General features: G+C 40.1%; 102 protein-coding genes, 1 tRNA gene, 1 pseudogene and 1 riboswitch (2 of these 105 running past the window's edge). Of the genes and pseudogenes, 43 read left to right on the top strand and 61 right to left on the bottom strand.

Annotated features, from left to right (window positions below):
- The 5 genes from ACQK2H_RS16275 to era all read right to left on the bottom strand — a co-directional run.
- Positions 1-450, bottom strand: partial view of a SprT-like domain-containing protein gene (locus ACQK2H_RS16275; protein ID WP_425392436.1) — the 5' portion only. It extends 168 nt beyond the left edge of the window; only the first 450 of its 618 coding nucleotides appear in the window; the start codon lies at positions 448-450; its stop codon lies off the left edge, out of view.
- Complete coding sequence (der, locus tag ACQK2H_RS16270) at positions 447-1,751, bottom strand: ribosome biogenesis GTPase Der (RefSeq protein ID WP_425392435.1); 1,305 nt, start codon at positions 1,749-1,751, stop codon at positions 447-449. Before der ends, ACQK2H_RS16275 begins: the two co-directional genes overlap by 4 nt.
- A gap of 50 nt (positions 1,752-1,801) precedes the next feature.
- Entirely contained in the window at positions 1,802-3,541 is a 1,740-nt protein-coding gene (locus tag ACQK2H_RS16265) for a DUF885 domain-containing protein (RefSeq protein WP_425392434.1), read from the bottom strand.
- Positions 3,542-3,641: 100 nt separating this feature from the next.
- Positions 3,642-5,306, bottom strand: coding sequence for a S41 family peptidase (locus ACQK2H_RS16260; protein ID WP_425392433.1), 1,665 nt, complete (start codon positions 5,304-5,306; stop codon positions 3,642-3,644).
- A gap of 16 nt (positions 5,307-5,322) precedes the next feature.
- Complete coding sequence (era, locus tag ACQK2H_RS16255; RefSeq protein WP_425392432.1) at positions 5,323-6,198, bottom strand: GTPase Era; 876 nt, start codon at positions 6,196-6,198, stop codon at positions 5,323-5,325.
- 23 nt (positions 6,199-6,221) lie between these two features.
- Between era and ACQK2H_RS16250 the strand changes: the two genes are divergently transcribed.
- Together ACQK2H_RS16250 and ACQK2H_RS16245 are read left to right on the top strand one after the other, a co-directional pair.
- Positions 6,222-6,665, top strand: coding sequence for a YybH family protein (locus ACQK2H_RS16250; RefSeq protein WP_425392431.1), 444 nt, complete (start codon positions 6,222-6,224; stop codon positions 6,663-6,665).
- A gap of 46 nt (positions 6,666-6,711) precedes the next feature.
- Positions 6,712-6,784: transfer RNA gene (locus ACQK2H_RS16245), tRNA-Met, on the top strand.
- A 39-nt stretch (positions 6,785-6,823) separates the two neighbouring features.
- On the opposite strand, the gene ACQK2H_RS16240 is transcribed toward ACQK2H_RS16245, so the two are convergent.
- Both ACQK2H_RS16240 and ACQK2H_RS16235 read right to left on the bottom strand, forming a co-directional pair.
- The gene (locus ACQK2H_RS16240; protein WP_425392430.1) at positions 6,824-7,837 is read right to left on the bottom strand and encodes a metallophosphoesterase; all 1,014 of its coding nucleotides are present in this window, start codon (positions 7,835-7,837) and stop codon (positions 6,824-6,826) included.
- Positions 7,838-7,864: 27 nt separating this feature from the next.
- A pseudogene (locus ACQK2H_RS16235) lies at positions 7,865-8,775 on the bottom strand (LysR family transcriptional regulator).
- A gap of 95 nt (positions 8,776-8,870) precedes the next feature.
- On the opposite strand from ACQK2H_RS16235, the gene ACQK2H_RS16230 reads away from it, so the two are divergent.
- The 5 genes from ACQK2H_RS16230 to ACQK2H_RS16210 all read left to right on the top strand — a co-directional run bounded on the left by ACQK2H_RS16230 (position 8,871) and on the right by ACQK2H_RS16210 (position 15,653).
- Entirely contained in the window at positions 8,871-9,245 is a 375-nt protein-coding gene (locus ACQK2H_RS16230) for a hypothetical protein (RefSeq protein ID WP_425392429.1), read from the top strand.
- A gap of 21 nt (positions 9,246-9,266) precedes the next feature.
- Positions 9,267-9,512, top strand: coding sequence for a hypothetical protein (locus tag ACQK2H_RS16225; protein ID WP_425392428.1), 246 nt, complete (start codon positions 9,267-9,269; stop codon positions 9,510-9,512).
- A 34-nt stretch (positions 9,513-9,546) separates the two neighbouring features.
- Complete coding sequence (locus tag ACQK2H_RS16220) at positions 9,547-11,214, top strand: proton-conducting transporter membrane subunit (protein WP_425392427.1); 1,668 nt, start codon at positions 9,547-9,549, stop codon at positions 11,212-11,214.
- Positions 11,215-11,220: 6 nt separating this feature from the next.
- On the top strand, positions 11,221-13,692 hold the full coding sequence (locus ACQK2H_RS16215) for a YbcC family protein (protein WP_425392426.1): 2,472 nt from the start codon (positions 11,221-11,223) through the stop codon (positions 13,690-13,692).
- A 563-nt stretch (positions 13,693-14,255) separates the two neighbouring features.
- On the top strand, positions 14,256-15,653 hold the full coding sequence (locus tag ACQK2H_RS16210; RefSeq protein WP_425392425.1) for an ATP-binding protein: 1,398 nt from the start codon (positions 14,256-14,258) through the stop codon (positions 15,651-15,653).
- Between the two features lie 167 nt (positions 15,654-15,820).
- Here ACQK2H_RS16210 and ACQK2H_RS16205 read toward each other — a convergent pair whose 3' ends face one another.
- Positions 15,821-16,726 (bottom strand): Ppx/GppA phosphatase family protein, encoded by a 906-nt coding sequence (locus ACQK2H_RS16205; protein ID WP_425392424.1) that lies wholly within the window; start codon positions 16,724-16,726, stop codon positions 15,821-15,823.
- Between the two features lie 59 nt (positions 16,727-16,785).
- Positions 16,786-16,897, top strand: a riboswitch (SAM riboswitch).
- 45 nt (positions 16,898-16,942) lie between these two features.
- Between ACQK2H_RS16205 and ACQK2H_RS16200 the strand changes: the two genes are divergently transcribed.
- Genes ACQK2H_RS16200 through ACQK2H_RS16180 form a run of 5 tightly spaced genes read left to right on the top strand, consistent with a single transcriptional unit; the run spans position 16,943 to position 22,839 of the window.
- Positions 16,943-17,956: a homocysteine S-methyltransferase family protein gene (locus tag ACQK2H_RS16200; protein WP_425392423.1), complete on the top strand. Its 1,014-nt coding sequence runs from the start codon at positions 16,943-16,945 to the stop codon at positions 17,954-17,956.
- A 3-nt stretch (positions 17,957-17,959) separates the two neighbouring features.
- Complete coding sequence (locus tag ACQK2H_RS16195; RefSeq protein WP_425392422.1) at positions 17,960-18,313, top strand: four helix bundle protein; 354 nt, start codon at positions 17,960-17,962, stop codon at positions 18,311-18,313.
- Entirely contained in the window at positions 18,310-21,003 is a 2,694-nt protein-coding gene (gene metH, locus ACQK2H_RS16190) for a methionine synthase (RefSeq protein ID WP_425392421.1), read from the top strand. Before ACQK2H_RS16195 ends, metH begins: the two co-directional genes overlap by 4 nt.
- The gene (metF, locus tag ACQK2H_RS16185; protein WP_425392420.1) at positions 21,004-21,957 is read left to right on the top strand and encodes a methylenetetrahydrofolate reductase [NAD(P)H]; all 954 of its coding nucleotides are present in this window, start codon (positions 21,004-21,006) and stop codon (positions 21,955-21,957) included. It begins immediately after the preceding gene.
- Positions 21,958-21,993: 36 nt separating this feature from the next.
- The gene (locus tag ACQK2H_RS16180; protein WP_425392419.1) at positions 21,994-22,839 is read left to right on the top strand and encodes a hydroxymethylglutaryl-CoA lyase; all 846 of its coding nucleotides are present in this window, start codon (positions 21,994-21,996) and stop codon (positions 22,837-22,839) included.
- A gap of 8 nt (positions 22,840-22,847) precedes the next feature.
- Here the strand turns inward: ACQK2H_RS16180 and ACQK2H_RS16175 are convergent, their stop codons facing one another.
- From ACQK2H_RS16175 to ACQK2H_RS16155, 5 genes are all read right to left on the bottom strand, one after another.
- On the bottom strand, positions 22,848-25,250 hold the full coding sequence (locus ACQK2H_RS16175) for an ABC transporter permease (protein WP_425392418.1): 2,403 nt from the start codon (positions 25,248-25,250) through the stop codon (positions 22,848-22,850).
- A gap of 127 nt (positions 25,251-25,377) precedes the next feature.
- Positions 25,378-26,472 (bottom strand): DNA-processing protein DprA, encoded by a 1,095-nt coding sequence (gene dprA / locus ACQK2H_RS16170; RefSeq protein WP_425392417.1) that lies wholly within the window; start codon positions 26,470-26,472, stop codon positions 25,378-25,380.
- A gap of 3 nt (positions 26,473-26,475) precedes the next feature.
- On the bottom strand, positions 26,476-26,811 hold the full coding sequence (locus ACQK2H_RS16165) for a MerR family transcriptional regulator (protein ID WP_425392416.1): 336 nt from the start codon (positions 26,809-26,811) through the stop codon (positions 26,476-26,478).
- Between the two features lie 17 nt (positions 26,812-26,828).
- Positions 26,829-28,013 carry a CapA family protein gene (locus tag ACQK2H_RS16160; protein WP_425392415.1) on the bottom strand — a complete coding sequence of 395 codons (1,185 nt, stop codon included), beginning with the start codon at positions 28,011-28,013 and terminating at the stop codon, positions 26,829-26,831.
- A 66-nt stretch (positions 28,014-28,079) separates the two neighbouring features.
- On the bottom strand, positions 28,080-29,063 hold the full coding sequence (locus ACQK2H_RS16155) for a M23 family metallopeptidase (RefSeq protein ID WP_425392414.1): 984 nt from the start codon (positions 29,061-29,063) through the stop codon (positions 28,080-28,082).
- Positions 29,064-29,204: 141 nt separating this feature from the next.
- Between ACQK2H_RS16155 and alaS the strand changes: the two genes are divergently transcribed.
- Genes alaS through ACQK2H_RS16135 form a run of 4 tightly spaced genes read left to right on the top strand, consistent with a single transcriptional unit; the run spans position 29,205 to position 34,978 of the window.
- Complete coding sequence (gene alaS, locus ACQK2H_RS16150; protein ID WP_425392413.1) at positions 29,205-31,820, top strand: alanine--tRNA ligase; 2,616 nt, start codon at positions 29,205-29,207, stop codon at positions 31,818-31,820.
- Complete coding sequence (gene gatB, locus ACQK2H_RS16145; RefSeq protein ID WP_425392412.1) at positions 31,820-33,274, top strand: Asp-tRNA(Asn)/Glu-tRNA(Gln) amidotransferase subunit GatB; 1,455 nt, start codon at positions 31,820-31,822, stop codon at positions 33,272-33,274. Before alaS ends, gatB begins: the two co-directional genes overlap by 1 nt.
- A gap of 9 nt (positions 33,275-33,283) precedes the next feature.
- Positions 33,284-34,390 (top strand): TlpA family protein disulfide reductase, encoded by a 1,107-nt coding sequence (locus ACQK2H_RS16140; protein WP_425392411.1) that lies wholly within the window; start codon positions 33,284-33,286, stop codon positions 34,388-34,390.
- A gap of 3 nt (positions 34,391-34,393) precedes the next feature.
- Positions 34,394-34,978 carry a methyltransferase gene (locus tag ACQK2H_RS16135; protein ID WP_425392410.1) on the top strand — a complete coding sequence of 195 codons (585 nt, stop codon included), beginning with the start codon at positions 34,394-34,396 and terminating at the stop codon, positions 34,976-34,978.
- On the opposite strand, the gene ACQK2H_RS16130 is transcribed toward ACQK2H_RS16135, so the two are convergent.
- Positions 34,956-35,456 (bottom strand): DUF1456 family protein, encoded by a 501-nt coding sequence (locus tag ACQK2H_RS16130; protein ID WP_425392409.1) that lies wholly within the window; start codon positions 35,454-35,456, stop codon positions 34,956-34,958. The two genes, ACQK2H_RS16135 and ACQK2H_RS16130, sit on opposite strands and share 23 nt — an antisense overlap.
- 148 nt (positions 35,457-35,604) lie before the next feature.
- Here ACQK2H_RS16130 and ACQK2H_RS16125 point away from each other — a divergent pair, with 148 nt between their 5' ends.
- Positions 35,605-36,069 (top strand): hypothetical protein, encoded by a 465-nt coding sequence (locus tag ACQK2H_RS16125; protein WP_425392408.1) that lies wholly within the window; start codon positions 35,605-35,607, stop codon positions 36,067-36,069.
- Between the two features lie 66 nt (positions 36,070-36,135).
- Here the strand turns inward: ACQK2H_RS16125 and ACQK2H_RS16120 are convergent, their stop codons facing one another.
- Together ACQK2H_RS16120 and ACQK2H_RS16115 are read right to left on the bottom strand one after the other, a co-directional pair.
- On the bottom strand, positions 36,136-36,318 hold the full coding sequence (locus ACQK2H_RS16120) for a Rho termination factor N-terminal domain-containing protein (RefSeq protein ID WP_425392407.1): 183 nt from the start codon (positions 36,316-36,318) through the stop codon (positions 36,136-36,138).
- Between the two features lie 60 nt (positions 36,319-36,378).
- Positions 36,379-36,918 carry an REP-associated tyrosine transposase gene (locus tag ACQK2H_RS16115; RefSeq protein ID WP_425392406.1) on the bottom strand — a complete coding sequence of 180 codons (540 nt, stop codon included), beginning with the start codon at positions 36,916-36,918 and terminating at the stop codon, positions 36,379-36,381.
- A 363-nt stretch (positions 36,919-37,281) separates the two neighbouring features.
- Between ACQK2H_RS16115 and ACQK2H_RS16110 the strand changes: the two genes are divergently transcribed.
- A complete protein-coding gene (locus ACQK2H_RS16110; RefSeq protein ID WP_425392405.1) occupies positions 37,282-37,950 on the top strand; it encodes a CDGSH iron-sulfur domain-containing protein in 669 nt (222 codons plus the stop codon).
- A 315-nt stretch (positions 37,951-38,265) separates the two neighbouring features.
- Here the strand turns inward: ACQK2H_RS16110 and ACQK2H_RS16105 are convergent, their stop codons facing one another.
- The 4 genes from ACQK2H_RS16105 to ACQK2H_RS16090 all read right to left on the bottom strand — a co-directional run bounded on the left by ACQK2H_RS16105 (position 38,266) and on the right by ACQK2H_RS16090 (position 40,911).
- A complete protein-coding gene (locus ACQK2H_RS16105) occupies positions 38,266-38,823 on the bottom strand; it encodes a hypothetical protein (protein WP_425392404.1) in 558 nt (185 codons plus the stop codon).
- Between the two features lie 114 nt (positions 38,824-38,937).
- Complete coding sequence (locus ACQK2H_RS16100) at positions 38,938-39,495, bottom strand: hypothetical protein (protein WP_425392403.1); 558 nt, start codon at positions 39,493-39,495, stop codon at positions 38,938-38,940.
- A 125-nt stretch (positions 39,496-39,620) separates the two neighbouring features.
- Positions 39,621-40,142, bottom strand: a complete 522-nt coding sequence (locus ACQK2H_RS16095; RefSeq protein WP_425392402.1) for an acyl-CoA thioesterase — start codon at positions 40,140-40,142, stop codon at positions 39,621-39,623.
- Between the two features lie 109 nt (positions 40,143-40,251).
- Positions 40,252-40,911 (bottom strand): protein-L-isoaspartate(D-aspartate) O-methyltransferase, encoded by a 660-nt coding sequence (locus ACQK2H_RS16090; RefSeq protein ID WP_425393145.1) that lies wholly within the window; start codon positions 40,909-40,911, stop codon positions 40,252-40,254.
- A 23-nt stretch (positions 40,912-40,934) separates the two neighbouring features.
- Here ACQK2H_RS16090 and ACQK2H_RS16085 point away from each other — a divergent pair, with 23 nt between their 5' ends.
- Both ACQK2H_RS16085 and ACQK2H_RS16080 read left to right on the top strand, forming a co-directional pair.
- The gene (locus ACQK2H_RS16085; protein WP_425392401.1) at positions 40,935-41,516 is read left to right on the top strand and encodes a riboflavin synthase; all 582 of its coding nucleotides are present in this window, start codon (positions 40,935-40,937) and stop codon (positions 41,514-41,516) included.
- Complete coding sequence (locus tag ACQK2H_RS16080; RefSeq protein ID WP_425392400.1) at positions 41,516-42,220, top strand: LytR/AlgR family response regulator transcription factor; 705 nt, start codon at positions 41,516-41,518, stop codon at positions 42,218-42,220. The genes ACQK2H_RS16085 and ACQK2H_RS16080 overlap by 1 nt, the downstream gene beginning before the upstream one ends.
- A gap of 4 nt (positions 42,221-42,224) precedes the next feature.
- Here the strand turns inward: ACQK2H_RS16080 and hemF are convergent, their stop codons facing one another.
- Together hemF and ACQK2H_RS16070 are read right to left on the bottom strand one after the other, a co-directional pair.
- Positions 42,225-43,118: an oxygen-dependent coproporphyrinogen oxidase gene (gene hemF, locus ACQK2H_RS16075; protein ID WP_425392399.1), complete on the bottom strand. Its 894-nt coding sequence runs from the start codon at positions 43,116-43,118 to the stop codon at positions 42,225-42,227.
- Entirely contained in the window at positions 43,119-45,569 is a 2,451-nt protein-coding gene (locus ACQK2H_RS16070) for a BamA/TamA family outer membrane protein (RefSeq protein ID WP_425392398.1), read from the bottom strand.
- 104 nt (positions 45,570-45,673) lie between these two features.
- Here ACQK2H_RS16070 and ACQK2H_RS16065 point away from each other — a divergent pair, with 104 nt between their 5' ends.
- Entirely contained in the window at positions 45,674-46,402 is a 729-nt protein-coding gene (locus ACQK2H_RS16065) for a TrmH family RNA methyltransferase (RefSeq protein ID WP_425392397.1), read from the top strand.
- On the opposite strand, the gene pgi is transcribed toward ACQK2H_RS16065, so the two are convergent.
- From pgi to trpS, 4 genes are all read right to left on the bottom strand, one after another.
- On the bottom strand, positions 46,387-47,976 hold the full coding sequence (gene pgi / locus ACQK2H_RS16060) for a glucose-6-phosphate isomerase (RefSeq protein WP_425392396.1): 1,590 nt from the start codon (positions 47,974-47,976) through the stop codon (positions 46,387-46,389). The two genes, ACQK2H_RS16065 and pgi, sit on opposite strands and share 16 nt — an antisense overlap.
- Before the next feature lie 12 nt (positions 47,977-47,988).
- Positions 47,989-48,996 (bottom strand): calcium/sodium antiporter, encoded by a 1,008-nt coding sequence (locus ACQK2H_RS16055; protein WP_425392395.1) that lies wholly within the window; start codon positions 48,994-48,996, stop codon positions 47,989-47,991.
- A gap of 114 nt (positions 48,997-49,110) precedes the next feature.
- Entirely contained in the window at positions 49,111-50,832 is a 1,722-nt protein-coding gene (locus tag ACQK2H_RS16050; RefSeq protein WP_425392394.1) for a phospho-sugar mutase, read from the bottom strand.
- Positions 50,825-51,796, bottom strand: coding sequence for a tryptophan--tRNA ligase (gene trpS / locus ACQK2H_RS16045; RefSeq protein WP_425392393.1), 972 nt, complete (start codon positions 51,794-51,796; stop codon positions 50,825-50,827). Before trpS ends, ACQK2H_RS16050 begins: the two co-directional genes overlap by 8 nt.
- 77 nt (positions 51,797-51,873) lie before the next feature.
- Here trpS and ACQK2H_RS16040 point away from each other — a divergent pair, with 77 nt between their 5' ends.
- Positions 51,874-52,944: a DUF1573 domain-containing protein gene (locus ACQK2H_RS16040; protein WP_425392392.1), complete on the top strand. Its 1,071-nt coding sequence runs from the start codon at positions 51,874-51,876 to the stop codon at positions 52,942-52,944.
- 7 nt (positions 52,945-52,951) lie between these two features.
- Here ACQK2H_RS16040 and ACQK2H_RS16035 read toward each other — a convergent pair whose 3' ends face one another.
- Positions 52,952-54,781 (bottom strand): M1 family metallopeptidase, encoded by a 1,830-nt coding sequence (locus ACQK2H_RS16035; protein ID WP_425392391.1) that lies wholly within the window; start codon positions 54,779-54,781, stop codon positions 52,952-52,954.
- 79 nt (positions 54,782-54,860) lie between these two features.
- On the opposite strand from ACQK2H_RS16035, the gene ACQK2H_RS16030 reads away from it, so the two are divergent.
- Positions 54,861-54,983: a hypothetical protein gene (locus ACQK2H_RS16030; protein WP_425392390.1), complete on the top strand. Its 123-nt coding sequence runs from the start codon at positions 54,861-54,863 to the stop codon at positions 54,981-54,983.
- A 3-nt stretch (positions 54,984-54,986) separates the two neighbouring features.
- On the opposite strand, the gene gyrB is transcribed toward ACQK2H_RS16030, so the two are convergent.
- On the bottom strand, positions 54,987-56,945 hold the full coding sequence (gene gyrB, locus ACQK2H_RS16025; RefSeq protein ID WP_425392389.1) for a DNA topoisomerase (ATP-hydrolyzing) subunit B: 1,959 nt from the start codon (positions 56,943-56,945) through the stop codon (positions 54,987-54,989).
- Positions 56,946-57,129: 184 nt separating this feature from the next.
- On the opposite strand from gyrB, the gene ACQK2H_RS16020 reads away from it, so the two are divergent.
- Together ACQK2H_RS16020 and ACQK2H_RS16015 are read left to right on the top strand one after the other, a co-directional pair.
- On the top strand, positions 57,130-58,518 hold the full coding sequence (locus tag ACQK2H_RS16020) for a leucine-rich repeat domain-containing protein (protein WP_425392388.1): 1,389 nt from the start codon (positions 57,130-57,132) through the stop codon (positions 58,516-58,518).
- A gap of 61 nt (positions 58,519-58,579) precedes the next feature.
- Positions 58,580-59,383, top strand: coding sequence for a DUF2490 domain-containing protein (locus tag ACQK2H_RS16015; protein ID WP_425392387.1), 804 nt, complete (start codon positions 58,580-58,582; stop codon positions 59,381-59,383).
- Here ACQK2H_RS16015 and ACQK2H_RS16010 read toward each other — a convergent pair.
- From ACQK2H_RS16010 to ACQK2H_RS16000, 3 genes are read right to left on the bottom strand one after another with little or no spacing between them, the layout of a single operon-like run.
- Positions 59,380-59,748, bottom strand: coding sequence for a CoA-binding protein (locus ACQK2H_RS16010; RefSeq protein WP_425392386.1), 369 nt, complete (start codon positions 59,746-59,748; stop codon positions 59,380-59,382). The two genes, ACQK2H_RS16015 and ACQK2H_RS16010, sit on opposite strands and share 4 nt — an antisense overlap.
- A complete protein-coding gene (locus tag ACQK2H_RS16005; RefSeq protein WP_425392385.1) occupies positions 59,745-61,577 on the bottom strand; it encodes a toxin-antitoxin system YwqK family antitoxin in 1,833 nt (610 codons plus the stop codon). Before ACQK2H_RS16005 ends, ACQK2H_RS16010 begins: the two co-directional genes overlap by 4 nt.
- Positions 61,570-62,529: a tryptophan 2,3-dioxygenase family protein gene (locus ACQK2H_RS16000; protein WP_425392384.1), complete on the bottom strand. Its 960-nt coding sequence runs from the start codon at positions 62,527-62,529 to the stop codon at positions 61,570-61,572. Before ACQK2H_RS16000 ends, ACQK2H_RS16005 begins: the two co-directional genes overlap by 8 nt.
- A gap of 75 nt (positions 62,530-62,604) precedes the next feature.
- Between ACQK2H_RS16000 and ACQK2H_RS15995 the strand changes: the two genes are divergently transcribed.
- Positions 62,605-63,801 carry an acyl-CoA dehydrogenase family protein gene (locus ACQK2H_RS15995; RefSeq protein WP_425392383.1) on the top strand — a complete coding sequence of 399 codons (1,197 nt, stop codon included), beginning with the start codon at positions 62,605-62,607 and terminating at the stop codon, positions 63,799-63,801.
- Positions 63,802-63,868: 67 nt separating this feature from the next.
- On the opposite strand, the gene ACQK2H_RS15990 is transcribed toward ACQK2H_RS15995, so the two are convergent.
- The 4 genes from ACQK2H_RS15990 to ACQK2H_RS15975 are packed head-to-tail and all read right to left on the bottom strand — an operon-like array spanning position 63,869 to position 66,153.
- Positions 63,869-64,105: a hypothetical protein gene (locus tag ACQK2H_RS15990; protein WP_425392382.1), complete on the bottom strand. Its 237-nt coding sequence runs from the start codon at positions 64,103-64,105 to the stop codon at positions 63,869-63,871.
- Between the two features lie 60 nt (positions 64,106-64,165).
- Positions 64,166-65,146: a hypothetical protein gene (locus ACQK2H_RS15985; RefSeq protein WP_425392381.1), complete on the bottom strand. Its 981-nt coding sequence runs from the start codon at positions 65,144-65,146 to the stop codon at positions 64,166-64,168.
- 6 nt (positions 65,147-65,152) lie between these two features.
- On the bottom strand, positions 65,153-65,674 hold the full coding sequence (locus tag ACQK2H_RS15980; RefSeq protein WP_425392380.1) for a DUF3124 domain-containing protein: 522 nt from the start codon (positions 65,672-65,674) through the stop codon (positions 65,153-65,155).
- Positions 65,675-65,700: 26 nt separating this feature from the next.
- Complete coding sequence (locus ACQK2H_RS15975; protein ID WP_425392379.1) at positions 65,701-66,153, bottom strand: DUF2214 family protein; 453 nt, start codon at positions 66,151-66,153, stop codon at positions 65,701-65,703.
- 356 nt (positions 66,154-66,509) lie between these two features.
- Here ACQK2H_RS15975 and ACQK2H_RS15970 point away from each other — a divergent pair, with 356 nt between their 5' ends.
- Positions 66,510-66,740, top strand: coding sequence for a hypothetical protein (locus ACQK2H_RS15970; protein ID WP_425392378.1), 231 nt, complete (start codon positions 66,510-66,512; stop codon positions 66,738-66,740).
- Here ACQK2H_RS15970 and ACQK2H_RS15965 read toward each other — a convergent pair whose 3' ends face one another.
- Positions 66,741-67,559: a purine-nucleoside phosphorylase gene (locus ACQK2H_RS15965; protein WP_425392377.1), complete on the bottom strand. Its 819-nt coding sequence runs from the start codon at positions 67,557-67,559 to the stop codon at positions 66,741-66,743. It lies immediately after the preceding gene.
- A 78-nt stretch (positions 67,560-67,637) separates the two neighbouring features.
- On the opposite strand from ACQK2H_RS15965, the gene ACQK2H_RS15960 reads away from it, so the two are divergent.
- Positions 67,638-68,816, top strand: a complete 1,179-nt coding sequence (locus ACQK2H_RS15960) for an aspartyl protease family protein (protein ID WP_425392376.1) — start codon at positions 67,638-67,640, stop codon at positions 68,814-68,816.
- Positions 68,817-68,826: 10 nt separating this feature from the next.
- Here ACQK2H_RS15960 and ACQK2H_RS15955 read toward each other — a convergent pair whose 3' ends face one another.
- From ACQK2H_RS15955 to ACQK2H_RS15945, 3 genes are all read right to left on the bottom strand, one after another.
- Positions 68,827-70,011 carry an aspartate aminotransferase family protein gene (locus tag ACQK2H_RS15955; protein ID WP_425392375.1) on the bottom strand — a complete coding sequence of 395 codons (1,185 nt, stop codon included), beginning with the start codon at positions 70,009-70,011 and terminating at the stop codon, positions 68,827-68,829.
- A 73-nt stretch (positions 70,012-70,084) separates the two neighbouring features.
- Positions 70,085-71,041: a transketolase family protein gene (locus tag ACQK2H_RS15950; RefSeq protein ID WP_425392374.1), complete on the bottom strand. Its 957-nt coding sequence runs from the start codon at positions 71,039-71,041 to the stop codon at positions 70,085-70,087.
- Between the two features lie 17 nt (positions 71,042-71,058).
- Positions 71,059-71,910, bottom strand: a complete 852-nt coding sequence (locus tag ACQK2H_RS15945) for a transketolase (protein WP_425392373.1) — start codon at positions 71,908-71,910, stop codon at positions 71,059-71,061.
- Positions 71,911-72,130: 220 nt separating this feature from the next.
- On the opposite strand from ACQK2H_RS15945, the gene ACQK2H_RS15940 reads away from it, so the two are divergent.
- From ACQK2H_RS15940 to ACQK2H_RS15925, 4 genes are all read left to right on the top strand, one after another.
- Complete coding sequence (locus tag ACQK2H_RS15940) at positions 72,131-75,349, top strand: SusC/RagA family TonB-linked outer membrane protein (RefSeq protein WP_425392372.1); 3,219 nt, start codon at positions 72,131-72,133, stop codon at positions 75,347-75,349.
- 20 nt (positions 75,350-75,369) lie between these two features.
- Positions 75,370-76,731, top strand: coding sequence for a SusD/RagB family nutrient-binding outer membrane lipoprotein (locus ACQK2H_RS15935; protein WP_425392371.1), 1,362 nt, complete (start codon positions 75,370-75,372; stop codon positions 76,729-76,731).
- A gap of 61 nt (positions 76,732-76,792) precedes the next feature.
- The gene (locus ACQK2H_RS15930; protein WP_425392370.1) at positions 76,793-77,431 is read left to right on the top strand and encodes a hypothetical protein; all 639 of its coding nucleotides are present in this window, start codon (positions 76,793-76,795) and stop codon (positions 77,429-77,431) included.
- A 4-nt stretch (positions 77,432-77,435) separates the two neighbouring features.
- Positions 77,436-78,782: a M28 family peptidase gene (locus ACQK2H_RS15925; protein WP_425392369.1), complete on the top strand. Its 1,347-nt coding sequence runs from the start codon at positions 77,436-77,438 to the stop codon at positions 78,780-78,782.
- Between the two features lie 44 nt (positions 78,783-78,826).
- Here ACQK2H_RS15925 and bcp read toward each other — a convergent pair whose 3' ends face one another.
- From bcp to ACQK2H_RS15900, 5 genes are all read right to left on the bottom strand, one after another.
- Positions 78,827-79,279, bottom strand: coding sequence for a thioredoxin-dependent thiol peroxidase (bcp, locus tag ACQK2H_RS15920; RefSeq protein ID WP_425392368.1), 453 nt, complete (start codon positions 79,277-79,279; stop codon positions 78,827-78,829).
- Positions 79,276-81,108: a M23 family metallopeptidase gene (locus tag ACQK2H_RS15915; RefSeq protein WP_425392367.1), complete on the bottom strand. Its 1,833-nt coding sequence runs from the start codon at positions 81,106-81,108 to the stop codon at positions 79,276-79,278. Before ACQK2H_RS15915 ends, bcp begins: the two co-directional genes overlap by 4 nt.
- The gene (locus ACQK2H_RS15910; protein WP_425392366.1) at positions 81,108-81,716 is read right to left on the bottom strand and encodes a fumarylacetoacetate hydrolase family protein; all 609 of its coding nucleotides are present in this window, start codon (positions 81,714-81,716) and stop codon (positions 81,108-81,110) included. The genes ACQK2H_RS15915 and ACQK2H_RS15910 overlap by 1 nt, the downstream gene beginning before the upstream one ends.
- Before the next feature lie 101 nt (positions 81,717-81,817).
- Positions 81,818-83,125 (bottom strand): tRNA (N(6)-L-threonylcarbamoyladenosine(37)-C(2))-methylthiotransferase MtaB, encoded by a 1,308-nt coding sequence (gene mtaB / locus ACQK2H_RS15905; protein ID WP_425392365.1) that lies wholly within the window; start codon positions 83,123-83,125, stop codon positions 81,818-81,820.
- Between the two features lie 60 nt (positions 83,126-83,185).
- Positions 83,186-83,875: an arylesterase gene (locus tag ACQK2H_RS15900; protein WP_425392364.1), complete on the bottom strand. Its 690-nt coding sequence runs from the start codon at positions 83,873-83,875 to the stop codon at positions 83,186-83,188.
- 99 nt (positions 83,876-83,974) lie between these two features.
- Here ACQK2H_RS15900 and ACQK2H_RS15895 point away from each other — a divergent pair, with 99 nt between their 5' ends.
- Entirely contained in the window at positions 83,975-84,697 is a 723-nt protein-coding gene (locus ACQK2H_RS15895; protein WP_425392363.1) for an ABC transporter ATP-binding protein, read from the top strand.
- Positions 84,698-84,700: 3 nt separating this feature from the next.
- Positions 84,701-87,256: an ABC transporter permease gene (locus tag ACQK2H_RS15890; RefSeq protein WP_425392362.1), complete on the top strand. Its 2,556-nt coding sequence runs from the start codon at positions 84,701-84,703 to the stop codon at positions 87,254-87,256.
- Between the two features lie 134 nt (positions 87,257-87,390).
- Here the strand turns inward: ACQK2H_RS15890 and ACQK2H_RS15885 are convergent, their stop codons facing one another.
- From ACQK2H_RS15885 to ACQK2H_RS15875, 3 genes are all read right to left on the bottom strand, one after another.
- Complete coding sequence (locus tag ACQK2H_RS15885; protein WP_425392361.1) at positions 87,391-88,431, bottom strand: hypothetical protein; 1,041 nt, start codon at positions 88,429-88,431, stop codon at positions 87,391-87,393.
- Positions 88,432-88,556: 125 nt separating this feature from the next.
- The gene (locus ACQK2H_RS15880; RefSeq protein ID WP_425392360.1) at positions 88,557-89,687 is read right to left on the bottom strand and encodes a DEAD/DEAH box helicase; all 1,131 of its coding nucleotides are present in this window, start codon (positions 89,685-89,687) and stop codon (positions 88,557-88,559) included.
- Between the two features lie 96 nt (positions 89,688-89,783).
- Positions 89,784-90,218, bottom strand: a complete 435-nt coding sequence (locus ACQK2H_RS15875; protein ID WP_425392359.1) for a hypothetical protein — start codon at positions 90,216-90,218, stop codon at positions 89,784-89,786.
- Positions 90,219-90,293: 75 nt separating this feature from the next.
- On the opposite strand from ACQK2H_RS15875, the gene ACQK2H_RS15870 reads away from it, so the two are divergent.
- A complete protein-coding gene (locus ACQK2H_RS15870) occupies positions 90,294-91,493 on the top strand; it encodes a peroxiredoxin family protein (protein ID WP_425392358.1) in 1,200 nt (399 codons plus the stop codon).
- 15 nt (positions 91,494-91,508) lie between these two features.
- Here the strand turns inward: ACQK2H_RS15870 and ACQK2H_RS15865 are convergent, their stop codons facing one another.
- The 5 genes from ACQK2H_RS15865 to ACQK2H_RS15845 all read right to left on the bottom strand — a co-directional run bounded on the left by ACQK2H_RS15865 (position 91,509) and on the right by ACQK2H_RS15845 (position 96,935).
- On the bottom strand, positions 91,509-91,691 hold the full coding sequence (locus tag ACQK2H_RS15865) for a hypothetical protein (protein ID WP_425392357.1): 183 nt from the start codon (positions 91,689-91,691) through the stop codon (positions 91,509-91,511).
- Between the two features lie 95 nt (positions 91,692-91,786).
- Positions 91,787-92,353, bottom strand: a complete 567-nt coding sequence (locus tag ACQK2H_RS15860; protein WP_425392356.1) for a hypothetical protein — start codon at positions 92,351-92,353, stop codon at positions 91,787-91,789.
- An 85-nt stretch (positions 92,354-92,438) separates the two neighbouring features.
- A complete protein-coding gene (locus ACQK2H_RS15855; protein WP_425392355.1) occupies positions 92,439-93,287 on the bottom strand; it encodes a LytR/AlgR family response regulator transcription factor in 849 nt (282 codons plus the stop codon).
- Between the two features lies 1 nt (position 93,288).
- Positions 93,289-95,973 (bottom strand): CHAT domain-containing protein, encoded by a 2,685-nt coding sequence (locus ACQK2H_RS15850; RefSeq protein ID WP_425392354.1) that lies wholly within the window; start codon positions 95,971-95,973, stop codon positions 93,289-93,291.
- Between the two features lie 2 nt (positions 95,974-95,975).
- On the bottom strand, positions 95,976-96,935 hold the full coding sequence (locus ACQK2H_RS15845) for a hypothetical protein (protein ID WP_425392353.1): 960 nt from the start codon (positions 96,933-96,935) through the stop codon (positions 95,976-95,978).
- Between the two features lie 143 nt (positions 96,936-97,078).
- Here ACQK2H_RS15845 and ACQK2H_RS15840 point away from each other — a divergent pair, with 143 nt between their 5' ends.
- Entirely contained in the window at positions 97,079-97,912 is an 834-nt protein-coding gene (locus tag ACQK2H_RS15840) for a hypothetical protein (protein ID WP_425392352.1), read from the top strand.
- Positions 97,913-97,982: 70 nt separating this feature from the next.
- On the opposite strand, the gene ACQK2H_RS15835 is transcribed toward ACQK2H_RS15840, so the two are convergent.
- Positions 97,983-98,633, bottom strand: coding sequence for a DUF4159 domain-containing protein (locus ACQK2H_RS15835; RefSeq protein ID WP_425392351.1), 651 nt, complete (start codon positions 98,631-98,633; stop codon positions 97,983-97,985).
- A 31-nt stretch (positions 98,634-98,664) separates the two neighbouring features.
- Positions 98,665-100,275, bottom strand: a complete 1,611-nt coding sequence (gene pafA / locus ACQK2H_RS15830) for an alkaline phosphatase PafA (protein WP_425392350.1) — start codon at positions 100,273-100,275, stop codon at positions 98,665-98,667.
- A gap of 129 nt (positions 100,276-100,404) precedes the next feature.
- On the opposite strand from pafA, the gene guaA reads away from it, so the two are divergent.
- From guaA to hemL, 3 genes are read left to right on the top strand one after another with little or no spacing between them, the layout of a single operon-like run.
- Positions 100,405-101,928, top strand: coding sequence for a glutamine-hydrolyzing GMP synthase (gene guaA / locus ACQK2H_RS15825; protein ID WP_425392349.1), 1,524 nt, complete (start codon positions 100,405-100,407; stop codon positions 101,926-101,928).
- Between the two features lie 28 nt (positions 101,929-101,956).
- Positions 101,957-103,801, top strand: coding sequence for an ABC transporter substrate-binding protein (locus tag ACQK2H_RS15820; protein ID WP_425392348.1), 1,845 nt, complete (start codon positions 101,957-101,959; stop codon positions 103,799-103,801).
- Positions 103,782-105,071, top strand: a complete 1,290-nt coding sequence (gene hemL / locus ACQK2H_RS15815) for a glutamate-1-semialdehyde 2,1-aminomutase (protein ID WP_425393144.1) — start codon at positions 103,782-103,784, stop codon at positions 105,069-105,071. Before ACQK2H_RS15820 ends, hemL begins: the two co-directional genes overlap by 20 nt.
- On the opposite strand, the gene ACQK2H_RS15810 is transcribed toward hemL, so the two are convergent.
- Genes ACQK2H_RS15810 through ACQK2H_RS15800 form a run of 3 tightly spaced genes read right to left on the bottom strand, consistent with a single transcriptional unit; the run spans position 105,054 to position 107,560 of the window.
- Positions 105,054-106,022, bottom strand: coding sequence for a DUF3667 domain-containing protein (locus ACQK2H_RS15810; RefSeq protein WP_425392347.1), 969 nt, complete (start codon positions 106,020-106,022; stop codon positions 105,054-105,056). The genes hemL and ACQK2H_RS15810 overlap by 18 nt on opposite strands.
- Positions 106,000-106,176 (bottom strand): hypothetical protein, encoded by a 177-nt coding sequence (locus ACQK2H_RS15805; protein ID WP_425392346.1) that lies wholly within the window; start codon positions 106,174-106,176, stop codon positions 106,000-106,002. Before ACQK2H_RS15805 ends, ACQK2H_RS15810 begins: the two co-directional genes overlap by 23 nt.
- Before the next feature lie 49 nt (positions 106,177-106,225).
- Positions 106,226-107,560, bottom strand: coding sequence for an NfeD family protein (locus ACQK2H_RS15800; RefSeq protein WP_425392345.1), 1,335 nt, complete (start codon positions 107,558-107,560; stop codon positions 106,226-106,228).
- Between the two features lie 100 nt (positions 107,561-107,660).
- Here ACQK2H_RS15800 and ACQK2H_RS15795 point away from each other — a divergent pair, with 100 nt between their 5' ends.
- Genes ACQK2H_RS15795 through ACQK2H_RS15785 form a run of 3 tightly spaced genes read left to right on the top strand, consistent with a single transcriptional unit; the run spans position 107,661 to position 110,075 of the window.
- Entirely contained in the window at positions 107,661-108,296 is a 636-nt protein-coding gene (locus ACQK2H_RS15795; protein WP_425392344.1) for a hypothetical protein, read from the top strand.
- 10 nt (positions 108,297-108,306) lie between these two features.
- Positions 108,307-109,308, top strand: a complete 1,002-nt coding sequence (locus ACQK2H_RS15790; RefSeq protein ID WP_425392343.1) for a LysM peptidoglycan-binding domain-containing protein — start codon at positions 108,307-108,309, stop codon at positions 109,306-109,308.
- A complete protein-coding gene (locus tag ACQK2H_RS15785; RefSeq protein WP_425392342.1) occupies positions 109,305-110,075 on the top strand; it encodes a TIGR02757 family protein in 771 nt (256 codons plus the stop codon). The genes ACQK2H_RS15790 and ACQK2H_RS15785 overlap by 4 nt, the downstream gene beginning before the upstream one ends.
- Positions 110,076-110,093: 18 nt before the next feature.
- Here ACQK2H_RS15785 and ACQK2H_RS15780 read toward each other — a convergent pair whose 3' ends face one another.
- The 4 genes from ACQK2H_RS15780 to pyrE form a co-directional block, all read right to left on the bottom strand.
- Complete coding sequence (locus tag ACQK2H_RS15780; RefSeq protein ID WP_425392341.1) at positions 110,094-111,527, bottom strand: hypothetical protein; 1,434 nt, start codon at positions 111,525-111,527, stop codon at positions 110,094-110,096.
- 262 nt (positions 111,528-111,789) lie between these two features.
- Positions 111,790-112,671 carry a hypothetical protein gene (locus tag ACQK2H_RS15775; protein ID WP_425392340.1) on the bottom strand — a complete coding sequence of 294 codons (882 nt, stop codon included), beginning with the start codon at positions 112,669-112,671 and terminating at the stop codon, positions 111,790-111,792.
- Between the two features lie 256 nt (positions 112,672-112,927).
- The gene (locus ACQK2H_RS15770) at positions 112,928-113,767 is read right to left on the bottom strand and encodes a tetratricopeptide repeat protein (protein WP_425392339.1); all 840 of its coding nucleotides are present in this window, start codon (positions 113,765-113,767) and stop codon (positions 112,928-112,930) included.
- Positions 113,768-114,011: 244 nt separating this feature from the next.
- Positions 114,012-114,653: an orotate phosphoribosyltransferase gene (pyrE, locus tag ACQK2H_RS15765; protein ID WP_425393143.1), complete on the bottom strand. Its 642-nt coding sequence runs from the start codon at positions 114,651-114,653 to the stop codon at positions 114,012-114,014.
- Positions 114,654-114,756: 103 nt separating this feature from the next.
- Here pyrE and ACQK2H_RS15760 point away from each other — a divergent pair, with 103 nt between their 5' ends.
- Positions 114,757-115,343, top strand: partial view of an NUDIX hydrolase gene (locus tag ACQK2H_RS15760; protein WP_425392338.1) — the 5' portion only. It continues 88 nt past the right edge of the window; the window shows 587 of its 675 coding nt (coding positions 1-587); its start codon is at positions 114,757-114,759; the stop codon falls past the right edge of the window.

Below are 115,343 nucleotides of genomic sequence, written 5' to 3'. Positions count from 1 at the left end.
GAACACCTTGTCTGAAGGATCATCAAATTGCTTTAGAATCTGATATAAGGTAGGGTCGGAACAACTCGAAGCTTTAGGGTTTTTAAAGTATCGCTTCAAAGCTGATAAAACACTCACGTGAAAAACCTCAGTTGTGAGCATAGGTTCAGATATTTCCTTAAAGCTTTTTTTCCACTCTTTACCATGAGGCTGTATCCGGCGACCGTATTGCTTGAAAGCGATTAAGTGTGCTACCTCATGTAAGTATGTGACCAGGAACGCAAACGGATTAAGGTCATTGTTGATCGTGATGGTGTGCTTGTTTGTTTTAGGATTGAACCGATAGTCCCCGAGCTTGGTTTGCCGGGCTTTTTTAATCTTAAATTCAAACCCCATACGTTCATAAAGCTTCACGCAATAGCTTACTGAAGCTTCCGGAACAAATTTTTTAAAGACTTCCTCTGAAGTCATTTTTTCCTAAAAACCATTTTAATTGGTACGCCTCTAAAATCAAAGTGCTCTCGCATACGATTGGTGAGGTATCGCTGATACGGTTCTTTGATATACTGTGGAAAATTGCAGAAATAGGCAAAAGTAGGGGTATGTGTAGGAAGTTGTGTGATGTACTTGATCTTGATGTAATGGCCCCTTACAGCGGGAGGAGGATAGTTTTCAATTTCTTTGCCCATGATTTCGTTGAGCTTCGAGGTTGTAATTTTCCTTGACCTGTTTTCATACACCTGAAGAGCAAGTTCAAGTGTCTGCATGATTCGCTGCTTATTCAATACAGACGTGAAAATGACCGGAATATAATTGAGCGGACCCAGCTTCTCTTCCAGGAATTTACGATAGTTATCCGCAGTTTTAGAATCTTTCTCTTGAAGATCCCATTTATTCACCATCAATACTATGCCTTTCCTGTACTTATGTGCCAGACCGATGATATTCATATCTTGAGACTCAAGTCCTGTCTCTGCATCAATCATCACGATACACACGTCAGAGTCTTGCAGTGCCTGAATGGCACGCAGAACAGAGTAAAACTCAATGTTCTCTTTGACTTTTGATTTCTTACGAATACCGGCTGTGTCAGTAAGAATAAAGTCTTTACCAAAAAGGTTGTATCGTGTGTTAATGGCGTCTCTGGTGGTTCCTGCAATGTCAGTTACAATGCTTCTTTCTTTCCCTACGAGAGCGTTCACAAAAGATGACTTACCGACATTTGGTCTACCCACAATGGAGATGCGAGGTACATCATCCTTGGCGATTTCTTCTTCATCAAATCCTTTAACTACCTCATCTAAAAGGTCTCCAGTGCCGGCACCACTGGCCGCAGCGATAGGAAATAAATCCGCATCTAAACCAAGGTTATAAAACTCATTAGCAGCCATTAGTTTTTCCTGATTGTCAGCTTTATTAGCCACCAGGAAAACGGGCTTGTCTAGCTCTCTTACCACATTGGCAAAATCCTGATCCAATCCGTGCAGTCCGGTATCGCAATCAACCATGAACATAATGGCGGTTGCTTCTTCCAGTGCTTCCTTCACCTGTGTGCGAATAGCCCCCTCAAAAATATCATCTGACCCCTCTACATATCCACCTGTATCAATTACAGTGAACTTCTTGCCATTCCATTCACCGTACCCATAGTGGCGATCACGGGTGACGCCAGACTCATTGTCCATGATGGCCTGTTTCTTCTCAATTAAGCGATTGAAAAGGGTGGATTTACCGACATTAGGTCGTCCGACAATTGCAAGGATATTGGCCATTGATTAAAGCAGATTCATTTCAATCCGCGAAGTTAACGTATATGTCAGCGTTACTCAGCTTTTTTTGCATCGATGTAATGTTTGATCTCAGATTCCAGAATAGGGAGAGGGATAGATCCATTTTTCAAAACATGGTAATGAAATTCCTGTATGTCAAAATCTTCTCCCAATGCAACTGAAGCATCATTGCGCAATTTCTTTATCATGAGCTCACCCATCTTATAACTAACTGCCTGTCCCGGCCACCCAATGTATCGGTCTATTTCTGTATTTACTTCATGAAGAGAAAGCGCCGTATTGCTCGCCATATAATCAACAGCTTCCTGACGGGTCCAGCCTTTGTAGTGCAGCCCGACATCTACTACCAGCCTACAGGCTCGCCACATTTCATACGTATATCTTCCGAATAGATCATAAGGTGTTGCATACATGCCCATTTCCTCACCTAAATATTCGGAGTATAATCCCCATCCTTCTCCAAATGCACTGATGTAATAGTTTCTTCTAAACTCCGGAACATCTTCCAACTCTGCGGCTATCGCATTTTGTAAATGGTGTCCAGGTACCGCTTCATGAAGGGTTAAAGCGGGCAAAGTATAAAGCGTTCTGCTTTTCAGATCATACGTATTGACCCAGTAGATGCCTGGCCTGCCTTGTTCTTTACTACCTCCAACATATCTCCCGGCAGTATATTTTGGTGCAATGTCATCCGGAACAGGTTCCACAGTAAATGGCAATTCATATAACTTGGAGAAAAGGCGCGGCAATTGCCCTTCGGCTTTTTTACTCAACCATGCGGCATAGTTGAGAAGCTCCTGAGGAGATGTTGGATAAAACTGTTCATCTGTTCGTAGAAAAGCCAGGAATTCCTCAAATGAACCATCAAAACCAACCTCCTGTAAAATAGCATCCATTGAAGCTCTGATTCGAGCCACTTCAGCAAGTCCTGTCGCATAGACTGAATCGGGCGTAATCTCCAAAGTTGTAAAATGCTTCACCCTGTTTTCAAAATAGCTCCTTCCATTTTTGATTTCACTAATCCCCACTTTTTCTGGTGCTTTTGGTAGATATTCGTCATTGAGAAATTCCGATAGTTGTTGGTATACAGGCAGGATATCCGTGCCGATAATTTTTGCTGCTTTTTCTTTTAAATCAAGTTGATCTTGCTCACTAATTGATGCAGGCATTGACATAAATGGAGCATAAAATGGATTACTACTTATTTCTGCACCAGTCCATGGTTCGAGGAGTGATAGGATATTGAGCACGATCACTTTTGGTGCCTGAATTTTTTCTTTGACCCCCTGTTCTAGCAGCCCTTGATTGTAAGAGATGTATGTAGCAAATGAAGGCAGCCATTTCAGGTAAGCTTCATAGTCCTCCTTGGTCTTAAAAGGAAGATTTGGCAGGAAGAAGGATGGTCGATTAAAGAAGCCACCCTCTGCATTAAATGGAATTAAATAAATTTTATAATCTATTTCGCTGATCTGGTTTCTCAACTGCAGCACTTTGACCATTCGATTAATGTGCCCTTGAGAAGTGAGGTCATTTTTATCCAGCTTTTCTAAGGCTGACAAATAAGGTTTGAGTTGCTCGACCTGTTTTAGCTTTTGGTCTGTTGTTTGGAATTGAAAACTTTCCGGGTGTTTACCTTTCCAGATGCTGTTTTCAATCGAAAATTGCTCATTAATACTATCGATCTCTTTAATGAGATCATTGAGTTTTTTATCTGATTGAGCAAACGAAGAAGAAGTGAAAAGAAGGAGAATAAGGAATAAGAAGTACTTCATTTTAGAAAAGTTTAGGTAATGAATTTACATGACCTCAGCCTTAATACCCAAATCGCGTCAATTTTTGGTCTCCCATGTGCCACTCTATTATATTGATGCGCTATTCCCTTGCTACTTCAATCGCTTTTTCAAGTACTTCGTCCCTTCCGTCCTTGATTCCTTTTATGGTTGGTCTTATTTTAATATCTGGAACGATTCCAATGCGCTGCGTTTCTCTTCCATCCGGGTAGTAAACACCTATCCAGGTTAGTGTTGTGAAATTGTTGTCAAAAAGATTAAAACTTTTGGTATTACCATCAGCACCTGAGGTTTGGCTTCCAATAATTACCACGTTAGGTGCCGTCTCTAGGCACATGCAAGTAAACTCCGCATGGCTCTGCGTATTTTCATTTACCAATAGAATTACTTTACCCTTGTAATAGTCAATGTAATTATCCTCCCCACAGCTGCTAGCACCACTCCAAATAAATTTACCGGGGTAGCTGTAATCTGGGCGTGTGAAAATAGCAAAGGTTGCATCTGTTTTCTTTAGGTACTTTGCGATTGCCCGATATGTACCACGCGGATAATTCCTAATGTCAAAAATGATCGCGGATTTATCCATCAATTCCTCCATCATCTCATCTACGTCTCCAACTGTAAGATCACCCATGTTCACATACCCTATTGAATCTTCAAGGATTTTCCAAGACTTTCTTTCAGGTATATTGAAGTCCAATTCCTTATAACTGTAAAGCTTGGTGTTTTTTTTGATCACTTGATCTTCCCTTTTAAACGTAATGGTTGCTGAATCTTCAATTTCATAAAACAAAGCATATTGAATCATCCTTTTTTTAGCATATGGATTGGAGCCCCAAAGGTATTTTTCATAAGTATTAAGAATATCCTCAGTGGGTTTGTTATTAACCGCAATGATCCGATCACCAGCGGTAAGTCCAATCCCGTTATTTTTAAGAGAATCTGAAGTAGAGGTGACTACTACATGTTCCTCAATCCAGTTAAGTCGAACAGGAAGTTGCTTAAACTTCAACTCTTCTTTAAGTATTGGGGTGACAAATGCGGCATGCGAATCATCTACTTTTACAATCAGTTCCAAAACGGCTAGATGAAATGAAAACTCTGTTTGAGCGGACAGAAATTTCGGAATCATTTCCTTCAATACTTCATCCCAAGGCTGATCAGTCAAATATTTATAAGGGAAAAAGTACTCGACGTAATTCCAATACCGAAACAAGACCAGCAGCCGAAGATTTGGATTAGACCAATCAAAATCAAGTAAAAAATCTTCGTTTCTTGGTTTAAACTCTTTAGACCGTCCATGATCAACATAGTGGTTTTTTCCTTGAAATCGATTAACCTCAATATGATGGAGCAATTTCTGAAGATCTTGGCTGAAACCAGGGTCGTTAAACCAATCAAGATTAAAATTTTTAAGAAATAATTCATCCTTGGATGGTTTACCACACCTCTTGCATTCCTCTATGTTTCCTAGATTATTGATCCATTTTAAATAAAATTCCGATAAAGTGTCAGTACTTTCTATGGAGTCTGTTTTATCAAGCAGTTCCATTAGCTTGCCATCCCAGTCATAGGTTCCTTTTCCAACTTTGGGGTGATAGTATTTTAAAAACCCCCAAATCTTACATGTTAGATATAGTCTTTCGACTTCAGGTAGGTTACCTTTTTTTTTAAAAGTATTTGCGTTGGTAAACGTGCATGAAAATAAGAGGCAAATAGTAATTGAAAAAAGGCTAAATGGCCGCATGAAATTTTTGACTTAGTTAGTATCCAAACCTAGTCAATTTCCGGTCATCTTTCCGCCAGTCCTTTTCAACTTTAACAAACGTTTGCAAATGAATTTTCTTACCGAAGAATGCTTCCATGTCTTTTCGAGCTTGGGTTCCCACTTTTTTGATGGATTCGGCTTTTTTACCAATGATGATGCCTTTCTGACTGTCACGTTCCACATATATTTCAGCATCGATGTGGATGATTTTATCTTCTTCTTTAAAACTGGTGACTACTACTTCTGAACTATATGGAATTTCTTGTTGATAATTCATGAAAATTTTCTCACGAATGATTTCTTCGCAAATGAACCGCTCGCTTTTATCAGTAATTTCATCTTCTGGGAAATAGGCCGGGTGATTTGGGAGTAGTTCTAAAATTCTCCCCAACAGTTCATTAGTCCCTTTTTGCTCCAAAGCGGAAATATTCATGATCTCAAGATCAGGATACAGCTCTTTCCAGTAGGCAGTTTTATCAAAAGCCTGTGAGCCCTTGCTGGTGTCTGTTTTGTTGATCAAAAAAATGACCGGAGCTTCTGCTCTTTGTGCCATCTCGATAAGTTCGGGGTACTCATTTTTATCTTCCAGCGCAACCATGAAAAGGATCACATCCGCATCATCAAGGGCAGTACGCACATATCCCATCATTTTTTCTTGAAGTTTGTATGCCGGATCTATGGCTCCCGGGGTGTCAGAAAATACGATCTGGTAGTTTTCTTTCGTCAAAATCCCAAACATTCGATGACGAGTAGTCTGTGCCTTGCTACTGGTAATGGCGATCTTCTCATTCATCAGTGCATTTAGTAAGGTGGATTTACCTACATTGGGCCGTCCGATGATATTGACGAACCCGGATTTAAAGTCTTTCATTTCACTCATTCAAACACAAAACTATGCGCATTACCCTAACCATACTAATACTGATTGCATCCATAGCTACCAATGCACAGGAAAAAGAAATCAAAGCTATTGAATCTCAAATAGCTCAATTTTCGAAACACCTCATGGCCGGAGCGCGGGAGAAGGTAGTAGAGATGTACACCTCTGATGCTAAAATATTTCCGTCAGATACGGATATCCTTGAAGGAGAAGATCTGGCCAATTACTGGAATCCACCTGCAGAAAGATCCTGGCAGACAACTTTTCATAAGATCACACCGGTAGAAATCAAAGTGTTGGGTGATGAAGCGTACGATTATGGATACTATGAAGGGACATCTTCCAATGGCGAACAAGAATCAAATTGGCGGGGCAAATATGTGATTGTCTGGAGGAAAGAAAATGATGTTTGGAAGATATACCTGGACATCTGGAATAGAATTAGAGAGGAAGATTGAAATTCTTTTGCGAATCAATTTATTCTATCTAATTTTGCACTCATATCGCGGGGTGGAGCAGTTGGTAGCTCGTCGGGCTCATAACCCGAAGGTCACAGGTTCGAGTCCTGTCCCCGCTACTAGCAATCAAAACCGATTCAGAAATGAATCGGTTTTTTTTATTCAAATTCAATTATATCCCCCACTTTCGTTCCACGGTAATACCTATCACCTAACAAGAATAAGATTTCTCCATATTCACCCTTTTTGATACTGGAGTCAACCCCAAAGACTTTGTTATTGTACCTACTGACAACTTCTTCATTGGAGCAATGTCCAACAACAATATGATCCGACGTGATTTTTGATAAAATGCTATCAATCGATTGTTCAGGGATGGGGTCATAGAAATAGCCGCGATACCAAATAGGACCTTTACTGCCGTAATAAGTACTGTAGAAATCAGTGGCTTTCATCTCTTCTTTACTTCGGTCTATGGATGCTCTCATAGTTTCATTAATTGCCTTAATATCAACGCCAGCTTCAGCTATGAAATCCCGAGAAATACCTCCGTGCACAAAAAGGTTTTCGTTGATCTTTAGTATAGTATGCTTCGATCGCAACCACCGACCAAGGACTGTATTTTCTCCAAACAGGTCATCATACTCAGTTTGTAATAACCCTGAAACTATCGGGTATTTTTCATGTAGGTATCTCAGATCATTGTGCAGCACCATATACTCATGATTTCCCAGTAAATAATGCACCGCTCCTCCGGCTATTTCCGCTTGTTTTTCAAGTTTATATATTAGCCACAGCATCTCCGTGACCTTAGGCCCACGATCAAAAATGTCTCCTACAATCACCAGGTGACCGTTTCCAAAACTCCAGTTTAGTTCATCGTTAATGATTTGATTGTTTTGAAGGATTTCAACAGCCAGATCATATTGACCATGTATATCACTTAAAGCAGCAATAGTATCAATCCCTGTGAAAATGGAGGGTTTAGCATGGTATATGGTATCATAAGTATCCATTTTCAGTTCTTGGGTAACCACTTCTCCATTAATGATTTGCTTCTGTATGAGCTGCTTATTTTCAATGAAAATGTAGGGGCCGTCATTGATGACTTGAGCAGTCAGAGAACTAGCAGATATTACAAGAGCCAGTATTGTAGTCAATCTATGAATCATTCCATGAATATAAGTAAGAGGGATATTTTATTTAGCCCAGCTAAAGTGTTTTTCAACCAATCGTTCTTTATGTTCCTCCATGTATCTTATCAATTCTTCCTGTGCAGGAGTAAGTGACTTTCCTTTATTGTAAATCAGGTTCCATCGAGTAATAATTGGAAGGCCCTGCAACGGAAGTAGTGTGATATGCTCTCTTGCTAGCGCAGTTCTGAGACCTATAAGTGGCACAATTGAAACACCTAATCCGGCATTTATTGCTTGTTTCACCGCCTCATTTGAGACGAGCTCCATCGACTTATTCACTTTGATATTTTTTTTTCCAGGTAGCTCTCCATTGCATTACGAGTAGCTGAGCCTTTTTCGCGAAAAAGAAGTGTGACTTTCTCAAGATCTTTTGGTCGTTTGACTTTGTCTTTGTATTCAATATTTCCGACAAGGTTTAGCTGATTCTCCATGAGCTCTACTGCCACTACATGAAGATTATCCGGAACTACTGAGACCAATGAAAAATCACTTTCATTTCTATGAAGTCCCTCGATCACCTTGTTTTTATTAGACACATCAATTGAAATTTCAACGCCTGGATATGTGTCCATAAAGTCTTTCAAGAAGTAGGGTATTACATACTTGCCTGTTGACACAACAGAGATTTTAATTTTACCTGTTAGTAGCCCTTTGTATTGGTCGATGGTATACTTGATCCCTTCTGCTTCATCCAAAATTCTCCGACTCCTTATTACAATCTCTTTGCCAAAATCAGTTACATAGAGCTGCCTTCCTATGACTTCTGTCAGAGGTAATTCAAACTGATCTTGTAATTTTTTTAGCTGAATTGAGATCGCTGGCTGTGTTAAATGTAATTCCTCTGCCGCCTTTGTAATGCTCTGAATATCAGCAACTTTAAGAAATATTTTTAATTGGTGAAGTGTGTAATTCATTTACTTATGTTTATGTAATACATAATAAAATTAAATAAAAATTTATGAATCTATCCCTCTACATTCGCATTATCAATAAAAAAAAATAAACTGTTATGTCACTTTTAATGAATTCAATGCCTGTTACTGATTCAAGAGAAAAATCTGATAACAGCGACTATGTAAAAGCCTCCAACACGAATGATGAGCTAACACTCTCAATGAGTACGGTAAATACACAAACGAGCCCTATGACGGAGGAGCTTAAAAAGAAAAAGCAGTCTGAATCACCGGATTTGGAAGAGCTATTTATGGAAGTGGTTCGCCAGAAAGGTGAAATGGAAAAACTTGAAATGAATCGTACTTCTCAGAATGAATTTGAGCTTGAAGGTATTTCTCAAATGACCCTTCATAGCTTCCTGTTAAAAGCAGAAGAATTGGGTAAAACCATTACCTACACGCGCACACTCAAAGTTGAAATTACAGAGTAAGAGAACAAAATGATGAATCAAATGAAAAACTTCAGATACGTTCTTGTAGGATTTGTTTTTGGTGCGGCTTTTGGTGCCAAGGTTGGTGCTTTCCTCACCAATCTCCTGGATGGTCCTGCTTCATTTAGTCTTATTGAATCCGGGTTTACATATGGAGCACTTGTAGGCTCTTCAGCAGCGGTCATTTTCATGATTGCTTTTGCCTTAGCAAATTCAAAAGATCAATCCAAGGAATACAGGGCTCAACGGATCGTAAGAAGCATCTAAGAAAACTGTTGACCTCACGCATAAAAATTAAATCATGCAAGAATTTTATACGATCATTCCAGTTCTGGCACCTGTCATACTTTTTGTATATGCAGGCTTGTGTCTGGTAAAACCCACCAATAAATCCCTCTTTACTTACCGGAAAGCGGAGCAGGTGGGATTGGTTGGAATTCTGATAGCTTGTATCAGTGCCTGCATTGTCATTGCCACAGGCTCCCTACAATCACCTTTGGTTGGTTTCAAAGGTCTTGGTTTTTCTATCCGTATGGATGCTTTAAGTATGACCATGCTCACGATGATTTCCATACTTGGATTTGTTATTTTGAAATTTAGTGCCAATTACCTGGATGGTGATCATAGGAAAGGTGTCTTTTTTGCAAGACTTTCAACAACCATTGCATCCGTTGAGTTACTTGTACTTTCAGGAAACTTATTTCAGATTCTTGTTTTCTGGGTCATTACCAGTGTATGCTTACATTACTTATTGATCTTCTACAGAAACAGACCTCAAGCAATTGCAGCAGCTCGAAAGAAGTTCATAGTAGCACGATTGGGTGATGCTAGCCTTCTGGTGGCTGTTGCCCTGATCTATCTATCTTTTGGTACGGGGGATTTACAGCAAATCTTTTCAAGTGTAGAGAGTGGGGGTGGCTTGAATACGATGCTAACCTGGGCGTCAGTCCTTTTGGTTATTACCGCTATATTAAAGTCTGCACAGTTTCCCACGCATGGGTGGTTGATAGAAGTAGTGGAAACCCCAACTCCTGTTTCAGCTTTGCTTCATGCAGGGTTACTTAATGCGGGTCCATTTTTGATGGTTCGTATGAGCTATTTGATGATTGAATCTACCACAGCTTCTTTATTGCTGATAAGCATTGGTGGTCTTACAGCTATGCTCGCATCCATTATCTATCTCACCCAGCCTTCCATTAAGGTATCGCTGGGCTATTCGAGTGTAGCTCATATGGGGTTTTCTCTTTTATTATGTGGGTTTGGAATTTACTCAGCAGCTATCCTTCACGTGGTGGCACATTCCTTTTATAAAGCACATTCCTTTTTATCATCTGGTAGTGTGGTTGATCGAGTTAGATCCAGTAAAATAAAACTACCTCAGAGAATCGGCAGCTTTTGGAGGGTTTCGGTGAGTCTGTTATTTCCACTTGCTGTCTATGCAGCATTCTGCTATGCCTGGGGTCTTCGTCCGGATTCCGATTTTAGTTTGATGCTAATTGGTGCGATTATCGTAATGGGCTTAAGTCAGGTAATGGTTGCCACTTTAGATACGAAAGGAAGACTTAAATCGATGATTGCTTCATCGGTAATAACTCCTTCTGTGATTTTCGTTTTTTTCAATCTTGAGCACGGGTCACGATTGTTAATGGCCACCGAGCTCCCGGCTTTTGGCGAGCCAGCTTGGCTAATAAAGGCTGCTGGAATCATATTGATTGCCTGCTATTCAATAGTACTTGGAATTCAACTGATAGCATTTAAATGGAGGAATTCTAAAATAGGTTATCAGCTAGGTGTTCATCTAAGGAACGGACTATATGCCAATGTGATCTTCGATCGAATGATAGGCTCCCTGAAAAATGAGAAATTCAAATGGGCGAATCTAACTGTTCAGGAATCGGAGCAATTGGATGAGGTTAGTGAACTTCAGTCGCTGAATTTATCTGAAAGAGAATTACTTCTTAGTAACTAAAAAATCATGACAACTGATCAAATCGTACTCAATCAAACAGAGGTTGGTGAAATCCTAAAAAAAGGATCTCGGAAAATCGCACCTCTTTGGTCCCTTGAAAATTTTGTGGCTGTTAATCCTTATATGGGGATGTCTGACATGGAGTTTACCTATGCGATGAACTTCCTACATGTAAGTGGGAAAGCAGAAGGAACACTACCTAAGTCCTTTTACTTGGATGCTATTAGAAAAGGAAAAATCATCAGATCAGACATATCAGAGGCATTAGATAAGGTAGGTAATACATCAGGGATTGATGTAGATGAGTTTCTTCAGCAGGTACACGCACAGGATGGAACATCTGATGATATTCATGTTAAAACCGTGGTTGATGTTGCGAGTGAGATAAACGGGAAAAAATGGCATAGATTCATGGTTGACCGTATTTCATTCTGGGCGTCAGCCTACTTCGATAATAACCAAGCAATTTGGAATACGGCCAATAATACAACATCACTTTTTGCTGCCTGGAAACGAGAGGCGGCAGTGGATTTCGCCCCGGAAGCTATGGGCCTTAAAGGATTTAGAAAAACCATCAATAAACTTCCGGACAACTATTTAGATGCAACTTCAATCGCTCTTGAGAGATTAGATATACCGGAGATTCTAATGGATCATTACCTAAATGCTTTGGTAATGAAAATGAATGGATGGGCTGGTTTTGCTGCCAGAATAGATTGGGATGCAAATCTGAAGGGTAGAAAAAGCCAGGTGCTGGAAGAGTTTCTTTCAATCATGCTCGTGTGGGAGTTGTGCTTATTGGAGACACTAAGTTATAAGCAGCTAAATTCTTCCTGGAGTCAGGCGAAACAAGAAGGTGTTGGTCTTATTTCAAATGATGAAATCAACGTCAACCTACAACAAAGAATAATCCTTCAGCAGTCATTTGATATATCCAATCAGCGACAGATCATTAGAAAAATTAACGATCAAAAAGCAGGTAGGCGAAACAAGTCATTGCCAGATGTTCAGGCCATATTTTGCATCGATGTAAGGTCAGAGTTATTCAGGCGGAAACTAGAAGCTGCTCATAGTAATATTGAAACGTTAGGATTTGCGGGATTTTTCGGATTCCCAATAAAGTATCAATCGCTCGCCTACGATGAGGGTGAAGCACAGTGTCCGGTGTTGATAGCGCCTACACATAAGGTAAAAGAAAGATTAACCGACCTATCAAAAAACCGTGAGGTGATAAATGGGATTAAGCTGAAATATCATATTGCCAAAGCATGGAAATCCTTTAGGTCGGGAGCAATCAGTTGTTTTGGGTTTGTTAGTCCATTAGGATTGTTCTTTCTCCCAAAACTTATTACGGACTCATTTGGGATCACACGCCCTACACCGTCTTCAGGTGAAAAGGGCATGAATAACCAACAGATTGCCAGTAAAAGAGTGGATGTTGAGCGGATGGGTCTTGAGGGTGAGCGCTTTGGGATTTCATTGCAGGATCGAGTAGCAATGGCTTCATCAGCTCTAAAGGCCATGTCATTAACAGATAATTTTGCTCCTATTGTTTTGGTTACGGGTCATGGCGCTTCAACAGTGAACAACCCTCATGCTACCGGCTTAGATTGTGGAGCATGTGGTGGCCATTCCGGTGAAGTAAATGCCAAGGTGGCTGCCGCTGTATTGAATGATATGGTAGTGAGGGAAAAGTTAAAAGCAGATGGATTAGAAATACCTAGATCTACAATTTTTCTTCCTGCACTTCATGATACTACCACAGATGAGGTAACAATTTTTGACGGATCAATTCAGGTTTCTTCATGGCATACTGATCTTTTGAATAAGCTTAAAGAAGCATTGAAAATTGCAGGTAAAGAAGCAAGAGGAGAACGTGCCAGACGGATGGACATCAAAGCAGCAGATCCTACAAAAGAGATTATTCAACGCAGTAAGGATTGGTCTCAGGTTCGTCCGGAATGGGGGCTTGCGGGATGCTCGTCCTTTATAATTGCTCCTCGTGAGCGCACAAAGCAGTTAGATTTTGGTGCTAAGGCTTTTATGCATAACTACACCTGGAGGAAGGACGAAGGGTTTGGAGTGCTGGAAACCATTATGACTGCTCCAATGGTGGTTACCAGCTGGATAAACCTTCAATACTATGCATCGACTGTCGATAATAAGCGATTTGGATCAGGTAATAAGACGCTGCATAACGTAGTAGGAGGTGTAGGTGTTTTGGAGGGATTTGGAGGGGATCTTCGTGTCGGATTACCATGGCAATCGGTTCATGATGGTGATAAGTATCAGCACGAACCACAACGTTTAAATGTGATCATTGAAGCTCCTGTTGATGAAATAAGTAAGATTTTAAGTAAGCATGAAAGCATACGGAATCTTTGTGATAACCAATGGATCTTCCTTTTTGCCATCAATGATGAAGGCAAAGTGAAGTACAAATACATTGGAAATCTAGAATGGGAAATAGTTGAGTAATAAGTAGTAGTAGAGTAAGTAAGTCTGTAAGTAGGACTTGCACCCTCAAGATGTCAATCTTGAGGGTTTTTTGTTAAAAATAAAAATCACTTTTCCGTATGTAGGGAGAATTGAACGCTCAGGTAAAATGCTTGTGGCCTCCGAGCTTAATTAATTGCGATAAAAGTAGCTTATCTGCCGGTACATTCAAATCCTGCCTGCCGAGGCAGGTATCAGGAAAGCACTTTGCAATACGGGCAAAAACTCCCACCGTGCCTTCGCGAAGCTTCTAGAGAGCAGAAGGTAACAGAAAGCACATCAGTTTCTTGCCTGCCTGCCGACAAAGGCAAGGCGGCAGAGAGAAGTTTTGCAGGTTTTGCAGATGGATAAGTTAGATTATGCGACCATATTGTTATTACGCTTCTTTTTCTTTGTTGCTATTGATTACCGGATCATAGAAAAAATGCACTACTTAAGTATCTAATAATCAATTAATTAATTCATTATGTGCAGATTATGGTATTTGCGTCCTGAAATTTTAATATTTCTTAATATTTCGGGATGATTATACTTTTATTTGCATTATGGCATTTGATGAAAAAATTCTATCTGGGAGAATTAAAAAAGATCATGTTTGGTGGCAAAATGAGCCAGTACCATTTTGCGAGTTGAGTAAGCGTAGATATTATCCAGGTTTTTATTCTCTAATTAAACAGCAGACTCTTCATAGAGCAGTTGTTCTAATGGGGCCAAGGAGAATTGGTAAAACCGTAATGATGTATCAGGCTATTCAAGATTTAATTGAAGAAGGCATAGATCCCGAGAAAATCCTTTACTTCAGTATGGACACGCCACTCTATACAAATATTGCGCTTGATCAATTAATTGAACTGGCCATTCAGTCTCAGGATATTGATATTGAAGGATGTTATATTTTCTTTGACGAAATCCAGTATTTCAAAGATTGGGAAATTCACCTCAAAGTATTGGTTGATAGAAATAGGAATACAAAATTTGTGGCCAGTGGTAGTGCAGCAGCAGCTTTAAGAATGAAGAGTATTGAAAGTGGAGCAGGGAGATTTAGTGATTTCTTTTTACCTCCGCTTACGTTTTCTGAGTATATAGATTTAAATGGTTATGACAGCTTATTGGAGGAAGTAAATGTAGACTTTGGTGGACCAAGATCATTCTTCCGGACAGAGAATATTGAGGAACTTAACAATCACTTTTATGACTATATCAATTTTGGTGGATTCCCAGAAATTGCGTTGAATAAAGATGAGGTTAAGAATCCTGAAAGGGTGATTCAGAAAGATATTACTGATAAGGTCATCATGAAGGATTTGCCAAGTCTATTTGGGATTGAGAACACCCTTGAGCTACAACAGTTCTTTAATGTTTTATCATACCGGACAGGTGAAATTCTCAACTTCCAAAGTGTATCACAAGAAACTAAAACGGATATTAAAACAGTTAAGAAATACCTCGAGTATTTAGAATCTGCTTTTCTAATTAAAGTATTACACAGAGTAGATGTAACTGCAAAGCGATTTAAAAATATCACTCAGTTCAAGGTTTACTTGACTAACCCAAGTTTGTTTACTGGCCTTTTCGGTAAGATTGAAATGAATGATGAAAGATTTCCTCATTTGGTCGAGACAGCTGTATTTGCTCAATACCTTCATAGAGAACATAATTATTTGAGGTATGCAAACTGGAAGAGGAACGGGAAAGAAGGTGAAGTCGACTTAATACAGCTTAGTACAAATTTTCAAAAAGCATATTGGGCGTTGGAAGTTAAATGGTCTGATTCTCCAAAAGTTGACAAGTTGAAATTTTTTATGAACAAGAATAGTATCGAAAAAGGGATAGTTACGAGTCGAACGATTTTTGATGACAGGGAGGATCTATTGATAGTTCCAAATAGTGTTTATGCATATGTTGTTGGAAAGAATGCTTTGGGTAGTCTATATCAGGACTAGAAGGAATCATTAATTTCGTATAACAACACAAATCCTTGTAAAACGTTGTTTCTGACAGGTTAGATATGTTCAAGTGGAAAGTTAACGGTTTTGAGTGTTTTATTGCAGGTTAGTTACATAGATATCCCATGTTGATTTCTTGGGTGGAATATTAAAGTCAGGATGCCTTAATTTCTCACAAAAACTTTCTCGCTTTCAGGATGGTGAGTTTGATATAAGTGATAATTGATACCATCTTTTAATCCCACATCCGGAACAATGATACTCTTGGCTTTGGCAGCTTGCATGACTGACACATAGATATCAGAAGCCGGAATGATTACGTCTGCCCGGTCAGGGTTTAGTTGAAGTTTGTTCAATCGATCATCAAGAGATAAATTTTTCAAAATGTCTTGCGTTCGCATTAATGTATGAAGCGACATTTTACGAGTCTTTTTCTCGGGATTAGACAGTTCGAATAGTTTATTAATATTACCACCCGTACCTACTCCAGTGATTTTTTCTCCTTTTTTGAAGGCGTGCTGAGACACCCATCGTCGCATTTCTTCCCAAGCCTCCGGTGTATCTCTTCCTTCCAGCGTTCGTACTGAACCAATCTTAAAGGAGTGAGCGAAAACTTTCTCATGCTTTTCATAGATGTTGAGTTCAGTGCTACCACCACCAACATCAATGTGGATGTAATGTCCATCGTCCAGCCCTTGCAGGATTACTTTATTGATCATCTCAGCTTCTTGTTCTCCCGAGATGATCTCAATATCCAGATCTAGCTTGTCTTTGACTTTATCTACAATTTCTTTCCCGTTCTCAGACTCTCTCATTGCAGAGGTAGCACATCCGAAATAGCCACTAACCTCATACAAATCGATCAGGTTTTTGTATGCCGTCATTAATTTGAAGAAACGCTCCTCATTGTATTCGCTGATGCGACCTTCGGAAAACACATCATGACCCAAACGAAGCGGAAAACGCACATACTCCAGCTTTTTAAAAGTGATCACCGTTTCATACTCAATCACCTTGGTGATTTGTAATCTTACCGCATTTGAACCGATATCTATCGCCGCTAATTTCATCTTTGCCTAAAGGTAATGCGTGAATATTTGTGAGGAATTAAATTCTGATATATTTGCACTACTTATCAAGAAAGACCGAGGGACTGGGCCCTGTGACGTCTTAGCAACCTGATTACCACGTGTGATTTCCGGTGCTACTTCCCATCCCGCGAGCACGGGAGCAGATGAGCGAATCCGATCGGAACTTTCTCTGGTAAGTAAACTTTAAACCGGAGAATGAAGAAACTAATAGAACTTTTACATCAGAAAATCCTGGTGCTCGATGGAGCCATGGGTACCATGATTCAGCGTCACAAACTGGAAGAAGAAGACTTTAGAAACGAAGCACTAAAGCATCATTCCAAATCGCTGAAGGGAAACAATGACCTCCTTTCCATTACTAGACCAGATATAATAAAAGATATTCATGCAGCATATTTTAATGCTGGCGCTGATATCGCCGAAACCAACACTTTTTCAGGAACAACTATTGCTCAGGCAGATTATGGGTTGGAAGATTTGGTATATGAATTGAATTATCAATCGGCGAAAATCGCCCGCGAAGCTGCGGATGAATTCACTGAAAGGGAACCCGACAAGCTTCGTTTTGTAGCAGGAGCGATGGGGCCAACCAATCGGACAGCTTCCCTTTCTCCTGACGTAAATGATCCCGGATTTCGGGCGATCACGTTCGAAGAGCTGCGTATTGCATATAAGCAACAAGCAGAAGCCTTAATAGACGGGGGAGTAGATATGCTTTTGGTAGAGACTGTCTTTGATACCCTCAATGCTAAGGCAGCTCTGTTTGCAATTGATGAAATTAAAGAAGAGCGGAAAATAGATATTCCGATGATGGTCTCCGGCACCATAACGGACGCATCCGGGCGAACACTTTCAGGTCAAACAACTGAAGCATTTCTTATCTCTATTCAGCACATGGATTTGTTAAGTGTCGGGTTGAATTGTGCACTGGGTGCTGCTCAACTTAGACCTTACTTGAAAGTGCTTGCAGACAAGGCTGACTTTTTTGTCAGTGCACACCCAAATGCCGGTCTGCCCAACGAATTTGGTCAATACGATGAAACACCGGAGATGATGGCTGATCAAATCAAAGAATTTCTAGAAGAAGGTCTTGTAAATATTATAGGAGGGTGCTGTGGAACTACACCGGAGCATATTGCGGCGATAGCCAAGCTTGCGCAAGGCTACAGTCCACGGCAATTAGTCCATAGTCAACAGTTAATCAGTTAAAAAATGGCATTCAAATTTGAAAATTTAAGAGTTTGGCAAAGAGCCTTAGAACTGACAGGCGATATTGATGAGCTAACAAAAATGTTTCCATCTGATGAACGATTTATACTTACATCGCAGCTAAAAAGAGCTACTGATTCAATCTGCTTAAACATTGCTGAAGGATCTACCGGACAATCAAATAAGGAATTTGCTAAGTTTCTAGGTTATGCTCAACGATCCGGCATTGAAGTGATTTCATGTTTATATGTTGGCCGAAGAAGAAATATTATTTCCGAGCAGTTCTTTGATAGATTTTACAGAGAAACCGAGGAGATTATCATTATGATTCAGGCTTTGAAAAAGGGATTACGATGAATGATTCAACAGCATATCAGTCGACAGTTGACGGACAGCCGTTGACTCAAGTAATGAAACCTCTAATTCTTTCGGGCCTTGAACCCTTAATAGTCACACCCGAATCTAACTTCGTCAACGTCGGTGAGCGTACCAATGTGACCGGATCGAAACGATTTGCCAGGCTCATTTCTGAAGACAAGTACGACGAGGCGTTAGATGTAGCACTGGATCAGGTGCGTGGAGGTGCCCAAATCCTCGATGTGAACATGGATGAAGGGATGCTTGATGGAAAGAAGGCGATGATCAGATTTTTAAATCTCATCGCTTCTGAACCAGAGATCGCACGCATTCCAATCATGATAGACTCTTCTAAATGGGAGATTATCGAAGCTGGTTTGCAGTGCGTCCAGGGCAAAGGAGTTGTCAACTCTATTAGTCTGAAAGGTGGTGAAGAAGAGTTTATCGAACAGGCCTGGAAGGTCAAGCGATACGGAGCTGCAGTGGTGATAATGGCCTTTGATGAAAAAGGACAGGCTGATTCGTATGAAAGACGTATTGAGATTTGTGAAAGATGCTATCGTATTCTTGTTGATCAAGTCCACTTCCCTCCGCAGGATATCATCTTCGATCCGAATATATTTCCAGTCGCCACTGGCATTGACGAGCACAACAACAATGCGGTTGACTTTTTCAGAGCGACGAAATGGATCAAAGAAAACCTGCCGGGAGCTAAAGTAAGTGGAGGAGTAAGTAATGTTTCTTTTTCATTTCGTGGAAATAATATTGTACGAGAGGCTATGCACTCTGCTTTTCTCTATCATGGCATTAAAGCAGGTATGGATATGGGTATTGTCAATGCCGGAATGATTGAAGTATACGATGAAATACCTAAAGACTTGCTTGAGCATGTAGAAGATGTTTTGCTGAATCGGAGAGAAGATGCTACAGAAAGACTGCTTGCATTTGCAGAGAATGTAAAAGGAGAAGGCAAAAAGAAAGTAGAAGACTTAAGCTGGAGAGAGGTATCCGTCGAAGATCGTTTGTCACATGCCCTGATTAAGGGAATCATTGATTTTGTTGAGGGAGATACAGAGGAGGCTCGTCTGAAATATCAAAGCCCCTTGAAAGTGATTGAAGGCCCTCTAATGGATGGGATGAATATCGTAGGAGACTTGTTCGGAAGCGGAAAAATGTTCTTGCCCCAGGTGGTTAAAAGCGCCAGGGTGATGAAAAAGTCTGTGGCTTATTTAACTCCGTACCTTGAAAAAGAAAAAGCTTCCGGAAATACGAAAGGAAAGATACTTCTAGCAACTGTAAAAGGAGATGTGCATGACATTGGGAAAAACATTGTGGGTGTGGTGATGGCATGCAACAACTTCGATATCGAAGACATGGGTGTGATGGTACCCGCAGATAAAATCCTTGATCGTGCAGAGGAAATTGGTGCAGATATCATTGGTTTGAGTGGACTGATTACCCCATCATTGGATGAAATGGTCAATGTGGCTGAGGAAATGAATCGCCGCAAGATGAAAACGCCACTGCTAATAGGTGGTGCCACAACCTCCAGAATTCACACCGCAGTGAAAATTGCCCCAAAGTATGATCAAACGGTTGTGCATGTGTTGGACGCCTCAAAAAGTGTTGGTGTTTCGACCAATTTATTAAGTGATAAATCTGATGAATACAGCAGGCTTATAAAATCAGAGTATAAGGACCTGGCTTCCGATCATGCCACCCGAACGGAGGCTAAAAATTATATTCCATATGATGTAGCTAAGCAAAATGCGTTAGCTATTGATTGGTCAGAGCACACAATTGCTAATCCAAATAAATCAGGAATCACCATTTTTGATGACTATGATCTGTCAGAAATCCGAAAGTATATCGACTGGACGCCTTTCTTTTCTACCTGGATGCTAAAAGGGAAATATCCGGCCATTTTGGAAAATCCTACCGTAGGAGACGAGGCAAAGAAGCTACTAAAAGATGCTGAAGAAATGCTTGACGAGATCATCAAAAATCGATCGCTGAAAGCCAAAGGAGTAGCTGGTCTTTTCGAGGTGAGTAGAGAAGGGGATGATGTTCAGGTCATTGGACATGATCACCAGTTTCACTTCTTAAGACAGCAAGGAAAGAAAGCTCCTGGTGTGCCCAACCTTTCATTGGCAGACTTCTTAGATCCAAATCAACTTGATTATTTGGGAGGGTTTGCAGTGACTGTCGGAATTGGCATTGAAGCCCTGATTGCAAAATACAAAGCTGAGCATGACGACTATAAGGAGATCATGGCCAAAGCCCTGGCTGATCGATTGGCTGAAGCTTTTGCGGAGTTGATGCATGAGAAAGTAAGAAAGGAATTGTGGGGATATGCGAATGATGAGAAGTGGTCAAATGATGATTTGATTAAAGAAAAATATCAGGGCATTCGTCCGGCACCCGGCTATCCAGCCTGCCCGGATCATACCGAAAAACAAACGCTGTTTGATCTGCTGGAAGTAGAGAAAAATACAGGCATCACACTTACAGAATCGTATGCAATGTATCCTGCAGCTGCAGTTAGTGGATTTTATTTTTCACATCCGGACTCGAAATATTTTGGGCTCGGAAAGATTGGGAAAGATCAAGTGGAGGATTATGCCAATCGCAAACAAATGAAAGTAGAGGAGGTTGAAAAATGGCTAGCGCCGAATTTGAATTATAAGTAAATGAAAGTAACCGAACATATAGCAAACGCAGATAAAACACTTTTTTCACTGGAGATCATTCCACCCAAAAAGGGAGACAGTATCAAAAACCTTTTTGATCAGATCGATCCTTTGATGGAGTTCAACCCACCTTTCATTGACGTGACCTACCACCGGGAGGAGTATGTGTACAAAGAACGAGAAAATGGATTGCTAGAGAAGCGAAGCATCAAGAAGCGACCGGGAACGGTGGGTATTTGTGCTGCTATACAAAACCATTATCAAATCGATGCAATTCCCCACATTATTTGCGGAGGCTTTTCAAAAGAAGAAACAGAGAATGCGTTGATCGACCTTAATTTTCTGGGGATTGATAATGTGTTGGCTCTTAGGGGAGATAATATCAAGTCAGAGCGAGAATTCAAACCTGAACCTGACGGAAATGCTTATGCCTCTGACCTGGTTGAGCAAATAGCAGCAATGAATAAAGGTGAATACCTGGATGAAGAACTGCAAAACGCCATTCCTTCCAATTTCTGTATTGGGGTGGCCGGTTATCCGGAGAAGCATTTTGAAGCTCCTAATATGAACTTTGACTTGAAATGGTTAAAGAAAAAAGTCGATTTAGGAGCTGAGTATATTGTGACGCAGATGTTCTTTGACAATAACGCGTATTTCAAATTTGTTGAAGATTGTAGAGCGATTGGTATCAATGTTCCGATCATCCCCGGAATTAAACCTGTGGCTGTGAAAAGGCACTTAACCATACTTCCGAACATATTCAAGATTGACCTTCCGGATGAATTAGAACAGGAGATTACAAAATGTAAGGATAATGCAGAAGTAAAAGAACTTGGAATAGAATGGGGAATTCAACAGTGTCGGGAGTTGATAGCGTATGGAGCTCCGGTTATTCATTTTTATAGCATGGGAAAATCAGATGCCATTCAAAGAATAGCGAAGGAGTTTTTTTAGTTTAGCATCCAAAATAAAAACAGCACCCCATACTTGATGAAAATCATTGAATGCCCCAGAGATGCCATGCAGGGACTGCATGACTTCATCCCTACAGAAACCAAGGTCAATTACATTAATCAGCTACTTAAAGTTGGTTTTGAGACCATCGATTTTGGAAGCTTTGTTTCACCTAAGGCTATTCCTCAAATGAGAGATACTGCTGAAGTATTAGCGGGTTTGAATCTGGCAGAAACCAAATCAAAATTACTAGCCATAGTCGCTAACATCCGGGGAGCAAAGGATGCTTGCCAGTTTGATGAGATCAGGTATCTGGGGTACCCACTTTCGCTTTCTGAAACTTTCCAGCAACGAAATACCAATCGATCTATTAATGACGCTTTTAATGATTTAGCTGAAATGCAGGAAATTTCTGAGGATCATGAGAAAGTATTGGTCGTATACTTATCCATGGGTTTTGGAAATCCCTATGGTGATCCTTACGAGATGGATTATGTGGGTGAGTTTGTGGACAGGCTTGACAAAATGGAAGTTCAGATTATTTCGCTGGCAGATACGATTGGGGTTTCTGAACCAAATAATATCACTACGCTATTCGAGGCATTGATTCCTAAATTCCCGCATATTGAGTTTGGCGCTCATTTGCATTCCACACCCGGCACGATAAAAGAAAAGGTAAAAGCGGCTTATGAAGCTGGTTGCCGTAGAATGGATGGAGCAATTAAAGGATTTGGTGGTTGCCCAATGGCTAAAGATGACTTAACAGGTAATATGGCTACTGAAGTAATGCTTTCATGGCTCAATGAAAATGAGGTTGAGACGGGAATAAATGAGAAAAAATTTGAAGAGGCCATAACCATGGCCCCTTCAGTATTTGGCTAGTTGTGTTTTTATTCGTCCTTTAGCACGTCCACCGGATTGATAGTGGCAGCAGCATAGGAACGATAACCCATGGTCACCACTGCGATAAGAAGGATGGAACCAAGAGCTGCTGCAATGATCTCCCAGCCAAACGTGATGCGGTATTCAAATCCATTTAACCATTGATTCATCAACCAATATCCGGCTGAAGCAGCAATAAGAAATGCAATAGTGAGTATAACCATTACTTCCTTGAGAAAAATTCGAATGATTTGCATGACTTCAGCACCTACTACTTTTCTTATTCCGATTTCTTTTTTCTTCGAATTAGCCATGTAATCGGTAAGTCCATAGAGTCCCAGGATGGTAATAATCAAAGCGATTACCACAAAGAAGGTAGTGGATTTGGCCATCACATCCTGGAATCGGTAGCGATTCTTGATTTGCTCATCCAGAAAATCATATTGAATCAACAGGTTAGGGTACACCTGATCCCAAATGGACTCAATCTTTTTCAAGGTGGCTTGCATATCTTCCTTTCCATAGGTGGATAGGTTCACGGCAAGCTCATAAAATCCGTCTTTGCGATACCCGAGCATGACAGGGGTTTGTTCATCAGCTAACGAACGCACCATAAAATCATCCACCACACCTACGATTTTGAACTTTCCTCCCCAGCTTGCCTCAATGGTTTTTCCAAGTGCTTCTTGTGAGTTTCCGAGCTTTAATTTTTCCAGCGCTTTCTCAGTTACCAAAACATTTCCATCAGGTTCCTGGGCACTTATGTTTCTTCCACTGATCAATTGAATATCGAATAAGTCAAGATACTTTTCATCAATACTTTTCGTGTTGATTGTGATCAGCTCTTCATTGCTATATTCCGGATTAAAATATTTATCCGTGTTATTTGTTCTGGCAACCGGACTACCCAGGTTCAGCGAAGCTCCGGAGATCTCAGGCTCAGCTTCCATGAGCATTTGAAGTCGGTGTTGCTTTTCAAAATCAGGCTCAGGGAACGTCATGCTTATGATGTCGTCACTCTTAAAGCCCATGTCAAAACTTTTCATGTATTTCATCTGTGAGAAAATGACAGTCGCACTGATGATCAATAAAATAGAGAAGCCGAACTGTACACCCACTAACATTTTTCTTAGGGGGACTTTACTTTGTCGGTCGATATTTGATACCCGTGTTTTGATAGCATTTAAAGGTGAAAATCCTGATAGAATCATAGCAGGGTAGAAGCCAGAAAAAAGTGTCATACCAACAACTACAACAGATGAGAAAATGACCCAATCCATAAGAGCTATTTCAGCAATACTAATTTCGAATCCTATTATTCCAAATAGCCTCAGGATTTGATCTGCAAGACCAAAACCGATAAGTAGTGAGAACAGAACAATCACAAGACTTTCCATCATGAACTGGCCAATAAGCTGAATTCGCTGGCTTCCCATCACTTTTCTGATCCCCACCTCTTTTGCACGCTTGATTGCTCTTGCTGTTGATAGATTAATGAAGTTAATAGCACCAATCATCGCTAGGAAAACAGCAATGCTGTAGGATAAGATTTTATAGTGATTTTCAAATGAAATCCCACTGTAATTCTGTATTGGCTCAGTATGGATAGCATTCAGTGACTGTAATCTCAAGGTGTATCCATCAATCACATTGTGTTTCTTAAAGGCTGCATTTACATTCTGCTGCACCAGGACTGGGTCGGCATCTTTATGTATTTTCAAAATACATTGCGTGCCTCCATTCAGCCTTCCCCAGATTTCTGGTCCGAAGTACGGATTTAGTCCCTCTTGCTTTTCGTAGCTGGCTATCATGGTAAATGGGAAATCTGTTTTTCTTGGGAAATCTTTGTAGATCCCTGCAACTCTTAAAGTGTGTTTATTTCCGATTATGATTGTTCGTCCGATTGTTGATTGGAAATCAGAATTAACATCGTAAAACTTCTTAGCTGTTGATTCGGATAGGTAAACCTGATCGGGTCCGAAAGACTCAGGACCACCTACGGTCCAATCAAAGGTCAGGATGTCAAAAGCGTCTGACTGCACAAACCCCATCTTTTCCTGCCTGATCTTCTTGAGCTGATCATCAGGCAATGGAATATTCACCTGATCATTAAGCATGAAAAGGTTGGAGATAGCGACCACATCTGATAGCTCCTCTCTCAATCCTTTGGCTAATGGATGGGGCACAGTTGACGTAGTGCCTGATTCATCGCCAATGTGATAATCTCCTACAATACGGTAGAATTGATCACGGTCCTTTTGATGTGTATCAAAGTTGGAATTGAAATTGACAATGGTATAAATAGCAATGACACATGAAATGCCTAATGATAACCCAACCAGTCCAAGTCCGAAATAAGTTTTATTTCGACTGAATGTTCTGAAAGAAGTAATGATGAAGTTTTTAAGCATAGTTAGTTGCGTTTAGATCATCGATCTACTAACAATACTATGCCATAAGTGAAAAGTGACAGATTATCAATTACTTATGGAAATTCTATTCAATTTTAATGTTCAAAATCGGACGGAAAAGCGAACATTAAACCACTCCAAACTTCTTTCCGGGCATGCTTTTCACCAGGTTTTTAAATTCCAGGCTCAACAGGTGAGAAGCAACCTGATTAATCGGGATCTGCGTTTTCATAGCAATCAGATCAATCTCAAGTGCGGTTCTATTCTCATTGAGTAGCTCATAAATATTTTGTTCTTCTACGGTGAGTTCAGGCATTATTTTAGGAGCCTCATCTTCTTTTGAAATATCCCAATTCAAATGGTAGATTAGGTCCTCAATACCGGTATAGATGAGCGCTCTTTGAGTGGCAATAAGCTTATTGGTTCCCTCTGAAAAGGTATGCCCCACATCCCCGGGTACAGCAAAAACTAACCGATTGTAGGAGTCTGCTATGTTAGCTGTAATTAATGCTCCTCCTTTTGCGGCGGCTTCTACAACAATGGTTGCATCTGTCATTCCTGCTATGATTCGATTTCTTGCGGGGAATAGATGAGGATCTGGCTTGGTGCCAGGTATACTCTCCGTTATAATAGCTCCGGTTTCCTGCATCTGCTCTGCGTACTTTTTATGTACCGATGGGTAAATTCGATCTAGCCCTCCTGCCAGGATTGCCAATGTTGGAGTGTTATTGTTTAAGCTGGCTTTGTGCGCCTGTATATCAATTCCGTAAGCGAGACCGCTGATGACTGTTACATTAAGACTGGATAAGTCTCCAACAATTTTGTCAGTAATGCTCTTTCCGTACTCGGTAGCCTTTCTTGTGCCTACTACCGCAATTGATTTTTTAGGGTTTAAATCTCCAGCCCCTTTTTTGTAAATGATGTTAGGGGCATCTGGTACTTGTTTGAGTCTGGTTGGAAAATTAGGATTTGTGTAATGAAGTACATCAGCTCCAATTTTTTCTGCCGATTCCAGTATTGCCTCTGCTTCTTTAAATGGGCTAGCTTGTTTTATGACCTCAGCCATTTTTTCCCCAACACCCGGTATTTTGAGCAGCTTGCTTTTGGAAGATCTGAAGACATCAGCTGCTGATCCACAATAACTCATGAGTTGTTTCGTGGCTTTGTTGCCAACACCTGGAATCAGCTCCAGCGCTATCTGGAAAACCAATTCTTCTGACATCTATTACAGCTCTTGCTTAAGCTCAGTAAGAAATTTTCTGATTTTTTTGAGGGACTCGATCATCTCCATTTTATCTGATGTGGTCTCGCCACCATTCGCAATGAAGTCTCTGGCACCCTGAAGGGTATAGCCCTTTTCCTTTACCAGATGATAAATCAATTTGACACTTTGAAGGTCATCTTTGGTAAACTGTCTGTTCCCTTTCCGGTTTTTCTTAGGTTTGATGTTGTCAAACTCACCTTCCCAAAAGCGGATAAGTGAAGTGGCTACACCCAATTCATCGGCTACCTCACCGATGGTGTAGTACTTCTTTTCAATTTCCTTTTCCTTGTAGGGCACTGTAGGTGAATAGGCTTTTAATTACCAAGATAAACTATGTTCCCTTTATCATCGATGGTCACTGGATTTTCAGGGAAGTCATCCAAAGATAATCGTTGGATTGTTTTTATAGAAGAAAGATTCAAATCATTTCTTGGTCCACGCGAATAACTTTGTCGAAATGAGTGAATTTTACCTGTGAGGAACCTACCCGTCGCATCAGTTTTAATCTCCAGGATAGGCGCTTCTCCTGCCAAACCTCTCAAATTAAATCTTCCGTAGGTGAGAAAGTTGCCCAGACTGTATGCAATTATTCGTTCTTTGTAAACTTCTATCGCACGAACAATGTGTGGACCATGACCTAAGATGACATCTGCGCCATTGTCAATCATGAGATGTGCGAGCTCATAAATGTTACCACGATCCTCTCCGTAATAATATTCTCTCTCTCTGGTTACATGTTGGTGTTTAGATCCCTCGGCTCCAGCATGGAAGGAGGCAATGACTATATCAGTCAATGTGTCCAGATGTTGGATGGTTGATTTGATGTTTTCATACTGGTGGATACTTACCGTACCCCGATTTGGCGCGAAGGCACAAAAACCAATTTTCAGGTGACCTATTTTGGTGATGGTGAATGGTTGATCCACTGATCCGGCATGAGCTATGCCTAACGAATCAAGCACACGTTGGGTATTTTTTCTACCGGTTTCACCAAAGTCATTCGCATGATTATTGGCCACACTCATTAAGTCAAATCCACTCTCTACAAAATTTTGTGCCAGGTATTCTGGCGAACGAAAGAGGTAGCATAATTTCGGGTTATTGCATTCTTTTTGCTCTCCTCCGTCATTCAGAATGGTCCCCTCCAAATTACCGAAGGTGATATCCGCATGTTTTAGAATTGGTCTTACCTCATCCCATAAGTAAGCACCATCACCTCCCGGCAAATACGATCGATCTGGAAAGTTGGTACCACCCATGATATCACCTACTGCCGCAATAGTTACTGTATCGGGCAGAAGTCTTTCTAGTGGGATTGTAATTTCCTCATCCAGACTTTTTAGTGTATCACCTTTTTGCGTGATCAGGTAAATCGTATCAATTTCTACATCCTTAGCAATGGTTTCTATCGGAATAACCACGGGTGATGATGTGGTTTTTTTCATTGACTTGCAAGCCCATGCTGAAAGAATGATTATAATAAGGTGATGTGCTTTCATTGCATACAAATAAAAAAGCGGTTAGCCAGAATGACCAACCGCTTATTGATTCTTTGCGAAAATATTTTAATAGTTACCGAATGACTGGTTTTCCTGAGCAGATAATCTTCTGATCTCAGCATACTCTTCATCGGAAAGGTCTTGGTAGAAATAATTTACCGGATTCTTTTTACTTCCGTTTACGATTACTTCATAATGTAAATGTGGTGCTGTAGATCCTCCGGTATTTCCGGAATATCCGATCACCTGACCTCTTTTCACTTTTTGTCCCGGCTTCACAAGGAATTCACTTAAGTGGGCATAAAGTGTTTGGTATCCAAACCCATGCTTAATCTTGATGTGCTTGCCATATCCGGAAAACTTAGTTTTGGTGTACACCACTTCACCATCACCAGTAGCATATACAGGTGTTCCTGTTGGTAATGAAAAGTCAGTACCTGTATGCATCTTTCTTACCTTGTAGATCGGGTGCATACGATACCCAAAACCAGAGGCAAGCCTCTTTAATTCTTTATTTGATACTGGCTGTATAGCCGGCATACTGGCAAGAAGCGCTTCTTTATCCTTCGCCATAGCCATTATGTCATCATAGGACTTGGTTTGGATATACATCTGCTTTTTCAGCTTATCAATTCGCTGCATGTTGGTAAGAATAAGCTCTTCTCTTTGCAATCCCTTCTCTAAAAGCTCGCGGTATCTGTTTGATCCTCCTACACCGGCAGATCTGATTTCATCGGGGATAGGCTCAACACCAAACACCACACGATAAATGTCATCATCTCGTTCTTCAAGCACTGTAAGCATTTTATTTGCTTCAGCGATATCCTTCTCTATAAGTTCGTAATAAAGTTTTAATTCTTCGTTTTCCTTTCTAAGAGCTGCTTTAGCAGGAGATTCAAAGTAGTGATCGGTTACGAAAAAAATTCCTAAACCGATTATAGATGAAACCACAAGAAAGCCAAGCAAGTTGAGCACAATGTCCCAGGAAGAGACTTTTATCCGCTCATACCGGCAGGATTCCGTGTCATAATAGTACTTAATTTTTGCCATGGGTTGATAGGGTAATTGTCGTAATTTTGCAAAATAGTTTAATAGCAGGTGGTTTACGAATTACAGCTGCAATTTACGGATATTTGATATTTTTTCATAATTACAAGATTTTACAGTAACATTCTAATTTTTTTATCCTAAATGGATTCCAAGTCAATCAGGAGCACTTTCCTCGAATTCTTCGAAAGCAAAAAGCATAAAATCGTGCCTTCAGCGCCGATAGTGGTACAAAATGATCCAACCCTCATGTTTACGAATGCAGGGATGAATCAGTTTAAAGACTTCTTTTTAGGTAATAAGGTTGCCGAAAATAAAAGAGTGGCAGATACCCAAAAATGTTTACGTGTTTCCGGAAAGCACAATGATCTGGAAGAAGTAGGCATAGATACCTATCACCATACCATGTTTGAAATGCTAGGAAACTGGTCTTTTGGTGACTATTTCAAAGAAGAAGCCATTGATTGGGCCTGGGAGTTGCTCACTGATAAGTTCAAATTACCTAAAGAACGATTCTATGCAACCATTTTTGAGGGTGATTCTTCGGAAAATCTGGATCAGGACAGTGAGGCAAAGAAATTTTGGATGAAACACCTTCCTGAAGACCGTGTCTTGAATGGAAACAAAAAAGATAATTTCTGGGAAATGGGCGATACCGGGCCGTGCGGGCCGTGCTCAGAGCTCCATATTGACCTAAGACCTCAAAGCGAGGTAGATAAAGTGCCGGGAAAAGATCTGGTAAATCGGGATCATCCTCAAGTGGTAGAAATATGGAACCTGGTATTTATTCAATATAACAGATTGGCAAATGGATCTTTGGAAAATCTGCCAGAGAAACACGTAGATACCGGCATGGGCTTTGAGCGCCTTGCAATGGCCATTCAGGGTAAGCAATCCAATTATGATACGGACGTTTTTCAGCCGCTTATTCAATGGATAGCAAAAAAAGCCGGAGTGAAGTATGGATCAGATGAAAAGACGGATATTGCTATTCGGGTAATCTCAGATCATATTAGAGCGATTGCATTCACCATAGCCGACGGTCAGCTTCCGAGTAACAACAAGGCTGGTTATGTGATCCGAAGAATTTTGCGAAGAGCAGTACGGTATGGCTATACGTTTCTTAGTTTCAAGGAGCCATTCTTACATGAGCTTCTGGAAATCCTGGTAGATCAGTTTGATGGAGTATTTCCTGAATTGACCGGCCAGAAAGATTTCATTGCGAAGGTGATCAAAGAAGAGGAGTTGTCATTCCTCCGAACACTCGATAACGGACTGAAAAAGCTTGATACGATCACTTCAGGAGATTCAAAAGTAATTGAGGGTCCTACCGCCTTTGAATTATATGATACGTATGGTTTCCCCTTGGATTTGACGGCTCTGATCGCCAGAGAAAATGACATGGAAGTGGACGAGGCTGGCTTCCAAAAAGAAATGGAAGTTCAGAAGAACCGATCCAAGAGCGCAGGAAAACAGACAACCGGAGATTGGTCAGTAGTCAATGAAGGCGATGACGTCACATTTGTTGGTTACACCGAAACTCAGTCAACGACCAAAGTACTTCGTTACCGTGAGGTAAAACAAAAAGATAAGACGCAGTATCAAATTGTATTGGAAACTACTCCATTCTATGCTGAAAGTGGCGGCCAGGTGGGAGATACCGGATACCTGCAATTTGATGATGAGAAGATAGAAGTGGTTGATACGAAAAAGGAGAACGATCTCATCGTTCATTTCAGCAAGAAACTACCGGCTTTATTGGAGGGTAAAGTGAAAGCTGTGGTGAATGAAAGCAAGCGACGATTGACTGAGAATAATCACTCAGCCACTCATTTGCTACATGCTGCTTTACGGCAAGTATTGGGAGATCATGTACAGCAGAAAGGATCATTGGTGAATGACAAAATGCTGCGATTTGACTTCTCCCACTTTGCAAAGATGACTGATGAGGAAATTGCTGAGGTGGAGCAGATTGTCAATCGTAAGATTCGAAAAAACATCCAGCTGGATGAAAAGAAGAACGTACCAATAGGAGAGGCACAGGAAATGGGAGCAATGGCTCTTTTCGGCGAAAAATACGGTGATTTTGTACGGGTAATTACGTTTGATCCTGAATATTCGGTTGAATTATGTGGAGGAACCCATGTCCCAAGAACCGGAAATATTGGACTTTTCAAAATTGTGAGTGAAGGGTCAAGTGCTGCAGGAGTGAGACGTATTGAAGCGGTGACTTCTGTGGAGGCAGAGAAGTACTACCAGAAAAAATTGCAGCTGATATCAGAGCTGGAGGAGATGTTGAAGAATCCGAAAGACCTAAAGAAAACAGTTGAGAATCTTGTTAAGGAAAACATGGCCAACCAGAAGAAGATTGACGAGATGAATCAGAAGCAGGCCGGCCAAATCAAGAATACGCTGAAAAATGATGCGAAAGAAATAAATGGTAAGAAGCTCATTACTTATAAAGGTAACTTTCCATCTGCGGATAGTATGAAGCAGGTGGCATTTGATCTAAAAAGAGAGGTAGACAACCTGGTGCTTTTAATAGCTGCCAATATCAATGATAAACCCATGCTCACCGTGATGCTTGCTGATGATCTGGTGAAAAATGGCATGAACGCGAATGAAATCATCAGAAAAATGGCAGCAGCCATCAAAGGTGGCGGAGGCGGACAGCCATTCTATGCGACAGCTGGAGGTAAAGATCTTACTGGGTTGGATGAGGCATTGAGGATTGGAAAAGAGTTGGTTGAAGGTTCCTGATGGAGACCGGTAAAGCATATGAAGTAGTTGTAGGATTGGAGGTCCATATCCAGCTCTTGACTGAAAGCAAGTTGTTTGCAGCTGATTCTACAGTTTTTGGTAAAGAGGCGAACACAAATGTCAGTGTAATCACACTGGCTCACCCGGGAACCATGCTAAAACTAAATAAGAAGGCAGTGGAGTTCGCTATTCGCATGGGGTTAGCTTGCAAAAGTGAAATCTCACGCTATTGCATCTTTGACCGTAAAAACTATTTCTACCCGGACCTTCCTAAGGGCTTTCAGACCACACAAGACCGCACACCTATCTGTGTTGGAGGAACAGTGCCCATCACTCTTAAAGACGGAAAAAAAGTTGATATTCAGCTCAACCGCATTCACCTGGAGGAAGACGCTGGAAAATCCATGCATGATCAGGATCATGAAGATTCATTGATCGATTTGAATCGCGCAGGCGTTCCTTTGATTGAATTGGTGACCGAGCCTTGTATTGCATCGGCTGAAGAGGCCATGACTTTTCTAACTGAAATTAGAAGTATGGTTCGCTACCTGGAAATCTGTGACGGTAACATGGAGCAAGGTTCATTACGATGTGATGCCAACATTTCTGTTAAAAAAAATGGAGAAAGTGAGCTAGGGAAGAAGGTAGAGGTTAAGAATATGAACTCTATCAGAAATGTAGGCAGAGCCATTAAATATGAGTTTGAGCGGCAGGTAAAATTGCTGGATGCTGACAAAGAAATTATTTCAGAGACTCGACTTTTTGATGCTAACTCGGGGATAACATCCGGTATGAGAACTAAGGAAGAGCTGAATGACTACCGATACTTTCCGGAACCTGATTTGAGTCCTTTTACAGTTTCAGATCAATGGCTGGCCCAGATTCGAGACGAAATGCCACCTACTCCCGAAGTGATGAGGGAGACATTGACCCATGAGTTTGGGCTTTCCGATTATGATGCAAATGTCCTTTGTCAGGAAAAGCGAGTAGTAGACTTCTTTTTGGTAGTATGCCAAAAAACCAATCATTATAAACAAGTCGCCAATTGGTTGATAGGGCCTGTTAAATCTATTTTGAATGAACAGGAAACGGAAGATGTGGAAATGCCTTTATCAACTGCACAGCTTGCGGATTTGGTAAATGCGATTGAAGATGGAAAAATCAATGCAACTATGGCAAACAAGCAGGTATTTCCATTTTTAATGAAATATGGAGATAAGCTGGTGGCTGATGCGATAGAGGAACTCGGATTGGAACAGGTAAGTAAGGACGATATTTCCGATGTAATTTTGGAGGTGTTGGGACAGCATCCGGATAAGGTGAAGGCCTACCAGAGTGGGAAGAAAAACTTGATCGGGATGTTTATGGGTGAGGTAATGAAACAAACAAAGGGGTCAGCAGATCCAAAAAAAACGAACGAACTTTTGCGTCATGCGTTGGAAGAAAAGAATTAAAAAGTGATGATGAAGAATTTCTTGATTTTAGGACTGATAATAAGCTTTTTTGGTTGCGCTGAGGAACAAAAAGAGGGAGTGAAGCTATTAGGAAACGTAGAGCAGTTTCCTGTTGGTGGGTTTGCCTATGTGGAGCGAATAGGAGAAAATGGAGTTGAACCTTTCGATACCATTGATGTCGATTCAGATGGAAATTTCTCTGAATATCTCGCTATTGAGAATCCGGCCTTTTTCAGAGTGAATTTTAATGGGAAGCAAATCATTTCGTTGATCCTGACAGGTGAAGAAAAAGAAGTTGTTTTGAATGCCCACGGGAATGATCCGAGAGGATTTTCTGAAGTTTCAGGCTCCTACGATACAGAATACAAGAATCAAATTGATGCCATGATGCAGGAATATCGTGGTAAAATACAAGGCATGCAGCAGGTTCAGCGTCAGGCACGAGCCGACAACAATGCGCAAGCTTTTCAATCAGCGCAGCTACAAATGATGGATCTGGCTAAGAAAACAGAAACGGAACTGAAAGCACTAATTCGTGAGGCAAGCCCTTCATTGGCTGCTTTCTACGGCCTTCAGATGATTGATGCCACTCAGAATTTTGAGTTCATCGATTCAATTGCCATTGAGCTTCAAACGGAAATGCCGGAAAACTTTCATGTAGAAAGCCTCATATCCCAAGTTTCTGCCAAAAAAAGCCTGGCCATTGGAAAAGAAGCCCCTGAGATTGCACTCCAAAATCCGGAGGGTGAGATAATTACACTCAGCTCCCTTAGAGGAAAATATGTTTTGGTCGATTTTTGGGCAGCCTGGTGCCGACCATGTCGTGCTGAGAACCCAAATGTGGTGCGTGTGTATAATGAGTATTCAGACGAAAACTTTGAAATCCTTGGAGTATCTCTCGACAGAACCAGAGAAAAATGGTTAGGTGCTATTGAGCAGGATGGACTTCCGTGGTTGCATGTTTCAGACTTGAAATACTGGAGAAGTCAGGCTGCTATCGATTATCAGGTGAATGCCATTCCTGCAACATTTCTCATTGATCCTGAAGGGAAGATCATCGCTAAAAACCTTAGGGGTGCCAGTCTGGAAGCGAAACTCAAAGAAATCTTTGGGTAATTGATGTCCTTCGATCAGTCCTACTGGGAAAAACGGTACAGGGAAGGAACGACCGGATGGGACACTGGTGGACCGTCTAAACCTTTGACTGATTATATCGATCAGGTTGAAAATAAAGACCTGAAAATCCTGATTCCAGGTGCTGGGAATGCTTATGAAGCAGAATACCTGTTTCAAAATGGATTTGGCAATGTTCATGTCATCGATCTGGCAAAGCAGCCCCTGCAGAATTTAAAAAAGCGAATCCCGGATTTTCCTGATGAACAATTAATTCAAGAGGACTTTTTCCTCCATGAAGGAAAGTATGATCTGATCCTGGAACAGACTTTCTTTTGTGCGATTGATCCTTCTCTCAGAACAGATTATGTTTCCAAGGCAAAAGAACTATTAAATCCTGGTGGAAGACTTGTCGGGGTGCTATGGTCAGTACCAATGAATGAGAATCAGCCACCATTTGGAGGCTCAATAGAAGAATATGAACCTCTTTTTTCTCCCGAATTTAAGATTGAGACATTAGCTCCGTGCTTTAATTCCATCAAACCCAGGATGGGTCGCGAAGTATTTATTAATCTTCAGAAGGCTTTTTAGATCCTTCGGTCTTGAGCTTATTGCGGTGTTTGTACTGTAGTCCGAGAAGAAAATTTCTCAAAAACTGATCCTTACACTGGCGGTATTGATTCTGAGTTGGATTTCGGAAGATGGCGCTGATTTCATGTTTGCTTACATCGAATTTGGCAATATCAAAGATTTCCATGATATCAGTATCGCGTAGGTTTAGTGCTATCTTAATCTTTCGAAAGATGATGTTGTTGTTTAAGCTTTTTTCGGCTTTTGGCGACTCATCACCTTTTTTACCCCGGAGCTTGATGATCATTCCGTTAAGAAATGCAGCTAATTCCACATCGTAGAGAGACTTTTGTTCCTCGTCTTCATCTTTCTTTAACCACAGGGTAACTGTTTCTGAAGTGACATCCTCTTTGCCCCCAAGAGAAAAGAGTTCCGAAACCTGATTGTCGTTGTAATTAAACGTATAGCGAATCCTACGAAGAATGTCATTGTTGTTCATACGTTCACAAAGGTAAGTTTTCGTTAGTCATGGAGCGTATTTCATTGAATTCGCTTTTTAATTCATTGATTCCTTTCGCTTTTCCAAATCCGAAAGAGCTAGTTCAATAATATTTGGGGGTAATTGAACCATTGCTTGACAAATAGGTATGAAACCTAATCTCACCACTTACTTATTAGCTGCATTGCTATTGCTTTGTGGCTACCATGTCCAGAGTCAAAATTCTGACTCAACTACATCGCAAACCATCGTTAAGCTGGAAAATCCTTATAAAAAGGGAAAAACAAAATGGCTGAATAACAATGGTTTTGATACTAAATCCTATGATTGGGACAACCCTGATATAAACCTATACCTGGATCAGTCACTGAAGAGTCGATCAACAGGTAATGTTCTGATTTTCACCGGAGGTACATTAATAGCAGCAGGATTAGTTATAAACGTGCTGGCCAGTTTTGCTCATTCCATTGGTGACAGCAAGCCGGGTGAACCGTATCAGGTTTTCACGGAACCTTATTACTTAGGGGGTGCGCTGGTTGTCTCATCCATTCCTTTTCTTATTAAGTCAGACAAGAAGCTGAAGCAGGCCATCAAGATTAAAGATTTGAAATAGCTACCATTCAGTGAATAAAGAGAATTATCAAGTCTAGCTTTTGATGGAAGGAGTCGAAGTATGCTTCTAGTGATTTCTTAGTGCCTCGATCAATTCATCTTTGGTCATGTCTGCTCTTCCATCAATGCCTACTTTTTTGGCTTGCTCATAAAGCTCTTCTTTGGTGTGGTCTTCATAGCCAGAGGCTTTGCCGCCCTTTTTACCGGCGTTTTCCGTATTGGAGATGCGTGCGGCTTTTTCCTTGCTCATGCCCTAAAGCTATTCCGGATTTGTAATCCGGAATGGATGGTTGGTCGTTTGTAACGACAATCACGGGAATACAATTTCAAGAAATCCTTTTCCTCCAACATAATCAATTGCTGAACTATATATGTAATTTTCAGGCTCATATACAATTCCTGCTTCGACTGGATTTTGATGGATGTAATTGATTTTTTGATCCAGAAAATCGTTTGAATGGATTTCCTTCGCTTCATTCCCTTCTTTCCACACTTGATAGTTTCGTGTCTCGTCAAAATTGACATGAAATTTTAAACGGTGAATCATCCAATCTTTTCGGCTCTCAGGTTCATCATTAATAGCTGATGAAATTTGCTTTGAAGTGAACTTTTTGAAGTCTCTGAGAAAATCCGATAGATGGTGACCCTCTCTCGTGCGAGCAATAAGATGTAAATGATTGGTCATTAATACCCAGGCAAATAACTCTAAACCTTTATTTTTCTGGCAATACTTTAATGAATCAACGATGATGTTTTTGTAGACCGGCCTGGTGAATATATCCACCCAGTCTACGACAGTAAGTGTTAGGAAATAGGTGCCTTCAGCGTTGATCGGATTTTTAATTCCCATAAAATGGAATTTAGTAAAAATGAGTTGCAAATTTTTCGCTTTTCAGATTTGTAATCTGGAAAAGATTGTTTGTTGGTTAAAACGGCAATAGGGCAGGAAAATGTAGAGAGTGAGTTTGTAAACTCTTTACCAAAGCTTTCGGGTTACAAATCCGAAAGAGCAGGTTGTTTGAATGTTATTACAAATTTTCAATTCGAAATTGACTGACACCTGAGTAAGGCTTCAATGAATTTAAGAAGGGGATAAGATCAAATGTTAAATGAATACAGTAACTTTAATAGAGTCTCACATCTTTATCTAAGTTATGGTGCTTATTTAAAGCGATGGGAGACTAAATAAAATAAATTAAAGCAGAGAGGAACTATGAGTATCAATATAGAGGCTACTGAAAATGGGCCATACAAACTTGAGGGGGCTGCTAAGCTCAATACGGTAAAGGGAGAAATAGATGCGCCAAGTACAGCATTCCTGTGTCGATGTGGTGAATCGGGGAACAAGCCTTTTTGTGATGGTACGCATAAGAAGGTTGGGTTTTCAGGGGAGAAAGAAGAAGATCGGGTTGATGATCAACTTGATGAATACAAAGGAGAAAAAATCACCATCCATGATAATAGAGGGATTTGCGCCCATGCCGGCTATTGTACAGGAGGCAGCCCGGAAGTTTTTGGTGAGAAAGAAAATGGATTTGCAGATCCAGAGGCAGCAAGTAAGGAAAATATTCAAGAAACCATCCACAAATGCCCATCCGGTGCGTTGAACTATATGTCTGAAGATGGTTCTTCAAAGGATCATTCAAAAACTCTTAGTCCATCAATTTTCGTAGCGCCCAATGGACCTTATGTATTAAAAAGCGTTGAGCTAATAAATGAGAAGTGGCTTGAGGGAGCAGATCAAAACAGGTTTGCACTATGTCGCTGTGGTAAATCTAAAAATAAGCCGTTTTGCAGCGGTGCTCATTGGTACCATCATTTTGATGAATCAACTGAACGATCTGAATGGGCAAAAACAGAATCTAGCAGAGTCAAAGAATAATCTATCTTTCGCTTTTCCTGATTTGCAATCTGGAATGGATGGTTGGTCTTTTGAAACGACAATAGAAATAAGAAAAATTATGTTAGGCGAGTTGTAAACTCTTTACCACGGCTTTCGGATTGCAAATCCGAAAGAGCTAGGATGCAGAATCAATGTAATAACGCCAACCACTTAATAGATTGGCGGTTGTGGCAATAGAGAATCCAGCTAGAAATACGGGGATTAAAATAAATTGACTTGAAAGTTTATTCTAGTATTCAAGAGAAAGTTCTGTCATTATAATTATTGGGTAAGGGGTACCAGATTCTTTTCTTTTTAAAACTTTTTGACATAGAGTATGTCATTTCCATTTAAATCCATCATAGGTGAATGATATTCGGCATCAATGAAATCAAATTCTAAGTTTTCAAGCTCTAAAGTATCATTACCATTTATGGAAGCTATACCTACTTTTACTGGGATCATAAAAGAAAACTCAGCGTCTATTGCCTCGATACCCGCAATGTCTGATGGACCATACTCTGTCCAATATAAGGTCGCATTTTTACCAGGTATAAGAACCTCTTTATCAAATTCAGACTGAGTGGGTATCGTATGCACCCACCCTTGAAAGTCAGAGTTTTTTATATCCACGATAACATCAGGGTCAGTAATGTTAAGATGTCTAATAGTAACCATGACTGACTGCTCTATGTTACTAAAGAAAATGGTGTCTCTATTGATGTATTGATGACCACTATTTTCATCGTAAATGGCAAATTCAAATTCTATTTTAGGTGCTGATAATTTTGGATTGATTCTATTGTCGCTTGAGCAGCTAGTGGTGGTTAATAAAATATAAGCGATTAAGGTTGAAGTTAAATTATATTTCATTGAAAGAAAGATTTATTAGGTGCGATTTAATGACACAAGTTTAATGAAAAGGTTAACTACTATGATAATATTCAGTATTCTTCTTATTAAAGGATTTAGAGTTAATAACCTTTGCTACACTATAAACTTCTGTAATGCTCCCCATAAATTGGCTTTCTCATTTTTATTTGCGGCCAGAACAGATAATGGCTTTGAGCAAAGGAACTCACTGCCTTTATAAGGGATAGGGGTATAGAAGGCTTTTGCCTCAGGCACGAAAACCAATGCCTTTTTGAATTTCACCGCCTGGTCAAAGCCATTACTGAATATCTTATAATCGCTCTCCGGTATTTTGCAGGCATCTATGATTTTATGCAGGAGCTTATTTTCAGCCGGATCGTGGCTGGTATGGAATACGGCAAAGGGCAAAGGCTTAGCGTCCGGTAGGTCGTGATGAGGAATGTGTGGAGAATCCTGATGGTGTTCCTCTTCCGATACATCTTTCAGTACAGCTGGTTGCTCTTCGGTTGACTCTACCTGCTTTGCAACAGGCTCAGGTTCCGGTTCAGCAACAGCAGAAGATTCCTGCTCATCTTTTAGCTTTTCTGTAGACTCTTCTTCGTTGATGATTTCGTCTTCCGGAAGCCGGTAGATTTCCTCGTGTATGAGTAAGTGCAGATTTTCTTTTTCCATGCAGGAGTCAAATTTTAAGTGTCATTTCGAGTGAAGCAAGAAATCTCATCGCCAACAGTCAGCGAATCTTAAATTTAAAGATTCCTCACATACGTTCGGAATGACACTCAAAAAAAATGGAAGACTTAATCTTCCATATCAAAGATAGACTTTAGTTCTTTGGCCTCACTCGGTTTCATACGTTTTCCAAGCACCAATCTTAGTTGTCTTCTTCTGAGCGCTCCATCGTACAATTCTTTTTCAAATTCCGTCTCAGGCTCCAGTTGTGGAATGTCTATCGGCTTTCCAGACTGATCCACTGCTACAAAAGTGAAGAACGCTCGATTGGTATGTACTTTTTTATCTGCTGGAATATCCTCAGCAGTAACTTCCAGATATACTTCCATAGATGAGCTGAAAGCCCGGGTAACGAAAGCAGTGATGGTTACCGCATTTCCAATTCGTATCGGTTCTGAGAAGGAGATATTATCAACTGAAGCAGTTACAACAATACGATTAGAATGCTTCTGTGCAGCTATTGCTGCAGCAATATCCATCCAGTGCATCAGGCGGCCCCCCATCAGGTTGTTCAACCCGTTAGTGTCGTTTGGCAGGACCAGCTCGGTCATTGTGACGTAAGAGTCCTTGCAGTTTTTTATTTTTTTCATATGCAGTTTTTAAAAAACGAAAAAATCGAATTCATTTAAATACCTACCCCAACCCCTCGTTCCACTACGGTTCCAAAAGAGGAATAAAGGCTTTCGATTTTTTCTCTGTTCATTCCTTCCATCCCTTCGCGCCACGCAAAGGTACGAAGCTAAAATGGTCGAATTGCTTCTTTTTTATTTTGTTTTCGTCCACTTTCTGGATCAAAACCATAGATTGTATGTCATCGTTCCCGACTGGGATTACTAATCGACCACCTGTTTTTAATTGCTGAATCAATTCCTCCGGAACAGTAGGGGCGCCAGCAGTGACAATGATGCCATCATATGGAGCGAAGCGTGGCAATCCTTTGGATCCATCCCCCTGATACATATGTGGCTGATAGCCAAGTTTAGGTAAGAAGCGAATGGCCTTTTGATAGAGTTTTTTCTGGTATTCAATGGTGTACACCTTAGCACCCAATTCCAATAACACACAGGCCTGATATCCTGATCCAGTTCCAATCTCCAGAATTTTGTCGCCTGGTTTTACTTGGAGCAACTGTGTCTGAAAAGCTACCGTGTAGGGCTGACTGATGGTTTGGCCAGCATCTATTGGGAAGGCTTTGTCATCGTAAGCATGCGTATCAAAGATCTTATCAAAAAAGAAATGACGAGGAATTTTATTGATGGCATGCAAGACCCTTTTGTCTTTAATCCCTTTTTTTGCAATTTCTAAAACTAATTGCTTGCGCAAACCCTTATGCTTGTAGGTATCTTCCAATTCACTTATTTTGAGCTTCAAATTTAATCAGCGTGTTTACAGGAATAGTTGAAACCGTAGGGAAAGTAGAGGAAATTTTAAAGGACGGCACAAATGTCGACTTTATGATAGTATCCGATATTTCGGATAAGCTAAAAATTGATCAGAGTGTTTCTCACAATGGAGTTTGTCTGACCGTGACTCGTGTGGAAGGAGAGAGGCACTGGGTGACAGCCATTGATGAAACCATGAAAAAGTCAAATCTTGGGGTTTTGAACGTAGGCTCGAAAGTAAATCTGGAAAGATGCATGAAGGCAGATGGCAGATTTGATGGTCATATTGTACAAGGTCATGTAGATACTACAGCTGTAGTGAAGGAAATTAAAGATGAAAATGGAAGCTGGTTATTTACATTTGAGCTTAGCGAAGAGGGGCTGGTAGTAGAAAAAGGCAGCATTTGCATCAACGGAACCAGTCTAACTTGTTTTAACGTAAATAAAAAAATCTTTTCTGTAGCGATAATTCCATATACATTTGAACATACCAACTTCAATCAGCTAGCAGTTGGTAGCACGGTAAATATTGAATTTGATATTATCGGGAAGTATATTCACCTAATAGTAAATAGAAAATAATGGCTCTCAATTGCATGGTAGTGGATGACGACAAAATGTCGCGTCTTGTAATCAAAAAATTTATTGATAAAACTGATTCCTTAGTCCTTACACATGACTTGGACAATACGCAGGAAGCACATGATATCCTCCTTGGTGAAAGTGCCAATGATGTGGATATTGTATTTCTGGATATTGAAATGCCGGGAATGAGTGGGTTGGAATTGGTAAAAGACCTTCAGCATGCTTATAACGTGATTTTAGTCACGTCCAAGAAAGAATATGCGATCGAGGCATTTGAGGATGCTGTCGCCGATTATCTGGTGAAGCCTGTGGAGTATGAACGCTTCATGAAAGCAGTGAACAAGGTGAAAGAAAACCTTGAGAAGGAGAAGGCTATTGCAGAGCAGGAGGATCACATCTATGTAAAGAGTGACGGAAAGCTATTCCGATTGAGCTATGATAATATTCTTTTTGTAGAAGCACTGGCAGATTATGTAATCTTTAATACGGCTTCTGGTAAGAAACACATCGTGCATCATACGATGAAGGGAATCGAAAAAAGATTGCCTGAGAGTATTTTTAGCAGAGTACATAGAAGCTACATCATTAATCGAAATAAGATTGACAAGATCGAAGACTTACAGGTACATATCGGTGAAAAGACTTTTTCGATTGGTGCCTCTTACAAGGAGTCTTTGATGGATAAATTCAACTTGTTGTAAAATGTTAAACCCAGTCTATTCCTTTTTTTAGGAAGGACAGGGTTTCCTTTTCAATTTCAGAAGAGGACTGGTGGTTGTATTCCCAATTGGCTTCCGGAGGAAGACTCATAAGTATGGATTCTGTTCTGCCGTTAGTGTCCAGGCCAAACTTAGTTCCTTTGTCATGAACCAGATTGAACTCTACATATCTGCCACGTCTTATTTTTTGCCAGTTTTTTTCTGATTCAGACCAGTGCTTATCTCTTAGTCCTTTTACAGCATCTGTGTAAGCTGGTATGAATGTTTCCCCCACATCTTTCACAAAACTCCACTGCTGATCTTTGGAACGGCCTTCTTTATCAGTCATGCGGTCGAAAAAGATACCTCCAATACCGCGCGTTTCATCGCGATGCTTAACAAAAAAGTAGTCATCCGCCCATTGCTTGAACTTTGGATAAAATTCAGTATTGTGCTTATCACATGCATCTTTCAGGTGCTGATGGAAGTTTTTAGCTTTTTCGGGAATCACATAGTGAGGCGTAAGATCAATACCACCTCCAAACCACCAGACTCCATTGCTCATTTCAAAATAGCGCACATTCATATGAATGATCGGCACCCATGGATTTTGTGGATGTAAAACGATAGAAACACCAGTAGCGAAGAATTCAGCTTCCGGTAAGTTCAGTGCTTTAAGAATCTTATCAGGAGTTGGACCTGAAACTGCAGAGAAGTTAACCCCACCCTTTTCGATAAGGTCTCCGTCCTTAATGACTCGGGACCTGCCGCCACCACCTTCCGGTCGGTTCCACTGATCTTCCATGAAGGTAGATTTACCGTCCAAAACTTCAAGTGAATTACAGATTGCATCCTGTAACCCTTTAAACCATTCTGCTATTTGCTCTTTCGTTACTTCCATTTAGAAAGGATATCCAATTCCAATATTTATTTGACTGTTTCTACTGAAGTTTGAGAAGATTTCATCCCCAACAAACCTCTCACCCGGCCTTTGCGCGGGATCAAATAGTTTCATTCCCAGGTCCACTCGAAACACCAAAAACTGAAGATCAAATCGTAAGCCTACCCCTGTGCCTACAGCCATTTCATCCATAAAATCATTGAATCTGAAAAGCCCGTCATCCCCGTGTGGATCCTGATCCTCATCCGATTGATTACTTACCAATGAATTCCTTACCTGCCAGATGTTTCCAGCATCAACGAATAAGGCTCCTTCAAGAAAGCCAACCAAATCTCTTCGTAGTTCAATGCTTGACTCTATGAGTAAGTTACCCTGCTGCTCATCATCATAGTCGACAGCATCTGTTGGGTTGCCATCACTGTCTTTTTCAAAAATCGCATAACCGCCCGGCCCCAACCTTCTAGGCCTCCAGGCCCTTATACTATTACTACCTCCCGCAAAAAAGTATTCCTCATATGGAAGTGACTCATTTGCGCCGTAAGGATAGGCGAGTCCCACATTTACTCTAAAAGCGAGGTGTGTTTTACGGTTTAATCGCTCTATTTTTCTTAAGTCAACTTGCGCTTTAAAGTAATTGTAAGTGGTAAGTGTATCTCCAAATAACTCATTTAAAGAATTGCTAACCGCACTACTTAAGTTACCTCCTAATTCTGTATTCACCCTGATATATGCTCCTTCACCACCTTCCGCATAGTCACCTAGAGACCAGTCTACCTGAAATTCAGCACTACTCACAGCTGCAGGAACAAAAGCCAATCCGTATGGATTATTCTCAGCAATTAGTTGGTCAATAAATGTTTTAAATTCTCCTTCTGTTCTAGCATCAGTAACACTTAATTGAAGGGGTGTAAGCGAGTATCGCACCTGATCCCTTATTTGCCAGCTGTAGGACCATCTTGCAGTATACTTTTGGCGTTTATACTCATTGACACGGTCTTCATAAGTAAATCCAAGAGACAGCCTTGTCTTCGGATTAAAACGGCCAATTTCGTTTTTGTAATAAGAGCCAAGAGGAAAAAGAAATTGGGGAAAAGAAATTGCTGCCTCAGCACCAAACTGTCGTGAAGTATAAGTCCCGTCAAAATTTGACTCATCCCCACGTACCGACCGTAGATCTTGAAGCTGTGCGTTTAAATCCAGACTAAGTATTTCAAGGGTTCGGAATGTGTTTCTGTTTTTAAAATTGACGCTTGCAAATGGTCCCGGTTTACCTTGAGCTCTTGAAAAACCAAACTCACTCGACGTTTCATATTTATCGAAAGATGACGTAAAAATATTTGCCACAAAATAATTTCCTGTGGTGTCATAGTTGATATTTATAAACTTGAAATTATCAAGGTATGAAAGCTGACTTTGGGTTTCTATGGTGAGTTCTCTGCTATAACGGTCATCTTGTTCCAGTGGAATACGCCATTCCAATACCTTTTTTGAATACTTGGTTTTGGCAAAACTGAAAGTAATGTCACGATATTTTTCTTTTGTTCGCTGGTAGGAATTGCTCACGCTAGCCTCAGAAATAAAAACAATTGAATCAAGGTAGTAGATCTTATGGCCTTCTTTTCCTGGAGGATTTTTGATTATTTCTCTGACAATTATTGAGTCTTTTCCCAATGCAGTAGAATCAACCTTGAATGAAATGTACTGTTTAGAAAATTCGTAGTACCCGTTGTTCACAGCAAGGTTATACACGTAATCACGTTCCTCTGTCAGTGTTTTTTGATCGTAGAATTCCTTGGATAAAGGTGCATCTTCTCTGTTTTCCATGACTAATTCATAAAGAACAGAATCTTCAATGTGGTATTGAATGGAGTCGATATAGTATCGATCATTTAGATCGATGTAGTATTTGAGATTAACATACCGATCACTTTTACCAGCCCAGCCACTTACCCAGTTTCTAAGATTTCTACCGAATTTCCCAACAAAATTTAAGCTGTCATAATAAGAGGTGTCGGTTTTAATTGACGCATTAAAGTAGCCTTTGGAGTTAAGGTATTGATTCATCTTTTCTACAGTCAGTTGTGTACTGATATGATTGTAGATTGCCAAAGGCTCCCCCCAGCGCATTAGCTGATTTCCTTGTTTTACTTTCCTATTCTTTTTATCGTATTTCTTGGCCTTCTTATTTCTAAGTTTCAGTTTTTTGTCTTGTTTGCTGGCTTCAGCAATACGTCTGTCAAATTTGGCTGCTAAAGAGTCCCGTTTTGCAATAGCTTTCTGCTTATCGTATCCGTCAATGAATAGAAAGCCGTTTTTTCCTAATTGATATAGGTGTGCTAAATGTGTAAAAGGATAGCCAAATAGGATACGACTGTTGGGTGTTTGCTCGTACAATCCTTTTGAATCATCGGCTAGCGAGCCGGAAATTCCTTCAATTTTTTGCTTTGCCAAGAGCCTCTCGTCATCTTTTAAAAATTTTGAGCCCAGACACGAGGTGAGGAATATGCCCACGAATAGTGATATTTGACTCAGTTTAAAAAATCGCTTCAAATCAGATGCTCTCTAGGAAGGAACAGAAATTTATTAAATCACTCAAAGTTAAGAAGTACAGGGTGCGCGAAAAACGCTTTTTGGTAGAAGGAGCAAAAAATGTGCGGGAGTTGTTACACTCCGACTTTGAAATTGAAATGGTAATCGGTACTGAGGAGTATTTTTCATTGAATCTTGAAACCGGTAATCATAGAAATGAAATCGTAAAGGCTGATCTACTTGCGCAGCTAGGAACTTTCAAAACCAATGAAGACGCATTAGCTGTTGCTAAGACTAAACAATGGAACCTTGAGGATATTGTGGCTGATGATCATCTTTTTGTTTTAGATGGCGTGAGTGATCCCGGTAATGTAGGAACAATTATCCGTACCCTTGACTGGTTTGGGTTTTCACAGTTGGTATGTTCCCTGGACTGTGCTGAGTTTTATCATCCTAAGGTGATCAATAGCACGATGGGATCATTCACGCGAGTAAAGGTTATTCCTACGGATCTAAAGCCATTTTTTGATCAGAATAAACAACACGTTTATAGTGCGGAAATGGATGGTGAATCACTTTCTGGAATACAAATAAATGAGCCATCAGTGATAGTAATGGGAAGTGAATCTCACGGTGTAAGTGAGATCACGCAAAAGCATGTTGATCAAAAGATTACGATCCCAAGGCATGGAGGAGCCGAATCACTAAATGTCGGCATTGCGACGGGTATTATTGCCGGTCATTTACGCATTTGATGAAATTTCTTCATGAGCGATTTGGTAGAAGCATCGTGATCTCCCGTTGATTCTTTTTCTATTTCCTTCAGAATTGGCTTGCCTAGTTGCTTTCCCAATTCGACTCCCCACTGATCGAAACTGAATATATTCCAAATCAATCCCTGAGTGAAAACTCTGTGCTCATAATAAGCGATTAACTTTCCTAAATTATATGGAGATAATTCTTTGATCAGAATACTAGTGGACGGTCTGTTACCCTCAAAAACCTTTGAATTCACTAAGATTTTGTTGTCTCCGCTACCAATCTCATCAATCACCTGATCTTTTGCTTTGCCTGTAAGTAGTGCTTCTGATTGAGCAAAAAAGTTTGCCAACAGCTTGTTGTGATGGTCGATGTGATCATGCGCAGGGTTAGCAATACCGATAAATTCACATGGGATAATTTTAGTACCCTGATGTATTAATTGATAAAAAGCATGCTGACCGTTGGTGCCAGGCTCACCCCAAATGATTGGTCCGGATTGGTAGCCTATTTTATCACCTAAACGGTTTATATACTTTCCATTACTCTCCATATCTACTTGCTGTAGATAGGATGGGAGATACCTCAATCGATGATCATATGGTAAAATAGCCATCGAGTCAAATGCTAAAAAATTATTGTACCATATGCCTATCAATGCAGAGATAACGGGTAAGTTCTGATCTAAGTCAGCACTTGAAAAATGATCATCCATAGCCTTTGCGCCATTTAGCAGCTGGCGAAAGTTTTCATATCCTATTGTGCAGGCTATCGACAGTCCTATCACAGACCAAAGCGAATACCTTCCTCCGACCCAGTCCCAAAATTCGAACATATTGTCACTGGAGATCCCAAATTCATTTACAGCCTTTTGGTTTGTGCTTACAGCAACAAAGTGCTTGCTAATATCTTCATTAGATCCACCATTTTTCAAAAACCATTCACGAGCGGAAAGGGCATTGGTAATGGTCTCTTGAGTTGTGAACGTTTTTGATGCAATTATGAATAGTGTTGTTTCTGGATCGAGATGCTCCAGGGTTTCCACCATTTGGGCAGCATCCACATTGGAAATGAAATGAGGAGTGATGCTTTTCCAATAAGGCTTAAGCGCATGAGTAACCATTTTAGGCCCTAAGTCTGACCCTCCGATACCAATATTTACGACATCTGTGATTTTTTTATCGCTAAAACCTTTCCATTCACCTTTTAAAAGCTTTTCGCTGAATGATTTAACTTTTTCCAGCTCTTTGGCCACCTCTTCTTTTTCATTGCCTCTAAGAGCAACGTGAAGGACAGCTCTGCTTTCAGTCTCATTAATAGGTTTGCCATTAAACATAGCTTTGATGCCTTCTTTCAGCTTACATTCTTCGGCTAACTTTATAAGCTGCGAGAACACCTCATCAGAAACCTTGCTTTTTGAAAAGTCAAAATAAAAATCTTCGTGATCAAACGTATAATTATTGACACGATGGTCCTGATTTAGTAAATCCTGAATATTGATGTTTAACTCCGCAAGATTGCGAAGTGATGCCCATGACTGAGTGGTCGTTGGGTCAATTTTTGGAAGCATAGCTTTTGAATTTTAAAATAATCCCGGAAGGATATCTTCTCTTACAAATAGGTAATAGGAATAGGCGATAAAACCAATTAAGTATACCATTCCTTCAGCCCTATCCAGCTTGTATTTATTGAGCGTAAACATGAAGATAAACAACATGAATGTACCTACCATTACGATTATTAGGTCTGTGTTGAGTGTAGCATCATAAACCAATGGTGCATGCACTAGAGAGGTAGAACCAAGAACAAGTAGTAGGTTGAAAATATTAGATCCGACGATGTTACCGACGGCAAGATCTGATTTTTTATTGAAGGCTGCCACAGCTGATGTTGCTAATTCAGGAAGAGAAGTTCCTGCAGCAAGTATGGTCAAGCCAATCATTTTATCACTTACGTTAAAGAATTTCGCGATTTGTACCGCATTGTCAACGATGAAATTACCTCCAACAACAAGCCCGACGATTCCCACAACGATCATTACAGTCGTTTTAACACTACCATGAATTTCGATATCCTCGGCTATTTCTGCTTCAGGATTTCTGCTGAGGTTCATGAAAATGTACACCAAGAATAAGACGAACATCACAAGTAGTATGATGCCATCAGATATTTCCAGTCCATTTTTCTCTCCGCCAAAGAACATGACGTCATTTACTAAAATGAAGAAAACGATTGTAGCTACCAGAGAATAAGGAACTTCTTTCCAAAGTGCATTTCGCTCAACAGTCAATGGATAGATAACCGCAGAGATTCCGAGTATCAGGAATATATTGAAGATGTTGGAGCCAATGATGTTGCCGAATACCACCTCATTGGCACCCCCGGCACCTTGCTCAGATCCGGCAATGATATTCACAACTAATTCAGGCGCTGAAGTACCCATTGCTACCACAGTTAGACCTATTGCAATATCAGAAACGTTGAATCTTTTTGCTAAAGATGATGCCCCATTTACAAGGTAATCTGCTCCCTTGATCAATAGGACGAACCCAACAACAACAAGCAAAAAATTTAATGCTACGGTACTCAATTCAGTTTCGGTTAGATTGGTGACTCACTGTACTGAAAGATGATTGTGTTATTTCTTTCTAGCCTTCGCAAATTAACACTTTTGATTTATTTAATCCAATTATTGCGCGTTTGATCACAAATTCAAGTCTCTCAGTAAGTTATGCACTTTACTTTTTAATTTTTTTTCGGTTTCAAAATAATCATCATTCTCTAATTTGCCCATAACCGAAAAATAAAATTTAATTTTCGGTTCTGTGCCTGAAGGTCTGATACTTACTTTGGTCCCATCGGCGGTAAGGTATTGAAGGACGTTTGATTTTGGAAGACCAACATCTTCTTTTTTCCCATCTTCATCGAATTTCACTCCCTCCAAATAATCAATCGTGGTAATCACCTTAGATTCGGCTAGGCTGGCAGGTGGATTTTGCCTGAAATCGATCATCATATTCTTGATTTCTTCAGCACCCTTCATGCCTTTTTTAGTGATAGACTTTAGTTCTTCATAATAAAATCCATACTCCTTATATATACGAATAAGCAATTCGAAAACTGTTAATCCTTCGTTTTTGGCCCATGCTGCCATCTCAGCGATCATTACACTACTAGCCACAGCATCCTTATCCCTCACCTCTTCACCGATCATATAGCCATAGCTCTCTTCTCCACCACCGATGAAAACTTCTTCACCTTCTTTCTGGCGTATTAGATCAGCGATCCACTTGAAGCCGGTTAAAGTATCATAGCATTCGGTATTAAAACCTTTTGCAATCGAGCGTATAAGCTCAGTTGTCACTATCGTTTTACCGATGTATTCATTACCCTTTAGTCCTTTTTCTTTCCATTTTTTCAATAGATAATAGACTAAAAGCGATCCGGTTTGATTTCCATTTAAAAGCTGAAATTCACCTTTCAAATTTTTCACTGCAATCCCAACCCTGTCTGCATCAGGGTCGGTGGCCATGACCATATCCGCATCGATTTCTCTGGCTTTATCCAGCGCCATAGACATGGCTTCTGCTTCTTCAGGATTAGGATAAACCACGGTTGGGAAATTTCCATCCGGAGTTTTCTGCTCATCCACCACATATACATTTTTAAAGCCAAGCTCATTTAATGCTCGCGGAACCATTGTAATACCCGTTCCATGAATTGATGAAAATACGATTTTAGTATCATTGGCAGATTTTATAGCATCGGGAGAAAGTGAGAGCCCGGTTATCATTTTAAGATAGGCATTATCTATATCCTCATCTAAATAGGTAATCAATGATGGGTTTGCTTTAAAGTTGACCTCATCAATGGATTGAATTTTTTGGACTTCCTCAATAATGTTTTTGTCGTGCGGCGGCACAATCTGACCTCCGTCGGACCAATATGCTTTGTATCCGTTGTATTCCTTTGGGTTATGTGAGGCAGTTATAACAACACCTCCATTGCAGGCTAAGTGTCTGATTGCAAATGAGAGCTGTGGAGTAGGGCGCAGCTCTTTGAATAAATACACTTCAATGCCATTGGCAGAGAATACATCGGCAGTGGTTTGAGCAAAAAGCTGGCTGTTATTTCTGCTATCGTAAGCAATTGCTACTTTAATAGTACCTTCAAATTGACTTTTCAGATAATTGGCAAACCCCTGGGTGGCCATCCCAACCGTATATTTATTTACACGGTTAGTTCCTATACCCATGATTCCTCTAAGACCGCCGGTTCCAAATTCAAGACTACTTAGAAAGGACTCTTCCAGTTCCTCTTGGTTTTGCAACAGTTCTTCAATTTCCTTTCTAGATTGATTGTCAAGGTTGGCTGCACTCAACCATTTATTTGCATTTTCTTTGGCATTCATCACATTATCAGGCATATCCTAATTTTTTCTTTACTCTCAATAAAACATCATTAGCGACCTCAGCCGCTTTTTTCTCACCTTTTTGTAACTCTTCCTCCAGCTCATTCAGGTTGGTCATGTAATAATCAAACTTCTCACGTTCCGTTTTAAATTGCTCCAGTATCAATTCGAATAGCTCCTGCTTTGCATGCCCATAACCGTAATTACCGCCTTCATATTTTTTTCGCATTTCAGCTATTTGCTCTTGCGAGGCTAACAATTTATATATCGCAAATACATGACACGTATCAGGGTTTTTAGGCTCCTCCAAAGGAGTGCTGTCGGTTACGATTTGCATGACATTTTTTCTGAGCTTTTTCTCCGGAAGAAAAACGTCAATTATGTTGCCATAACTTTTGCTCATTTTTTGGCCGTCTGTCCCAGGAATGGTCATTACATTATCATCGATGAGAGATTCAGGTAAGGTGAATGTCTCTCCAAATTGATGATTGAATGAACTAGCCATATCTCTGGTCATTTCCAGATGCTGCTTTTGATCCTTGCCTACAGGCACAAAATCGGCATCATAAAGCAAAATATCAGAGGCCATTAACACCGGGTAGTCAAAAAGTCCGGCATTCACATCAGCTAATCGATCTGATTTGTCTTTAAATGAATGGGCATTGGCCAGCATCGGGAACGGGGTAAAGCAATTGAGGTACCACGTTAATTCAGTACACGCCGGAACCCTGGACTGACGATAAAACGTATTGGCCGATGTATCAAAACCACAAGCTAGCCACGCGGCAGCTACTGCGTTTGTGTTTTCAATGCGTAGCTTTGCATCTTTAATGGTAGTGAGCGAATGCAGGTCTGCAATGAAAAAGAAGGATTCATTGTCTTTGTTTTTAGATAATTCTATTGCGGGCTTAATTGCTCCCAGAAGGTTGCCTAAGTGAGGCTTTCCGGAACTTTGTATACCTGTTAGTATTCGTGCCATTCAGTTAAAATTTGTGCAAACCTATATAATTTGGTGTTTTGATTTTTTAGTCGACCAGTTGAAAATATAATTTAAAAATGAAAGCAATTTTTTCTTTTATCTCACTTCTTTTTTTCCTTAACCTGACAGGACAGCCTAAGCTCTCTTTTGAGGTTACAGATCATGATTTTGGAAACATTCTTGAAGAAGCCGGCCCGGTTGAGTATACATTTAATTTTGTAAATAATGGAGAAACTCCTATTAAGATCACAGGAGTGAAGGCCTCTTGTGGGTGTACAACCCCAGGGTGGACAAGAGAGGAAGTCATGCCAGGTGATTCAGGTTTTGTAAAAGCAAAATATAATCCCAGAAACAGACCCGGTAGATTTAGAAAATCTTTGCGGATATCTACAAATGATCCTTCCTCGAGTACAACATTATATATAGGTGGTTTTGTTAAACCTAAACCGAAAACTCCTGAAGAAGAATATCCAATCATTGCCGGGAGCCTCCGATTAAAATATAGAGGTCTAAATATTGGTAAAGTGACTACAGAAAAGCCGATCGTCAAGACCTTCGATGTATTTAATTATACGGATAGCACTGTGTCGTTACAAGAGGAAGATATTTTGGTGCCGGATCATATCCAAATAGCTCTACTGCCAGATTCCCTGAGCCGAAGGGAGTTTGGTGAATTGAAAATTATATATGATCCTAAAGCGAAGAGTGATTATGGCTATGTAAGCGATAATATCCAGCTATCACCCAATGGTGATCAGGGGCTTTCTGTTATTGCGGTTATCGAGGAGTATTTTCCGGAAATGACTGCCGAGGAGCTGGATAATGCTCCAAAACTTGAATTACCGGAACGTTCTTATGATTTCGGGAAAGCGACCGCAGGTGTAATGGTCGAGAAAGAGTTTGAATTAACAAATTCAGGTAAGGATAAATTGGAGTTGAGAGCAATCAAATCTAATTGTGGCTGCCTTACTTATGAGATAAAAAAGAAAGGTATCAAAAAAGGTAAGAGTCAAACACTCAAAGTCTTTTTTGATACCTCAGAAATGCGTGGCAATCAATATAAATCAATCACCCTTTATTCGAATGACCCGGTGGCTCCAACTCAGATCATTACAATAAAAGGAAAGGTTGAAAAAGCAGATGATTAATGGGAGATCAATTCTCCCATTTGTTGTTTTCCCTGTTTACATCAGCCATATATCCGCTTTCATCAATCTCAATTGTGCTTATTTCATTTCTAGGTGCATCTATTGTGAATTGATAAAAACGATGTGTCCAGGACCAGTCGGGTAATACGATACGCTCAAGCTCTGTGTTGTTTTCTTTTTCGCCTCTCATGATGCTGAGTGGAGCATAGTATATTTTTTTAGATCCATCAGAAAATGTTACATAAACATCCGCAGGCATTGGCATCATGCCTTCACGTTTTAGTGTAACGATAGTGTTTCCATCTTCTTCTTCCACTGAGTTAACAGCATAGTCTATTGAATGAGTGGTATTTACCCAGTAATCTAAATACCAATCCAATTCTAAACCGGATTCTTTTTCAAAGACCCTTATCCAATCGTTAGCATCCGGGTGTTTAAATCTCCACTGATAGTAATACTTTTTAAGAGCTCTTGCAGTTGCTTCTTTACCAATGAGGTAGTTCATCTGGGCAAGTGCCACAGCACCTTTGTTATATGAGGCAATTCCATATGCCATATTGGTATTGAAATGATCAGAATGCGTACTTAGTGGCTCTTCTTTGCCAGATTTTGCCAGGTATGTATATGCTCGGTAATTTCTCTCTTGAGTTCTTCCGGATTGAGGAAAAATTTTCGACAATGTTTCTGCCGAAGCATAAGTTGTGAACCCTTCATCCATCCATGCAAAGTAACTTTCATTGGTTGCTAAAAGCCCTTGATACCAACTATGAAGAGCTTCGTGAACCGTGACGCCCAATAGACTACCTATGTTTCTTTCCCCTGTAATCAAAGTAGCCATAGGATATTCCATGCCACCATCACCGCCTTGAATGATGGAGTAATGAGGGTATGGATACTCACCATAATTTTCTTCTATGAATTCAAATGCCTTAACAGTCAATTCAGGTAGTTCTTCCCATGCTTCCGTTTTGCTTCCTTTCTGGTAAAAGAAGTGAAGTTCTGGTCCACCTTCGACCATTGCAGTAGTGTGCGTGTAGTCTGGATCTGCTGCCCAAACAAAATCGTGCACATTCTCAGCCTTGAACTTCCATGTTAGAGTTTTACCCTTTCTTTTCACTTTTACTCCTTCATCCTCATAACCATATCCAATTTCATTCGGATTCTGAAGAACACCTGTAGCAGCTACTACGTAATCTTTATCAATTGTCAGGTTTACTTCGAAATTTCCCCAAGGGGCATAGAACTCTCTGCCTACATAAGGATGTGCGTGCCAACCTCTTTCATCGTACTCTGCCATCTTAGGATACCATTGTGCCATACTATAGTCAATTCCTTCGGTATTATTCCTTCCGCTTCGTCGAATTTGAACAGGCACCTGACTTTGAAAAGTCATATTTAAAACGGTTGCGGAACCCGGGAGGAGCGGTTTTGCCAATTCAACTTCCAGGACTGTTCCTTCAATCTCAAACTCAATATCATTACCATCTTGTGTAAGTGAATTGATTTTATGAAATCCAATTTGTGTTTCATCCAGCTTAGAAATCCGATCCCCAACTCTATCGTCAGGATCTTCGATAGTCCTGCTACGTGTATCCATCATGCTTTTTGGCTGAAAAGCATTGAAATAGAGATGGTAAAATACCCGATCTAACGTGTCTGGACTATTGTTTTCATAGGTTAGGGTCTGTGAGCCGGTGAACTGATGATTTTCTACATTAAAATCAATGTCCATTTTATAATCTACTCTTTGCTGCCAGTAACCCTGTGCGATACTAATTGACGCGTAACAACCAAAGAATAGTAGGAAAAAGACTTTCTTGAAAGAATTATATTTCATAAGTGAAAATTAGTTTAACATTTTATCGTCTTCATGGTTATTAATCCCGTATATTGAATGACCAATAAACCTTGAGAATATGGAAAAAATTTTAGACTTTTTTCTTCTGATCATTTTCGCTTTTGGATCTGCTATTCTTTTTACGTTTGCCGTAATCTGGAAATTCATCCAAGCTATGTATCAGATCATTTTATCTAAATAATATTTAGACGTCAACATTCGCATATTTGGCATTTTTCTCGATGAACTCACGTCGTGGTGCAACCTCGTCTCCCATTAACATCGAGAATAAGTGATCCGCTTCTGCTGCAGATTCGATTGTAACCTGCTTCAAACTTCTATGCTCCGGATCCATCGTAGTTGTCCATAATTGATCCGGGTTCATCTCTCCCAAACCTTTGTATCGCTGAACTCCTACTGAGTCTTCTTTCCCGTTTGGAGCAATCTCCTTAATTACCCTTACTCGGTCGTCTTCAGACCATGCATATCTCTCAGTTTTACCTTTTTTGATCAAATAAAGAGGAGGGAGGGCTATGTATAAGTATCCTTTCTCGATAAGTGATCTCATATATCTGAAGAAGAACGTCAAGATTAGGGTTCTAATGTGACTCCCATCGATATCCGCATCCGTCATGATGATGATTTTGTGATATCGAAGCTTCTCCATATTGAGTGCCTTTTCATCATCCTCTGTACCAAAGGACACTCCCAATGCTGTGATCATATTTTTGATCTCATCATTGTCATAAATTTTGTGTTCTTGTGCTTTTTCTACGTTCAGAATTTTTCCTCTAAGTGGTAGAATCGCCTGGAATTTTCTATCTCTTCCTTGCTTAGCGGATCCCCCTGCCGAGTCTCCCTCTACAAGGTAGAGCTCGCAAACGGATGGGTCTTTATCGGAACAATCGGCAAGTTTTCCCGGTAACCCAGTTCCTGAGAGCACATTTTTACGCTGAACCATTTCACGTGCTTTTCTAGCCGCGTGACGTGCCTGAGCTGCAATGATTACTTTAGAAACAATCTGCTTTGCTTCTTTTGGGTGTTCTTCCAGGTATTCGTTAAGGATTTCACTGACACAAGTGTCAACAGCACCCATCACATCTGAGTTACCAAGCTTGGTTTTTGTTTGTCCCTCAAACTGAGGTTCTGCTACTTTTACCGAAATAACAGCTGTCAGTCCTTCTCTGAAATCGTCACCGGAAATATCAACTTTAACTTTGTCTAGCAGTCCTGATTTGTCTGCATAGCTCTTTAGTGTCCTTGTAAGCGCTCTTCTAAAACCAGAAACGTGAGTACCCCCCTCAATGGTGTTAATGTTGTTCACATAGGAAACTACATTTTCGGAGTACGATGTATTGTAGCTCAGTGCAACCTCTACCGGCACGGTTCCCTTGTCATTTTCCATATAGATTGGATTGGGAATAAGGTTTTCCCTGGTAGAATCTAAATATGTGACAAACTCAGAAAGGCCTCCTTCAGAGAAGAATTTTTCTTTAGCCGGCTCACCATTATCATCAAGATTTCGATGATCAATCATATTGATGGTAATGCCTGCGTTTAGGAAAGACAGCTCCCTCAGTCTGGATGCAATGGTTTCAGAGTTGTAATGATTGGCACTGAAAATATCCATGTCGGGTTTGAAATGGATGACGGTACCGCTGATATCTGTTTTCCCTATCTCTTTTACAGGAGCCTGTGGAACACCGATCTTATATTCTTGTTGGAAGATTTTACCCCCTCTATGAACCGTTGCTGTAAGATGGGAGGATAGCGCATTTACGCATGATACACCCACACCGTGAAGACCTCCTGAAACTTTATAGGTGTCTTTGTCAAACTTACCACCGGCATGAAGGACAGTCATCACTACTTCAAGCGCACTTCTATTTTCTTTCTCGTGAATATCTATTGGGATACCTCTACCATTGTCAGTGACAGTTATTGATTCGTCTTTATTGATCTCAACAGTAATGGTATCGCAGTGACCAGCCAAGGCCTCATCGATGGAGTTGTCAACGACCTCCCATACCATGTGATGGAGTCCTTTGAGCCCTATATCCCCGATATACATTGCCGGACGTTTTCTTACGGCTTCCAGGCCTTCTAAAACCTGGATATTACTGGCAGAATAATCCCCTTTTTTGTTTTGCTTATTTTCTTCCATGTGCAGTGATTAAAAACAGTTTTAAGAGCTGAAATCGATTGATTTACTAATATTTTTCAAGGCGCTCTTAAATGTTTAAAATGTAGTCTTTTTCAATGTTCAAAAGTACTAAAATTATCTCGATCTGGCGAGGTTTTTGATGCTTAAAATCAACCATTGAAATCAATCTTTAACCTAATCTGTAATGCTGCCCAAAAACCATACAATTTATCTACTCTTAATGCTCTTAGTAAGTGCGGTTTTTTCCCAGGATTTAACCCCTGAGTCAAGTGAAAATGTGGTTGATAGCCTGATACAGGCACGAAAGGAAAAATATGAAGCCACTTTGAAGTTTATTCAGGAAATGAGAAGAAGAAGGGAGAAAGATCCTCAGCGTTATGCAGACTCGGTGGCTCAAGTAAAATCTGATCGTAGGTTCAAAGAAGCCCAGAAGAGGTTTGCTGATTATCAAAACCAGGATCTCTCCAATCTTGAAGAGTTAGATCTTTCCGGTGGGCGATTAAAAAGTATTCCCAAGTGGGTATATCAGGCAAAATCCATGGAGGTTTTGATTCTGGATTACAACAGTATTTCAAGGCTTCCGAAAAATCTAAATGATTTACCGACGCTTAAGCGGATTTATTGGAGATATAATGAGTTGGAGAATGGTAAGCTGAAAGCACCCCGTTTAGATAGTATTAGAAAACTGGATATCTCAGGTAATGGATTAGAGAAGCTACCAAGGATACATCGATTAAAGAATTTGGAAGAGCTAGTGGTGGAAAATAACTCACTCACCAAACTACCCACATGGAGAGGTCGAAGGTTGAAGTCATTGAAAGAATTGGACTTATCTCAGAACCCTCTAACCATTGATAGGAGGTGGTATGGTTTACTTGATCATATTGAAATTTTAAGATTGAATAAATGCAATATCCGTGAGGTGCATCCTAATTTTTATCGAATGGATGGTTTGAAAGAACTCTTAATACAAGTGAATGAATTGGAACAAATACCACCTGGTATCTCTGCATTGATCCAATTGAATAAACTTTCCTTTTATAAAAATAATCTCAGCTCTTTGCCTGATGATTTCTACGAGCTGGATAGTCTTGAGATAATCGATTTATACTATAACGATTTTGAGTCTATCTCTAGTCGGATTTCAAATTTGAAGAACCTAAGAATCCTGTATTTATCTTTCAATGAACTGTATGACATTCCGGAGGAAATAGGGGAGCTGTCTAATCTGGAAGAGCTGTATGTTCATCACAATCGATTGAGTGAAATTCCAAAAAAGTATGAGGAACTAAAAAACCTGAAAGTTTTCCATATTCAGAATAATTACATTCCAGATTTTCCGGATCAAGTCTTAAGTATGGAAAATCTTATCGATTTAGATATTTCAGAAACTGACATACGAACAATACCTCATGAGATAACCGGTTTAAAGCTTGATAACTTCTATTGGAGAAACCTGGATATCAACCTGAACGATTTAGATCATGAAGAGACTCTATCTGCATTAATGCAGTTAATGGAGAATGGTACCAATGTGGTTCCTTCTGTTTCAATTGCTACTATGCCTGATTAATTTGGCTTTAATAGTAAAAAGTATCCTAAAAAAAGTTCACTTTTGATTCAACCTAATCACTATGGAAATGAATCAGCTTTGGATATTTGTTTTAGGATTATTGATGCTTTACTCTAATGACACCTACTCACAATCTAGTCCATCTCCACCTCCCCAAAAGGAAATAACTAATACAGATGGGGTTTGGCTCGGGTTTTATACCAAATATCATTTCAATGATAAATGGGCCTACTATGGTGAATACCATGTCAGGAAAAAGAATGGGTTTAATGATATGGCCCAAGTTTACCTTCGATTTGGAGCTACCTATACAATTAAAAAGTATTTAGACTTTACTGCCGGAATAGTCGTTCCATTTTACTGGGCTCCCAATCAAAATGACCCAAACGTTGATGGAGTGGTGCCTCAATATCGGTTTTGGCAGCAAGCAGTATTAGCGACACCATTTGAGCATATAAAAGTGTTTCATACATTACGTACAGAGCAAAGATGGAGGAGGGACTATCAAAAAAATGCACCTTTCGAATTGACTTATCGATTTAGATACAAGCTCACAGTATATGTTCCGTTAAACAAACCAGCCTTTGAAAATCATACTTTATTTGTATCGACGTATAATGAAATTTTTATTCAGGCAGGAGAGTCAATTGTTTATAATCACTTTGAAGATAATCGCACTTTCGTTGGCTTAGGGTATAACCTCAGTGAGCAGTTTCAAGTGCAGGGAGGGTATATGTTTACATTCAGGCATAAAGGGTCTCCATTTCACTACGAACAGAGGCATATCCTGAGGTTAAGTTTGTATCACCATATGGATTTACACTTAAATAGGCACAGAGAAGAAAGACCTATACCTATTCATTAATAGAGTTTATTGGAAAGCATGACAAGTGTACATGCTTTCAATGTTTCGATTCCTTTTTTGTTTGCTTTTTCATCAAGTGAAGGGTTTTCAGCGCCCGGATTAAATATGATTCTTTTAGGGTTTAGCGAAAGAATGTAATCTTCCCATTCTTGTTGATTTCTAGGGCCAACATACATGGTAACAGTGTGTACATCATCTATTGTTGGTTTTTCTCTAAGGTCCAATATCTGTTCTCCAAAAACGTCTCCCTTTTTGATCCCAACGGGAACAATTTCATGGTCATGCGCTTTCAATCTTTCTGCTGCCAGGTAGGCGTATCGCATGGGATTAGTAGTTGCTCCTAAAATCACTGTTTTTTTGCTCATTGAGTCTTGCTCTTGCTTTTTGTTAATGCAAATCCAATATTCACACCGAAAATTACCGGAAAGTGAATTGCAGATTTGACCTCTTGGTCAAAGTAATTGTCTAGCGCTTGAATTGGTTCATATTGTTTATTGAAAGACCTGGCATTTACACCTATTCCAAGGAAAGCATCAACAGTAAACCCTGACGTTCCTACGTCTTTCATCCAGCGTGAGCCAATAAAAATACCATAACCATAAGAAGTCTCTACCAGATTTCCGAATCTTCTTGGCATTTGAATAATGAGGGTGTCCGTATGGTTTACCTGATTATTTTGGTATTTGAAATTTACCTCATGTCCAAAGTAAAACATTCCAAGTTTTGAGTCTGCATGGTAGAACTTTTGCCTAAAATGAACCTGAGCTCCTCTTCTATATACTTGATAATCTCCAATTTCAGCATCTGATTGAAAAAATGGGGATCTTTTAATATCAATTTGAACCTCGTACCCCAGTCTCTCCTGAATGTAATATTCGATAGCTATTGGAAGCTGATCATTAGCTAACCAGATAGGGTTGGATCCCACTATGATTCCTTTGTATTCATTTACACGAGGTAAGAAATATCGTAGGCCTCTTTTTTCAGGATGATAGTCCGGTTTATCCTGGCTGTCTTTATCTAGTTCATCATTTGAAATACGCGTTTTAAAAATTGGCTTTTCGTTTTCATAAATTGGTCGGTAGGTTCCTGCTGTTGTTCCATCGGGATTAAAAAGCGTCCACTCCCCAACGCGTTTATCATCCTTGATCTTACCTTTCATTTTAATGGTGCCATCAGGGTAGTAGCCAATGTATTCACCTTCTCCTGCCTCAAGATCAGCCTCACCTTCGAGCTGTCCTTTCTCACTGTAGTAATACCATTTTCCTGTTTTTTCACCTTCAACGATTTTCCCCTTTGACTTCTGGTTGCCACTTGGGTAGTATTCATTAAAAACACCGTCTCCTTCATCGAAGGTAGCCTCGCCTAGCACTTCTCCTGTTGGGTAGAATAATTTCCAATATCCATCTTTCTGATCATTTATGACTGTTCCGGATTGACTTAGTGTTCCATTATCATGAAAATACTTCCAGTCTCCATGCCTTTTTCCACTACGATAGGTCCCTAATGCTGCTTTTTCACCATTCTGATGATAATAGACCCACTCACCGGTTTTTAAACCGTTTTCAAACTGACCAACAGCTTCTATTTCGCCAGTTTCATAATAATAGATCCATTCACCTTCACTTTTATTATTGACGTTTTTACCCTCCATCCGTCGTGAACCTGAAGGATAAAATTCAGTGTAATGGCCAACGCCATCCTCGATTACTGACTGGGACTTAAGTGTGCCATCTTCAAAAAAGTAATTCCAAATGCCTGTCTTCTGATTGTTTTCGTAGAACCCGTTGCTTTTTTCACCATCGTTTTCAAAATAGAACTTCCACAAACCTTCCTTAGAAGAGCCATTAAGGACTCCTTCTGATTTGATATTTCCATTCTCGTAGTAATACTTCCACATGCCGTGTGGCGTTCCTTTCCTGAACCTGCCTTCTACTTTCTTTCTGCCATTTTCATAGTAGTAATGCCACACGCTATCCGCCAGATTGTCTTCATACCAACCAAATGTTTTCAGTGAACCATTTAAATAAAATGCCTCATAAGAGCCTTCCAGCGTCGAGTCTTTAATGGAGTAGTGATAAATCTCACTTACTTTGGTGCTGTCAGAGTCGTAATAATTTTTAAGTTGCCTGACTTGGGCTTGTGCCAACATCATGCAACCGAAAAAGACAATATAAAAGCAAAGCCTAAGCATGCAGGCTTGATAATTCGCGTTTAAATTTCTGTCCCCACTCTTTCATTTCTTCGTCTGTCCATAGCTCTGGATAGAAAATGATTCTTTGCCTCCTTGGAGGTAGGTATTTTTGCCAATTTGTTCCACCGGAGGCTTTAATGACGTTTGGATCTCTTTGTAAATATCGAGTGGCTGATTTTAAATGCTGCAACGGCCAGTCTACATTGGCTTTTTGATCAAGGTGTTTTAATTCAGCAATGATCTCTTTATTCCCTTCGTAGTTTGCATAATATTTCCTCAGGAGGTTGCAGTCCTTTAGGTTTTCTCCCATTTCTATAAACTCTTTCCCATATTTTGCCTCGAATTGCTTTAGGGTTAATGTCTTCTTCCCAGTGGCTAATTCCGTGGCGCCAGCTTTCCAGTAGAGGTAATCGTATAGGCTGGTAATGTCCTTTTCATCTTTAAGATCATTTCTTTTATCAATATTCACCAGATTCTTAAAGTCAGTGGACATTATTTCGATTTTACGATACTGGGCAGATTGGAATCCGCTTGCTGGTAATAGTGCCATTCTGAATGCCAGGAATTGCTCCTGATCCATACCGTCTGTCATTACATCAAATGAATCAATGAGATGATCCAGGTAGCGATTTATTCTCCTTAATCTTTTACTGAAAAGTTCGGGATCAACAGGGTCAGTGTAAGCTGCCTGTTCCATTTCATTGAGGATCATCCTGAAATACAACTCAGTTACCTGATGGTACAAAATGAATATTTTTTCATCAGGGATGGCCGTTCTGGGAGATTGTAGGCTTAATAGAGTGTCAAGATGGATATAGTCCCAGTAGGTCAGATAATCTGAATAAAGAAGACCATCTAAATAGCTAGATAAATCCTGACCCATTGCTTCATATTTCTCTTCAAGCTTTTGCAGTTGTTTCAGAATGTTTTCGTCGATCTTCTTTTCGTCCATAGTGTGTTTTTGTTGTCTTTTATGGTTGTAAATTTGGCTCAAAATTTTAACAACAGACATAAACCCTACCTTTTGATGAGCGCAGAAAAGCGAAACTTTGTAGATGAATTTGAATCGCCGGATTTTTATATGCTGGACGATTTATTGACAGAGGAGCATAAATTAATCAGATCTTCGGTTAGAGACTTTGTGAAAAAAGAAATTACTCCTTTCATCGAAGGATGGGCGGAAAAGAATCACTTTCCCGAAGAAATCGTCAAGAAATTTGGAGAAGTGGGCGCTTTTGGGCCTACTGTTCCTGCCGAATACGGTGGTGGAGGGCTTGATTATATCTCTTATGGATTGATCATGCAAGAAATTGAGAGAGGTGATTCAGGAATGCGATCAACTGCCTCTGTTCAGGGCTCTTTGGTAATGTATCCGATTTATGCATATGGATCTGAAGAGCAAAGAAAGAAATACTTACCGAAGCTTGCTTCGGGTGAAATGCTCGGTTGTTTCGGTCTCACTGAGCCCAATCATGGTTCTAACCCGGGAGGGATGGAAACCAATTTCAAAGATATGGGAGACCACTACTTGCTGAATGGAGCTAAAATGTGGATTTCCAATTCGCCTAAAGCAGATATTGCTGTGGTTTGGGCAAAAAATGAAGAAGGTAGAATCCATGGATTGATTGTAGAGCGAGGTATGGAAGGGTTTACCACACCTGAAACACATGGAAAGTGGTCCCTTAGAGCCTCTTGCACCGGAGAGTTGGTTTTCAGTGATGTAAAAGTCCCAAAAGAGAATCTTTTGCCGAATAAAAGTGGACTAGGAGCGCCTCTTGGATGTTTGGATAAAGCACGATTTGGTATAGCCTGGGGAGCTATTGGCGCAGCGATGGACTGCTATGATTCAGCTAGAAGGTATTCACTGGAAAGAGAGCAATTCGGCAAGCCTATTGGAGGCTTTCAACTGGTTCAAAAGAAATTAGCTGAAATGCTAACAGAGATAACCAAAGCTCAGCTGGTAAACTGGAAGCTTGGAAAGATGATGGATGAGGGAAAAGCGACAACATCTCAGATTTCTATGGCAAAGCGAAATAGCGTGGAAATGGCACTCAACATTGCCAGGGAGGCACGACAAATTCACGGAGGAATGGGGATAACCGGTGAGTATCCAATGATGAGACATATGATGAACTTGGAATCAGTGGTGACATATGAGGGTACGCATGATATTCACCTTTTGATTTTGGGAGCTGAAATCACCGGAATTCAAGCCTTTAAATAAAATGAAAGCGCCCCATTTGGGATTGGGGCGCTTTACAACCTACTCTACTACTACAAAATAATCTTTATCAGGCATTTCTCCACCCATAAGGGTTTACATCTGCTGTGAAAATCTGAGAGATCACCTTGTTCTCAGACACATCCAACACACACTGCATTGTCAGTTCGTTCCAAATCAGTTTTGAGACTTCATTTTCAAACTTTTTTTCGTCTCCTTCAAAATGACTTTTGATAAGTTCATGCTTACCAACAGCAGCTACTTCTTCTGATGGTTTATTTTTATATACGATGGTGTATTCTTTCATCAAATTGAAATTTTAAATAAAACTTCAACAGATTGAAATTGTTGGATAATAGTGTTGAATTTATTTTGCTGCTTCTGTTATGAAGTTTTCCACTGACTCGGCAAGAGTTGATTCTCTGGTAAGATATGGGCGAAAATGTTTTTCGATCAACTGATGGTAACGACCAAACACATTGTTTCGCTGCATATAAGTTTCCGGATATGTGATGCCATGATCCTGAAGTAAGTTTTTAGAAACTTCACCGGTTAAGTAAAAAAGTATGACATGCCAGAGTTGCCGTGTGGGCTTTAAACCTTTGACTTCAGTCACATCTTTGATAGTTCCTCCGATGAAATAGCTGCTGCCAAGAATAAGGTGATGAGCGGATTCATGATAAAGTAATTCTACCCAGTTGCCGGGCACCTCATTTTCACCAGATGCATTCATAACCACGTGGGTAGGAAAGATTGAAGTATAAGGCCTGTTTCTTGGATTCCATGTTGAGGATTTGGCATAGAATGTTACATCAACTTTAATTGGCTCAAAGTCCCAAAATTGACGTGTTAGTTTCGTGATACGATCTACATACTTTTCTTCTGTATTTCTGATAATTGAAATATTTTCATCCAGAACCTTGGTACAGGCCTCAAGGTGTGATTTCCAAAATAATGCTTGGTAGGTTGGACTGAATTCAGTGAGTATTTTAAAGTGTTCTACAAATTCAGTTGGAATTATGTCTAATGTGTTCTCATCTTGAGTAATCCAATTTTTGAACGCTGTTTGATACTCACTCAATCTTAGATCTTCTTTGGTGAGATATGTTTTGTAGTATGCTAAGGCTTTTGAAAGTTCATTTTTTGAGTTTTCATCTATTTCTAGTGAAATCAATGTGCTATCTAATTCCTGATTCATAAATGACTCTAACCAAAGGAAATGATGCATGTTGAACCAATAATTAACTGAAAACTGATAGTATTTGGAAGTATCGGAGTAGGCGATTCGTTCCTGGCAAAAAGATGAAAGACCAATGCTAAGGCAGATAATAATTGTGAATTTTTTCATGAAGCATTATTTAATTGAATAGCCGTCAGTGGTAAATGAAAACCCTTTATTTCCGTATTGACCAATCATGATTGCCTGAATAATTGGTTTTACTGTTGAGTTTTTAGCACTGATTTTAACAATGAAATTTGCACCTGAGCCACCTGAATTATCTTCCCGTTCAATTACATAATTAATAGTGGCCATTGGCCTCAAGCTAATCTGATTTTCAAGGTATCTTCTTACCAATTTTCCATCTGTGTTGAAATAATCAATCTTTGAAATGAATAGTGAGTCAGTATAGCTCGTATTCCGAATGCTCAAAGTAGCTGCAAGTAAGCTCTTTTGATTGGTCGCATCGATATATATATCTGAGTATATAGGAACATATACAACATCTTCAAATTCCATTTCGGACTTTGGAATTACCTCTTCCATTTCCAACGCCTCCAGTTCATTTGTGCCGGTTGATTCATTCACATTTGGATCCGGCTTACCACAAAATGTGAGCAATAGCAATAAGCTCGTATATGTTAAAGTCCTTTGCATAAAGGAAAGATAGTTAGAAGCTTTCGTTAAATATCTATTCCATTCGCCATTAGTTCGGCAAGCAATGGTATGATTGCCATAATTACTAGTTCAGCTTTGATAAAATTTCTGATTTTCCGCACATTATGTAGTTCTACTTCTCTTAGACCTTGCAGTTTCATTCTCTTTTTTGCTCTAGCAATCATAATTGTAGGGTATATGGAAAGTAAGCCTACGATAACAAACAGGGATATTTTTATCAAAAAAAGCGTGTTGCCGGAATAGTAAGTGGAGCCTTTACCAAATAGAAACCAATTGAGTAAGCCTGTTCCTACAACCATTATTGCGGCAAGTCCATACATACCATCCACTTTACTTAATAAGTTTAGTGATTTGCCGGTAATTGATTTTCTCAATAAAATAAGTTCAGCAATCAATGTGCAAAAGATGGTTAAAATAAACAGCAGGTGAGTGTAGGTATTAAGAGCGAGGTTGATCATGACACTGGTTAAAATTGGCATGAATTTATAAAAAAAGGTCCGACTCAGCCAAAAGGCAAGTCGAACCCAACCAACTATCCTTAGATAGCTCTTTTTGAAGGAGATGAGTGACCTTCTATTTTTTAACCAATTACGACGCTAGATTAACTACTTAAAAAGAATAAAGAAACCATTACATTATAATTTTTCAAAAAATACCCAAAAATGGGTAGCGTTATTAGTCAATATATGTATTGCTTCTTGGCTACTAAATATTTCAATAGCATATAAATTATGATAATAAATACCCTATTTAGGGGATTTACATTGATGCTTATCGTCCATACTTTTAGGTTTCATTCTTAATAAAGGAAGCCATGCAAAAAGGTATCATGTTTTCATTTGGAGTTTTCCTGATTGTATGTGTCACAAGAGTAAAGCTGACCCATACCAGTCATGATAAATACCAACAGATTATTAATCCCAACGAGATTAAAGCGATTGATATGAACGAGCCATGGCCATTTAATCAAACGCTGAGTAAGGTTGATCCGAGTTTAGATGATTTAATGGTTTTGGCTAACCAATCGAGCGAAAAGGTCATTTAATCACAATTTCTGGAGAAGTGCTTTTATCAAAACCACTAATTTTTTTTCCGCAGTTTTTGCTGTGGCAATAATATCTTCAATATCAATTGGCTGAAGGTTATCCGGATCGCATTCGTCCGTTAAGACAGATATGGCTGACACAGGAAGCCCCATTTGATTTGCAGCGATTACTTCAGGTACCGTACTCATGCCTACCACATCTGCACCAATCATTCGAAGAAATCGATATTCGGCTCTGGTTTCCAGGCTAGGTCCAACTACTGATACATAGGTGCCCTTATTAAGTTTTATTTCATTTTCGTTTGCTGCCTCTAGTAATCGTTCATTCATTTCTGGATCATAAGGCTGACTCATGTCAGTAAATATTTGGCCAAAAGCGCTTGCTTCATGTCCCCGTAATGGATTATCCGGTTGTAGATTAATATGATCTTCCAGGAGCATTAACTCACCTTTCTTCCAATCCAAATTCATGCACCCGCCGGCATTTGAAATGATTAGTTTTTTTATCCCAAGCATCTGCATAACTCGAACGGGAAACACTACCTGACCCATGCTATGCCCTTCATAGTAATGAAAGCGACCCTGCATGGCCACAACAGTTTTATTATTCAGTCTTCCGTATATCAGCTTACCCTTGTGAAACTCTACAGTAGCGATAGGAAAGTGTGGGATGTTAGCATACACAAATTCATGAATTATTTCTATTTCCTCAGTAAGTGCTCCAAGTCCTGTACCCAGGATAATCCCTACATCCGGGTTATCAAATCCTTTTTCCTTAAGAAACTTAACAGCCGCACTTACTTTTTCAATCATTTGCATATCTTCAATCGTTTAATTTGATCACTCTTTTAGTAGAAATCTCTAAATTGACTTGAAATTACTTAGACTCCAATCACAATGAAAAAAATTCTTACTCTAGCCCTTCTTGCATCACTTTTTAGAGTTGATGCGCAGGAGCCAATAGCCTCAACAGAGATGGAGCTATTTGGAGATCATATTTTCATCAATTTAAGTGTTGATGGCTCTGACCCACTTGAGTTTATTTTCGATACAGGGGATGGTCTTCCTGTGATTGACTTGGAAGTGGCAAAGGCCTTAGGCCTGGATTTAGATCATTCTGCTACTAAAACTAGTGCTCAGGGCACTGTAAAAGGTGCATTAATTGACCATAACACCATTGAATTAGAAGGTGTTTTATTAGAAAAAGATATTCAGCTCTATGCTACTAGTCTGCAGCATTTAGAGATGAGTGTTGGAAAAAACATAGATGGCATCATAGGGTTTGATCTCCTGCATCATTATGTAGTTAAGCTTGACTATGACAATGGCATGTTTGAATTGTATGATCAGAGCTCCTATAATCACGATGGATTTGGTGAGAGCTTTGAGTTTAAGCTGGATAATTACATACCACATATAGCGTGTGAGGTTAAACTAAACGATGGAGAGGTTCTGGAAGGTGATTTCTTCATAAACACAGGGGCAGGTACTACTTTGGATTTCAATACCCGATTTGCTCAGAAGAATGATATTATTACCAGAACCGGAGAGCATTTTTCATATCCTGTGGCCGGTATTAGCAACAATGAGACGATGCACTATGAAGGACGGGTTAGAAAATTTGGTTTTGGAACTTTTGATTTTTCCAAAATGCCAATTGGAATAAGCACTGCTAAGCACGGAATTCAAAACAATAAAAAGGTGGCCGGAATTCTTGGAAATAAATTACTGCGTAGATTTAATATTACTTTTGATTACTCGAGAGAAGTTATCTACTTCCTAAAGAATAGTAACTTTAATGATGCCTTTACAGTAAATGCAAGTGGTTTGTATTTGCAACTGAATGAGGATATGGAGAAGGTTGTTGTGAAACGAGTGTATGATGCTAGTCCCGCCAAAGTAGCTGGTATTAAAAAAGATGCTGAAATTCTGAAAGTAAATGGTCAAAGTGTGAGTGAGTTTACATTGCCACAGCTTCTCAAATTGTTGGAAAAAGTAAATGAAGACGTTGAGATCACCGTCTGGCAGATGGGAGAGGAGCAAACCTTTACCTTAGACTTGAGACAACTAATCTAGTTTAGGTAGCTTAAACGCTATCTATTGCTTGCAAAATGATCTTACAGGCATCTTTTATTTCTTCTTCTGAAATAATTAAGGGCGGTGCGATGCGCATTGAATGATCATTGAATAAAAACCAGTCAGTAACCACACCCAGTTCAATAGCTCTATCTATTATCGGTTTCAATTCATCATATGATTCGAATTCTACTGCCATCATCAGGCCTTTGCTTCTTACGTTCCTAATTTTAGGATGCTTTAGCAGTTGATGAAACAAAGCCTCTTTGTTTTCAATACTCTTAAGTAAATCTTCATCTAAAATTGCTTTCAGGGTCGCAAGAGAAGCGGCAGATGAAACAGGATGTCCCCCAAAGGTTGAAATATGCCCAAGCACCGGATTGTTAGTAAAAACATCCATAATTTTCTTAGAGGAGATAAAACAACCTATTGGCATGCCACCTCCCATTCCCTTAGCACTAACTAAAATATCAGGTTGGATATTGTAATGTTCAAAGGCCCAAAATTTTCCGGTTCTGCCGAATCCACATTGAATTTCATCTAAAATGAGAAGCGTCTCAGTTTCATCACACTTTTTCCTAAGTGCTTTCCAGTAGGTTTCACCCACATGCCGAACGCCTGCTTCACCCTGAATAGTCTCAATTACAACAGCCCCGGTCTCGTTATCTATCTGTTGCAGGTCTTCCTCAATCCCAAACTCGATATGATTGATTCCAGGCAATAATGGTCGATAATTTTGCTTAAAAGATTCACTACCTGTTAAAGAAAGGGCACCATGTGAAGATCCATGATAGGCATTTTTGCATGCTATGATTTTGGATTTGCCTGTAAATCTTTTAGCTAGCTTCATTGCGCCTTCAATAGCCTCACTACCGGAATTTACAAGATAAACTGAGTCTAAGGTTTCAGGAAGTGTGCTAACCAATGCTTCGGCAAGTTTGACTTGTGGGCTTTGAACAAACTCGCCATACACCATAACATGAAGATGTTTATCCACTTGATCTTTAATGGCATCAACCACTCTTGGGTGTCTATGACCAACATTCGAAACGCCTATACCCGATATAAGGTCTATGTATTTTTTGCCATTAACATCGGTCATATAGACTCCCTCTGCCGATACCATCTCAAGCATAAGGGGAGCGTCAGATGTCTGAGCAAGATTAGATAGAAAAATCTGTCTGTTAGTAAGCATTCTGCAAAGATGCGTGACAAAAAAAGCCGAAGCAATTATGCATCGGCTTAAAAAGGTCACTTTAGTGATTGGGTTAACTTTTTCTATTAACTGCCTTTCTAGCTTTATCTACAATGTCATTTACCCCAAGGCCATATTTATCTAGTAGGTCCGTTGGTTTACCGCTTTCCCCAAATTGATCATCTACCGCCACAAATTCCTGTGGCACTAATTCATTTTTCACTATCGTTTGAGCAATGCTTTCGCCAAGCCCTCCAGCCATTTGATGTTCTTCAGCAGAAACTGCACAACCTGTTTTTGAAATTGACTTCAAAATAGCATCCTCATCTAATGGTTTTATTGTGTGTATATTGATTACTTCTGCTGATATCCCCTGCGCTGCAAGGATTGCTTCTGCTTCGATAGCTCGCCACACCATGTGACCGGTAGCAAAAATCGATACATCAGAGCCTTCAATTAGCGTGATGGCTTTACCAATTTCAAACGGTTGATCTTCCATAAACATTGGCCATCCAGGTCTTCCAAACCTGAGGTAAACCGGGCCATGATGATCAGCAATAGCTATGGTAGCCGCTTTGGTTTGATGATAATCACAAGGATTTATTACCGTGAAATTCGGAAGCATTTTAGTCATTCCAATATCCTCCAATACTTGGTGGGTGGCACCATCCTCACCTAAAGTCAATCCGGCATGAGAGGCACATACCTTTACGTTTTTTTCAGAATAGGCAATGGATTGACGCAGTTGATCATACACTCTACTTGTTGAAAAGTTTGCAAATGTTCCTGTAAATGGAATTTTGCCAGCAGTTGCTAATCCTGCTGCTATACCCATCATATTAGCCTCTGCAATTCCAACCTGAAAGAATCTTTCCGGAAATTCTTTTTGGAAGGCATTCATTTTCAAGGATCCGGTTAAGTCGGCACATAGACCAACTACGTTAGGATTGTTTTTAGCTACTTCCAAAAGTCCATCACCGAACCCTGAACGTGTATCTTTTTTATCTGTGAAGGTAAGTTTAGTTTTCATTCTAAAAGTATTGGTGATTAATAGTCCCCTAAAGTTTCTTCTAATTGGCTTAATGCATCAGCAAGCTGCTCATCATTGGGTGCAACTCCATGCCATTTGTGAGTGCCTTCCATAAAGTCAACACCTTTCCCCATTTCGGTAGTCATTAATACCATAATCGGCTTTCCATTGCCGGATTTGGATTTTGCATCCTCCATTGTTGGGATTAGTTGTTCTAAATCGTTTCCATCACATTCTAAAACAATCCAACCGAAAGACTCATATTTAGCTTTTAAATCACCAAGATTATTCACTTCTGCTAAAGGTCCATCAATTTGCTGACCATTATAATCGATGGTTGCTATTAAGTTATCTACTTTATTATGCGCTGCGAACATAACCGCTTCCCATACTTGCCCTTCTTGCTGCTCACCATCTCCCATTAGTACAAAGACGTTTCGATCATCTCCATTAAGCTTCTTTGCTAGCGCTACACCGATAGCTGCCGACAATCCTTGCCCTAAAGATCCTGAGGCAATTCTGATACCGGGTAATCCTTCCTCAGTTGCAGGATGCCCCTGTAATCTTGAGTCAAGTTTTCTAAAGGTTGCCAATTCTGATACATCAAAAAAACCAGCTCTTGCTAATGTGCTATAAAAAACAGGAGATATATGGCCATTTGAGAGAAAGAAAACATCTTCATTTTCACCTTCCATGTTAAAAGAAGGATCATACTTCATGATGTGATGATAAAGAGTTACGAAATACTCTGTACAGCCAAGTGAGCCTCCGGGATGTCCGGAATTTACTGCGTGAACCATGCGAACAATATCACGCCTGGTTTGACTGCATATGTTTTTAAGATTTTTAATGTCAGGTGTAGAGGTCATGAAAAAAGGAAATTTTGTAGGGCGCAAATCTATTCTTTTATAAGGAAAAGAAGCAGTGTTTGAAGTTTACAATTATTGGAATCATCACTTGAAAAATGTGAAGTAATTTCAATGAAAACAGGAGACAGTGGTATTTATTCTGGTCGTTAGCATTGCTAGAATGTTAAATTTTGTCTTTCTTTAAACCAACGTAACTAAATTTTTAACTAAAAAGTAAAGTATGAAGAGGATTTTACTACTTACTCTAGTGTTCTCTTTTGTTGCCATCACTACGATGGCACAGAGGACAGTATCTGGTAAGGTCACCGATGATTCCGGTGAAGCTTTGCCAGGTGTGAACGTTGTGATTAAAGGCACAACGACGGGGGTGACAACCGATTTAGATGGTAATTATCGAATTACTGTTGAAAGCGGAGCAACCTTGGTTTTTTCTTATGTAGGATTTGAAACGCAGGAAGTTCCTGTCGGATCAAGAACTACACTAGATCTTGAAATGAGCGGTGCAACAGAACTACAAGAAGTAGTTGTTACAGCACTCGGTATCTCCAAGAAAAAAGATAATGACATTAGTTCTGCAAGTATTGTAAAAACTGATGCTGTTGAAAGATCTGGAGAAGCTGGTCTAATTCAAGGTCTGGCAGGAAAATCATCTGGTGTATTGATTACTCAAAACACTGGTGATCCTGGAGCTGGAGCTTGGATTCAAATTAGAGGACAAAACACCATTAATGGTTCTACTGGTCCTTTAATTATTGTGGACGGAGTTCCAATGTCAAATAGTTCTTATGGAGCTGGTACAGCTGGCGTTGTTCAGCAATCTCGTTTGAATGACCTTGCTGCTTCTGACATTGAAAGCATGACTGTATTAAAAGGTGCTGCTGCCGCAGCAGTTTGGGGTACAGCTGCAGCAAATGGTGTGCTAGTAATCAAAACAAAGAAAGGACGTGTAGACGGAGGAAACTTTGCTGTTGATTTCAATGCGTCTTGGTCGGTTGACCAAATTAACCGTGAACATGAAAAGCAAGGAATATATGGTCAGGGTGCTGGCGGTGTTTGGAACTCTAATGCTTCCGGTCTATCATGGGGTGATAGAATCGCTGATAGAGCAGGGGGTGCAGATGCAGTAGATACATCTGGTCCTTACTTTGTTGGAGACCAAACTGGAACAACCTATTATCCGGTAACAGCTAAAAACTCAAGAGAAGTTTTTAACGATGTAAACCGAAATCAAGTATTCAGGGATGGTTCTACATCTAACTATTCATTAGGTGTTAGTTATGTAGGGGCTGATAAAAGCAATACTTACTTTGGAATTAACCGACTTGATCAAAAAGGTATTATTAATGGATTTTCTGATTATACCAGAAACTCTCTTCGATTGAATCATTCAAGAGAATTCAGTGATAGAGTTACTGGAAGAATTAATGCTTCTTACATTAACACTGAATCTAACAGAATTCAAACTGGTTCAAACCTTAATGGTTTGTATCTAGGTTATTTAAGAACAGCTCCTGACTTTAATAATACCGATTACAGTGGTACTTACTACAGTGGTCCTAATGATGCAGTTGGGGTTCCTAGAAGTCATAGATCTTATAGAGCCAGACAAATTGGACAAGGGGCTGCTATCTATAACAACCCGGGATGGACAATTAATAATAACCTCAACCCGAACAGAACTGATCGAGTGATTTTTACTCCGGAGATGAATGTTGAGCTATTGGATAATATGTCAATTACAGCTAGGTATGGAGTTGATTTCTGGTTTGATAAGAGAAGAACTTATTACCAGGTGAATTCTGCTGGAGACTTTACTCAAGGAGCATATTACAGAGACGATAGAAATGAAAAAACTGAAAACTTCAATATTTTCTTAAATGGAAATAATGAATTAGGATCTTCAGTATCATTAAACTGGATTGCTGGTTATATGCTTGAGTCTACTAGTTATGGAAGATTAAGCACTTCAACAAACGTGTTTTTGAATGCTGATCCAAGTAAGCAGTTGGTTACCAACGCAACTAACGATAACATCCTTGGTGAAGAATATAACAGCTTGAATAAGAAAAATGCAGGTTATTATACATTGAACTTCACAATTGCTGAGGATTTATTATTGGAAACAACAGGTAGATTAGAAAGAAGTACGACGCTTACTGATATCAACTTCTACCCTAGTGTTTCAGCTGGATATATCCTTACCAATAAGCTTCTTGGAAATGATGGATTCTTATCATTTGCCAAGTTAAGAGCTAACTGGGGGCAGGTAGGTATTGAACCTCAGCTGTATATCAACCGAGATATTTTCTTTTCATCAACTGCTGGTTCAGAAGGATGGGGAGATTACCTAGATGGTGCAAACTACGGCGGAACAGTTAGAAGAGGTGCTATTCAGGGTAATCCAGATCTTACAAGAGAGACGGTAACTGAGTGGGAAGTTGGTACTGATTTCAGAGTATTAAATGACAAATTAAGTGTTGGTTTTACTTACTATAACAGAGTAACAACTGATGCGATCATGGAAATCGAGACCCCAGCTACAACTGGTTACTCTTCAGCTTATCAAAATGCGGCTGAGATCAGTAACACAGGAATCGAGATCGATTGGAATTATAATTATGTGACTGGAAATGGACTGGATATTAATGTATTCGGAACATTTACGAAATATAAAAACATAGTAGAGAAACTTCCGAATGTAAGTAGAATCATCTTGAATGGATTTACTAGTACTTCATCATCGGTTGTTGAAGGTGCTCCATTTGGTGCAATTTATGGAGGTAGATATGCTAGAAATGCAGATGGATCAATAGAGACAGATGCATCCGGATTCCCTGTCATTGACGATGAGCAAGGAGTTATTGGTGATCCTAACCCGGATTTCAGAGCTTCATTGGGAGCATCTGCCGCGTATAAAGGTTTGAAATTCTCATTTATGTGGGAGACAAGTCAGGGTAATGATATGTGGGCTGGTACTTGGGGTGTTCTTCATTACTTTGGAATTGCTCCTGAAACAGCTGTTGAGTCAACTGCTCCAGTTGAACTACCGACATATTTGGGAGGTACAATAGCTCAAGGTGCTACTTTCAGAGGAAGTGTTGCTGACTTTGGTGGTGGACCTGTTGCTTTGGAAGAAGGCTGGTACCGAACTGATGGTGGAGGATTCGGATCTCTTGATGAGCAATTCGTAAGAGATGCTTCATGGACAAAACTTAGAGAGGTTAGTCTTTCATACATGCTGCCTTCAAACATTGCAGGTAAGCTAGGAATGGAAGAGATTGAGGTAGGAGTTTCAGGTAGAAACCTTATCATAATCACTGACTTCCCTGGAATTGATCCGGAAGTTAACTTGACTGGAGCTTCTAGAGGTAGAGGACTGGATTACTTTACAAATCCAGCAACTCAAAGCTATTTGTTTAACCTAAGAGCTCGATTCTAAAAGATTAAATGACAATAGACATGAAAAGAATTATATATTCATTTATTATCCTTCTCATGATTGGGTTTCAATCATGTGAAGATGTTGTGGAAGGTCTGAATAATGACCCAAATAACTTTACCGATGCGCCACTTAATCTTGTTTTGAATCACGCGAACTTGAATGTAGTGGCTATTGCTGAAGCTCATCCTGCGAGGATAGCGACAATTTTCACAGATCAGTTTGGTGGTAATGACCGTCAGTACGGTACATTAAATATTTACAGTACACTTCAAACGGATTATGATGAAGTTTGGGAAGATCTTTTTCAAAGAGGTATTTCTCAAGCTCAGATTGCAAAGCAAAAGGCACAAGATGCTGGTAATGCTCAACTGGAAGGACAAGCTCAAATACTTGAAGCTTATTTCTTTGCTGAAGGAGCTTTGCTTTTTGGAGATATTCCTTTTAGTCAAGTAAACGATCCAGACTTCCTTGATCCTGAATTTGAAGGACAAGTAGCTGTATTGAATTCTGTTGTTTCTATGTTGCAAGAAGGCGCTACTTTAGTTGGAACTTCTTCTGCTGATAACAATGTGTTCAATACATCATCATCTTGGGCACAAATTGCGAATGCACTGAGAGCCAGGTATTTACTTGCTCTAGGAGATAACGCTGGTGCTTTGAGTGCTGCTCAGGCTGCTAACTTTACTTCTAAAGCGAATGACTGGGAAATCATTCATACAACTACAAACTATGCAGAAAACTTGTTTTATCAGTTCCAGGTGGAGCAAAGACAAGATTACCTGAAAGTACTAGGTTCAATAGATCATAGTTATATGTCTAAGTTGTTGAATAGTACTGCAGCAGAATATAAAGGCAATTCTAAGACTGATGAGAGTGGTAGATATGCTTATTATGTTTCTGCTGATGGAGAGGATTTGAATACCTCACCAGGTGGATTTGCAGGCATTGACACCAATTTCCCTGTAGTTTCTTATGAAGAGATGCAGTTAATCATTGCTGAAACTTCTGTTGGATCCGATAATGCTGCTGCTTTAGCTGCTTTAAACGCAGTAAGAGCTAGTAATGCAGCTATGTTCCCAACTGGACAATATGATGCATATGTTATAGCTGATTTTCAAGCTGGTGGTGAACTATATGATGGAAACTCTGAAAATAGTTCTCTTATGATGGAAATCATGCTAGAGAAGTATTGCGCAGTAATTGGATTACCAACTTATAGTGATGTTCGAAGAACTGACAATATGATTGGTGTACCAATTAAAGGAACAGGAACTACTGTGATACCACAGCGATACTTGTACCCACAGACTGAGTCTGCATCAAATGAAAACTTCCCAGGTCTAGTTGATCAATTTACAGCTACACCTGTGAATCAATAAAATAGTTGAATTGATTTTAATAAAAGGCCACTCATTGAGTGGCCTTTTTTACTTTTGAATTATGCACAAGTTGATTTTTATATGCTTAGTTCTGTTGCATTTTTCATCTCTTTGTCAAGAGCCTGAAATCAGTCTGTCCGGTTTAGGAATTAGGCCTATTTCATCTATTCATGTTGATGATGGTAGATCAATAGTAAAAGGAAGTATTTTCCTTTCTGATGAATGGCATGAGTCTAATATTAAAATGATAGGGTTTGATAAAATTCATCAATACCCTTCCAAAATAAATTTAAGATCTGAGATGATTCATGTGCGAATAAGAGGGCAGGAATACGCAATTAAACCTTCTAATATCGAGTATCTAATTGATACTGTAAACGCACGAAAATTTATATATAACACGAAAATTGAATCGTTGGTTGAGACGATCTTTGATAAGAATAGTATTTTCCTTTTTAAGAAATATTTATTGAGGCTACAAAAGGGAAATTATAACCCCGCCCTGGACGCAGGAGAAAAATTTGATAAATGGATTCAGGAATCAGTTTATTTTGTTTCCATCAGTGGGAATTTACATGAGATAAAAAACAAGAAGGGATTGAATAAGTTTTTAAAAGAGCAAGGCTTTGATGTTAAAAATTCATCAATCCCGGATACGGATAATGAAAAACGATTAGTCAATCTTCTTTCAAACTTATGATAATATGAAGAATATAATTAAGGTGGTATTTCTGTTTGCGGTGATTTCATTATACGCCCAAGAACCCAATTCGACTAGTGCTTACGATATTATCGAAGATATCTCTGCTGATCGAATTGAAAAAGACATTCAAAAATTAGTTTCATTCGGTACACGCCACACCATGTCAGAAACCGAATCAGATACTCGGGGAATTGGTGCAGCCAGAAGATGGATCAAAGCAGAATTTGAAAAAATATCCGAAGAATGTGGTGGCTGTTATGAAGTGTCCATGCAGCGTACCCTGGAAAAAGGAAATGCAAAAACGCGCATTACTGAAGATACAGAGATTGTAAACGTGCTTGCAATCAAAAGAGGCAAGACTTACCCGAATCGTTACATTGTCATGTCAGGTGATATTGATAGTCGCGTTTCTGATCCACTTAACTATACAGACGATTCACCTGGAGCTAATGACAATGCCTCTGGAATGGCTGGGGTATTGGAAGCAGCACGAGTCTTAGCAAAGTATGATTTTGAGAGTTCGATCCTATTGGTAGGTCTGTCCGGAGAGGAGCAAGGCCTGTATGGAGGAAAGCATTTGGCTGCTAAAGCGGTAGAAGAAGGATGGGATATAGTCGGAGTGTTGAACAATGACATGATTGGAAACATCAAAGGTGTAGATGGGGTAATTGATAACCGAACATTTAGAATATTCTCTGAGCCAACAAACCCTAAAGATTCAGATTTTCAAAATCGCATGCGTAGATACTATGGGGGAGAAGTGGATGGCATTTCACGCCAACTTGCTCGATACGTGTATAAAATGACTAAGACCTATATGCCTGAAATGAATCCAATGATGATCTATCGTTTAGATCGTTTCGGAAGAGGTGGGCATCACCGTCCGTTTAATGATGCAGGGTTTGCCGGAGTAAGAATCATGGAGGCTCATGAAAACTACACGCAACAGCATCAGGACATCCGAGTGGAAGATGGAATTGCGTATGGGGATGTGATCGAGCACGTAAACTTTGATTATGCTGCTAAGTTAACAGCCGTAAATGCTATAACGCTTGCTGCACTTGCATCAGCTCCGCCGGAACCACCAAGCGTTGCTATTGGTGGAGCAGTGCAACCTTCCACAACACTCTACTGGGAAGCTGTAGAAAGTGCAAACCTTGCAGGTTATAAAGTGTATTTCAGAGAAACAACTTCACCTACCTGGGATATGCACTATCAAGTAGAAAAAGATAAAACGGAGTTTACGCTGGAAGGGATAGTGATTGACAATTACTTTTTCGGAGTTTCAGCTGTGGGAAAAGATGGGAATGAAAGCTTGGTTGTTTTTCCAAGTGAGGTAAGGAGGTAGCTGATAAGAAAACCCCGGAGGTTTAGCAAACCTCCGGGGTTTTTTCACTTCAATATCTGAGCAGTGTGATCTTTGGTCTTCACTTTTTCGATCACCTCTTCAATTTTTCCTTCCTCATCTATTACGAAGGTGGTTCTAAGTGTACCCATGTACTCTTTCCCCATAAATTTCTTTAAGTCCCAAGTCCCGTATGCTTCGTGTACGGACTTGTCCTCGTCAGCAACCAGTTTGAAGGGAAGTTCATGCTTAGCAATAAATTTTTGATGTGACTTTTCGCCATCACTGCTTACTCCTAATACTTCGTATCCTTGTTTTTGAAGCTCTTCATAATTATCCCTCAGATTACATGACTCAGCGGTACAGCCAGGGGTATTGTCTTTTGGATAGAAATAGAGTACTACCTTCTTTCCATTGTAATCGGATAGCTTGATAGGGTTTCCATCCTGATCCTTACTTTCAAAATTGGGTGCTTTATCGCCTGGTTTTAGTGTGATCATAGTTCTTTAGTATAAATGGTTCCGTTATTCGAATTATCTATTACTTCCAACATAAACTTTCCTTTGAAAGGAATGTTTTCATTCAATTTTTCAGACCAAATAAGTTTTCTTTTTGGTTCGTAGTGCATCAACACGAACTCCCCATTGATAGTTGCTTTAAAGCTCTTAATTCCTGATAGCTCATCATCAATCCGGAATTTCAGGTAATCTGCATTTGCCATTTTTAATTCAATGGAAGGAGGGATCGTGTCTTCCAAAATGGTATAAGTAACCAAATCTCTGGTGGAGAATTTGATTTGACCATTTTCCCATTCGCCTCCCATGAAATTGTAGCGCTTACCGAAGACAGAATATACCATTGCTTTTTCCTGGTTGTATCCCTTCTCAGGGCTAAGTACGATCTCCATGTTCGATCTGATGGGTTGGGTTTGATTCTTAAAATGAAAAAGATCACGATTCTCCACAGAATCAAATTCTTTTTCAAAGGCCAGGTATAGCGTGTCAAATAAAGATCTACGCTTTAGGTTCAATGTAAATTCCTTCTGAACGTAACTTATCTCCTGATTGGAGGGAATCAAGCCTACAAGGTTGGTTTTCACCGTTTCTCCATCAATGAATAAGCTCTTTGGAGTGCCTTTCCTTAAATCCCAGATGTAATACTGATGTTCACCTGATTCAGCGTAAGGTATAAGTGGAACCCACTCATCCAATAAGACTGAACCTTGCTGTTTAGACTTGAAATGCAAATAATTTCCAATTTGCTCAGAACCATATAGTCTAGGAGCCATTCGTATGTCGTCGTTACTCAAAATAATACGTGTGGTTGAGGTGTTTTTGTAACTATCCTCCGTCTTGATCAGTATTTCTTCCTGACCCCCAAAATCAACTCCGCGATTAACTACATTGTAAATGTTATGCTCATTTCCATCTGCCAGATAAAGCTTATTGAATCTTCTGCTTCCTTTTTTATAGGCCGAATAATTATAATGCACCAGTACATTGCGTTGCTTTCCAAAACTGAAAAACTCTTTGTGTTCGTGGAAAAGGGTGTCACCATCCAGCTGAAACGTTGTTTTTTTTATTCCATTGCGGTTAGGAATGCCATCCATGGGGTCATATGAATAGATTTCCACACCTATTTTACCTTTCAGGTTTATGGGTTTTTTGGTCTGGAATCCGTCATTTGTCTTTATCAGATCAAATTCATATCTCCCAAAGTATCCATTAACCCTGGCCTTTTGATCCAGCGTTACAAAAGCAACTTTCTGAACGACTGGAGGGATTCGATCCCTAATTTCATCAAAACCTAATGAGAGTACGTCAATCGGTTGGTGATTCGCATCACGTATTTCAAAATGAAGATGTGGTCCACTTGAAGAGCCTGTATTACCGGAATAGCCGATTATATCTCCACGTTTGAATTGAAACTGACCAGCCTCCGGGAAGAGGTCAACCTCGAATGATTCCTTTCTGTATTGCTCTTTTAGCGACCATGCTGCAATTCGTGAGTCAAAAGCCTCCAGGTGCGCATAAACAGAGAAAGTTCCGTTAGGATGCTTCATATAAAGTGCATATCCATAGCCGGATGCCGAAACTTTGATACGGGAGATATGGCCATCAGCCACTGCATAAATGGGAAGTCCTGTTCGACCTCCGGTTTTTACATCTATGCCTGTATGAAAATGCGAACTTCGGATTTCACCGACAGTACCAGCCAGATAGTTTTGCTGACCGGGATTTATTGGAAACTGGTAATCAATGGATTCAAAGTCTTGTGCATAAGACTGAATACAAAAAATGATAAATATGGCTGTAGAAATATATCTCATCATTTAACCTCGAAATCAAACATCTGTTGATCTTCCAAAAACCCTACCAATCGATCACCGATTTTTACCGGGCCAACTCCTTTTGGTGTTCCCGTGAATATGATATCTCCGGTTTTTAGGAGTATAAATTGAGAAACATATTCGATAATTTCATCAATCGGCCACAACATCAGCCTTGTATTTCCATTCTGTACTTCATTTCCATTGATCTCCAGCCTGAATTTTACATCAGTCATGTCCCGATCTCCTTTGGGAAGAAAATCTGAAATTGGAGCAGAACCATTAAAGGCCTTAGCGATTTCCCAGGGGTGACCTTTTTCCTTCACCTTCGATTGCCAATCTCGTGCCGTAAAATCAATGCCTAATCCTATTTCGTCATAATATTGATGAGCAAACTCTTTTTGGATGGACTTTCCTTCTTTTTTGATTTTGACCAAAACCTCCACTTCGTGATGAATGTCTTTGGAAAAATCGGGATAATAAAAAGGATCGTTGTTTTTTAGTAGAGCTGTATCTGGCTTCATGAAAATGATCGGATGTTCCGGTCGTTCATTCCCCAGTTCTTCAATGTGTTCAGCATAATTTCTACCGATGCAAATGATCTTCATAGTCAATTTGTATTGACTCAAAAATATAAATCATTTAGGGGCATTCTGAACTAGTTTCAGAATCTTTTATAGAAGGGGAAATGCTTATTTGATTGAAGCAATTAGTGAACGAGTACTCCTTCTGGTTCCTCAACCTCTACTTGACCATCAGCATTGACGGATTTGAGGGTTACATGTTTCACCTCATTGACGAGTATGGGGTCATACTTAGCAGCTACACGAACATAATTCTCAGTAAAACCATACATAACACCATCTTTCACATCTTCCTCGAACAGGACTTCATAAGTTTTTCCAAGCTGCTGTTCATAGAAATACCTCCGTTTCTTTTCAGATAGCCCTCTGAGCATTTTGGATCGTTTATTTCTTTCACCCTGATCGACAACACCATGCATTTCTACTGCCTTGGTATTAGGTCTTTCAGAATAGGTGAATACGTGGAGGTAAGAAATGTCTAACTCATTCAGGAAATTGTAAGTAGTTAAAAACTCCTCCTTGGTTTCACCCGGAAATCCGACAATAACGTCTACTCCAATACAGCAATCAGGCATCAGAGACTTAATCTTTTCAACCCTGCTTTGATACAGGTCACTAAGATAGCGACGATTCATTTTCTTTAGGATTGCATCACTACCCGACTGGAGTGGGATGTGAAAATGAGGCACAAATCGTTCAGACTGTGCGACAAATTCAATCACCTCATTGGATAGTAGGTTTGGTTCGATGGATGAAATCCGGAAACGATCAATACCTTCGATTTGGTCAAGTTCTTTAATCAAATCGATGAATTTCTCTTTTCTTCGTCCTTCCTGAATGCCAAAATCTCCAATATTTACTCCGGTCAGAACCACTTCTTTCACATCCGTCTGGGCAATTTCTTTTGCCTGAGCAACAATGTTTTCGATACTATCGCTTCGGCTTTTCCCTCGCGCGAGGGGTATGGTGCAAAATGCACAACCATAGTTACAGCCGTCTTGGACTTTCAGAAACGTTCGAGTTCGATCAGCGATGGAGTAGGAGGCGTTATAGGATTTTGCTTCCTTAATTTCTGAAGCGAATACGCCACCTTTTGTAAAATCATCCAGATAATCGAACAATCTGAATTTTTCCGCAGCACCCAGAACGGCATCTACTCCTTTTATTTCAGAAATCTCTTTGGGTTTAAGCTGCGCATAGCACCCAATGATTGTGACGAAGCTATCGGGGGAGATCTTCTTGGCCTCTTTTACAATTTTTTTGCATTTCTTATCTGCATTTTCAGTCACTGAGCACGTATTGATAATGAAGATATCCGGCTGGTCTGTGAAATCAACTTTTGCATAGCCCTTATCCTCAAACATCCTCGAAATGGAGGAGGTCTCAGAATAATTTAGCTTGCAGCCCAGTGTATAAAATGCGACCTTTTTCATAGCGAGGCGCAAATTTAGACACAAATCCTTGGAATTGAGATAGTTGTTGCTGAATTATGGTTATTCTTCTTCCAGTAATGGCTTCAGGTAATCCCATACCGTTTCAGCCACAATCTCATGCCCTTCAGGAGTTGGGTGAATGCCATCACGGAGGTTTAAGTCTGGGTTTCCTGCCACCCCTTCCAAAAGAAAAGGAATATAAATGGCATCATTTTCTTTGGATAGTTTGGGGAATAGTTGTTGAAACTCTTTCGAATAGTCATCCCCCAGATTTGGTGGAACCATCATACCGGCAATGATGATTTCAACTTCCGGATTTTCTTTTTTTACCGCATCAATGATATCCTGAAGGTTCTTGTATGTTTCGTCTAAAGGCAATCCTCTCAGTCCATCATTAGCTCCTAGCTCCAGGAAGAAAATATCCGGCGTTGTTCGTAGCACCCAGTCAATTCGACTTTTGCCACCTGCTGATGTCTCTCCGCTTAATCCTGCGTTGATTGCTTTGTAATTTAATCCCAGTGAATCAATCTTCTCCTGAATGATAGCAGGGAAGGCCTGATCCATATCCAGCTGGTAGCCTGCAGTAATGCTGTTACCAAAAAAGAGTATGATTCTTTCCTCCTCTTTGGGAGCGGACGTTTCAACAGCAGACTGCTCCTTTTTTAAGGTTTGTTGACTTTCCGATTCTTTGGAAGTACTACACCCAAAGAAAAGAGCAGATAATAATATAATTTGAACTCTAAGAAACATTGATAGTTGTATTAACGTGAGTGAAAAGGTCTTATGACTCGCCTTCATGGCTAAGTTAACATGAGAATTCACTTAACGTTTACTTTTTAAAATTTCTACATGACCAACGAATCATCCATTTTAGAGGTTTCCTCTCTCTCAAAGACTTTTAAGTCCGGGGCTAAAGAGGTTCATGTACTACAGAACATCAATTTTTCCGTTGAAGAAGGTGCTTCTATTGCTATTGTTGGACCGTCAGGTAGTGGCAAGACCACCCTATTGGGTCTTTGTGCCGGACTGGACAGGCCAACTGAAGGTTCCATAACACTCAATCATATTTTACTGGATCGATTGAGTGAAGATGAAATGGCACAACTTCGTAATCAATATGTGGGCTTTGTATTTCAAAATTTTCAATTGATCCAAACGCTTACTGCTTTAGAGAACGTGATGATACCACTGGAGCTTCGAGGTGTAAGAGATGCCAATAAACGATCGTCTGAATTGCTTGAAAGAGTGGGACTGGGTGAACGCATGCATCATTACCCGTCTCAGCTATCAGGTGGAGAGCAACAGCGGGTGGCCATTGCAAGAGCTTTTTCAAACGAGCCTAAAGTACTGTTCGCAGATGAGCCTACCGGGAATCTGGATGAAGAAACCGGGCAATCTGTAGAGGACTTACTTTTTGAAATCAATCAGGAATTGGGAACTACGCTCATTCTCGTGACACATGATCTGGAATTGGCAGAAAAAACGGAAAAGATCATCCAACTGAAAGGTGGTCATATCATTGATCAACGAAAAGGGACAAATACAACACGTCTAAGATCTACAGCCTCTTAATAAATGGATCGAAAAATAACTATAGAACCTGCCAAGTACAGCAAGTCCTGGCCGTGGAAAATGGCCTGGAGGGACAGTCGCAAAAGTCGTGGGAAGCTTTTATTGTTTATTGCTTCCATTTCACTGGGAATCGCTGCAATGGTGGGTATCACCTCTTTTAGGGAAAATCTCCTTCAGGAAATCGATAAGCAGGCAAAAGGGCTGGTTGGTTCAGATGTGAGAGTCAGGGGCAGGAGGGATCTTCCTGATAGTCTTTTACAGCAATTCAAATCGCTTACTGTCGATCATTCAAAAGAAAGCTATTTCGCATCCATGGTGATGTTCACCGAGTCAAAAGGTACGCGACTGGTGCAAGTACGGGGGTTGGAGGGCGATTATCCATACTATGGCGCGATTGAGACTAAACCGGAAGAAGCTTCTCAAAAATTTCGAGATGGACGATTTGCTTTGGTGGATGAAAAAATGATGATCCAGTATGATGCGCAAGTGGGAGACAGCCTGAATGTGGGGGCACTCACTTTTGAAATCATTGGCGCTATCACTCAGATACCTGGACAAACAGATGTTTCCTCATCCGTTTCACCGGTCGTTTATATTCCCTATCAATATTTGGAGGAAACGGGCTTGATTCAAAAAGGGAGCAGGATCAATTATGTGCACTACTTTCAGTTTTCTGAGGAGATTGATACGACTCAACAATGGAGTAAACTAGCTTCTCACACGGAGAGCAAAGGATACGATGTAGAAACGGTGGAGGAAGAAAAGAGAGAAACTGGTGAAGATTTTGAGAACCTTGCCAACTTCCTGGAATTGGTTGCTTTTACTGCATTATTGTTAGGATGTCTTGGAGTAGCAAGCGCCATCTATGTATATGCAAAAAGTAAAGTACAGGCAGTGGCTGTGCTGAGGTGCCTCGGCATGAAGGCTAAGCAGGCAGTCAGAGTCTATTTAATCCAGGTCACTTTATTTGGGTTTATTGGGTCTGTCATCGGTAGTTTATTGGGACTGGCCATTCATTTGTATCTGCCGGTGGTCGTGCAAGATTTTCTGCCTATTGATCTGGTGCCACAACCTTATTGGCCTGCACTTATTGTAGGAGTCCTGATTGGTATTGTCATATCATTGCTCTTTGGATTATTGTCTTTGGTTGGTCTGCGAAAGATCAGCCCACTTTCTGCTATTCGACTGGGGTTTGATGAAAGCAAATTTCAATTGGATAAAGCATTGATTCCAATCGTAGGAGGGATCATTCTTTTTATCTTCTTGTCAGTCTTTTGGCAGATACAGGAGCTCGGAGAGTCGCTTGCATTTTCCGGAATATTAATCGGAGCAATCGCTCTGCTTGGAGGGATTGGGAAAGGCGTGAGTTGGCTTACACGAAAGCTGGTGCCACAGTCCATGAAGTATGTATGGCGACAAGGATTTTCAAACCTTTATCGTCCAAACAATCAAACGGTCATTCTGATTACAGCTCTTGGCTTAGGAACTGCATTTCTGGCTACCCTTTATTTCATGCAAGACCTTCTGGTTCAAAGAGTATCATTATCAGCAGCCAATGATCGACCAAACACGGTCTTATTTGATATCCAATCCGAGCAGCATGAAGCGATCAAAGAACTCACTCGGGAGTATGATCTGCCAATCACACAAGATGTGCCTGTTGTTACGATGCGTTTGCTTGAAGTAAAGGGATATACGAAAAATGAGGCATTCAATGACACCACTGTGTCGATCTCTGACTGGGCATATAGCCGGGAGTATCGGGTCACCTATCGGGATTCGTTAATTGATTCAGAAAAAATTGTGGAAGGGGAGTGGGTCGGAGAGGTGCGAAACGATAGTGTGTTCATCAGTATTTCTGAAGGCTTTAAAGACAATCTGGATATTGAACTAGGAGATGAGCTGGTATTTAATGTGCAGGGAGCTGTTCTGAAAACGTATGTGGGTAGCTTTCGGGAGATTGACTGGCGCAGGGTGCAGACGAACTTTCTTGTTCTGTTTCCAAGTGGGGCGCTGGAACGAGCGCCACAATTTCATGTACTGGTAACACGTATCGATGATATGATGAAGTCAGTTAAATACCAGCAGGAGGTGGTGAGCCGTTTTCCGAATGTGTCAATCATTGATTTGGAGTTGATACTTAAAACACTGGAGGATGTGTTGGGTAAAGTGGCTTTTGTGATTCAGTTTATGGCCTTTTTTAGTATTGGAACGGGAATCATCGTGATGATTAGCTCGATTATACTTAGCAAGTTTCAGCGTGTGCAGGAAAATGTCCTGCTGCGAACACTGGGAGCATCCAAAAAACAACTCTGGACAATCACGATTGCTGAATACTTCTTCTTGGGAGCACTAGGCGCACTTAGTGGGATACTTTTAGCAGGATTGTTCACTACGTTGTTAGGACAGTTTGTGTTTGAGTTTACCTTCATCCCAAATGCTTCTCAAATAGGAATTGTTTTTGTGCTCGTGACCGGAATGAGCATTCTCATTGGATTACTCAACAGCCGTAGTGTGGTGAGAGAGTCACCAATGGAGGTATTGAGAAGGGAGGGATGATTCGATTTGAAGATTGATTGATTTGGAGATTTTATCGATTTCACGCCGAGGTTGGTCTTGCGACTAACCGCATGGAGTGACGTATATCGTTTCGTTGGTGGAAACACCACAAGGGCGAAAAATATACTAATCATTTAATTGGAGGATTGATTAAGCCAGTCAAGGAATCCCGTCATTACGCTGGTCCAGTGTGGATTTTGATAGTTGACTTTTCCACCTTCATCCACTTTGAAAAAATTGTGCTCCAGGTGTAAATATCTCTTTAATGTTAGGTTATCCTTATTCTCAGCGATAAAAAACAGTGGCATTATATCGCATAAGTCTGAGGCCCTGTCTTCTGTTCCATATGCCAGATAGATTGGTATGTTCAGGGAAAGCCAGTCGTCATAAAAGGGTTCAGAAAATGATTTCCAAGCTTTCAATCTCGGATCAGCTTTTAACGTATCATGATTGTGGGCTTTTCTGAACCAGTCATATTGTTGTTCCATTATTGAATCCGCTTTTACCCAGGAAATGCTTCCCAGCTGAGCATCCAGTCTGGCCTGACGTATAAACTGATCGACTCTCCCAAAAGGATTGGGACTAAATAATCCTAAATGTGTAACTGATGGATTGGTGGTGGCTATTTTGGTAGCAACTTTTGAGCCTTGTGAATGGCCTGCTACTACTAACTTTCCAGAACTGACCCAATCTTTTGTTTTCAAAAATTCAAGTGCCTTATTTCCTCGCTTAACATAGTTTTCCAGATAATCTGATTCAATGTAGGCTTTTGAAAACGTTCGCGGCTTGGTTAAATCAGGAACATATTGAAACTGGCTGTTTAGATTGTTTCTTGAAACGCGGACAGGTGTTTTGGGCATAGAAATTACTACGAGGTGATAATTCTCTACAATTTCTCGGTAGTTGAAATTTACAATACCTCCGCCTTGAAAATAATAGCTCCATTCGTTATTTGCTCCGTATATTTCTCCAAATAATGGTTGAGGTAGCGAGCCCTGACACCATAAAAAGATAGGTTTCTTTTCATTTAACATGGTGTCAACGATGATAAACTCAATGGTATCTTCTCCATGTGGCAGCTGAAAGAGTATTGCTTTGTTTTCAATGATTTGTCCTTCCTGACCAAATGCAAGATTGGAGATAATGAAGAGGATGGCTATGATAGTTTTTTGCATGATCTATATTCAAAGTCAATTTAAATGTTAGCTCCAATAGCACTATGACCATTATCTTGGTAAAGATGCTATTACTGCCTTAAATAAGACAAGTAAAAAACAGGGATTCCTATGCAATCAATACGTCACCTTCTCCTCATCGGATAATCCACCTTTTCCAGCTCTCGTTCGATCAGTTTCTCGATGCGCTTCATTTTATAGTTGTCAGCTTTGCTTACAAGCGTGATGGCTACTCCGCTGGTTTTGGCTCGAGCGGTTCGTCCAATTCGGTGCACATAGTCGGCAGCATCATTTGGTACATCGTAGTTGACCACTAGGTTGATGTCTTTGATATCGATACCACGGGATAAGACATCAGTGGCTACCAGGATGCGCAGCTTCTTAGCTCTGAATTTCAATAGAATTCGCTCCCGCTCATCCTGCTCCAGCATGGAAGAGATACCCTTTGCTTCCAGTCCTGCCTTTTTCAGGCTCTGCACGATTTCAGAAACCTTTTTCTTTGTAGAGCTAAAGATCAAAATGCTCTCAAAAGCGTCATATCGGCCGATGAGTTTGCTAATAAGCTCCGTTTTGTAACCTTCTTCTACCCGGTATACTTCCTGGCTGATGTTTTCTGCAGGCTTAGCCAGCTCTAGCTCAATCTTCTTTGGTTCTTTTAAAATTTCCCTAGCCAGTTTTTCAATCTTAGGTGCCATGGTGGCACTGAACATGGAAGTTTGCTGTAGTTTGGGCAGATATGTGATGATCTTCTTGATGTCATCATAGAAGTTCATGTCCAACATCCGGTCTGCTTCGTCCAGTATCAGGTGAGTGACCTGATCAAACTTGACATATCCAAGATTCAGGTGGGAGATTAGCTTTCCCGGTGTGGCAACTACAATGTTACTTCCTTGAGTTAAGGCTTTTTTCTGCTGGGCAAAATCAGAGCCATCTCCACCACCATAAATGGCAATGGAATGAACAGGTAGGTAATAGGAAAAACCCTCAAATTGTTGATCGATCTGAATAGCTAGTTCTCGTGTTGGCACCACCACTAGTACTTTCACATCATCGCTTGGGTTTTGTGCCAGGTAGTTAAGCGTAGGGATTACAAATGCGGCTGTTTTTCCAGTACCTGTTTGAGCGCAGGCAATAAGATCTTTTCCTTCTAGTATAGCTGGGATAGCTTCTTCCTGAATAGGAGTAGCCTCTGTAAATCCCATGTGATCAATTGCTTCTGTCAGCTGATCGTCCAGGTTAAATTCATTAAATGTCATGTGCGGCAAAGATGCATTAATCGGTGCAAAAATGATAGAACTAAAAAAGCACCACGCTGTTAGGTGATGCTTTCTATTATTATTTGGTGTACGACTTTAATTAAGCCAGCCGGCTGATATTCCTTTTTTAGCGAATAGAACAAGTGCTATTCCGATACCCAGCGTCATAATTGGCATAATGATTCCTCCAGGGCCGTACACTTCCATGGAATTACTGATAAATACATTATAAAACATCTGAACAACGATACCCGCAAGCGAAAGGATAAGTACAGTCTGAGCTAGTTTCTTTCTTAATAATAGCAATATGCACCCCAGTGCTCCGCCCCACACGGCTATTGCAAAAGCTGCTGTTACCCAGGCAGGAGTATCGTTAATTAAATCTTGCATGGCTTGCTCCATTTGTGCAATTACATCATCCGGAGTGAAGGCTTGACTTAGATAGGCCCCAACACCCAAAAGATTCCAGATTAATGCTAGAATAGACACCACCCAAAACCAGGTAGGTGGTTTTACAGATCCATTTGTCATAATAGTATTTTGGTTAGTTATTCATTAAAGATATTGTATTTGTGTCAATAGCACAGAACTTTTTATCTTGAACACATGAAGCAATACCTGTCGTTATTTGTATTACTTGTCACATTTGTATGTTCCGGGCAGTTCATCAAACCCGGACAGTGGAGAGGTGATATTCATTACCAAAACACTAAAATTCCGCTCACATTTGAGATTGGATATCCGAATGGTGAAACGCCTGAGATCACTTTTGTAAATGGGAAGGAGCGGAGGGTAGTGAAAAATGCCAGAATAGAAGGAGATAGCATATTCATCCCGTTGGATCCTTTTGATGTAGAAATTAGAGCAAAGTTTACAGCTATTACATTGACAGGTGTTTACCAAAAGTATTACAGAGATTTAAAGCTGCCATTCACTGCAGAATTTGGAAAGCCGCGGGTTGCTAAAAATTCACTTAGACCATCACCGGCTATTGAGGAAAGATGGGCCATTACATTTTCTCCTGAGTCCTCGGATATGTCAGCAGGAGTTGGTCTGTTTAAGCAGCGGGGATCTACCGTGACCGGAACGATTATGACACAGGTTAGTGACTACCGATATTTCGAGGGGATACTCGATGGGGATTCAATAAAGCTTTCATGTTTTGACGGAGCACATGCGTTTGGGTTTTTAGGGAAGAAAACGGAAGAGGGTTGGCGTGGTGATATGATTTATGATAATGGATACGCTGAACCATGGGTAGCTATTTATGATAAAGAAGCGGAACTGGAAGATCCGTTTGAAATGGTAGAAGTTGAAGGGGATCAAAAGCCATATTACGACCTTTTAGGAGCAGGTGAAGGAAAGAATGCGATAGATCCCTTGGCCTACGAAGGTAAAGTATTGATTATTCAGCTTTTTGGAACATGGTGCCCCAACAGCCACGATCAAACCAGGTATTTAGTGAACTGGTACAATGAGAACAAAGACAGAGACATTGCGATTCTCGGATCATCATTTGAGGCAAATTATTCACAGGAATATGGGATGGAGAGACTTGAGAAATACCGTAAGGTCAATGATATTCCTTATGATCTAGTGCTTGGTGGCCGATTGAGTAAAACAGGGGCGGCCATGCCATTTCCTTTTATGAACCGCATAGAGGCATTCCCTACATTAGTCATTTTGGACAAACAAGGTTACGTGCGGTATGTGCACAGTTATTTCAATGGTCCTGCAACAGGTGAGTATTACAAGGACTTTGATTCGAGATTCAATGAAATAATTGATTCACTACTCGCAGAATGATATACGTTTTGACATTTAGGAAGCTGTGACTTCTAATTCATTTACAATTTTGTAATAATCGTCAGACTTTAAAATGGCAAATTCAGTATCGCTTTTATTGGCAGAATTGTCATGAATGATCCACTGCTCAGTTTCAGCTAATACACGCCCCTTACCATAGTCACTTTCCACCATGTCACCGATTTTTGTTCTCTTCATACTATATCGATTACAGGTATTAGAAACTGTAAAATGCGAAATAATAATCGGAGATTGCAAATGACGAAAGGCCTAGTTGTTAAGATTTATGATTGTTAATCTTTCTTTTGACAGAAAATCTTCCATGTAGGATAAGAGAACGTCTCTGCTTTGTTTACCCACTCGCCAGCCCAGTCAAAACCCGTTCTAGAGATGTTTGAGAAGGTAAGCCTGTAGAACCCTGGAGTCCCGTTCGGAGCAGGCTGATCCCGGTAAAGCACAATATTTCCATTATCTGTTTTATTCCCTTCCCAACTAGATAAAGTGGGTGTGGCTGTGCTGTTGGCATAGTAATGAACATACCACCTGGCACTGTCTGCATTATATTGTCGGATACTTCCCGAGTGTTTACCATCTTCTTTTAAGGTCTCATCCTGTACCGCGGTACCGTTCATGATATATTTGAATTTCCAGTTCATCATAACAGTATCAGCCCAATTATTTTGATCGATACGGGAAACCGATTTGCATTCGCAAAGCCCAATCAGCGGCTCAAAGTCAGCTGTTTGTTTAGGTGCTTCAGGGTTTAACTTACCGTATGGGTTTTTAGATGATGGTTCGTACTCATACTGAGCGCTAACAGTGTGTGCAGCTATAAGTAGAATGAAGATTAGCTTTTTCATGCGTTTTGGTTTTTTTGTAAACTAAACGCTTTCCTACTATCATAACATTACGCTTTGCAGCGAACGAACTTGATTTTGCAGTGAATCAAATGGAGAGATTCTTCATCTGCTGCTTCAATGATCTAATTCCGCTTTTGGAATAGGGAATCTCATGGTCATTAACTAAACGAACATGTGCAGTGTCAAAATTGATCTGATCCAAATAATTGAGGTTAAGCAGCGCACTTCGGTGTATTCGGGCAAACCCAAATGGCTCAAGCTTATCTTCCAACGCTTTCAGGCTTTGGCGAAGAGTGAAGGTTTTGCTTTCTGTATGAATCTTCACGCAGTAATCATTTGATTGAATCCACACAATATCTTCCAGAGCAATGGGTTTCAGTTTATAACCTGTCTTAACATTCAAGTGTGGTTTTTCTTCCTGACTGATGACTTCTTTAAGATCACTTGTGACTTTCTTTAGCGTCTTGATCTCGACTAATTGTTCATCGATGGTTTTTAGTTTGGAGTGATTGTAGATGAGACCGATGAAAAGAATGGAGGCCAGAAGAAAAGTAAGGCCTTTTTGATAGGTAAAAAACTGGAAGAACTCTGAGAACTCTGCCATTGGGAGATTCTGAGAAATAAGCGACTGAATACTTACAAGTGAAATTGAAATCAATGTTGATATAAGCACCAGACCCCCAATCAAAACCCACTGTGGATTGGATGGGTTTTCTTTCCTAAAAAATGAGTTCCAAACAAATAGCATCACAGGGATACTGACTACTAGCCACGCCAGCCACCTTAAAAGATGGTTGCTCAGTAATTCTGCAAATGGAACCGGACCATTAGGAGCTAAATCAAACGTATCCAGATAGTATTTCTGCTGAGCAGCATCAAAAAAGATTAATCCGATAATAAAAGCACATAGCAATATTGAAGTCCGGCGATTCATATTACATGCCTACCAAAATGAATGGAGCCCAGAAGTATGGTCTTGAGTATTGATCCGAATTTAGTAGCGAAAGCTTCGCTGCTCTAAGTGCGGCGTTATAACCGTGATGTTCATTGTTTAGGTTGTACTTATAAAACTCAATCATCATCTGTGCGGTACTCGCATCAGCCACTTGCCACAAAGACACAATGATGTTATTTGCGCCTGCATATTGCAGAGCCCTGCTTAAGCCTACTATCCCTTCACCTTTGGCTACTTTGCCTAAGCCTGTTTCACAAGCAGATAGCGTCACTAAATCAGCATTAATACTCAGATTGTATATTTCGCCAGTGTATAGACTTCCATCTTCCTCATCTCCCGGTCTGAGAAAAATCCTGGAAAGAGCGGGTTCAGACTCGTTTACCAGTCCGTGTGTTGCGAAGTGTAAGTAGCGATACTTACCAAGATCCTCCTTTTTAAAATTGTATTCACTCGCCTCTGTTCCAATGCACACTTTGGTTTCACAGTTGCTACCCATAAATAGATATCTGATTTCATCAATTTCTTTTTCAGATCCGGGCAGAGTTGACATTCGCACTTCATTATCCTCAAACGATACGGGTGCTATCAATAAGATTTCAGGATTGATTTGCTCTTCATCAGCTATTCGTTCGATAAATAGAGTCGCTGAGTAATCATATGAAATGTGATAGTTCTTAATTAGAAAGCCCATGCTTTCATAGTTTTCACTTTCGTTTTCAGGGTTTACGAAAGCTTCAAATGGAATGGTGCCTAAGATTCCATCCGGTAGAATCACCAACTCCTTGATACTTGCAGATAGATCCGGTATCAACTGTTCATGCAATGCTTTTGCACTCTTTAAAAATGCAGCTTTGCTGTTGTACTTAATGCCATTACGAAGACCGGAAGTTGTTTTTTGAAAATCTTCACCTTTAGGTATAGATTCTGCCTTAATGGATTTCTTTGTAATGATGAATAAATAGATGTCATCCTTACCTATAAAATAAGAAAGCATGGCAGCTTGATCACTTAGCTGATTTTGTACCGATGCAACCGTAGCGATGGACTGGTTATATTTTAGTTTGTAGTATTCGGGATAGCTAGACTCCAGTTTGTTTATAAAATCCCTATATGCATTTTGATAAGTGAAAAGCAGATCTTTCATTTCCTGATTGCCAATATTTTCCTGCAGGGCAAGCTGTTGCTCCAGGTATGAGATTTCATCTCTTAGGCTGTCTTCAAGCTGGATTTGATCATCGGGAATACCAGCAAATTTTTTGGCTTTAGATTCTGCAATGGCTTCTAACAACACAGCTGATTTGCTACGTTCACAAAAGTCAAAAGCTGTTTGCAGATGCTTCTTCCGGTTGAAGCTTTGTTCACTTAATACCAGGGAGAGTTGAATGCCATTTTCATAGACATCCTTTGCTATTTGACCTAGTCTGAGTTTATCTTGCTCGTTTAGTCGATTTCTTCGAATGATAGTGATCAGGTCATCACACGTTTGGTAGGTTTCAATTGCAGAAACAATGTCTCTTACATTCAGTGATTTCTCAAAATGCAATGCTTCTAAGCCAATTGCTTTTGCTTGTAAAGTTCTAAGCAGGATATCAGCATTAAAGTAGTTGTTTAGTTTTGGCAGGTCATAGATATCTGTGAATGTCTGGTCAGGTAAATTCGCAAAAACTGCACGTTGGTAGAACTCTACTGCTGTTTTGAATTCCGTTTTCTTCAAATAAACCTCTCCAATAAGAAAGTAGGTGTTAGCAACTTCAGGATGCTTTTCACCATATAAGCTAATGTAAGTTTGTAGCGCTTCTTTCAGATTCAAAAGTGCTTTTTCAAATACCTCTTTTTTCAAATAGACACGGCCAATAATGGATTGTATGTATGCCTTATTAGAGTTTTCGCCTTCATAAGTGGCATCATAGATCAATTTTACCTGGTTTAGTTGATCAAGGGCCTCATCATATTCTTCTTGTTCCATATTTGCAAAAGCAATATTGAGGTTGGCCCTTAGTGCCCTTCTGCTACTATTCCCGAGCTTTTCTTCATAGATGCCTTTAGCTCTATTAAAGTAGATAAGTGCTTGTAGTGGATCGCTGGTTAAATAAACTCTTCCCAGGTTATTGTATGTATTAGCAACTTCGATTGATTGTGCACCAAAGAGCTTTCTTCGCATTACAAAAGCCTGTTCATGATATTGAATGGCCAACTCATTATTTTCAATATTCTTATAAACAAGCCCCAGTGCGTCCAGACAGTCGGCCTTAGCTTCAGAATCTTCTTTTGAAAACTTTTTTTCTGCAGCAAGCAGGCTTTCTAGCGCTTCATCGTTTCTTCCCAGGTTTAAATAACTTAATCCGAGCAGTGTCAGGCACTTTGCTTCCAGCTTTGTCTGGTTCGGAGCTTCATTTTGAATGAAATTGATGGTGTTTTCAGCCAGATTTTTGGCAAGGAATGGATTTCCTGCCTCAATTTGACAGGCTATCATTTTGTTATGCGTGTCGATGTATATTTCGAACTGTTCATTTGCAAAAAATTGATCGCTGGCAGTTTTATAGCGTTCATAGGCTTCATTAAACTGACCATTTTCAAATAATTTATCTCCCGTTTTAATGTCTGATTCCTGTGCTGAAATCAACAATGAGAATAGAAGCAAACTATATGTAACGATTTGTCTCATCGCTAGAATTTATAGATGTAGCTAACACTTACTACCTCATCCCGTGTCAGTCCATCCGGGTTAAAATCTCGATCCACTACCTTAATACCTTTGATGATCTTAACGCTATTGTTAACATCGAAGTGGTAGCCAAAACTTCCTAATACGGACAATGCCAGTCCGGTGGTATTTGGCAACTTCCCTCTTTCGTTCGTTCCGGGTATGATGGCCTCATCTTTGGTTATCCGGTAGATCGGTAATGCACCAAGCGAGAAATTGAAATTAGTGAATCGCCAGTTTCTTTCCACCCGAAACATGACATCTATGCCGCGCTTTAATTCTTTGCCTCTGTCATGACTTTGCAGATATTCCGTATCTGGATAGTTTGGAAAGCCACTCCATGCAAATTGATTATTGTTTTTGGTAAGTGCAACCTGAATTCCGGTAGCAAATAGCCATTTACCGCTCAATGCAGAAATACCTGCGATTGCATCATATGAACCAAGGCTAGGTTGATAGTACATGTGAATCGGTGCATCTACGCCTCCTGTATGTTCATTGTTTACTGTTTCATTAGAATCCCCTGTAGGAATTTTAGCTCCTAAAGTTCCATTCACCACCCATCCATTGTAAGTTTTTAACTGACGCGTGTAGCTCAATGAGATATCTCCTGGCCCGGCTACTTCTCCCAGATTTCCTGACACCCACATATAAGGTAGCTTGATCTGGAAAGAGCTGTAATCATTGATTCCAAGATTAAAGTCGACAGTAGCTGCTTGAATCACTGCAGTCAAAAGACTTGTGCCTTTGTAATAATTAAATTCTATGGATCGCAGCTTAATGGCGATACGCTTGCTGTAATTCTGATCCGGTTTCATAGCTCCCATGGTGCAAAAACCAGCATCACTACAACCTTGAGCATCAGCATGATATGAGGCTAAAGATACAAGTAACAGTATAGATAAGTGACGATATAAACGCATAACGATTGGATTATATGCTGTTACAATAATACAGAATCAAGAAACACTTATCCGATAAAAAAAATCTTTTCGATTAAACCATTTCAAACATGACTTGTCAAAGGACCAAAATCGATTAAAAAACAAAACGAAATACGACGATTATGAAAAAGCTATTATTTATCCCCATACTTATTACCGCCATTTTATTCACTTCTTGTAGTGATGATGGTGAGGACATGCCGGTTGATTTGATTAGTGAGCTAGACGCAGATTCAGAGGCAGCTCTGGAGTCAAATTATGAAGATGTAGACTTAATTGTAGAAGCAGGTGTAGCATTTGCGGATGCTTCAGGAAGGGTAGAAAGAGACACAGTATTGGAATGTGCAGAAATTACGCATGACCAGGAAAACAAAACAATTACGATTGATTATGGCGATGGTTGTGTGATCAGAGGAGGCAGAACTCTAAAGGGAATGATCATTATTGAGTATAATGATAGAAAGTTAGTCCCTGGTGCTTATCGAATAGTGACTTTTAATGAATTTTCTATTGATGATGTACAGGTAGAAGGTACACGTACACTTACCAATATCTCTGAAAGCTTTGATGATAATCTCACGTTCAATATTCTTTTAGAGGGAGGAAAGCTTTCATTCCCTGATGAAACAACTGCTACTCGGGATGCAGATCACACCAAAACATGGATCAGAGCGAATAATCCATTAAATGATGAATTCCACATAGAAGGTGGGGCCAATGGTTCTAATAGAGAGGATGTAAGATATGAAGTGGAAATCCTGGAAAAGCTGGTATTTAAAAGAGCTTGTCGAGCTAGTGGAGTATTTATCCCGGTATCCGGTATCAAGCAAATAACTTTTGGAGACAATGTTGCAGTGATTAATTACGGAGATGGAGATTGTGACAATGAGGTTACTATAACACTGAATGGTGAGACATTCACTCGCACAGTGCAGCCAAGAGGAAATAGAAACTAAGCGAATTGTTTTAAAAGTTCAGGTAGGTAACGACCCTCATGATTCTTCGGAAGATTGAGGGTTTTGCTTTTTATAGTGTTGAGGTAAAAGCATAGCTAATGATGTTAGCACCCATTTTCAATGCTTGTATTCTCACTTCCTGTGGGTCATTATAAACGGATTGGTCTTCCCATCCATTGCCTAAGTCTGACTCGTAAGAATAAAAACAGACGAGCCGACCCTCATAGATGATTCCGAATCCCTTAGGTGGTTTTCCATCATGTTGATGAATTTTGGGAAGACCTTGATCAAAATCAAATTTTTGATGGTAGATGGGGTGGTCAAAAGGGAGCTCCACAAATTCCAATTCAGGAAAAACTTTTTTCATTTCGATTCTCACAAACTGATCCAATCCATAATTATCATCGATGTGCAAGAATCCACCAGAAGTGAGGTAGGTTCTCAGGTTTTCTACTTGGGCATTATTGAAAACCACATTTCCATGGCCTGTCATATAGACATAAGGATATAAAAACAGATCCGGACTACCGACCTCAACGACATCTTCAGATATAGCTAGATTGGTATTGATGTTTTGGTTGCAGAACTCAATGAGATTTGGAAGTGCTGTTTTATTCGCATACCAGTCCCCACCACCATCATATTTTAGTTTGGCGATTTTAACTGGCTGGGCCAGGGAGGCCGCAGATATAAACAGAAACAGGATCCAGGATATTCTCATACTTCAATTATACTATTCTGAGTGTAAATAGTTATTCGAATAGCTCTGCCAATGGTTCACCATCTGCCATGCTGGGCAGTGAAATGTTCAGTAGCATGGAAAGAGTAGGAGCAATATCTGTGATAGCCACTTTTCTTACACTGGAACCCGTCTTGATACCAGCTCCATAGAAAATGATTGGAATATGAGTGTCATATGTATACGGTGTTCTATGGTCAGTGCCCTGTCTTCCCCAGGCATCATTGAGTGTGCTGGGAGTAAGTATGTAAAGAATATCTCCTGATCGTTTATTATGATATCCATTTTGCAGTCGCGCTAGCATCGGGTCGGTGTACATTCTCATTTTCACCTCATCTGCATCAATAGCGTCTACAATGAAATCTTCCTCCATTAGCGCATCAATCACTACTTGTTTTACTTCATCCAATGAAAGTTTCTTTTTCTCGATGAGCGCTTTATTTAAATATACTTGCTCATTGATGAGGTACTCGACCCATTCCCCATCTCCAAAAGTGTCAGTTAACTTATCACCGAGCATACTTTTTATGTACCCATTGTTATGATATCCACCAGGCATTTTGTTTTTATACATATATGAAGGTACGTCGGTCGCTCCATGGTCGGCAGACAAAAAAACGGTGTAATTACCCTCACCTACAGATTCATCAAGGAAACTTAAAAGCTCACTAATGTCATTATCTAATCTTAAGTAAGTGTCTTGTATCTCCTTAGATCGCGGACCAAACCGGTGACCCACATCATCTGTTGCCGAGAAGCTCACTGTCAGAAAATCAGGAATGGTGTCCTGACCTAATTCCTCCCCGGTAACCGCTTCCATGGACACTTCTTTTATCATGGTATTAGTAAAAGGAGTGTACTTGAGTAGCGACATATCATTCTTGAACTTTGGAAGATCGTGTGGAAATGAAACACCCATTCCTTTTCTTAATTCCTGCTCGTATGGATTATCATCTGCGATGCTTTCATTATAGCTTCCCTCATCTTTAAAAAGCGTCCATTTCTTCGAAAGAAAGACCAGCGGTCTGTTTTTACTGTTATAATTTTTCACCCATTCCGGCAATTCATTCCGGTAGTAGGTGCTGGTAATTATATTCCCACTCTTTAGATCATACCAATAAGCTCCCGTGGGGTTGTGGCCAGCAGGAATAGCAGCACCACGATCTTTTAGGGAAACTCCGACCACCTTGGAGTTGAAGTTATAGAACAACCTCAACTCATCGGTAATAGTAGTTGCATTTACATTGCGAGGAGATACTTCGCCATTGGACTCACCACCTACAACTGAAGCTGCACTATCATATACGCAGTTTATTTTTTGATTAATGGATGTGGCATACCAGTCGTTACCAATAATTCCATGCCGCGAAGGAGTAGTGCCAGTATAAATAGAAGCATGTCCCGGTCCTGTTTTAGTCGGCATGTAGTCATAATGTGCATTGCGAAATAAAAACCCGTCATTAATCAACCGTTTGAAACCTCCTTCTTCAAAATCTTCATAAAACCTGGAGATATAGTCATACCTCATTTGGTCAACGACTATTCCAACCACTAATCGAGGCTTTTCCTGCGAAATGGATAGGTTAGGTAAAATGATGATAAGGGTTAAAAGAATCTTTTTCATGCCAGTCGATTAAAAAACGTGAAGGTATTAAACCAAAATTATTCCACAATTAAATTGTTAGATGATATTATGAATTTTCGATAATCATAGTGTCTGCATGTATGGGATTAAGCCTGTAATTTTGCGGCCATGCAAGATAAAATCCTGATCCTCGATTTTGGTTCTCAGTATACACAGCTCATTGCACGAAGGGTTCGTGAGTTGAATGTTTACTGCGAAATCCACCCTTTCAGTAAATTTGAAATTACTCCAGATATAAAAGGAGTCATTCTTTCAGGTGGTCCTTGTTCCGTATTAGATCCCGGTTCTCCGGATATGAAGATGGACGCATTAGGTGATTTACCTGTTTTGGGTATTTGCTATGGCGCTCAACTTCTGGTTCAAAAAAATGGCGGTAAGGTTGCCAAATCTGATCATCGGGAATATGGTCGAGCAAATTTAAAGTCCGTTGATTCACATTTCGATTTACTGAAGGAAGTTGAAATTGGAAGTCAGGTGTGGATGTCGCACGGAGACACAATTACAGAATTACCGGATCATTTTCAGAAGATTGCTAATACAGAGTCGATTCCTGTAGCAGCTTTTAAAATCAAGGACAAGGATGTTTATGGCATTCAGTTTCACCCGGAAGTAACGCATAGTACACAGGGCAAGATAGTCTTGCGAAACTTTGTGGTTCACATTTGTGGAGCATCACAAGACTGGACACCTGATATTTTTGTTGAAGAGACCGTTGCACAACTAAAAGAACAACTTGGTAGTGACAAAGTTGTGCTAGGGTTGTCCGGTGGGGTAGATTCCTCAGTGGCAGCCATGCTCATCCATCAGGCGATTGGAAAAAACCTCTATTGCATCTTCGTGGATAATGGACTCTTGCGAAAGGATGAATTTGAGGGAGTACTAGAGTCATATGAAGGGTTAGGATTGAATGTAAAAGGAGTAGATGCCAAGTCGCGCTTTTACGAAGAGCTTAAAAATGAGACCGATCCTGAAAAGAAGCGTAAGATCATCGGGCGGGTGTTTATTGAAGTATTCGATCAGGAAGCTAAAAGCATCAAAGATGTGAAATGGTTGGCTCAGGGCACTATTTATCCGGATGTAATTGAATCTGTTTCCGTAAATGGCCCATCAGTCACTATTAAATCACATCATAATGTAGGTGGATTACCTGCCAAGATGAATTTAAAAGTAGTGGAGCCGCTAAATACCTTATTTAAAGATGAAGTAAGGAATGTAGGCAAGTCGCTTGAAATTCCTGACTTTATTCTTGGAAGACATCCCTTCCCGGGACCGGGTTTAGGCATTCGGATATTAGGAGATATTACCGCAGAAAAAGTGAGAATCCTTCAAGAGGTTGATGCGATTTTCATCAATGGCTTGAAAGAGGAGGGGCTTTATGACGAAGTTTGGCAAGCTGGTGCTATGCTACTGCCTGTTCAGTCAGTAGGCGTAATGGGTGATGAACGAACCTATGAGAATGTAGTGGCTTTACGTGCAGTTACCAGTCTCGATGGCATGACAGCCGACTGGGTTCATTTACCGTATGAATTTCTCGGTAGAATATCCAATAAAATCATTAATCAGGTAAAAGGAGTCAACCGGGTGGTGTATGACATCAGCTCTAAGCCGCCTGCCACCATCGAGTGGGAATAATCATTAGCTTTGAAACAAAAAAAGACCAGTGAGGATAATCATAATCAGCTTGCTCATCTTATTATCTTCTGTTGGATTCACCCAATCCAATCAAGGAGAATATCTGGAAGCAAAACGTCAGTTTTCGCTTGGCAATTATGAAGTTGCTATGCAGGCTTTTCAGACATTGACAGAAGATGCCTCTTTCGGAGAATATGCATCGTTCTATTATGCTTTGTCAGCTTTAAAATCCGGACAAAAAAAGGTGGCCGAGGATATGTGGAAGCAGATTGAGGCTAAATATCCGGATTGGGAAAAACTCAATGAGGTTAACTACTGGCTGACATACGTTGCTTTTGATCAGGGCAAATTATGGCAAGCCTTCCGTAGGGTGGATTCCTTACCGCAGAAATGGAAAGACCATTTGATCGACACTTTTTTGGGTGATATGAGCATTGATGGGTTGGATTCTGCGTATGCCCTGAATCCCAATAACCCTCATATTGCTGCATATTACGCAAAGGCAATTAAAGCGCAACCATATGATGAACGGGATCAGCTGATGTTGCAGGAGTTGGCACAAAAATTTGATTTAACGTTAGGTCCGGATGAGAGTCTCCCTTTGATTAAAAAGGATGAATATGCGATTGCAGTGGTATTGCCATTTATGTATGAATCATTGGAGACACCACAAACTGTGATTCGCAACTCCATCATTTTTGATCTTTACCAAGGCATGCAGTTAGCTGCATCAGATCTGAATGCAGAAGGCATAAAGCTTAATTTGTTTCCTTTCGACACCCAGAAAAAAGGAACGGTCACATATGACCTGGTAAAAAATGAACAATTGAATGATGCAGATGCGATCATTGGGCCATTGTATTCAGCACCATCTAAGGTGATCAGTCAGTTTTCGAAGGAGAATAAAATTCCGATGATTAATCCGGTATCATCCAATGAAGAGATAATTGGTGATAACCCATATTCATTTTTGTTTAAACCGGCTTATAGTACCCAGGGCAGGGAAGCAGCCAAATATGCAGCTAAGAAATTCAAGGATAATAAGAAGGTATTTATCTTCTATGAAACCGATAGGGACAGTATCGTTGCTAATGCCTACAAGGAAACAATAGAAAAAGATAGTTTTTTCGTTATTCAATTTGCGAGATTATCAAATTTGGATGCTCAGCAAATCCAAAAAGACTTTACGGAACAGTATGAAGTGAGGCTTGACACCATGTATTCTCAGCAGGAAATTGATTCGATTGCGTTATTGCCGGGCAGAATTGTTCGAACGAGAAGTCTGAGAAATGAAGCGACAGGTAGAATTATAAGAGATAACAACGGTGAAGATGTAATTGAATCTTATGAAGTGAAGTTCACTGTGCAGCCGGATAGTATTGGGCACATATTCGCTGCTACTTCCAGCAACGTGCTGGCAAATAATTTTATAAGTATGGTAGAGGTAAGGAGTGATAGCATCGGGATCATTGGATATGAGGATTGGCTTGATTTTTCATTGATGTCCTATTCACAACTTGAACGCTTACAGGTTGATTTTTTGAGTCCATCTTATTATGATGAGGACAGTGAAGATTTTCAGGATGTTAATAGCAGGTTTATTCAGCAAATTGGAACTGCACCAAGTGAATATCACATTTATGGGTATGAGTTGGTTCAGCAATTAGGACACTTAATGAATGAACATGGAAAATACTTTCAGCGAGGACTTTCCGGTGGCGATTTTTTTCCAGGCTATCTAATGGAAGGACTAGAGTACGGTCCATATAAGGATAATCAGGTAGTACCAATTACTACTTTAAGGGATTTAATATTGGAAAACCAAAACATTGAACAAGAAGTTAGCGGATCAAATGAATATAACGACGAGTAAAGAGCTTTTTGAACGAGCACAAGATTTTATTCCTGGAGGTGTAAACTCACCGGTAAGAGCATTTAAAGCAGTGGGGGGTGACCCCATTTTTTTTGCTAAAGCTGAAGGTGCTTATATGTATGATGAGGATGGCAATTCATACATCGATCTCATCAATAGCTGGGGCCCAATGATTTTGGGTCATGCAAAGAAAAACATTGAAGAAGCAATCTTTAAGGCAGTTATTGGTTCCCCTTCTTTTGGAGCACCGAGTAGGATGGAAGTGGAGTTGGCTGAGTTAATAACAGAGATGGTTCCATCCATCGAAAAGGTGCGAATGGTTAATTCAGGAACTGAGGCTACCATGTCTGCCATTCGACTGGCAAGAGGCTTTACCAAACGTGATAAAGTGCTCAAATTTGAAGGTTGCTACCATGGTCATGGTGATTCTTTCCTGATTGCCGCTGGTAGTGGGGCAGCCACCATGGGAACGCCGGACAGTCCGGGCGTAACGAAAGGAACCGCTCAGGACACACTACTTGCTCCATTTAATGATGTTGAGAAGGTCAAGGAGGTTGTAAGTGCCAATAAAGGTGAAATAGCAGCCATTATCGTAGAGCCGGTAGCCGGAAATATGGGTTGTGTTTTACCTGAGCCGGGTTTTCTGGAGGGATTACGATCGATTTGTGATGAAGATGGGATTATCCTGATTTTTGATGAGGTAATGACCGGGTTTCGTCTCTCTAAAGGTGGAGCACAAGAGATCTTTGGCGTGAGGCCTGACTTAACCACCTTAGGAAAAATCATTGGAGCAGGGATGCCGGTTGGTGCTTATGGAGGTAGAAGCGATATCATGGATTTTGTATCTCCTCAAGGTCCTGTTTATCAGGCCGGTACGCTTTCTGGAAATCCTGTTGCAATGGCAGCAGGTTATGCACAGTTGAGCTACCTCAATGATCATCCGGAGGTTTATGAGAATATTGAAAAAACCACAAAGAGAATCCTGGAAGGCTATCAAAAAGCGCTGAAGAAGCATAAGAAGGATTATACCATTAATCAAATCGGCAGTATGATTAGCTTATTCTTCACAGATAAGAAGGTGGTTGATTTTGAAACAGCAAAAACGTGTGATACAGCACTTTTCGGTAAATATTTCAGATTCAATCTAGAGAATGGGGTCTATTTGCCACCGGCCCAGTTTGAGTCGTGGTTTATCTCTAATAGCATCGGAGATGACGAGGTAACAAAGATTGTGAAGACGTTTGAAGCATTTTTAGAAAAAGGCGAGTGATATCATAACCCCCAGGCCTAAGCTGAAACCCAGTAGAATTGAATAAAAAAAGCCGATCATAAAAAACTTGGTAATACACCAAACGAGTTTTTGGGCATATACTTTCTTAAAGCTGATAACGATATAGATGGAGGACAGCAGGACTGCAATGTTGATCCCATAATCCTCAAAGTCTTCTATTAGCAAGGAAAACACCCAAACCCAGCCAAGTAGAAAGAAGAATAATGAATGCAGATGGATGGAGTGAATCAAGTGCTTGATATAGAGCCCCTTTCGCCAAAAGAATAGTTTAAGAAGCAGTGCATAAATTGGAAGAATACAGAAAATGATCATCGGTATTTGACTCATTATGTAGGAGTTGAGCGATGCAGTTGTTTCCTGAGAAATTTTGATCACTTTTTCTGCGGCGTATTGCCTGTGCCAACTGTCGAACGCTAAATTCAATGAATCCATGATTTCAGATGGTGCCAATGTGGTCGTTACGATCAGGTGATCCACCAACTCGGATTTGGTTTTTGGAATGGGCCATCCGTTTTGAGTGGTGTCCGGCAATGCATATAGGCTATCAAATTTATGTAGACTTAACTCTTCCATTTCATCCTGAAAACCTCGTAGTTGCCTGTCCTTTACTGTCGGAGCAAACATCTTAGCCATGAAAAAGAAATGGAAAATACTAATGACCAAATACCACCTGATGGGATTGGCGTATAGCACTCTTCTACCTTCATTAAAGGCAATGGTAAGTTTGCCTGGGCTAAAAAAGAACGGCTTAAAGGTTCTCCCAAACCTTGAATCCAGCGAAAAGAAATTTGATAAGAACTCACGCAAAAGCAAGCCAATACTGACCTGATTGTCAGTGTTTTCCTGTCCGCAGTTAGGACAATAATTATGTTTTTGTTGAAGTAGCTCGCCGCAATTAAGGCAGGCTTTATGTTTCCTTCTCTTTTTCACCTGGTTTGAACTTGTTTAGCAAAAAGGCAATACCCCACATTCCCAGCGCGACTAAGCTATAAAGCATTTGGTTAGTTTCCGTTCTAAGTGAGAAAAAAAGAAACACAAAGGCAAGGATGGTGAATGTCCAGATGAGCGTTGGATATAATTTCATGGTATGCAAAGGTAAAAGAATCCGGGGTTGAGGTGCGCTGCAATTTAAACTAAGCTTCCTTGACCTTTAAGCTCGTTCCTTCATCAGAAATCACTACAACTTCTACTCCTTCATCAATGAAATTACCCCTTGTAAAGGCATCATAGATTTCACCATCAATTTCTATGCGACCACTTGGTCTAAGTCTCGAATAGGTTTTGCCTGTTTTTCCAACCAGGGATTTTTCCTTGTAAAAGGTAGACGTGTAGCCTTGTGAACCTTCCTGTACATCCTGAAGTGCTATCCGCTTAAATACATCAGAATTTAATAGCCGTGCACCTCCGAAAAACATAATGATTATGGAGCCAAGCATTCCAAGAATCACTGTTGCAACTGAGATGAAAATCTCTTCTGTTCCAACGAAGGAAAAGTCAAACATGTCATTATTGAGCATGACCAGGATCAGAGATCCGATGGTACAAATAAGCCCCAGAACGCCGGCCACCCCAAATCCAGGAATGACAAAAACCTCTAAAGCAATCAGAATAATCCCAACAATAAACATGATGATTTCCCAGTTGGCGGCAAGTCCGTTCAGATAGTTTGGAACGAAGTATAGAATAATGGCAATGATTGAAGCCAGTAATGGAAAACCAACGCCGGGCGTTTGTAGCTCAAAATAGATACCTCCTACAATGATCAGGATCAAAATCCCACTCACAAATGGATTCAGGAATAAAGAGATGATCTTCTCTGTGGTACCCAGTTTAAATTCCTGAAGTTCAAAGTCTGTAACACCGGACCGCTTCATAATGTCTGATATATCATCAACTTCAGCCTCACAAAATCCATATTTAATGGCTTCAGAAGTAGATAAGGTTAAGATTTTTCCTTCCGTTGCGATGCTGTCCAGATCAATATCTTCATCTACCATAGCTTCCGCCATACGTGGGTCTCTACCTTTTGCTTCGGCGGTTGAGCGCATGATGGATCGCATATAAGACTGGTACTTGTCAGGCGCAGCTGCTCCATCCTGGGTGACTACTGTTGCTGCTCCTATACTAGAGCCTTTTGCCATATAGATGCTGTCACATGCTATAGAAATCAGAGCACCTGCCGAGGCAGCATCTTTATTGATGAACGTATAAATGGGTCTGTCGAAATTAAGAATCCTTGTACGAATGTCATCTGCGTCATTCAGGGCACCACCATAGGTGTCTAATTCCAAAATCACATAGTCTGCATCGATCTCTTTTGCTTTTTCTAATCCTAGCTCCGAATAACGATTGGTTCTGGGGTCAATTACATCGTTGATTTTCAGATGTAAAACAACCGGTTTTTCTTTTTCCTGTGCAATTGAAAGGGTAACTAAAAGAAGGGTGTATGCAATAAATAGTTTTCTCATAATCAGATGCTAAAATCTCAACAAGTCATCAATTTTGAACTGTTGAACGTAGGATAAAGTTATTCCAAATTGATCGACTAAATTACTTTCTTTCAGTCGCATGTCTCAAAACATCATTAAACACGTTCGAACTGATAAGCAGATATCAGGTTCTGCATTGGATGGCAGCACCAAAAGTTTGTTTTTAGAGCTTAGAGATGAGCGCACTCAATCAGTATCAATTTCTAAACTAGATCTGGAATCCATGCGTCTGGATAAAAAAGAAACTAAGCTTGAGTGGTGGTCAAAGCTTGTGGGGGCAAAGGAAAACTGTCTGTTCTGCGTGGCATATTTGGATCAAAAAGATCCTACTAATCATGTTTTCTTCACAATCGAACTCTCATCAAATCAAAAGAAAAAGCTTGATCAATTGCCTGAGTTAGAAGTAATGGGTGCGGTTCCTGAAATCTACGAACATGGATCAGAATATTATAAAACAGTGGCTGAGTTTTTAGCGTTGGATTTACCACTCTCATGCGAATACATGGAGTGGAACGATAAAATCATAATCAGCTACTATCTTCGTTCTGGTAATGGATTTGCTCGATATTTGCTTCTGATAAAAGGTGGTGAAAAACAGTGGAAAATAGTTCAAGACGAGCAAATGAAAGGTTTTTCACCTGGCTCATTTTTTGTATTTGAGGATAAGTTGATTTTTATAAAGGACGGAAATGAAGTTTGTGTTTACACTGATTAGCGTAATGATAATGACTCACTGTATTGCCAGTCCGATGGATAGCATAAGGGCTGAGCGTAGAGCAGAGGGTCTTTTTATCGTACATGAGGTTGAGGAAGAGGAGACTATTTATTCCATCGCAAAGCGATATGGAGGTTCAGTTATTGGGATTATCAAACACAATCAGATCGTAGATAATCGCATTGAAATTGGTCAGATTATCTATGTGCTCGTCGAAGAGGAAAAACCGGTGAAGGCAGTTGTCATTGAGGAATCGAATTCAAACGATGACATTCATATGGTGGAGCTAGGTGAGACATTGTATAGTATTTCCAAACGATATGACGTTAAGCTAAAAGACCTTCGCAGGTGGAATAATTTGCCTGATAACAACATTTCACCTGGAATGCAGCTGAAATTGTCACGAAATGCAGAGGTGAATGACATAAGCGAAGAACTAGATGATACCGAAGAAATAAGAGACCAACCAATAGATAGTGTAATTGTTGATAGTGTAGAAATTGAGGAAGAAGACCCATTTGCGGACTTTGAAAAGTATTTGGTGCAGACAGGGGAGACCTTGTCTACGATTGCACGAAAAATAGGCGTCCAAATGGATAGTTTGAAGCGCTGGAATGACTTGAATGGCGATTACCTTAAAATAGGGCAGGAGTTGTTCTATAAAAGTAAAGAGAAAGTGGACGCCACAGTCATCAATGAGCCAAAGAAGAAAACCCGAACACAAATCGATGATAAAGGTTTTGCAAGAATATATGAGGAGGGCATGGCGTCAGTCATCGAGTCGATGAATACCTCCAGATACCTTGCGCTCCATCGTACATTGCCAATAGGCACCAATCTGGAGGTACGAAACCTCATGAATAATCAAATAGTGCATGTGAAAGTGGTGGGAAAGCTTCCCAATACCGGACTGAATAAGAACCTTTTATTACGACTGTCTCAACCTGCCTATGACCAGTTGGGCATCCTGGACTCGAAATCACGTGTGGAAGTTTCTTATAGCAAACAGTGAATCAGCAACAATTAAAGAGCTTCCTGGATGCCAAAGTAGCGGAGTACAACCAGCCGGGGTTTATTCCCAATGACCCTGTGAGTATTCCTCATGAGTATTCCAAAAAGCAAGATATAGAGATTGCGGGGTTTATTGCTGCTGTATTTGCCTGGGGCCAGCGAAAAACAATCATTAACAAGAGTCATGAGTTTTTAAGCCCCATGGATCATTCACCACATGATTTTGTACTGCATTATTCTGAGGGTGATCTAAAGCCATTCATGGATTTTAAGCATCGTACATTCAACAGTACGGATGCATTGTATTTCCTTCATTTCTTTCGCTGGTTTTATCAAAAACACGATTCATTGGAAGAAGGTTTTATTGGTGGGTTGGGGCAAAATGCCTCCATGGAGAGCCGATTGACCCATTTTTTTGAGCTATTTTTTTCCTTGCCTGATCATCCTCTTAGAACGTATAAGCATATCCCCAACCCGGCTAGAAAATCAGCATGTAAACGAATCAACATGTTCCTCCGCTGGATGGTAAGACAGGATGATAAAGGTGTGGATTTTGGAATTTGGAAACGGATATCTCCAAGCTCGCTCGTTTGTCCCTGCGATCTACACGTGGATCGGGTGGCTAGAAAACTAAAACTGATCAAAAGGAAGCAAACGGATTGGCAGACCGCCATTGAGCTCACTGAAAACCTAAAAAAACTGGATCCATTGGATCCAGTTAAATATGATTTTGCGCTTTTTGGTTTGGGCGTGGAGGAGAAGTTTTAATATAAACTAATTCACTGCTTAATTACTCTTACTATCCGAGGTTTTCTTTGCCTTGAATTCCATCATTTGCCCCTTAACCTCTGTAAGCCCTTCAAGGTAAAAGAACACCAATGGAGCATTTGATTGAGCTTCCATCGCATCGGTCCAACTCACTGCATTTTTTACGCTTTTTACACTTTTTAATCCACCAAATCCGGAAGACGATACACTTTTCTCAGATAAGTAATTCATGTCAACTTTAACTGGAGAAGCAACGATTACACTCTCAGATTCACTTTGGTTTTTCTTTAGGTTATGGCTTTCAGAAGTATTTGAAACAGAATTGATATAAATTTCTCCTTTGGCTTTCGCTAGATTGGCAAACATAACTTGAGTTCTATTCCCCTCTTTTAAAGGTTTACGATCAATGTTAAAGAGCTTGTTCATGTTTCGCTGACATGTAAGTATTTCAAATTGACCATTTTCATTTCTCAATGTTGCTCCAAACCTCATGCTGGGTCTGTCTGCTAACAATTCCCCTGCACCTTTCACTCTTGGTGATCCTATATTAACAACTTGATGATAAACATCTCTACGCTCAACCAAATTGCCGTTAGAGTCCAATATCTTAAATAAAAGCACTACGTCAGAAGCAATATCGTAATTGGAAAGACCAGAACCTTCCAATTCTTCATTTTCAAAGAACAGTGCCCATATGGAATTGTCAGATGCTGTGACCAAATTCAATCCGGCACCTGTTCCGAACCGCCAGTATTTGGCAATGGGTTCTTTTACCCAAGAGTTCAAGTTTTCATCTGCTGTCTTATATACCACTACTTTTTTGTCTTTATTATCCTGATCAACGATCATGTACCAGCATTTATTTAAAGGGCTATAAGTTAGTCCTGCACCTCCGCTGTTCACGTTTGGTTGGCTAATTCTACCTACTTCTACCGAACAATTTGGATCTTTTGATAAATCGAAAATTTGAACAAGTGATCTTTCCTCTCTGGCTACACCAGCACCCTGAGCTACACCATACTCTGCCTCTGTCGTGACGGTCAGATATGGCCCGGTGATCTGAATGGAGCATGGATGTGCATATCCTTTTTCCAGATCCTTCATTTGACTTTCTTTCGTCTTGGTATTGTATATCCAAAGTTTACCAGGAGGATTTTTCTCACCAACAGCCAAATCACCTTTCCCTTTTGTTCCGTCACTAAAAGCGACATAGATATAGTCTTGATACTGCCCAACTGCCTGCGCATGCCAACCCCCCAGAATAGAAGTAAGATCCATGCTGCTACCTTCTATGGCTTCACGAGTTGAAGGAGAATTCGCCATCATGCTTAATATTTTTGGTTGCTCTCCTTCCAACAATTCGATGGGAATTTTCGCAATATTCACCTGACCAATACCAGGAATAGTAAATAGTAGGAATATAGCGAACGCTGCTAATACAGATTTTTTCATGATAAAAAAGTTAGGTTTTTTGGCGAATGTAATATTTGATGAACGATACTAAGCTAGTGAATAAGTGGGAAAGTTAAATCAATGACAAACTCCTTAAAATGTAAAACGCGCAAGGCATTTGCCTGAACTGCAAGCAGTTCTTCAACGCACTGAATAAGTTCTTGTAATGCTTTCCACTTAGTCCTAAGCGGGATGTTGAGCACACTCTTGGCAGAAGGCTAAGTAAGGCCATGCGCCATCATCGTTTGTTAGCATTTCGCCTTTACATGATTTTCAGGGTCTTTTCAAGCGTTCTGTAGTAATATCTAAAGTTAGAGCTGTAAATGAAATATTGTTCTCTTGCCTTCTTCATAGCATTATACATGTTTTCGTAGGCTAGAGATGCTTCAAGGAGATAGTTATTCAATTCAGGTATGTATTTTATTGATGGGTGCTTTCTAGCATGAATTCTCAATGGAATAATTAGGTTACGATGGACGTCCCTTGGAGCCAAGTTTTGCTTTTTTTGAAATTTGGTATGAATATCAAAATACCCAGTTAGAAAACTACCTAGTTCTGCGTCTATCTTTTGTCCGTCGAATTGTCTAGCAAATTGCATCAAGTTCTCAGAGAAGAATCTTAACTGCTTTAATGAATTGTTTCTTATTTCATTGTTCAGGTTGTACTTCTTACCAAACTCATCTATTTGATGATAATTCTCTTGAACCCAAAATTCAAGACCCTTCATGATCTCCCAACATTTAGAAAAAGTTCGGACTCTCAACTTGTTAGTCGCAGGAAACCTTATAGATTCAAAACCTTGGAAGAAAGCCTTATGAAATTCTCTGAACCCAATCTCTTTGAGAATTTGGAATTGGTAAAACTCCATTCGTTTTCTACTTATTTTGGATATTTTCTCGAAGTTCATAAGGTCAATGACTTCTTCCGAAATTGCCATTTGCTTTCTTGCCGTTCTTATGGATGCCTTTAATACTTGTTTAAAGATCTTTCTTTGCGAGAATCGTATTCGTGTCCTCTTAATAGAGTTTGTGAAGTAGTTTAGAAGTTGGCCAGTTGTAAATACAAGAAGAGTTATAAATATGGTAGCTGAAGTGTTCTTAGCTATTCCAAAAAAGTCACTTATGAATTGTACTAAATCACTCATTTACTGGCACTGGTGAATGCTAACGCTAAGCTAGCAAGAGTGCGCCCCGAGCTCAGCAGAAAGAAGCTAATATAGCGTAGCTGCCCAACACCTACAACGGTAGCTATGGAACACTGCAATTAGAAAGACAAAATCCAGAACCACCTCAGTTGCTAGGAGAGAGAATATATCAGAATGGGTAGCGGAGCGGTGAAGATCAAATGAATCTTGTGAATAGCACTCAGGCGCATTCGTGCTAGCAACTGTTAGCTACTGATTATTTGCAGTTCGAATTCTTGAGTTCAAGGATATCGTCTCCGTATCGGTTAAGATAATCAAGTTCAATTGCCTTGTTAATGTCGTTACAAGCCTCATCTATTTTGTCTAATTCAGTTAATACGTAAGCTCTATTTCGGTAGGCGTATGAGTTGGTTGGATAAATGCTAATTGACTCATTGATCAGATCAAGTGATTTTGACAAGTTGCCTTTTTTATAATAGGCGAATCCAATATTATTAATGATGACCGGATCGTTTGGTTTGAGTTCATCGGCTCTCTCAAAATAAGCTAGAGCGCTATCAGGTTGTTCTAGGTTCAAAAATAAGAACCCAGTATTAACGATTGTTGGTAGTAAATAAGGTTCAAGTGCTAAGGCTTCTCTCGCAATTTCAATTGCTTTTTCGTATTGTCCTTGGTCGGAGAAAATACTCATGCTTATAGTTAATGCTGAAGCTCGATAGTATTCTTGGTCAAGTAATATCTCCAGTTTCTCTAGCGCATCATCATATTTCATCATTGAATAATAGACTTGGGCAATATCTAAATGTATGCCGTTTCTAAGACTGTCATCAGTAGTTAAGCTTTGAGCACGTTGCAGATGCGTTAAAGCTTTCTGTGGTTGGTTAATTGGAAATTCAATGTATAGCATTCCAAGTCGATGAAGAATCAATGGATCTTCATTTCCGTTCTGAACAAGTTCGTATGCTAAGTCAAATGCTTCTTGTGACGCGTCTTCCAGAAAAAGGCTGTCGATTTTCTTAACTAGTTCTTGTGTTCGTTGACCGTAACTAAAGTTGAGTAGAATAGTGAAAACTATAAGAGTTAGAGAGTATTTCATTCAGGGTGTATTGGTAGCTAACAATATTGTAACAGGAATTCCTGTTATTAACCTTTCAAATATAGCAGTTACTGATTTTTCAATAAGCAAATAGATGTCAGGAGGGGTACCTTTGGTTGAAATCTGGATAGTTATCGCATTCAATAACCGTATTTATATTCGGATATAAACGGATATAATCGTTTGTATCCGAATAAAAATCAATTGCTTTTCATTTTTTAAAAACACCGTGTTGAATAACTGTTTACCCCCAATTCCCCGGATCTTCACGCCATTCTTTGAGCGTTTTCAGCACATCATTTTCAAACATGCGTTCGTCTTGAGCATGATCCAGTAAATGATGATAATCGCTGAGTACAATGAGGTCTACCGCTTTCTCCTGAAAATTTTTCTCTGCCACACCAAATCCATAAGTAAAGATGGCGACCATGCCCACCACCTCGGCACCCACTTCCCTCAGTGCATCAGCTGCAGCAAGTGAGCTACCGCCTGTAGATACCAGGTCTTCTACCAGTAGTACTTTCTGTCCTTTCTCGATCTTTCCTTCTATCATGTTTTGCAAACCATGGCCTTTAGACTTGGAACGCACATAGATGAAAGGTAGTCCCAGCTCCTCCGCTACGAGTGCTCCTTGTGGGATTCCCGCGGTAGCTACCCCCGCAATCACATCAATCCCGTCAAATGAGTTAGAAATGGCTAAGGCCAGGGCAGTCTTGATCTTTGATCGAACATCCGGGTAGGAGAGGCTCAGTCGGTTGTCACAGTAGATTGGAGACTTCCAACCTGAAGCCCAGGTGAAAGGATTTTCCGGGCTTAGTTTAATTGCTCCAATTTTCAATAGGTCAGCAGCTACTTCAGCAGCTAGTTTGGGATTGTATATGTTGATGCTCATGAGTGTACAAAAATAAAACGCCTGAATTACCGATCCATAATCTGATACGCTTGTTTGATTTTTATTTTATCATTTAATTGCTGACTCAAATTGGTCTATGAAGATTTTTATCAACGACATCCCGGTCTATATTCTCTCAGAGAAGAAAATCAACATGAAGCGTGTGTACGGATTAGTGGTACGTGAGTTTGAAGATATTGTGCCCGAGGTGTTAGTGGATGATGTGCTCATTATGAATGCGTCATTTGATCAGGTAGATGGGCTGCTCAAGCTAATGACGGATAAGAAGCTTAAGAAGGTACATTCAATATTTATTTCGTCGAGAAAAAAGAGAGATCTTATAAACTATCTAAAGAGTAAGTTTAAAGTGATTGAGGCAGCAGGTGGTATAGTTGAAAAAGACGGAAAGCTTTTAATGATTTATCGGCGAAAGGTGTGGGATATACCTAAGGGTAAATTGGATAAAGGGGAAACCATTGAAGAATGTGCGATCAGAGAGGTGGAGGAAGAAACCGGGGTAAAGGTCACTATCGATAAAGAGATTGAGGCTGTCTGGCACACCTACGTCACCAAAAAGAAATACATACTTAAGAAAACACATTGGTATGCGATGCACTGCATCGATGAGAAAAACATGGCTCCTCAGAAAGATGAGGGGATAAAAGATGTGCAATGGATGACCAT

This window comes from Ekhidna sp. (assembly GCF_965228795.1).
Lineage (GTDB): Bacteria > Bacteroidota > Bacteroidia > Cytophagales > Cyclobacteriaceae > Ekhidna.
Note: the sequence above shows the minus strand (reverse complement) of the source record. Positions and strands in the feature narration are given on the sequence as shown.

Bases quoted from the DNA above. Each gene is read 5' to 3' on its own strand.
- ACQK2H_RS15975 (WP_425392379.1), bottom strand. From the start codon at position 66,153: ATGATCAACCTCGCTCTTAATACCTACACTCACCTGCTGTTTATTTTA.
- bcp (WP_425392368.1), bottom strand. From the start codon at position 79,279: ATGATCACACTAAAACCAGGCGATAAAGCACCCAATTTTGAAAGTAAG.
- ACQK2H_RS15890 (WP_425392362.1), top strand. From the start codon at position 84,701: ATGGATCGAAAAATAACTATAGAACCTGCCAAGTACAGCAAGTCCTGG.
- ACQK2H_RS16200 (WP_425392423.1), top strand. From the start codon at position 16,943: ATGAAGAAACTAATAGAACTTTTACATCAGAAAATCCTGGTGCTCGAT.
- ACQK2H_RS16050 (WP_425392394.1), bottom strand. From the start codon at position 50,832: ATGCCTGATAATGTGATGAATGCCAAAGAAAATGCAAATAAATGGTTG.
- ACQK2H_RS15865 (WP_425392357.1), bottom strand. From the start codon at position 91,691: ATGAAGAGAACAAAAATCGGTGACATGGTGGAAAGTGACTATGGTAAG.
- ACQK2H_RS15835 (WP_425392351.1), bottom strand. From the start codon at position 98,633: ATGAGAATATCCTGGATCCTGTTTCTGTTTATATCTGCGGCCTCCCTG.
- ACQK2H_RS16180 (WP_425392419.1), top strand. From the start codon at position 21,994: ATGAAAATCATTGAATGCCCCAGAGATGCCATGCAGGGACTGCATGAC.
- guaA (WP_425392349.1), top strand. From the start codon at position 100,405: ATGCAAGATAAAATCCTGATCCTCGATTTTGGTTCTCAGTATACACAG.
- hemL (WP_425393144.1), top strand. From the start codon at position 103,782: ATGAATATAACGACGAGTAAAGAGCTTTTTGAACGAGCACAAGATTTT.
- ACQK2H_RS16080 (WP_425392400.1), top strand. From the start codon at position 41,516: ATGGCTCTCAATTGCATGGTAGTGGATGACGACAAAATGTCGCGTCTT.
- ACQK2H_RS15805 (WP_425392346.1), bottom strand. From the start codon at position 106,176: ATGAAATTATATCCAACGCTCATCTGGACATTCACCATCCTTGCCTTT.
- ACQK2H_RS15795 (WP_425392344.1), top strand. From the start codon at position 107,661: ATGTCTCAAAACATCATTAAACACGTTCGAACTGATAAGCAGATATCA.
- ACQK2H_RS15840 (WP_425392352.1), top strand. From the start codon at position 97,079: ATGAAAAAGCTATTATTTATCCCCATACTTATTACCGCCATTTTATTC.
- ACQK2H_RS16135 (WP_425392410.1), top strand. From the start codon at position 34,394: ATGTCCTTCGATCAGTCCTACTGGGAAAAACGGTACAGGGAAGGAACG.
- ACQK2H_RS15930 (WP_425392370.1), top strand. From the start codon at position 76,793: ATGCACAAGTTGATTTTTATATGCTTAGTTCTGTTGCATTTTTCATCT.
- hemF (WP_425392399.1), bottom strand. From the start codon at position 43,118: ATGGAAGTAACGAAAGAGCAAATAGCAGAATGGTTTAAAGGGTTACAG.
- dprA (WP_425392417.1), bottom strand. From the start codon at position 26,472: ATGTCAGAAGAATTGGTTTTCCAGATAGCGCTGGAGCTGATTCCAGGT.
- ACQK2H_RS15985 (WP_425392381.1), bottom strand. From the start codon at position 65,146: ATGAAAAAATTCACAATTATTATCTGCCTTAGCATTGGTCTTTCATCT.
- ACQK2H_RS16155 (WP_425392414.1), bottom strand. From the start codon at position 29,063: ATGGCAAAAATTAAGTACTATTATGACACGGAATCCTGCCGGTATGAG.
- ACQK2H_RS15915 (WP_425392367.1), bottom strand. From the start codon at position 81,108: ATGAGATATATTTCTACAGCCATATTTATCATTTTTTGTATTCAGTCT.
- ACQK2H_RS15995 (WP_425392383.1), top strand. From the start codon at position 62,605: ATGAGCGCAGAAAAGCGAAACTTTGTAGATGAATTTGAATCGCCGGAT.
- ACQK2H_RS15950 (WP_425392374.1), bottom strand. From the start codon at position 71,041: ATGAAAACTAAACTTACCTTCACAGATAAAAAAGATACACGTTCAGGG.
- ACQK2H_RS15910 (WP_425392366.1), bottom strand. From the start codon at position 81,716: ATGAAGATCATTTGCATCGGTAGAAATTATGCTGAACACATTGAAGAA.
- metF (WP_425392420.1), top strand. From the start codon at position 21,004: ATGAAAGTAACCGAACATATAGCAAACGCAGATAAAACACTTTTTTCA.
- ACQK2H_RS15895 (WP_425392363.1), top strand. From the start codon at position 83,975: ATGACCAACGAATCATCCATTTTAGAGGTTTCCTCTCTCTCAAAGACT.
- ACQK2H_RS15900 (WP_425392364.1), bottom strand. From the start codon at position 83,875: ATGTTTCTTAGAGTTCAAATTATATTATTATCTGCTCTTTTCTTTGGG.
- ACQK2H_RS15780 (WP_425392341.1), bottom strand. From the start codon at position 111,527: ATGAAAAAATCTGTATTAGCAGCGTTCGCTATATTCCTACTATTTACT.
- ACQK2H_RS16175 (WP_425392418.1), bottom strand. From the start codon at position 25,250: ATGCTTAAAAACTTCATCATTACTTCTTTCAGAACATTCAGTCGAAAT.
- ACQK2H_RS16160 (WP_425392415.1), bottom strand. From the start codon at position 28,013: ATGAAAGCACATCACCTTATTATAATCATTCTTTCAGCATGGGCTTGC.
- mtaB (WP_425392365.1), bottom strand. From the start codon at position 83,125: ATGAAAAAGGTCGCATTTTATACACTGGGCTGCAAGCTAAATTATTCT.
- ACQK2H_RS15875 (WP_425392359.1), bottom strand. From the start codon at position 90,218: ATGACAAATGGATCTGTAAAACCACCTACCTGGTTTTGGGTGGTGTCT.
- ACQK2H_RS16005 (WP_425392385.1), bottom strand. From the start codon at position 61,577: ATGCTTAGGCTTTGCTTTTATATTGTCTTTTTCGGTTGCATGATGTTG.
- gatB (WP_425392412.1), top strand. From the start codon at position 31,820: ATGGAGACCGGTAAAGCATATGAAGTAGTTGTAGGATTGGAGGTCCAT.
- ACQK2H_RS16030 (WP_425392390.1), top strand. From the start codon at position 54,861: ATGGAAAAAATTTTAGACTTTTTTCTTCTGATCATTTTCGCTTTTGGA.
- ACQK2H_RS15980 (WP_425392380.1), bottom strand. From the start codon at position 65,674: ATGCAAAGGACTTTAACATATACGAGCTTATTGCTATTGCTCACATTT.
- ACQK2H_RS16125 (WP_425392408.1), top strand. From the start codon at position 35,605: ATGAAACCTAATCTCACCACTTACTTATTAGCTGCATTGCTATTGCTT.
- ACQK2H_RS16195 (WP_425392422.1), top strand. From the start codon at position 17,960: ATGGCATTCAAATTTGAAAATTTAAGAGTTTGGCAAAGAGCCTTAGAA.
- ACQK2H_RS16140 (WP_425392411.1), top strand. From the start codon at position 33,284: ATGAAGAATTTCTTGATTTTAGGACTGATAATAAGCTTTTTTGGTTGC.
- ACQK2H_RS16220 (WP_425392427.1), top strand. From the start codon at position 9,547: ATGCAAGAATTTTATACGATCATTCCAGTTCTGGCACCTGTCATACTT.
- ACQK2H_RS15775 (WP_425392340.1), bottom strand. From the start codon at position 112,671: ATGAGTGATTTAGTACAATTCATAAGTGACTTTTTTGGAATAGCTAAG.
- ACQK2H_RS16205 (WP_425392424.1), bottom strand. From the start codon at position 16,726: ATGAAATTAGCGGCGATAGATATCGGTTCAAATGCGGTAAGATTACAA.
- ACQK2H_RS16040 (WP_425392392.1), top strand. From the start codon at position 51,874: ATGAAAGCAATTTTTTCTTTTATCTCACTTCTTTTTTTCCTTAACCTG.
- ACQK2H_RS16215 (WP_425392426.1), top strand. From the start codon at position 11,221: ATGACAACTGATCAAATCGTACTCAATCAAACAGAGGTTGGTGAAATC.
- ACQK2H_RS15870 (WP_425392358.1), top strand. From the start codon at position 90,294: ATGAAGCAATACCTGTCGTTATTTGTATTACTTGTCACATTTGTATGT.
- ACQK2H_RS16260 (WP_425392433.1), bottom strand. From the start codon at position 5,306: ATGCGGCCATTTAGCCTTTTTTCAATTACTATTTGCCTCTTATTTTCA.
- ACQK2H_RS16015 (WP_425392387.1), top strand. From the start codon at position 58,580: ATGGAAATGAATCAGCTTTGGATATTTGTTTTAGGATTATTGATGCTT.
- trpS (WP_425392393.1), bottom strand. From the start codon at position 51,796: ATGGCACGAATACTAACAGGTATACAAAGTTCCGGAAAGCCTCACTTA.
- ACQK2H_RS15850 (WP_425392354.1), bottom strand. From the start codon at position 95,973: ATGAGACAAATCGTTACATATAGTTTGCTTCTATTCTCATTGTTGATT.
- metH (WP_425392421.1), top strand. From the start codon at position 18,310: ATGAATGATTCAACAGCATATCAGTCGACAGTTGACGGACAGCCGTTG.
- ACQK2H_RS16035 (WP_425392391.1), bottom strand. From the start codon at position 54,781: ATGAAATATAATTCTTTCAAGAAAGTCTTTTTCCTACTATTCTTTGGT.
- ACQK2H_RS16065 (WP_425392397.1), top strand. From the start codon at position 45,674: ATGCTCTCTAGGAAGGAACAGAAATTTATTAAATCACTCAAAGTTAAG.
- ACQK2H_RS16240 (WP_425392430.1), bottom strand. From the start codon at position 7,837: ATGATTCATAGATTGACTACAATACTGGCTCTTGTAATATCTGCTAGT.
- ACQK2H_RS15935 (WP_425392371.1), top strand. From the start codon at position 75,370: ATGAAAAGAATTATATATTCATTTATTATCCTTCTCATGATTGGGTTT.
- ACQK2H_RS15955 (WP_425392375.1), bottom strand. From the start codon at position 70,011: ATGCTTACTAACAGACAGATTTTTCTATCTAATCTTGCTCAGACATCT.
- ACQK2H_RS16120 (WP_425392407.1), bottom strand. From the start codon at position 36,318: ATGAGCAAGGAAAAAGCCGCACGCATCTCCAATACGGAAAACGCCGGT.
- ACQK2H_RS15925 (WP_425392369.1), top strand. From the start codon at position 77,436: ATGAAGAATATAATTAAGGTGGTATTTCTGTTTGCGGTGATTTCATTA.
- ACQK2H_RS15970 (WP_425392378.1), top strand. From the start codon at position 66,510: ATGCAAAAAGGTATCATGTTTTCATTTGGAGTTTTCCTGATTGTATGT.
- ACQK2H_RS16130 (WP_425392409.1), bottom strand. From the start codon at position 35,456: ATGAACAACAATGACATTCTTCGTAGGATTCGCTATACGTTTAATTAC.
- ACQK2H_RS15770 (WP_425392339.1), bottom strand. From the start codon at position 113,767: ATGAAATACTCTCTAACTCTTATAGTTTTCACTATTCTACTCAACTTT.
- ACQK2H_RS16095 (WP_425392402.1), bottom strand. From the start codon at position 40,142: ATGAAAAAAATAAAAAACTGCAAGGACTCTTACGTCACAATGACCGAG.
- ACQK2H_RS15845 (WP_425392353.1), bottom strand. From the start codon at position 96,935: ATGCGTTTATATCGTCACTTATCTATACTGTTACTTGTATCTTTAGCC.
- ACQK2H_RS15880 (WP_425392360.1), bottom strand. From the start codon at position 89,687: ATGACATTTAATGAATTTAACCTGGACGATCAGCTGACAGAAGCAATT.
- ACQK2H_RS16250 (WP_425392431.1), top strand. From the start codon at position 6,222: ATGCGCATTACCCTAACCATACTAATACTGATTGCATCCATAGCTACC.
- pafA (WP_425392350.1), bottom strand. From the start codon at position 100,275: ATGAAAAAGATTCTTTTAACCCTTATCATCATTTTACCTAACCTATCC.
- ACQK2H_RS15885 (WP_425392361.1), bottom strand. From the start codon at position 88,431: ATGCAAAAAACTATCATAGCCATCCTCTTCATTATCTCCAATCTTGCA.
- ACQK2H_RS15790 (WP_425392343.1), top strand. From the start codon at position 108,307: ATGACTCACTGTATTGCCAGTCCGATGGATAGCATAAGGGCTGAGCGT.
- pgi (WP_425392396.1), bottom strand. From the start codon at position 47,976: ATGCTTCCAAAAATTGACCCAACGACCACTCAGTCATGGGCATCACTT.
- ACQK2H_RS16210 (WP_425392425.1), top strand. From the start codon at position 14,256: ATGGCATTTGATGAAAAAATTCTATCTGGGAGAATTAAAAAAGATCAT.
- der (WP_425392435.1), bottom strand. From the start codon at position 1,751: ATGGCCAATATCCTTGCAATTGTCGGACGACCTAATGTCGGTAAATCC.
- ACQK2H_RS15940 (WP_425392372.1), top strand. From the start codon at position 72,131: ATGAAGAGGATTTTACTACTTACTCTAGTGTTCTCTTTTGTTGCCATC.
- ACQK2H_RS15965 (WP_425392377.1), bottom strand. From the start codon at position 67,559: ATGCAAATGATTGAAAAAGTAAGTGCGGCTGTTAAGTTTCTTAAGGAA.
- ACQK2H_RS15860 (WP_425392356.1), bottom strand. From the start codon at position 92,353: ATGAAAAAGCTAATCTTCATTCTACTTATAGCTGCACACACTGTTAGC.
- gyrB (WP_425392389.1), bottom strand. From the start codon at position 56,945: ATGGAAGAAAATAAGCAAAACAAAAAAGGGGATTATTCTGCCAGTAAT.
- ACQK2H_RS16115 (WP_425392406.1), bottom strand. From the start codon at position 36,918: ATGGGAATTAAAAATCCGATCAACGCTGAAGGCACCTATTTCCTAACA.
- ACQK2H_RS16020 (WP_425392388.1), top strand. From the start codon at position 57,130: ATGCTGCCCAAAAACCATACAATTTATCTACTCTTAATGCTCTTAGTA.
- ACQK2H_RS16230 (WP_425392429.1), top strand. From the start codon at position 8,871: ATGTCACTTTTAATGAATTCAATGCCTGTTACTGATTCAAGAGAAAAA.
- ACQK2H_RS16105 (WP_425392404.1), bottom strand. From the start codon at position 38,823: ATGAAATATAATTTAACTTCAACCTTAATCGCTTATATTTTATTAACC.
- ACQK2H_RS16100 (WP_425392403.1), bottom strand. From the start codon at position 39,495: ATGGAAAAAGAAAATCTGCACTTACTCATACACGAGGAAATCTACCGG.
- ACQK2H_RS15990 (WP_425392382.1), bottom strand. From the start codon at position 64,105: ATGAAAGAATACACCATCGTATATAAAAATAAACCATCAGAAGAAGTA.
- ACQK2H_RS15945 (WP_425392373.1), bottom strand. From the start codon at position 71,910: ATGACCTCTACACCTGACATTAAAAATCTTAAAAACATATGCAGTCAA.
- alaS (WP_425392413.1), top strand. From the start codon at position 29,205: ATGGATTCCAAGTCAATCAGGAGCACTTTCCTCGAATTCTTCGAAAGC.
- era (WP_425392432.1), bottom strand. From the start codon at position 6,198: ATGAAAGACTTTAAATCCGGGTTCGTCAATATCATCGGACGGCCCAAT.
- ACQK2H_RS15800 (WP_425392345.1), bottom strand. From the start codon at position 107,560: ATGAGAAAACTATTTATTGCATACACCCTTCTTTTAGTTACCCTTTCA.
- ACQK2H_RS16110 (WP_425392405.1), top strand. From the start codon at position 37,282: ATGAGTATCAATATAGAGGCTACTGAAAATGGGCCATACAAACTTGAG.
- ACQK2H_RS16265 (WP_425392434.1), bottom strand. From the start codon at position 3,541: ATGAAGTACTTCTTATTCCTTATTCTCCTTCTTTTCACTTCTTCTTCG.
- ACQK2H_RS16225 (WP_425392428.1), top strand. From the start codon at position 9,267: ATGAAAAACTTCAGATACGTTCTTGTAGGATTTGTTTTTGGTGCGGCT.
- ACQK2H_RS15960 (WP_425392376.1), top strand. From the start codon at position 67,638: ATGAAAAAAATTCTTACTCTAGCCCTTCTTGCATCACTTTTTAGAGTT.
- ACQK2H_RS16010 (WP_425392386.1), bottom strand. From the start codon at position 59,748: ATGAGCAAAAAAACAGTGATTTTAGGAGCAACTACTAATCCCATGCGA.
- ACQK2H_RS16000 (WP_425392384.1), bottom strand. From the start codon at position 62,529: ATGGACGAAAAGAAGATCGACGAAAACATTCTGAAACAACTGCAAAAG.
- ACQK2H_RS15855 (WP_425392355.1), bottom strand. From the start codon at position 93,287: ATGAATCGCCGGACTTCAATATTGCTATGTGCTTTTATTATCGGATTA.